General features: G+C 66.2%; 103 protein-coding genes, 1 tRNA gene, 2 pseudogenes and 1 CRISPR repeat array (1 of these 107 cut by a window edge). Of the genes and pseudogenes, 74 read left to right on the top strand and 32 right to left on the bottom strand.

The annotated features are described in order from the left end of the window. The 14 genes and pseudogenes from GV368_RS05260 to pstB all read left to right on the top strand — a co-directional run. Positions 1 to 671 carry the 3' portion of a cobalt-precorrin-5B (C(1))-methyltransferase gene (locus GV368_RS05260; RefSeq protein WP_169115755.1) on the top strand. Its footprint begins 463 nt before the window's first position, so the window shows 671 of its 1,134 coding nt (coding positions 464-1,134); its start codon lies beyond the left edge, outside the window; its stop codon occupies positions 669 to 671. After that, positions 658 to 1,941 (top strand): precorrin-6y C5,15-methyltransferase (decarboxylating) subunit CbiE, encoded by a 1,284-nt coding sequence (gene cbiE / locus GV368_RS05255; RefSeq protein WP_169115754.1) that lies wholly within the window; start codon positions 658 to 660, stop codon positions 1,939 to 1,941. Before GV368_RS05260 ends, cbiE begins: the two co-directional genes overlap by 14 nt. After that, positions 1,938 to 2,699: a precorrin-2 C(20)-methyltransferase gene (cobI, locus tag GV368_RS05250; RefSeq protein ID WP_169115753.1), complete on the top strand. Its 762-nt coding sequence runs from the start codon at positions 1,938 to 1,940 to the stop codon at positions 2,697 to 2,699. Before cbiE ends, cobI begins: the two co-directional genes overlap by 4 nt. Next, a complete protein-coding gene (locus GV368_RS05245) occupies positions 2,696 to 3,436 on the top strand; it encodes a cobalamin biosynthesis central domain-containing protein (protein WP_169115752.1) in 741 nt (246 codons plus the stop codon). The genes cobI and GV368_RS05245 overlap by 4 nt, the downstream gene beginning before the upstream one ends. Further along, positions 3,433 to 3,825, top strand: a complete 393-nt coding sequence (locus GV368_RS05240) for a cobalamin biosynthesis protein (RefSeq protein ID WP_169115751.1) — start codon at positions 3,433 to 3,435, stop codon at positions 3,823 to 3,825. Before GV368_RS05245 ends, GV368_RS05240 begins: the two co-directional genes overlap by 4 nt. Next, positions 3,822 to 4,778: a precorrin-3B C(17)-methyltransferase gene (cobJ, locus tag GV368_RS05235; RefSeq protein ID WP_142804064.1), complete on the top strand. Its 957-nt coding sequence runs from the start codon at positions 3,822 to 3,824 to the stop codon at positions 4,776 to 4,778. The genes GV368_RS05240 and cobJ overlap by 4 nt, the downstream gene beginning before the upstream one ends. Then, the gene (gene cobO, locus GV368_RS05230; protein ID WP_142804065.1) at positions 4,771 to 5,373 is read left to right on the top strand and encodes a cob(I)yrinic acid a,c-diamide adenosyltransferase; all 603 of its coding nucleotides are present in this window, start codon (positions 4,771 to 4,773) and stop codon (positions 5,371 to 5,373) included. The genes cobJ and cobO overlap by 8 nt, the downstream gene beginning before the upstream one ends. Next, positions 5,367 to 6,683, top strand: coding sequence for a cobyrinate a,c-diamide synthase (locus GV368_RS05225; RefSeq protein WP_169115750.1), 1,317 nt, complete (start codon positions 5,367 to 5,369; stop codon positions 6,681 to 6,683). The genes cobO and GV368_RS05225 overlap by 7 nt, the downstream gene beginning before the upstream one ends. Next, positions 6,680 to 6,877 (top strand): annotated as a pseudogene (locus tag GV368_RS11750) (nitroreductase family protein); the annotation flags it as partial. The gene GV368_RS05225 and the pseudogene GV368_RS11750, both read left to right, overlap by 4 nt. Before the next feature lie 134 nt (positions 6,878 to 7,011). Next, the gene (locus GV368_RS05215) at positions 7,012 to 7,440 is read left to right on the top strand and encodes a DUF423 domain-containing protein (protein WP_142804275.1); all 429 of its coding nucleotides are present in this window, start codon (positions 7,012 to 7,014) and stop codon (positions 7,438 to 7,440) included. Between the two features lie 92 nt (positions 7,441 to 7,532). Further along, positions 7,533 to 8,534, top strand: coding sequence for a PstS family phosphate ABC transporter substrate-binding protein (locus GV368_RS05210; RefSeq protein WP_142804068.1), 1,002 nt, complete (start codon positions 7,533 to 7,535; stop codon positions 8,532 to 8,534). Between the two features lie 162 nt (positions 8,535 to 8,696). Continuing rightward, a complete protein-coding gene (gene pstC / locus GV368_RS05205; protein ID WP_385916063.1) occupies positions 8,697 to 9,581 on the top strand; it encodes a phosphate ABC transporter permease subunit PstC in 885 nt (294 codons plus the stop codon). A gap of 1 nt (position 9,582) precedes the next feature. Next, on the top strand, positions 9,583 to 10,506 hold the full coding sequence (gene pstA, locus GV368_RS05200) for a phosphate ABC transporter permease PstA (protein WP_169115748.1): 924 nt from the start codon (positions 9,583 to 9,585) through the stop codon (positions 10,504 to 10,506). A gap of 67 nt (positions 10,507 to 10,573) precedes the next feature. Next, complete coding sequence (pstB, locus tag GV368_RS05195) at positions 10,574 to 11,344, top strand: phosphate ABC transporter ATP-binding protein PstB (protein WP_169115782.1); 771 nt, start codon at positions 10,574 to 10,576, stop codon at positions 11,342 to 11,344. On the opposite strand, the gene GV368_RS05190 is transcribed toward pstB, so the two are convergent. Then, positions 11,345 to 11,911: a TMEM165/GDT1 family protein gene (locus tag GV368_RS05190; protein ID WP_169115747.1), complete on the bottom strand. Its 567-nt coding sequence runs from the start codon at positions 11,909 to 11,911 to the stop codon at positions 11,345 to 11,347. A 50-nt stretch (positions 11,912 to 11,961) separates the two neighbouring features. Between GV368_RS05190 and GV368_RS11100 the strand changes: the two genes are divergently transcribed. The 3 genes from GV368_RS11100 to GV368_RS05180 are packed head-to-tail and all read left to right on the top strand — an operon-like array spanning position 11,962 to position 18,260. Beyond that, positions 11,962 to 13,941 (top strand): excinuclease ABC subunit UvrA, encoded by a 1,980-nt coding sequence (locus GV368_RS11100; protein WP_206673291.1) that lies wholly within the window; start codon positions 11,962 to 11,964, stop codon positions 13,939 to 13,941. 38 nt (positions 13,942 to 13,979) lie between these two features. After that, positions 13,980 to 17,510 (top strand): excinuclease ABC subunit UvrA, encoded by a 3,531-nt coding sequence (locus GV368_RS11095; protein ID WP_328514232.1) that lies wholly within the window; start codon positions 13,980 to 13,982, stop codon positions 17,508 to 17,510. Positions 17,511 to 17,543: 33 nt separating this feature from the next. Then, complete coding sequence (locus GV368_RS05180; RefSeq protein ID WP_169115746.1) at positions 17,544 to 18,260, top strand: cytochrome b/b6 domain-containing protein; 717 nt, start codon at positions 17,544 to 17,546, stop codon at positions 18,258 to 18,260. Between the two features lie 4 nt (positions 18,261 to 18,264). Here the strand turns inward: GV368_RS05180 and GV368_RS05175 are convergent, their stop codons facing one another. The 3 genes from GV368_RS05175 to GV368_RS05165 all read right to left on the bottom strand — a co-directional run bounded on the left by GV368_RS05175 (position 18,265) and on the right by GV368_RS05165 (position 20,989). Beyond that, positions 18,265 to 18,738 carry a c-type cytochrome gene (locus GV368_RS05175; protein ID WP_169115745.1) on the bottom strand — a complete coding sequence of 158 codons (474 nt, stop codon included), beginning with the start codon at positions 18,736 to 18,738 and terminating at the stop codon, positions 18,265 to 18,267. A 74-nt stretch (positions 18,739 to 18,812) separates the two neighbouring features. After that, positions 18,813 to 20,408, bottom strand: coding sequence for a methyl-accepting chemotaxis protein (locus GV368_RS11850; protein WP_235933680.1), 1,596 nt, complete (start codon positions 20,406 to 20,408; stop codon positions 18,813 to 18,815). Between the two features lie 53 nt (positions 20,409 to 20,461). Beyond that, positions 20,462 to 20,989 carry a PAS domain-containing protein gene (locus GV368_RS05165; protein ID WP_169115743.1) on the bottom strand — a complete coding sequence of 176 codons (528 nt, stop codon included), beginning with the start codon at positions 20,987 to 20,989 and terminating at the stop codon, positions 20,462 to 20,464. Positions 20,990 to 21,163: 174 nt separating this feature from the next. Here GV368_RS05165 and GV368_RS05160 point away from each other — a divergent pair, with 174 nt between their 5' ends. Next, positions 21,164 to 22,777: a methyl-accepting chemotaxis protein gene (locus GV368_RS05160; protein WP_169115742.1), complete on the top strand. Its 1,614-nt coding sequence runs from the start codon at positions 21,164 to 21,166 to the stop codon at positions 22,775 to 22,777. Between the two features lie 27 nt (positions 22,778 to 22,804). Here the strand turns inward: GV368_RS05160 and GV368_RS05155 are convergent, their stop codons facing one another. Beyond that, positions 22,805 to 24,289, bottom strand: a complete 1,485-nt coding sequence (locus GV368_RS05155) for a DegQ family serine endoprotease (protein ID WP_178086741.1) — start codon at positions 24,287 to 24,289, stop codon at positions 22,805 to 22,807. A 125-nt stretch (positions 24,290 to 24,414) separates the two neighbouring features. On the opposite strand from GV368_RS05155, the gene GV368_RS05150 reads away from it, so the two are divergent. The 7 genes from GV368_RS05150 (at position 24,415) to bioD (ending at position 31,287) form a co-directional block, all read left to right on the top strand. Next, on the top strand, positions 24,415 to 25,389 hold the full coding sequence (locus GV368_RS05150; protein ID WP_169115741.1) for a LysR substrate-binding domain-containing protein: 975 nt from the start codon (positions 24,415 to 24,417) through the stop codon (positions 25,387 to 25,389). A 95-nt stretch (positions 25,390 to 25,484) separates the two neighbouring features. After that, a complete protein-coding gene (locus GV368_RS05145; RefSeq protein WP_142810442.1) occupies positions 25,485 to 25,973 on the top strand; it encodes a Dps family protein in 489 nt (162 codons plus the stop codon). Positions 25,974 to 26,269: 296 nt separating this feature from the next. Then, positions 26,270 to 27,223 (top strand): biotin synthase BioB, encoded by a 954-nt coding sequence (gene bioB, locus GV368_RS05140; RefSeq protein WP_206673289.1) that lies wholly within the window; start codon positions 26,270 to 26,272, stop codon positions 27,221 to 27,223. A 5-nt stretch (positions 27,224 to 27,228) separates the two neighbouring features. Continuing rightward, positions 27,229 to 28,566 (top strand): adenosylmethionine--8-amino-7-oxononanoate transaminase, encoded by a 1,338-nt coding sequence (locus tag GV368_RS05135; RefSeq protein ID WP_169115740.1) that lies wholly within the window; start codon positions 27,229 to 27,231, stop codon positions 28,564 to 28,566. Between the two features lie 20 nt (positions 28,567 to 28,586). Then, positions 28,587 to 29,843, top strand: coding sequence for an 8-amino-7-oxononanoate synthase (locus GV368_RS05130; RefSeq protein ID WP_169115739.1), 1,257 nt, complete (start codon positions 28,587 to 28,589; stop codon positions 29,841 to 29,843). A gap of 14 nt (positions 29,844 to 29,857) precedes the next feature. Further along, entirely contained in the window at positions 29,858 to 30,619 is a 762-nt protein-coding gene (locus GV368_RS05125; RefSeq protein WP_055423004.1) for a methyltransferase domain-containing protein, read from the top strand. 5 nt (positions 30,620 to 30,624) lie between these two features. After that, entirely contained in the window at positions 30,625 to 31,287 is a 663-nt protein-coding gene (gene bioD / locus GV368_RS05120; protein ID WP_055423005.1) for a dethiobiotin synthase, read from the top strand. Between the two features lies 1 nt (position 31,288). Here bioD and GV368_RS05115 read toward each other — a convergent pair whose 3' ends face one another. The 5 genes from GV368_RS05115 to GV368_RS05095 are packed head-to-tail and all read right to left on the bottom strand — an operon-like array spanning position 31,289 to position 37,151. Then, positions 31,289 to 32,005, bottom strand: a complete 717-nt coding sequence (locus GV368_RS05115; protein WP_328514231.1) for an alpha/beta fold hydrolase — start codon at positions 32,003 to 32,005, stop codon at positions 31,289 to 31,291. A 14-nt stretch (positions 32,006 to 32,019) separates the two neighbouring features. After that, a complete protein-coding gene (locus tag GV368_RS05110) occupies positions 32,020 to 34,518 on the bottom strand; it encodes a DNA topoisomerase III (protein ID WP_169115737.1) in 2,499 nt (832 codons plus the stop codon). A 4-nt stretch (positions 34,519 to 34,522) separates the two neighbouring features. Further along, positions 34,523 to 35,002: a DUF494 family protein gene (locus GV368_RS05105; protein ID WP_028875295.1), complete on the bottom strand. Its 480-nt coding sequence runs from the start codon at positions 35,000 to 35,002 to the stop codon at positions 34,523 to 34,525. Positions 35,003 to 35,014: 12 nt separating this feature from the next. Next, positions 35,015 to 36,124 (bottom strand): DNA-processing protein DprA, encoded by a 1,110-nt coding sequence (dprA, locus tag GV368_RS05100; RefSeq protein WP_169115779.1) that lies wholly within the window; start codon positions 36,122 to 36,124, stop codon positions 35,015 to 35,017. Further along, the gene (locus GV368_RS05095) at positions 36,105 to 37,151 is read right to left on the bottom strand and encodes a LysM peptidoglycan-binding domain-containing protein (protein ID WP_169115736.1); all 1,047 of its coding nucleotides are present in this window, start codon (positions 37,149 to 37,151) and stop codon (positions 36,105 to 36,107) included. The genes dprA and GV368_RS05095 overlap by 20 nt, the downstream gene beginning before the upstream one ends. A 120-nt stretch (positions 37,152 to 37,271) precedes the next feature. Between GV368_RS05095 and def the strand changes: the two genes are divergently transcribed. From def to htpX, 3 genes are read left to right on the top strand one after another with little or no spacing between them, the layout of a single operon-like run. Further along, positions 37,272 to 37,775, top strand: coding sequence for a peptide deformylase (gene def / locus GV368_RS05090; RefSeq protein ID WP_169115735.1), 504 nt, complete (start codon positions 37,272 to 37,274; stop codon positions 37,773 to 37,775). Continuing rightward, positions 37,775 to 38,737, top strand: coding sequence for a methionyl-tRNA formyltransferase (gene fmt / locus GV368_RS05085; RefSeq protein WP_169115734.1), 963 nt, complete (start codon positions 37,775 to 37,777; stop codon positions 38,735 to 38,737). The genes def and fmt overlap by 1 nt, the downstream gene beginning before the upstream one ends. 2 nt (positions 38,738 to 38,739) lie before the next feature. Further along, positions 38,740 to 39,600 carry a zinc metalloprotease HtpX gene (gene htpX / locus GV368_RS05080; protein WP_169115733.1) on the top strand — a complete coding sequence of 287 codons (861 nt, stop codon included), beginning with the start codon at positions 38,740 to 38,742 and terminating at the stop codon, positions 39,598 to 39,600. Here the strand turns inward: htpX and GV368_RS05075 are convergent. Genes GV368_RS05075 through GV368_RS05060 form a run of 4 tightly spaced genes read right to left on the bottom strand, consistent with a single transcriptional unit; the run spans position 39,597 to position 43,010 of the window. Then, on the bottom strand, positions 39,597 to 40,373 hold the full coding sequence (locus tag GV368_RS05075) for an ABC transporter ATP-binding protein (RefSeq protein ID WP_169115732.1): 777 nt from the start codon (positions 40,371 to 40,373) through the stop codon (positions 39,597 to 39,599). The genes htpX and GV368_RS05075 overlap by 4 nt on opposite strands. Then, positions 40,370 to 41,353, bottom strand: coding sequence for a FecCD family ABC transporter permease (locus GV368_RS05070; protein WP_206673287.1), 984 nt, complete (start codon positions 41,351 to 41,353; stop codon positions 40,370 to 40,372). The genes GV368_RS05075 and GV368_RS05070 overlap by 4 nt, the downstream gene beginning before the upstream one ends. Continuing rightward, positions 41,350 to 42,156, bottom strand: a complete 807-nt coding sequence (locus GV368_RS05065) for an ABC transporter substrate-binding protein (RefSeq protein ID WP_169115731.1) — start codon at positions 42,154 to 42,156, stop codon at positions 41,350 to 41,352. Before GV368_RS05065 ends, GV368_RS05070 begins: the two co-directional genes overlap by 4 nt. Continuing rightward, the gene (locus GV368_RS05060; protein WP_169115730.1) at positions 42,153 to 43,010 is read right to left on the bottom strand and encodes a fumarylacetoacetate hydrolase family protein; all 858 of its coding nucleotides are present in this window, start codon (positions 43,008 to 43,010) and stop codon (positions 42,153 to 42,155) included. Before GV368_RS05060 ends, GV368_RS05065 begins: the two co-directional genes overlap by 4 nt. 183 nt (positions 43,011 to 43,193) lie before the next feature. On the opposite strand from GV368_RS05060, the gene GV368_RS05055 reads away from it, so the two are divergent. The 4 genes from GV368_RS05055 to GV368_RS05040 are packed head-to-tail and all read left to right on the top strand — an operon-like array spanning position 43,194 to position 47,848. Then, a complete protein-coding gene (locus GV368_RS05055; protein WP_169115729.1) occupies positions 43,194 to 44,639 on the top strand; it encodes a TolC family protein in 1,446 nt (481 codons plus the stop codon). Then, positions 44,636 to 45,943 (top strand): efflux RND transporter periplasmic adaptor subunit, encoded by a 1,308-nt coding sequence (locus tag GV368_RS05050; protein WP_169115728.1) that lies wholly within the window; start codon positions 44,636 to 44,638, stop codon positions 45,941 to 45,943. Before GV368_RS05055 ends, GV368_RS05050 begins: the two co-directional genes overlap by 4 nt. Continuing rightward, positions 45,940 to 46,650 (top strand): ABC transporter ATP-binding protein, encoded by a 711-nt coding sequence (locus tag GV368_RS05045; RefSeq protein WP_169115727.1) that lies wholly within the window; start codon positions 45,940 to 45,942, stop codon positions 46,648 to 46,650. Before GV368_RS05050 ends, GV368_RS05045 begins: the two co-directional genes overlap by 4 nt. Positions 46,651 to 46,684: 34 nt before the next feature. Beyond that, the gene (locus tag GV368_RS05040; protein WP_206673286.1) at positions 46,685 to 47,848 is read left to right on the top strand and encodes an ABC transporter permease; all 1,164 of its coding nucleotides are present in this window, start codon (positions 46,685 to 46,687) and stop codon (positions 47,846 to 47,848) included. A gap of 26 nt (positions 47,849 to 47,874) precedes the next feature. On the opposite strand, the gene GV368_RS05035 is transcribed toward GV368_RS05040, so the two are convergent. From GV368_RS05035 to paaN, 3 genes are read right to left on the bottom strand one after another with little or no spacing between them, the layout of a single operon-like run. Then, positions 47,875 to 48,837 carry a zinc metalloprotease HtpX gene (locus GV368_RS05035; RefSeq protein WP_169115726.1) on the bottom strand — a complete coding sequence of 321 codons (963 nt, stop codon included), beginning with the start codon at positions 48,835 to 48,837 and terminating at the stop codon, positions 47,875 to 47,877. A gap of 13 nt (positions 48,838 to 48,850) precedes the next feature. Further along, the gene (gene paaY, locus GV368_RS05030) at positions 48,851 to 49,453 is read right to left on the bottom strand and encodes a phenylacetic acid degradation protein PaaY (protein ID WP_169115725.1); all 603 of its coding nucleotides are present in this window, start codon (positions 49,451 to 49,453) and stop codon (positions 48,851 to 48,853) included. A gap of 57 nt (positions 49,454 to 49,510) precedes the next feature. Further along, on the bottom strand, positions 49,511 to 51,184 hold the full coding sequence (paaN, locus tag GV368_RS05025; RefSeq protein WP_169115724.1) for a phenylacetic acid degradation protein PaaN: 1,674 nt from the start codon (positions 51,182 to 51,184) through the stop codon (positions 49,511 to 49,513). A gap of 143 nt (positions 51,185 to 51,327) precedes the next feature. Between paaN and paaG the strand changes: the two genes are divergently transcribed. From paaG to GV368_RS04895, 26 genes are all read left to right on the top strand, one after another. Beyond that, positions 51,328 to 52,146: a 2-(1,2-epoxy-1,2-dihydrophenyl)acetyl-CoA isomerase PaaG gene (paaG, locus tag GV368_RS05020; protein ID WP_028875201.1), complete on the top strand. Its 819-nt coding sequence runs from the start codon at positions 51,328 to 51,330 to the stop codon at positions 52,144 to 52,146. Positions 52,147 to 52,159: 13 nt separating this feature from the next. After that, positions 52,160 to 53,734 carry a 3-hydroxyacyl-CoA dehydrogenase gene (locus GV368_RS05015; RefSeq protein ID WP_169115723.1) on the top strand — a complete coding sequence of 525 codons (1,575 nt, stop codon included), beginning with the start codon at positions 52,160 to 52,162 and terminating at the stop codon, positions 53,732 to 53,734. Beyond that, the gene (paaI, locus tag GV368_RS05010) at positions 53,731 to 54,198 is read left to right on the top strand and encodes a hydroxyphenylacetyl-CoA thioesterase PaaI (RefSeq protein ID WP_169115722.1); all 468 of its coding nucleotides are present in this window, start codon (positions 53,731 to 53,733) and stop codon (positions 54,196 to 54,198) included. The genes GV368_RS05015 and paaI overlap by 4 nt, the downstream gene beginning before the upstream one ends. Before the next feature lie 53 nt (positions 54,199 to 54,251). Further along, positions 54,252 to 55,574 carry a phenylacetate--CoA ligase PaaK gene (gene paaK, locus GV368_RS05005; RefSeq protein WP_169115721.1) on the top strand — a complete coding sequence of 441 codons (1,323 nt, stop codon included), beginning with the start codon at positions 54,252 to 54,254 and terminating at the stop codon, positions 55,572 to 55,574. 69 nt (positions 55,575 to 55,643) lie between these two features. After that, entirely contained in the window at positions 55,644 to 56,348 is a 705-nt protein-coding gene (locus GV368_RS05000) for a TetR/AcrR family transcriptional regulator (RefSeq protein ID WP_142804104.1), read from the top strand. Continuing rightward, complete coding sequence (gene pcaF / locus GV368_RS04995) at positions 56,345 to 57,562, top strand: 3-oxoadipyl-CoA thiolase (RefSeq protein ID WP_169115720.1); 1,218 nt, start codon at positions 56,345 to 56,347, stop codon at positions 57,560 to 57,562. Before GV368_RS05000 ends, pcaF begins: the two co-directional genes overlap by 4 nt. Positions 57,563 to 57,741: 179 nt before the next feature. Beyond that, positions 57,742 to 58,092: a DUF883 family protein gene (locus tag GV368_RS04990; protein ID WP_169115719.1), complete on the top strand. Its 351-nt coding sequence runs from the start codon at positions 57,742 to 57,744 to the stop codon at positions 58,090 to 58,092. Then, positions 58,092 to 58,487: a phage holin family protein gene (locus GV368_RS04985; RefSeq protein WP_142810396.1), complete on the top strand. Its 396-nt coding sequence runs from the start codon at positions 58,092 to 58,094 to the stop codon at positions 58,485 to 58,487. Before GV368_RS04990 ends, GV368_RS04985 begins: the two co-directional genes overlap by 1 nt. Beyond that, positions 58,487 to 58,789 (top strand): YqjK family protein, encoded by a 303-nt coding sequence (locus GV368_RS04980; RefSeq protein WP_142810394.1) that lies wholly within the window; start codon positions 58,487 to 58,489, stop codon positions 58,787 to 58,789. Before GV368_RS04985 ends, GV368_RS04980 begins: the two co-directional genes overlap by 1 nt. A 70-nt stretch (positions 58,790 to 58,859) precedes the next feature. After that, on the top strand, positions 58,860 to 60,149 hold the full coding sequence (glgC, locus tag GV368_RS04975) for a glucose-1-phosphate adenylyltransferase (RefSeq protein WP_169115718.1): 1,290 nt from the start codon (positions 58,860 to 58,862) through the stop codon (positions 60,147 to 60,149). Continuing rightward, complete coding sequence (glgA, locus tag GV368_RS04970) at positions 60,146 to 61,612, top strand: glycogen synthase GlgA (RefSeq protein WP_169115717.1); 1,467 nt, start codon at positions 60,146 to 60,148, stop codon at positions 61,610 to 61,612. Before glgC ends, glgA begins: the two co-directional genes overlap by 4 nt. Continuing rightward, a complete protein-coding gene (locus GV368_RS04965) occupies positions 61,605 to 64,124 on the top strand; it encodes a glycogen/starch/alpha-glucan phosphorylase (RefSeq protein ID WP_169115716.1) in 2,520 nt (839 codons plus the stop codon). Before glgA ends, GV368_RS04965 begins: the two co-directional genes overlap by 8 nt. Further along, entirely contained in the window at positions 64,121 to 66,031 is a 1,911-nt protein-coding gene (gene glgB, locus GV368_RS04960) for a 1,4-alpha-glucan branching protein GlgB (protein ID WP_169115715.1), read from the top strand. The genes GV368_RS04965 and glgB overlap by 4 nt, the downstream gene beginning before the upstream one ends. After that, the gene (glgX, locus tag GV368_RS04955; RefSeq protein ID WP_169115714.1) at positions 66,028 to 68,157 is read left to right on the top strand and encodes a glycogen debranching protein GlgX; all 2,130 of its coding nucleotides are present in this window, start codon (positions 66,028 to 66,030) and stop codon (positions 68,155 to 68,157) included. Before glgB ends, glgX begins: the two co-directional genes overlap by 4 nt. 7 nt (positions 68,158 to 68,164) lie before the next feature. Continuing rightward, positions 68,165 to 70,351 carry a 4-alpha-glucanotransferase gene (gene malQ, locus GV368_RS04950; RefSeq protein ID WP_169115713.1) on the top strand — a complete coding sequence of 729 codons (2,187 nt, stop codon included), beginning with the start codon at positions 68,165 to 68,167 and terminating at the stop codon, positions 70,349 to 70,351. Positions 70,352 to 70,407: 56 nt separating this feature from the next. Then, positions 70,408 to 70,662, top strand: a complete 255-nt coding sequence (locus tag GV368_RS04945) for an accessory factor UbiK family protein (RefSeq protein WP_142810380.1) — start codon at positions 70,408 to 70,410, stop codon at positions 70,660 to 70,662. 135 nt (positions 70,663 to 70,797) lie between these two features. Further along, positions 70,798 to 73,461 (top strand): CRISPR-associated helicase Cas3', encoded by a 2,664-nt coding sequence (gene cas3 / locus GV368_RS04940; protein ID WP_169115712.1) that lies wholly within the window; start codon positions 70,798 to 70,800, stop codon positions 73,459 to 73,461. Beyond that, entirely contained in the window at positions 73,458 to 74,984 is a 1,527-nt protein-coding gene (casA, locus tag GV368_RS04935; protein WP_169115711.1) for a type I-E CRISPR-associated protein Cse1/CasA, read from the top strand. Before cas3 ends, casA begins: the two co-directional genes overlap by 4 nt. Beyond that, the gene (casB, locus tag GV368_RS04930) at positions 74,974 to 75,558 is read left to right on the top strand and encodes a type I-E CRISPR-associated protein Cse2/CasB (protein ID WP_169115710.1); all 585 of its coding nucleotides are present in this window, start codon (positions 74,974 to 74,976) and stop codon (positions 75,556 to 75,558) included. Before casA ends, casB begins: the two co-directional genes overlap by 11 nt. Before the next feature lie 21 nt (positions 75,559 to 75,579). Next, a complete protein-coding gene (cas7e, locus tag GV368_RS04925) occupies positions 75,580 to 76,752 on the top strand; it encodes a type I-E CRISPR-associated protein Cas7/Cse4/CasC (protein ID WP_169115709.1) in 1,173 nt (390 codons plus the stop codon). A gap of 5 nt (positions 76,753 to 76,757) precedes the next feature. Continuing rightward, positions 76,758 to 77,411: a type I-E CRISPR-associated protein Cas5/CasD gene (cas5e, locus tag GV368_RS04920; RefSeq protein WP_169115708.1), complete on the top strand. Its 654-nt coding sequence runs from the start codon at positions 76,758 to 76,760 to the stop codon at positions 77,409 to 77,411. Next, on the top strand, positions 77,396 to 78,121 hold the full coding sequence (cas6e, locus tag GV368_RS04915) for a type I-E CRISPR-associated protein Cas6/Cse3/CasE (RefSeq protein WP_169115707.1): 726 nt from the start codon (positions 77,396 to 77,398) through the stop codon (positions 78,119 to 78,121). The genes cas5e and cas6e overlap by 16 nt, the downstream gene beginning before the upstream one ends. Positions 78,122 to 78,131: 10 nt before the next feature. Next, positions 78,132 to 79,052: a type I-E CRISPR-associated endonuclease Cas1e gene (cas1e, locus tag GV368_RS04910; RefSeq protein ID WP_169115706.1), complete on the top strand. Its 921-nt coding sequence runs from the start codon at positions 78,132 to 78,134 to the stop codon at positions 79,050 to 79,052. After that, positions 79,033 to 79,347: a type I-E CRISPR-associated endoribonuclease Cas2e gene (gene cas2e, locus GV368_RS04905; RefSeq protein WP_055423122.1), complete on the top strand. Its 315-nt coding sequence runs from the start codon at positions 79,033 to 79,035 to the stop codon at positions 79,345 to 79,347. The genes cas1e and cas2e overlap by 20 nt, the downstream gene beginning before the upstream one ends. 44 nt (positions 79,348 to 79,391) lie before the next feature. Continuing rightward, positions 79,392 to 81,568: direct repeats of the CRISPR family, unit length 29 nt; unit sequence GTGTTCCCCGCGTGCGCGGGGATGAACCG. Between the two features lie 75 nt (positions 81,569 to 81,643). Then, positions 81,644 to 81,826, top strand: coding sequence for a hypothetical protein (locus GV368_RS04900; RefSeq protein WP_142804121.1), 183 nt, complete (start codon positions 81,644 to 81,646; stop codon positions 81,824 to 81,826). Positions 81,827 to 82,403: 577 nt separating this feature from the next. Beyond that, complete coding sequence (locus GV368_RS04895) at positions 82,404 to 82,601, top strand: hypothetical protein (protein ID WP_142804122.1); 198 nt, start codon at positions 82,404 to 82,406, stop codon at positions 82,599 to 82,601. A gap of 305 nt (positions 82,602 to 82,906) precedes the next feature. Here GV368_RS04895 and GV368_RS04890 read toward each other — a convergent pair whose 3' ends face one another. Beyond that, positions 82,907 to 83,179, bottom strand: coding sequence for a hypothetical protein (locus GV368_RS04890; protein WP_169115705.1), 273 nt, complete (start codon positions 83,177 to 83,179; stop codon positions 82,907 to 82,909). A 112-nt stretch (positions 83,180 to 83,291) separates the two neighbouring features. Between GV368_RS04890 and GV368_RS04885 the strand changes: the two genes are divergently transcribed. The 3 genes from GV368_RS04885 (at position 83,292) to GV368_RS04875 (ending at position 84,251) form a co-directional block, all read left to right on the top strand. Further along, positions 83,292 to 83,459, top strand: a complete 168-nt coding sequence (locus GV368_RS04885) for a hypothetical protein (RefSeq protein WP_169115704.1) — start codon at positions 83,292 to 83,294, stop codon at positions 83,457 to 83,459. Positions 83,460 to 83,565: 106 nt separating this feature from the next. Continuing rightward, the gene (locus GV368_RS04880; protein WP_169115703.1) at positions 83,566 to 83,814 is read left to right on the top strand and encodes a type II toxin-antitoxin system prevent-host-death family antitoxin; all 249 of its coding nucleotides are present in this window, start codon (positions 83,566 to 83,568) and stop codon (positions 83,812 to 83,814) included. Next, positions 83,811 to 84,251: a type II toxin-antitoxin system VapC family toxin gene (locus GV368_RS04875; RefSeq protein WP_169115702.1), complete on the top strand. Its 441-nt coding sequence runs from the start codon at positions 83,811 to 83,813 to the stop codon at positions 84,249 to 84,251. The genes GV368_RS04880 and GV368_RS04875 overlap by 4 nt, the downstream gene beginning before the upstream one ends. Positions 84,252 to 84,275: 24 nt before the next feature. Here GV368_RS04875 and ubiB read toward each other — a convergent pair whose 3' ends face one another. After that, positions 84,276 to 85,802 (bottom strand): ubiquinone biosynthesis regulatory protein kinase UbiB, encoded by a 1,527-nt coding sequence (gene ubiB / locus GV368_RS04870; RefSeq protein ID WP_169115701.1) that lies wholly within the window; start codon positions 85,800 to 85,802, stop codon positions 84,276 to 84,278. A 105-nt stretch (positions 85,803 to 85,907) separates the two neighbouring features. Here ubiB and argS point away from each other — a divergent pair, with 105 nt between their 5' ends. The 6 genes from argS to pdxH all read left to right on the top strand — a co-directional run bounded on the left by argS (position 85,908) and on the right by pdxH (position 92,438). Next, positions 85,908 to 87,695 (top strand): arginine--tRNA ligase, encoded by a 1,788-nt coding sequence (argS, locus tag GV368_RS04865; protein WP_206673284.1) that lies wholly within the window; start codon positions 85,908 to 85,910, stop codon positions 87,693 to 87,695. Positions 87,696 to 87,705: 10 nt separating this feature from the next. Further along, a complete protein-coding gene (locus GV368_RS04860; RefSeq protein ID WP_169115700.1) occupies positions 87,706 to 88,290 on the top strand; it encodes an SPOR domain-containing protein in 585 nt (194 codons plus the stop codon). Between the two features lie 12 nt (positions 88,291 to 88,302). Then, positions 88,303 to 88,941 (top strand): thiol:disulfide interchange protein DsbA/DsbL, encoded by a 639-nt coding sequence (locus GV368_RS04855; protein WP_206673283.1) that lies wholly within the window; start codon positions 88,303 to 88,305, stop codon positions 88,939 to 88,941. 86 nt (positions 88,942 to 89,027) lie between these two features. Further along, the gene (tyrS, locus tag GV368_RS04850) at positions 89,028 to 90,290 is read left to right on the top strand and encodes a tyrosine--tRNA ligase (RefSeq protein WP_169115699.1); all 1,263 of its coding nucleotides are present in this window, start codon (positions 89,028 to 89,030) and stop codon (positions 90,288 to 90,290) included. Beyond that, positions 90,287 to 91,783 (top strand): YifB family Mg chelatase-like AAA ATPase, encoded by a 1,497-nt coding sequence (locus GV368_RS04845; protein ID WP_169115698.1) that lies wholly within the window; start codon positions 90,287 to 90,289, stop codon positions 91,781 to 91,783. The genes tyrS and GV368_RS04845 overlap by 4 nt, the downstream gene beginning before the upstream one ends. A gap of 10 nt (positions 91,784 to 91,793) precedes the next feature. Beyond that, positions 91,794 to 92,438, top strand: coding sequence for a pyridoxamine 5'-phosphate oxidase (gene pdxH / locus GV368_RS04840; protein WP_169115697.1), 645 nt, complete (start codon positions 91,794 to 91,796; stop codon positions 92,436 to 92,438). Between the two features lie 45 nt (positions 92,439 to 92,483). On the opposite strand, the gene GV368_RS04835 is transcribed toward pdxH, so the two are convergent. The 7 genes from GV368_RS04835 to thiS all read right to left on the bottom strand — a co-directional run bounded on the left by GV368_RS04835 (position 92,484) and on the right by thiS (position 99,689). Continuing rightward, on the bottom strand, positions 92,484 to 94,481 hold the full coding sequence (locus GV368_RS04835; protein WP_169115696.1) for a putative bifunctional diguanylate cyclase/phosphodiesterase: 1,998 nt from the start codon (positions 94,479 to 94,481) through the stop codon (positions 92,484 to 92,486). Further along, positions 94,478 to 95,353: a phosphate/phosphite/phosphonate ABC transporter substrate-binding protein gene (locus GV368_RS04830; RefSeq protein ID WP_169115695.1), complete on the bottom strand. Its 876-nt coding sequence runs from the start codon at positions 95,351 to 95,353 to the stop codon at positions 94,478 to 94,480. The genes GV368_RS04835 and GV368_RS04830 overlap by 4 nt, the downstream gene beginning before the upstream one ends. Positions 95,354 to 95,422: 69 nt before the next feature. After that, on the bottom strand, positions 95,423 to 96,031 hold the full coding sequence (locus GV368_RS04825) for a carbonic anhydrase (RefSeq protein ID WP_169115694.1): 609 nt from the start codon (positions 96,029 to 96,031) through the stop codon (positions 95,423 to 95,425). Positions 96,032 to 96,045: 14 nt separating this feature from the next. Then, the gene (gene sppA, locus GV368_RS04820; RefSeq protein WP_169115693.1) at positions 96,046 to 97,884 is read right to left on the bottom strand and encodes a signal peptide peptidase SppA; all 1,839 of its coding nucleotides are present in this window, start codon (positions 97,882 to 97,884) and stop codon (positions 96,046 to 96,048) included. Between the two features lie 40 nt (positions 97,885 to 97,924). Continuing rightward, positions 97,925 to 98,638, bottom strand: a complete 714-nt coding sequence (trmB, locus tag GV368_RS04815) for a tRNA (guanosine(46)-N7)-methyltransferase TrmB (protein ID WP_169115692.1) — start codon at positions 98,636 to 98,638, stop codon at positions 97,925 to 97,927. Further along, on the bottom strand, positions 98,635 to 99,444 hold the full coding sequence (locus tag GV368_RS04810) for a thiazole synthase (RefSeq protein ID WP_169115691.1): 810 nt from the start codon (positions 99,442 to 99,444) through the stop codon (positions 98,635 to 98,637). The genes trmB and GV368_RS04810 overlap by 4 nt, the downstream gene beginning before the upstream one ends. Positions 99,445 to 99,464: 20 nt before the next feature. Then, positions 99,465 to 99,689: a sulfur carrier protein ThiS gene (thiS, locus tag GV368_RS04805; RefSeq protein ID WP_169115690.1), complete on the bottom strand. Its 225-nt coding sequence runs from the start codon at positions 99,687 to 99,689 to the stop codon at positions 99,465 to 99,467. 69 nt (positions 99,690 to 99,758) lie between these two features. Here thiS and GV368_RS04800 point away from each other — a divergent pair. Then, positions 99,759 to 99,832 (top strand) — tRNA-Gly (locus GV368_RS04800). Between the two features lie 39 nt (positions 99,833 to 99,871). Here the strand turns inward: GV368_RS04800 and GV368_RS04795 are convergent. Further along, positions 99,872 to 100,402, bottom strand: coding sequence for a flavin reductase family protein (locus tag GV368_RS04795; RefSeq protein ID WP_206673282.1), 531 nt, complete (start codon positions 100,400 to 100,402; stop codon positions 99,872 to 99,874). 44 nt (positions 100,403 to 100,446) lie between these two features. Between GV368_RS04795 and mutY the strand changes: the two genes are divergently transcribed. From mutY to GV368_RS04770, 4 genes are all read left to right on the top strand, one after another. Then, positions 100,447 to 101,652, top strand: a complete 1,206-nt coding sequence (gene mutY, locus GV368_RS04790; RefSeq protein ID WP_178086740.1) for an A/G-specific adenine glycosylase — start codon at positions 100,447 to 100,449, stop codon at positions 101,650 to 101,652. A 192-nt stretch (positions 101,653 to 101,844) separates the two neighbouring features. Then, a complete protein-coding gene (locus GV368_RS04780) occupies positions 101,845 to 102,405 on the top strand; it encodes a methylated-DNA--[protein]-cysteine S-methyltransferase (RefSeq protein WP_169115689.1) in 561 nt (186 codons plus the stop codon). Next, positions 102,392 to 103,585 (top strand): ATP-grasp domain-containing protein, encoded by a 1,194-nt coding sequence (locus tag GV368_RS04775; RefSeq protein WP_169115688.1) that lies wholly within the window; start codon positions 102,392 to 102,394, stop codon positions 103,583 to 103,585. Before GV368_RS04780 ends, GV368_RS04775 begins: the two co-directional genes overlap by 14 nt. Then, positions 103,582 to 104,679, top strand: a complete 1,098-nt coding sequence (locus tag GV368_RS04770; protein ID WP_169115687.1) for a phosphoserine transaminase — start codon at positions 103,582 to 103,584, stop codon at positions 104,677 to 104,679. The genes GV368_RS04775 and GV368_RS04770 overlap by 4 nt, the downstream gene beginning before the upstream one ends. A gap of 124 nt (positions 104,680 to 104,803) precedes the next feature. Here the strand turns inward: GV368_RS04770 and GV368_RS04765 are convergent, their stop codons facing one another. Genes GV368_RS04765 through GV368_RS04745 form a run of 5 tightly spaced genes read right to left on the bottom strand, consistent with a single transcriptional unit; the run spans position 104,804 to position 109,787 of the window. Next, a complete protein-coding gene (locus GV368_RS04765; RefSeq protein WP_178086739.1) occupies positions 104,804 to 105,979 on the bottom strand; it encodes an ABC transporter substrate-binding protein in 1,176 nt (391 codons plus the stop codon). 34 nt (positions 105,980 to 106,013) lie between these two features. Beyond that, positions 106,014 to 106,934, bottom strand: coding sequence for a branched-chain amino acid ABC transporter permease (locus GV368_RS04760; RefSeq protein ID WP_169115686.1), 921 nt, complete (start codon positions 106,932 to 106,934; stop codon positions 106,014 to 106,016). Further along, positions 106,931 to 107,776, bottom strand: a complete 846-nt coding sequence (locus GV368_RS04755) for a branched-chain amino acid ABC transporter permease (protein ID WP_169115685.1) — start codon at positions 107,774 to 107,776, stop codon at positions 106,931 to 106,933. The genes GV368_RS04760 and GV368_RS04755 overlap by 4 nt, the downstream gene beginning before the upstream one ends. After that, positions 107,773 to 108,930 carry a MalY/PatB family protein gene (locus GV368_RS04750; protein WP_169115684.1) on the bottom strand — a complete coding sequence of 386 codons (1,158 nt, stop codon included), beginning with the start codon at positions 108,928 to 108,930 and terminating at the stop codon, positions 107,773 to 107,775. The genes GV368_RS04755 and GV368_RS04750 overlap by 4 nt, the downstream gene beginning before the upstream one ends. Next, a complete protein-coding gene (locus GV368_RS04745) occupies positions 108,927 to 109,787 on the bottom strand; it encodes an IclR family transcriptional regulator (RefSeq protein WP_051240792.1) in 861 nt (286 codons plus the stop codon). Before GV368_RS04745 ends, GV368_RS04750 begins: the two co-directional genes overlap by 4 nt. A gap of 142 nt (positions 109,788 to 109,929) precedes the next feature. Here GV368_RS04745 and GV368_RS04740 point away from each other — a divergent pair. Continuing rightward, positions 109,930 to 110,238, top strand: a pseudogene (locus tag GV368_RS04740) (MBL fold metallo-hydrolase); the annotation flags it as partial. Positions 110,239 to 110,847: 609 nt separating this feature from the next. Next, the coding region (gene ltrA, locus GV368_RS04735; RefSeq protein WP_169115683.1) for a group II intron reverse transcriptase/maturase at positions 110,848 to 112,177 on the top strand (1,330 nt) is incomplete at its 3' end.

The following is a 112,177-nucleotide window of genomic DNA, read 5'->3' as shown; positions in this document are numbered from 1 at the left end:
TGGCGGTGAGGATCTCGGTGCCCGGCGGCGAGGAGATGGCGAAGAAAACGCTCAACGCCCGTCTGGGAATCCTGGGGGGTATTTCGATTCTCGGCACCACCGGCATCGTGCGCCCCTATTCGACGGCGGCGTTTCGCGCGAGCGTGGTGCAGGCCGTGGACGTGGCGGTGGCGCAGGGTTGCGACACGGTGGTCTTCACCACCGGGGGGCGCACCGAGAAGTTCGCCATGCGCCAGTTGCCGCATCTGCCCGAAGCGGCTTTCGTACAGATGGGCGATTTCGTCAAGGCGGCGTTTCGCGCGGCGATCGCCCGGCGCGTGCGCCGCATTTACGTGGGGGCGATGATCGGCAAGCTCACCAAGATGTGCCAGGGGCTGGCGGTGACGCATGCGTGGAAGGCCGAAGTCGATCGCGATCTGCTCGCCGAGGCTGCCCGCGAAGTGGGCGCGCCCGAGGCGGTGGTCGAGGAGATCCGCGCTGCCGAGACGGCGCGTTTTGGTGCCGAACGGCTGGCCGAGCTGGGGCTGGCGGTGCCGTTTCACCGGGCCGTGGCCATGCGCGCGATCCGTCGTCTGAAGGCGGATCATCCGGGAGAGTATCACCTCACGGTGCTGGTGTGCGATTTCGAAGGGCAGGCGATCTGTCGGGTAGAAGAAGATGAATGTGCCTGAACGTTGTGCCGTGATCGGCATCCTCGACGACGGTTGGGAAGGTCTGGGAGAGGAGTCCCGCCGCTGCCTGCACGAGGCCGAACTCGTGATCGGTGCGGAGCGCACCCTCGCCCTCGTGCGCCCACACCTGCCGGAAGGTCGCGAATGGCGCGCGCTCGACGGCGCTTTGGCCGAAGTGCCGCGCTGGGTGGAAGAGGCGCTCGGCAGGGGGCGGAAAGTGGCGGTACTCGCCACGGGCGATCCGCTGTGCCACGGCCTGGCCCCGTGGTTGATCGCCCGCCTGGGGGAGGCGCGGGTAGACGTGTTACCGGCCGTCTCGACCCTGCAGCTTGCCTTTGCCCGCTGGAAGCTGCCGTGGCAGGAGGTGCGCATCGCCAGTTGCCATGCACGCGACGCGGGTAACTGGTCTTTTTCGGCGGGTCCGGGGCATCCGCTGTCGCCGGTACTGCGCGCCGTGGCCCAGGCGAGGCATGTGGCGGTCTTCACCAGCCCGGAGAACGGTCCGGCACGCATCGCCCGCGCCCTCATCGACTGCGGCTATGGCGAAGAGATACGGATGCGGGTGGCGAGCCGTTTGCTGCTCGCCGACGAGGCGCTCTTCGGGCCGCTCACGCCGCAAGAAGCGGCCCGAAGGGAGTTTCCCGATCCCAACGTGGTGCTCATCGAGCGCCACGGCGGGGAAGCGCCGCTTTTCGGTCTGGAAGACGCGGAATACGCCCAGCGGGCGCCGGAGAAGGGGCTCATTACCAAGCAGGAGGCGCGGGCGTTGTCGCTGGCGAAGCTCCGGTTGCGACCCGATGCCTGCGTCTGGGATATCGGCGCGGGGTCTGGTTCGGTGGGACTGGAGTGCGCCCGTCTGTGCCCCGAGGGGGAGGTGTGGGCGATCGAGAAGAACCCAGCCGAGGCGGCCAATGCCCGCGAGAACGCCCGCCGCTTGCGCGTGGCCAACTACGTCCTCGTCGAGGGGAGGGCGCCGCAAGGACTGGACGAATGGCCTGCGCCGGATGCGGTCTTCATCGGCGGCTCGGGCGGGGAGTTGCCCGAGCTGATTGCACTCGCGCTCGCACGGCTCAAGGACGGCGGCCGCCTGGTGATGAATTTTGTGACCCTGGAAAATCTCGCTACCGCGATAGCGGCGGTGCGTTCCTCGGGTTTTCCCTGGGAGGTGGTGCAGCTGCAGGCGAGCCGCAGCAAACCCATCCTCGACATGCACCGGCTCGCCGCGCAGAACCCGGTGTGGATCGTCACCGTGGCCAAGGAGGGAGCATGAAACTCACCGGTGTTTCGCTCGGCCCGGGCGATCCGGGTCTCATCACCCGGCGTGCCTGGGAGGCGCTCACGAGCGGGGCGCGCTGGCTCTATCCGGTGAAGCGAAGCGGCGGCGATTCCTACGCCCTCGACATCGTGCGCCGCGCGGGCCTCGCCGTGCCCGAAGACGCCGTGCCCCTCGTCTTCCCTATGACGCGCCAAGCGGAAGTGCTCGAGCGTGCCTGGCAGCGGGCGGCGCAGCAAGTGATCGAGCTGGCGCGGGAGACGTCCGAATTCGTCTTCTTGGTGGAGGGGGACGCCTCCACCTTCGCCACGTTCGGGCATCTGGCCCGTACGCTCGAGGCGCACGCACCGGGCTGCACGATCGAAACCGTCGCCGGCGTCCCCTCTTTCCTCGCCGCGGCCGCCGCAGCCGGCGTGCCGCTCGCCGAGGAGGACGACCGCGTGGCCGTGATTCCGGCCGCCTACGGCATCGGCGTGATCGATCATCTGCTCGACGAGTTCGACACCGTGGTGCTGCTCAAGGTCAAACCCCTGCTCGACGAGATCCTGACGCTCCTTGCCCGCCGTGACTTGCTCGGGCAGACGTTTTTTTGCGAGAAAGTCGGTGCGCCCGAGCAGCGTCTCGTCCGGGACGTGGCCACGCTCACGGGGGAAAAAGTGAATTACCTCTCGCTCTTGATCGTGCGCCAGCAGGGTCTACCGCGTGGCGAGCTGCGGCGCGGTTGCCGCAAGAAACCTCTGGAGGTGCCGTCATGAGATGCGCGGTGGTGGCGATCACCAAACACGGCCTCGCGCTGGCGGGCAGGGTGGCGGCGGCGCTTCCCGGCGCCCGCGTCTTCGCGCCGGCCAAATTCGCCGAACTGGCGCAGCGGGCGGCTCCAGGCAGGGCGCAGTGCTACGAGGGCAAGACGGGCGAGCAGATCCCGGCGCTCTTTGCCGCCTTCGATGCGATCGTGGCCATCGTCTCGCTGGGGGCGGTGGTGCGGCTCATCGCCCCGCACCTGCGCGACAAGGCGCAGGATCCGGCGGTGGTGGTGCTCGACGAGGCAGGGCGTTTCGTCATTCCCGTGCTCTCGGGGCATCTGGGCGGAGCGAACGCGCTCGCCGGGCATCTGGCGCTCGCGCTGGGGGCCACGGCCGTGCTCACCACGGCATCGGACGCCCGCGAAACCCTGTGCGTCGATCTGCTGGGGCGCGAGCTCGGCTGGCACTTCGAGGCAAGCCACGACGAGATCGTGCACTGCAGCGCGGCCGTGGTCAACGACGAGCCGGTGGCCTTGGTGCAGGAAGCGGGCAGTACCGACTGGTGGCGCGGGCACGCCAACGGGCGCAGCGGTCCGCTGCCGGCGAACCTCGTCAGGCTCGATCGGCTGGAGGAGGCCGATCCGGCCCGCTACGCCGCCCTGCTGTGGATCACGCGCGAAGGGCGCGCCGAGGATCACCCTCAGTGGGCCGGGCGGCGCGTGATCTATCGTCCGCCGGAGTCGCCATGAAAGTCGCCGTGGGAATCGGCTGCGATCGGGGCACGCCGCTCGCCACCCTCGAGACGGCGCTTTCGCAGGCGCTCGCAGAAGCTGGCCTTTCGCCCGAGGCGATCGTTCTCCTTGCCAGCATCACCCTCAAGGCCGACGAGCCGGGGCTGCTCGCCCTCGCCGCGCGACTCTCCTGTCCGCTGCGCTTTTATTCCCCCGAGGAACTGGCGGCAGTGCCGGTGCCGCATCCTTCCGAAGTCGTGCGCCGCCACACCGGCACGCCCTCGGTGGCCGAGGCGGCGGCCTTGCTTGCCGCCGGCGCGCCAATGCAGGACTTGATCGTGGAAAAACACCGCTACCGCGGCCCCGACGGCCGCAATGCCACCGTCTCGATTGCGAGGATGTCATGAAGGAAACCGAGGTTGCCGCGCGCGGCAAGATCTTTCTGGTGGGTATCGGCCCCGGCAGCGAGGCGCACATGAGTGCCCGCGCGCGGCAGGCCATCGCCGAAGCCGACACGGTCATCGGCTATGTCACCTACGTGCGCCTGGTGGCGCCGTTGCTCGAAGGCAAAGAGGTGATCCGCAAGTCGATGACCGAGGAACTCGATCGGGCGGTCGAGGCGCTCGAGCGTGCCCGGCAGGGCAAGACGGTGGCGCTCATCTCATCGGGCGATGCCGGGGTCTATGGCATGGCCGGGCCGACGTTCGAGGTGCTCTTTGCCGCTGGCTGGCAGCCCGAGGGCGATGTGGCCGTGGAGATCGTTCCGGGCGCCTCGGCCATCAACGCCTGCGCCGCTCTCGTGGGCGCGCCGCTCACGCACGATTTCTGCGCCATTTCGCTCTCCGATCTCCTCACGCCCTGGCCGGTGATCGCCCGGCGGCTGGAGGCCGCTGCCGCCGCCGATTTCGTCGTCGCCCTCTACAATCCCAAGAGCGGACGGCGCACGCGCCACATCGTCGAAGCCCAGCGGCTGCTGCTGCGCCACCGCGCGCCCGATACGCCGGTCGCCATCGTCAAATCCGCCTACCGGCCGAAACAGCGCATCGAACTAACCACGCTCGAGCGCATGGCCGAGGCCGAGATCGGCATGCTCTCGACGGTGCTGGTGGGCAATTCCCGCACCTTCGTGCGCCACGGCCTGATGGTGACGCCGCGCGGCTATGGTGAAAAGTACGTTTTCGACGAGGGGGAACGTCAGGCGCGCGCGGGAGAGCAGGCCGGCCGCTCGCTTTCGAGCGGCCTCGAGGGGTGGTTGCGCGAGATTCGCGCAAGCGGCGAGAGCCCGGCGAGCCTCGCGCGGCGCTACGCCCTGCCGGAAGACTATCTCGCCGCCCTGCTCGCGGAGGAATCCGATGGCTGAAGAAGACACGGCGCGCCATCGCGCCCGCATGCAGCGCAAAAAGGCGGTGATCGAGGAGCGCATCGCCCGGGCGTCGCTCGAGCGGGGGGTCTTCCTGCTCCATACCGGCAGCGGCAAGGGGAAATCGAGCGCCGCGTTCGGCGTGCTCGCCCGCGCCCTGGGGCACGGCATGAACGCCGTGGTCGTACAGTTCGTCAAGAGCCGCTCCGATACCGGCGAGGAAGCCTTCTTCCGTCGCCACCCGGCGGTGCGCTGGTACGTGATGGGCGAGGGGTTCACCTGGGAGACGCAGGACCCGGCGCGCGACGCAGCCGCCGCCCGCGCCGCCTGGGAGACGGCCCGCGCCGCGCTCACCGATCCGGGCGTGGCGCTCGTGATCCTCGACGAGCTCACCTACGCCTTCAAGTATCACTGGCTCGACCTGGAAGAGGCGCTGGCGGTGTTTCGCGCGCGCCCGTTCCACCAGCACCTCATCGTCACCGGGCGGGCCGCGCCGGCGGCGTTGGTCGAAGCGGCCGACACCGTCACCGAGATGGGACTCGTCAAACACGCTTTCCAGGCGGGGGTGAAGGCCATGCCGGGGATCGAATGGTGAACTGTCCCGCCTGGCTCGTCGCCGCTCCCGCTTCTGGTCACGGCAAGACCACCGTGGTGGCGGCGCTCGCGCGCTGGCATACCCGCCAGGGGCGACGGGTGCGCGTGTTCAAATGCGGGCCGGATTTTCTCGATCCGCAGATCCACGAACTCGCCTCGGGTGCGCCTTGCGAGACGATCGACTTTCGCATGGCCGGGGAAGAAGATGCCCGCTGGCGCCTCGCGCGTGCGGCGCGGCACGCCGATCTCCTCCTCGTCGAAGGCGTGATGGGGTTGCACGACGGCGAACCCAGCGCCGCCGAACTCGCGCGCCGTCTGCATCTTCCCATCCTGCTCGTCATCGATGCGAGTGCCATGGCCGGCAGTTTCGGCGCCGTGGCCTGGGGATTGAAACACTACCGCGAAGGGGCACCGATCACCCACGTGCTCGCCAACCGCATCGGTAGCGCCATGCACGCGCGGCTGTGCCGCGACACGCTGCCCGAGGACATCGCCTGGGCTGGGCATTTGCCGCGCGACGAGGCGATGACCCTTCCCGAGCGCCACCTGGGATTGCTGCCCGCCGCTGAAATCGCTGACCTGGAAACGCGACTGGATCGCATGGCCGAGGCCATCGGCCAGACCGAGGCCGCAGCGCTGCCGCCGCCGGTCGCCTTTCTGCCGGCAGATGCCCCATCGTCCCTTCCGCCGCTCCTCGCCGGCCAGACGGTGGCGGTGGCGCGCGATGCCGCTTTTTGTTTCCTCTACCCCGCCAATCTCGAGACCCTGCACGCCCTCGGGGCCCGCACGGTCTTCTTCTCCCCGCTCGCGGACTCCGCCCTGCCGCCGTGTGATGCCGTTTGGTTACCCGGTGGTTACCCCGAGCTGCACGCGGCGGCGATCGCCGCCAACCGCCCGATGGCCGCGGCACTCGCCGCCCACGTGCAGTCGGGCAAGGCGCTGCTCGCCGAGTGCGGCGGCATGATCGCCTGCGCCGAGACCCTCGTCGATGCCGCGGGCCGGTCCTGGCCGATGTTCGGTCTGATTCCAGGCCAGGCGCGCATGCAATCGAGGCTCGCCGGCCTCGGCGTGCTGGAAGGGGATCTCCCCGAGGGACGCCTCACCGGCCACACCTTCCACTACTCCACGTTCGAGACGACGCTCGCGCCGCTCGCCCTTGCGCGTAAGACCCGCGGCACCGGTGGCGAGGCGATTTACCGTCACGGTCGGCTCACGGCGAGCTACATGCACTTCTATTTTCCGTCGAACCCGGTGGCGACGGCGGCACTTTTTGGATCGATGACCGACTCCACGACGTGGAGAGCGATATGAGCCTTCCTTTTCCGCCTTCCCCTCATCGCTTTTCCGAGGCGGAGCGCGAGGCGGTGTACCGCGCCATTGCCGAGCGTCGCGACATGCGCCATTTTCTACCCGACCCGGTCGATCCCGAAATTCTGCACCGGCTGCTGTGGGCGGCGCATCAGGCGCCCAGCGTGGGTTACATGCAACCCATCGTTCGCGCCACCCTCATCGGAGCGAGCGCCATCGTCCTGTGGGGGACGCTCGCGCCGTTCGCGATCGTGGGCGGCTCGCTGGTGGCGGGTTGGGAATGGAGGAAACGGGCCGTTTCCTCGTTCGAGGAGGTTTCGTGACAAGGGTGATGACGGCTTCCCGCTTCCCGCTACTGGCCGCGGCGTGCTTCGGCTTTCTGGGGGTAGCCATGGGCGCGTTCGGGGCGCATGTGTTGCGGTCGCACCTTGCCGCCGCGCTCTACGAGAACGTGCAAACGGCGGTGTTCTACCAGTTCGTCCATGCCCTGGCGCTCTTCGCTCTGGGGGTGCTGGGAGCCGCGGGCTGGAGGAACCGGGCCTTGAGCCTCGCGGCGGGGTTGTGGACGGGCGGGGTGATCGCTTTCTGCGGCAGCCTCTACGCTTATGCCTTTACGCAATGGTGGCCGCTGGTGTGGGTGACGCCGTTAGGCGGCACGGCGCTGCTCGCCGGCTGGGCCGCGTTCGGCATTGGCGTCTTGCAGGAAATTCCTTCGATGCAAGACGGGTCTCCATGCTCATCGAAGCGACGATCGCGTTAAAATTTAACAAGCTCGTAACAATCGCACTCTAGACTCTCCGGGTCGGGACGTTCGTCCCTGCAAAGCCCCTTTCTCGAACAAGGAGTCGTTCCATGAAATTCTCCAAAAGCGTACTGCTTGGAGCACTGGCGTTGGTGGGTGCGGTCGGTGCCGCTCAGGCACAGCAGAAGATCGTCACGATCGACGGATCGAGCACGGTTTATCCGGTGACCGAGGCCGTGGCCGAGGAATATCAAAAAATGAAGAAAGGCACGGTGAAGGTCACGGTGGGGATCTCCGGCACCGGCGGTGGCTTCAAGAAATTCTGCCGTGGCGAGACGGACATTTCCGGGGCATCACGACCCATCCTCAAGTCGGAAATGGAAGTGTGCCGCCAGGCTGGAATCGAGTACATCGAGCTGCCGGTGGCTTATGACGCCATTACCGTCGTGATCAACCCGAAGAACACCTGGGCCGAGGAAATGACGGTGGCCGAGCTCAAGAAGATGTGGGAGCCTTCCGCGCAAGGGGTGGTCGACAACTGGAAGAAGGTCTCCGAGCGATTCCCTGATCATCCGCTCAAGCTCGCCGGTCCCGGCGCCGATTCCGGCACCTTCGATTATTTCACCGAAGCCATCGTTGGAAAGTCGAAGTCGAGCCGGGGTGATTTCATGGCTTCCGAAGACGACAACGTGATCGTACAGTTCGTCAGCCGCGACGTGGGCGCTTTGGGCTTCTTCGGCATGGCGTACTACATGGAAAACAAAGACAAGGTCAAGGCCGTCAAGATCAAGAAAGACGAAAACTCGCCGGCCATCGCTCCCTCGGTCGAAACGGTGAATAACGGCTCGTACCAGCCGCTGTCTCGCCCCGTCTTCATCTACGTGAGCGCGAAGGCCGCCCAGGAAAAACCGGAGGTGCGCGAGTTCGTCGAATTCTATCTGCAGCACGCCGCCAAGCTAAGCAGGGAAGTGGGCTACGTCGATCTGCCCAGCCAAGCCTATGAGCTGGCGATGGAGAACTTCAAGGCGATGAGAACGGGCACGGCTTTCGGCGGTGTGCCCGACGTCGGTTTGAAGGTCGAGGAATTGCTGCAGCGTGAGAAGCACCTGTAAGCTGCATTGCCACGCCATCGGCTGGCGATCGCGAGCCGATGGCTTTTTCATCGTTCGATCCTTATTACTACGGTCAGACAGACCATGAGCGATTCAATGACGACGACCGACACGGGCGGTAGCGGTAGTTTTTCCTCTCCTTATCTCGACCGTATCCGCACCATGCGCCACGTGCGCAACGGCAAGGAACGCGTCATCGAGGCGATCCTTTTCGTGGCGGCATTTTGCGCCGTGGCGGTGACGGTGGCCATCGTCGCCATTTTGCTCTACGAGGCCTCGACGTTCTTCGAACACGTCTCGCTCGTGGAGTTTCTCACCGGCACCGAATGGACGCCGCTCTTCGAGCGTGCGAGGTATGGCATGCTACCGCTGTTGGTCGGCACGGTGGTGACTTCCGCCATCGCCTTTCTCGTCGCCGGCCCGCTGGGGTTCCTCATCGCGATGTATTTATCCGAATTCGCTCCGCCGAAACTCGCGGAGGTGCTCAAACCTTTCCTCGAACTGCTCGCCGGCGTGCCGACCATCGTCTATGGCTATTTCGCATTGCTCTTCGTCACGCCATTGCTGCAGAAACTCATTCCGGGGCTGCCCGGATTCAACATGCTCAGCGCCGGTCTGGTGATGGGATTGATGATCGTGCCCTACGTGGCTTCGATCGCCGAGGATGCGATGCGCGCCGTGCCCATGGCGCTGCGCGAAGGCTCCTACGCCATGGGGGCCACGCGCTTTCAGACGGCGATGTGGGTGGTGCTCCCGGCTTCCTTCTCTGGGGTGATGGCTGCGTTCGTGCTGGGGATTTCCCGGGCGGTGGGCGAAACGATGATCGTGGCCATCGCCGCCGGTCAGCAGCCCAACTTCACTTTCGATCCGCGCGAACCCGCGGCGACGATCACCGCCTACATCGTGCAGGTGGCCATGGGCGATCTGCCGCACGGTTCGATCGGCTACCAGAGCATTTTCGCCGTCGGGCTCGTGCTCGTGGTGATCACCTTGTTTTTCAACCTGATCGGCCAAATGCTGCGCCGGCGCATTCGCGAGGTGTATTGAGATGGCGGAGACACAGGGTCCTCGGTTGCGAACGATCATCGCCCGAAACCAGCGCTGGGATTTGATCATCGGTACCATCGGCTTGCTGGCCACGACCGTGGGGGTGCTCGTCCTCATGCTCCTCTTCGTCGATCTGGTGATCGACGGCTGGCAGCGGCTCACCCCCGATTTCTTCCTGAATTTCCCGTCGCGGCGGCCCGAGGAAGCAGGTATTCTCTCGGCCTGGGTCGGGTCGGCCCTGGTGATGGTCGTGACCGCGTTCACCGCCGTGCCGCTCGGGGTGGCCGCGGCCATCTATCTGGAAGAATACGCGCCGAAAAACTGGATCACGGAACTCATCGAAATCAACGTGACCAATCTCGCGGCGGTGCCTTCCATCATCTACGGCTTGCTTGCCCTGGGGCTTTTCGTCTATATCCTCGGTTTCGGGCATAGCATCCTCACGGCCGGCCTCACCCTCGGGCTCATGATCCTGCCCATCGTCATCGTGGCCACCCGCGAGGCCTTGCGCGCCATTCCCGTGGCCATCCGCGAGGCGGCTTATGCCTTGGGGGCGACGCGCTGGCAAGTGGTGAGCGATCACCTCGTCCCCTACGCTTCGGGTGGCATCTACACGGGGGTGATCATCGGCCTGTCGCGCGCCATCGGTGAGACGGCGCCCGTCATCACCATCGGCGCGCTCACTTTCATTGCTTTCCTGCCACCGATTCCGTTCACCGGCGATCCCCCTGCGGGTCCCTTCGATTGGCTCTTTTCGCCTTTCACCGTGCTGCCCATCCAGATGTTCAACTGGCTGTCGCGTCCGCAAACCGCGTTTCACGTCAATGCAGCGGCCACCGGCATCGTCATCATCGTGGCAACTCTGTTGATGAACGGCATCGCCATCTGGCTGCGCAGCCGTATCCGCAGCAAGCTGAAATGGTGAACGACTTCAATTTCTCGACGGAATCGACCGTATGAACCAACCCAAAACCCTGGATGACAACGCCGCAATGGTCACCGAGACGCTCAAGGCCGAGACGCGTAAGTTCAATTTTTTCTATGGCGACAACCACGCCCTGAAAAACGTCGACCTGCCGGTGGCCGAACGTCGGGTCACCGCCTTGATCGGGCCGTCCGGCTGCGGCAAATCGACCTTGTTGCGCAGTTTCAACCGCATGCACGATCTCTATCCCGGTAACCGCTACGAAGGCGAGATCCGTCTCTATCCCGACGACGTCAACCTCGTCTCGCCCGAAGTCGACCCCATCGAGATCCGCATGCGCATCTCGATGGTGTTCCAGAAACCCAACCCCTTCCCCAAGACGATTTTCGAGAACGTCGCCTACGGCCTGATGGTGCGTGGCGAGAAACGCCGCTCGGTGCTGGAGGAGAAAGTCGAAGAAGCCTTGCGCGGAGCGGCGCTGTGGGAAGAGGTCAAGGATCGGCTCGACGATCTGGCCTTCAACCTCTCGGGCGGCCAGCAGCAGCGCCTGTGCATCGCCCGGGCGCTCGCTTCGGACCCGGAGATCATCCTCTTCGACGAGCCCACTTCGGCGCTCGACCCCATCGCCACGGCGAGCATCGAGGAACTCATCGCCGAGATCAAGGAAAAAGTGACCATTCTCATCGTCACCCACAACATGCAGCAGGCGGCGCGCATCTCGGACTACACCGCCTTCATGTACCTGGGCGAGCTCGTCGAGTTCGGTCGCACCGACGAGCTCTTCGTGCGCCCGCGCAAGAAACAGACCGAGGACTACATCACCGGGCGCTTCGGCTGATCACCACCACCAGGCCGCGATGCCGAGCAGGACGAAAGCGAGCGCCGCGACCAGGTGGATCGTCTTGGCCGGCAGCCGGCGCGTGATCCGCTCGCCGAACCACACCACCGGGGCGTTGGCGAGCATCATGCCGACGGTGGTGCCGGTCACCACCGCCGCCCAAGGCGAATAGTGCGCGGCGAGCGCCACGGTGGCGAGCTGCGTCTTGTCCCCCATCTCGGCAAGGAAGAACGCGGAAGACACGATCGTGAAGATGCGGGTGAGCGTCGCCGCCGGCCGCGTCTTCGTCTCGTCTTCGTCGATCGTATCCGGTACCAGCATCCACAACCCCAGCGCGACGAAGGAAAGGGCGGTGACCGTGCGCAGCACGTCCGGCCCGAGCCACTGCGTCACCGCCGCGCCCAGCGCCGCGGCACCGGCGTGATTGACGAGGGTGGCAAAGAAAATCGCCGCGCAGATCGTCCACGGCGCACGATAGCGCCCGGCGAGCACGAGCGAGAGGAGCTGGGTCTTGTCGCCGACTTCGGCGAGCGCGACGAGCCCGGTGGCGGTGAGGAAGGCTTCCATGGGAGCGCGGCGAAAAGTGGCGCGAATCGCATTATAGCGGCGTACTTGCTATGATCGCAGGAATCGCCGACGGGTTCGTCGGCCGCAACGCACGGGGACCCATGCACGAAAACGAGGGAAGATCCACTGCCTCCTGTATCCGCATCCGCGGCGCGCGCCAGCACAATCTGCAAGGGCTCGACGTCGACCTGCCCACGGGGCGGTTCATCGTCGTGACCGGCGTTTCGGGCGCGGGGAAATCCTCGCTCGTGATTGAGACGCTCTACGCCGAGGGGCAGCGCCGCTACGTCGAAACCTTTTCGCCCTATGCGCGCCAGTTCTTCGAGCGCCTGGACGCACCCGAGGTCGACGAGGTCGAGGGGGTGCTGCCGGCGATCGCCATCGAAGGCGGCACCAGCGTGCGCACTTCGCGCTCGACGGTGGGTACGCTCACCGAGATCGCCGATCACGCCAAATGGCTCTATGCGCGCGCCGCGCGCCTCTTCTGTCCCGGCTGCGGCGAAGAGATCGTACCGCACACGCCGGAGACGGTGGCTGCAGACCTGCGGCGACGTTTTGCCCCGGCCGCGCGGCTCGCCGTGCTCTTCCCCTTGCCGGTGCCCGAACGCCTGCCCGCCGAGACGGTGCGCGCCGGGCTCGCGGCCCAAGGCTACGCGCGCGTCGTCGCCCGCACGCCCGCAGGGGACGGGAATTGGTGGTGGTGGGTGGTGCAGGATCGCTTCCGCCTCGAAACGATCGAGGAACGGCGTTTGCTCGAAGCGCTGGAAGCGGCTTTCGCCCAGGGACAGGGGCGCCTGGCGGTGGCCGACTGGGACGAACTGCGAAATCGGCTGGGTGAGCCGGCGGAGACGGGTGAGCCCCTCTTTTGCGAGCGGATTCCCGCACGGGAATACCGCCGCGAGCGCTACTGCGGGGCTTGCGATCGGACTTTTTTCGACCCCTCGCCGGGTCTCTTCTCCTTCAATTCGCCGGTGGGCGCCTGTCCGACCTGCCGTGGTTTCGGGCGGGTGATCGGCATCGATTGGGACAAGGTGATCCCGGACCCGTCGCTTTCCCTGCGCCGAGGGGCGATCCGTCCCTGGCAGGGAGGATTCTCGGCGCAATGCCAGCAGGAACTGGAGATGCTCGCTCCGGCCGCCGGCGTGCGTCTGGACGTGCCCTGGCGCGAATTGAGCGAGGCGGAGCGGCGCTGGGTGCTCGAAGGCGACCCCGACTGGATCGATTGGGAGACGAGCTGGCCGCAGCATTGGTACGGCGTGCGCCGCTACTTCGAGTGGCTCGAATCCAAGTCCTACAAGATGCACGTGCGGGTGCTGCTGTCGCGCTACCGCAGCTACACCGTCTGCCCCGACTGCCACGGCGCGCGCCTCAAACCGGAAGCGCTCGCCTGGCGTTTGATCGCCGCCGACGAGGCACCGCCACCCGGACGCCTTCCCGGCCACGACCTGCCCGAACTCTTCGCCCTGCCGGTCGAGGAGGCGGCCGCCTTCGTGCGCCGCTGCGCGGCCGGCATCCAAGGCAAGACCCTGCGGCAGGTGTTCGAGGAAATCGAGACCCGCCTGAGCTATCTGTGCGAAGTGGGCCTGGGGTACCTCACCCTCGATCGCGCCTCGCGCACCCTCTCGGGTGGGGAATTGCAGCGCATCCATTTGACGACGGCGCTCGGCACTTCGCTGGTGGAGACGCTCTTCGTGCTGGAAGAGCCGACCGCCGGACTGCACGCCCGCGACGTGGCGCGGCTCATCGGCGCGATCCGCCGGCTGGTGGATCTGGGCAACACGGTGGTGGTGATCGAGCACGACCCACAGGTGATCGCCGCGGCCGATTGGGTGATCGACCTCGGGCCGGGTGCCGGGGCCCAAGGGGGGCGCCTGGTGGCCGAAGGTCCGCCCGCCGCCGTCGCCGCGCATCCGGCCTCTCTCACCGGCGCCTATCTCGGCGGTCGCTTGCGGGTGCAGGCGGAGCGAACCCCGCGCGAGGTGGGCGAAATCCTTGGCTGCGACTCTACGGGGCGCGCGAGCACAACCTGAAAAGCATCGACCTGGCGCTGCCCCTCTCGGGGTTGACGGTGATCGCCGGGGTCTCCGGTTCGGGCAAATCCACCTTGGTCGAAAACGTGCTCGTACCGGCGCTTGCCCGGGCGCTCGGGCGCGAGGCCGAGGCCCCGGGACCGTACGATGCGCTCGAAGGAGCGCAGGCGCTTGCCGATCTCGTCTGGGTCGACCAGACGCCGCTCGCCAAGAGCGCGCGCTCCATGCCGGTGACGGTGACCGGTGCCTGGGACGAGCTGCGCCGCGCTTTCGCCGCCCAGCCCGAGGCCGCCGCCCACGGCTTCACCGCCGGCAGCTTCAGCTTCAACGCGGGCGAAGGGCGCTGTCCCGCCTGCGGCGGTTCGGGGTTCGAACACGTCGAGATGCAGTTCCTTGCCGACGTCTACCTGCGCTGCCCGGTGTGCGACGGCCGGCGCTTCCGGGACGAGGTATTGCGCGTGCGGCTCGCCGGCAAGAACGCCGCCGAATGGCTGGAGCTCACGGTGGACGAGGCTCTGGCGCTGCTTTCCCGCCTGCCCGGGGCCAAGGCGGCCATGGCGCGCCTGCAGCCGCTCGTCGCGCTCGGGCTGGGCTATCTGCGGCTGGGGCAGCCCACGCCGACGCTCTCCGGCGGCGAAGCCCAGCGCCTCAAGCTTGCCGCTCGGCTCGCCGAACGCCGCCGCGGCGGCAAGACGCTCTACGTGCTCGACGAACCCACCACGGGGCTGCACCAGCACGAGGTGGCGCGACTGCTGCGCGTGCTCGAGGAACTGGTCGAGCAGGGCGAAGCGGTGGTGGTGGTCGAACATCACCTCGACGTGATCTCCGCCGCGGATTGGGTGATCGAACTGGGCCCCGACGGCGGAGAAAAAGGCGGTCGCATCGTCTTCGAAGGCCCCCCGCCCCGGCTCGCCACGGCTGAGACCGCCACCGGCCGGGCCCTGCGCGAGCGCACTGGCGCCTTCATCGCCCCGTCCCTGCCCCTTGCCGCCGAGCCGACCCCTTTGTACGGTCCCGCGCCACCGCGCGCGATCGAGATCTTCGATGCGCACGAGCACAACCTCAAACACCTCGACGTGACGATCGCGCGGGAGCGGCTCACCGTGGTCACGGGTGTGTCCGGTTCGGGCAAATCCACGCTCGCCTTCGACATCGTCTTCGCCGAAGGGCAGCGGCGCTACCTCACCGCGCTCGATGCCTACGCGCGCCAGTTCGTGCAACCGCCCCCGCCCCCCGCCGTGGGCCGCATCCAGGGGCTGTCGCCCACCGTCGCCATCGAACAGCGCACCAGCCGCGGCGGCTACAAGAGCACGGTGGGCACGCTCACCGAGATCGCTCCTTTCCTGCGGCTCCTCTATGCCCGCCTCGGCACGCCCCATTGCCCCGAGTGCGGCGTGGCGCTCGAGCCGCTCGCCGCCGGATCCCTGGCGCAGCGCCTGGCGCACCTGCCCCCGCCGCTTTCCCTCTATGCGCCCCTCGTGCGGCGCCGCAAGGGGATCTATAAAGAATTGGCAGCCTGGGCGGCACGACGGGGCGTGACGACGCTGCTCGTCGACGGCGGGGAAGTGCCCACCGATCCCTGGCCCAAGCTCGACCGCTACCGCGAGCACGACATCGACCTGCCGATCGCCCGGCTCGAATCCGCCGATGCGCACGCTTTACAGCGGGCCGTGCAGCAGGCGCTGGAAGCGGGTGAAGGCGTGAAAGTGAGCGACGGGCAGGGGCATTGGCACCTCTTCGCCGGCGCCCACGTCTGCCCCTCTTGCGGCAAGGGCGCCCCGCCCCTCGATCCACGCCTCTTCTCGCAGCATTCGCCCCTGGGGTGGTGCCCGGCTTGCCTCGGCACCGGCCGGAAACTGCTGGGCGAAGGCGCGACGCTGCGCGATGGCCGGCCACTCTCGCTCGAAGCGGAACGCGAGGTCGAGGGCCGTCTCGTCACCGCCCAGACCTGTCCCGAGTGCGGCGGCAGCCGGCTCAATGCCTACGCCCGCGCCGTGCGGCTACAGGGAACGAGCCTGCCGGAGCTGTCCCGCCTGCCGCTCGCGCGCCTGGCGCCGTGGTTCGATACGGCCGCCGCGCAGTGGGACGAACGCAGCCGGCGCATCGCCGCCGAAGTCCTGCCGCAGATCGCGCAGCGCCTCGCTTTCCTGTGCGAAGCGGGGCTGGGCTACCTCACGCTCGAGCGTGCCGCGCCCACGCTCTCGGGGGGCGAAGCGCAGCGCATCCGGCTCGCCGCCCAACTCGGTTCGACCCTGCGCGGCGTGTGCTACGTGCTCGACGAACCCACCATCGGCCTGCATCCGCGCGACGACGAACGCCTCATCGCCATGCTGCGGCGGTTGCAGCGCCGCGGCAATACCGTGCTGGTGGTCGAGCACGACGAGGCGATGATCCGCAGCGCCGACGAGGTGATCGACCTCGGCCCCGGCGCGGGCGAGCACGGCGGCGAGGTGGTGGCTCGAGGGCCGCTGCCGGTCATTCTCGCCTCGCCTCGTTCGCTCACCGGCAAGATGCTGCGCACGCCCATCGCGCATCGGCTCGCACCGCCGCGGCCCGTCGCCGACGACACGCCGAGCCTGTGGGTGCGCGGGGCACGCCGCCACAACCTGCAGGGCATCGATGTGCGTCTTCCGCTCGCACGCCTCATCGTGGTCACCGGCGTGTCCGGTTCGGGCAAATCGACCCTGGTGCGCGAGGTGCTCGCCGAGAGCCTGCGTCAGGGCCGACCCATCGGCTGCGAACGCCTCGAAGGCGGCGAGGCGCTCACGCGGCTGCTCGAAGTCGACCAGACCCCCATCGGCAAGACCCCCCGCTCCTGCCCGGCCACCTACCTCAAGGTGTTCGATCCCATCCGTCGGCTGTTCGCCGAGACGCAGGATGCGCGGACCCGCGGTTGGGCCCCGGCGTGGTTCTCCTTCAATACCGGCGAGGGCCGCTGCCCGGTGTGCGAGGGGCAGGGCATGATCACGGTGGAAATGGCCTTCCTGCCCGACGTGCGCGAACCGTGCGAGGCCTGTGGCGGTAGCCGCTATCGCGCCGAGACCCTGCAGGTGCGCTGGCGCGGAGCGAGCATCGCCGACGTGCTGACGATGACGGTCACTCAGGCGGCGGAATTCTTCGGTGCACACCCGGCGATCGCGCGGCCGCTGCGCTGGATGGAAAAAGTCGGCCTGGGCTATTTGCGCCTGGGGCAGCCCAGCCCGACCCTCTCCGGCGGGGAGGCGCAGCGACTCAAGCTGGTCGCCGAGCTCTCCCGACCGGCGAACACTCCCACCCTCTATCTGCTCGACGAACCCACCGTAGGGCTGCACCTCGCCGACATCGAGAAACTGCTGCACGTGTTGCACCGCCTGGTGGAGAACGGCCACACGGTGGTGGTCATCGAACACGACCCGGACGTGTGGCTCGAAGCCGATTGGCTCATCGACCTCGGCCCCGGTGGCGGGGACGAAGGCGGTCGACTGGTCCACCAGGGAACCGTGGAATCCCTGCGACGGCGGGCAAGCGGGGCGACGTGTGAGGCGCTCGAGAGGGTGCTTTCCCGCCGCAAAGATGCTTTACTGAAGTGAACGAGCGTATTCCGTGCAAGTGAGGAGAAGACGATGGCACATGAAGATCGCAACCTCCCCGTCTGGGATCCGGCGCTGCGGCTCTTTCACTGGTCCCTGGTCGCTTGCGTGGTCGGCGCGGTCGTCTCGGTCAAGATCGGCGGCAACGCCATGCGCTGGCACCAGGGCTTCGGGCTGGCGGTATTGGGGCTCATCGTCTGGCGGCTGCAGTGGGGCTTCGTCGGGCCGCAGACGGCGCGTTTCTGCGCCTTCGTGCGCGGACCCCGCGAGATCCTCGCCTATGTGCGCGGGCAATGGCATGGCGTGGGGCACAATCCCCTGGGGGCGCTCTCGGTGCTGGCGCTCCTCGGGCTCTTCGGCCTGCAGGCGCTCCTGGGGCTTTTCACTTACGACGAAATCGCCTTTCGTGGACCGCTTGCGACGCTCGTCGATTCCTATTGGCAGATCCGTCTCACGCACTGGCACCGCATGCTCGAGCCGCTGCTGTGGCTGATCGTGCTGCTGCACGTGGGCGCCATCGTCTTCTATGCCGTGGTGAAGAAGGAGGACCTGGTGCGCCCCATGATCACCGGCTATCGTCCCTTGCCGGAAGGGCTGGCGGAGGTACCCCGCGTGCAATGGGACAACAAGAGCTACCTACTGCGCCTCGCGCTCACCGTGGCGGTGGCGCTCGCCGTGGTGTACCTGGCGAGCGGCGTCTGGATCCCGGCGCCCACGCCCGTGGCGCCGACGCCGGGGATGGACTGGTGAAGATTCAATCCTTCATGCGGAACTTGTCGTGGCAGGCCTTGCAGGCTTTGCCCACTTCGCCGAATTGCTGGGCGATTTCGGCTTTGTCGCCCATCGCGGCGATTTCGGCGAGCTTGTTTGCCTGTTCGGTGAAATTGATCGCGATCTCACGCACTTGGTCGGGTTGCTCGAAGAATTCCTTTTTCAGCCGGCTCTTGTGGAAACCGACGACGCCTACCGTGTCGGGGCTGTAGAGCGCACCCATGCCCGAATTGGCGGCCGCGGCGATGGCGTTGGCCGCTGCCGCCACCTGGGCCTGATCGAAGGGGGCGCTGCCGTCGACCGTCTGCGCCTTGATCTTCTCCATGTTCCAGGCCATGAACGTGTAGGCGGCCTGGCGGAACTTCACTTTGTCTTCCGGTTTTAGGGCCTGAGCGGCGGCGGCGCCGGCAAGCCCCATGGCGGTGGCGAAGAGCAGGATCTTGGGCAGTTTCTTCATGGGTCTTCTCCTTACACAGAGGGATATCGTTTTAGTATAGACGATGTTCCTGAGAATGGTGAGGAAAAGCCCTTTCATGCCGCGCTCGCCCGGCTCGCCCTTCGGCTCGGTGAACCCTTGGTAGCCTTGGAAGGGGCGGAGAGGGATTCACCATATTTCTGCTGCACCATCTCGCCGATGAGGCGGATGACCTCCTGGCTGGCGGTTTCGGCAGTGCGCATATTCGTAACGATGGAATCCAAGATGGCGGCATCACGCAGCCAGTTCTTTTTCGCTTGTTCGATGGCGGCATGTATGCCGGCGTGGACGCGTCGATGAGGTTCTTCCAGGGCGCGATAAGCGGGGGTGCTGGAGAAGTGTTCCTTACCATAACCCTCATAATACCATTTGCCCAGGCGACACTGCGTGTGATCTGAGCCGACTGCCTGGGCTTCTTCTCCTTGGCCGCTTCGTTCGGCTGCTACGTAACCGCGCTGCATGTAGATGATGTGATCGAGTTTCACCAAGGAGGTGAAAGCCAAATCCTTGGCGCGTTCGACCGCTACGATCATCGCCTCTGCCGAACGTGCCACCGCTTCGAAGCGGTTCTCGAACCCCTCGACTTCGTCGCTGACGGTTTGGGCTTGCTCACTCATCGCGCGGGTCTGTTGCACCATCGCGCCCACCCTGTCGCGCAGTGCGCCGATGACGTCGCCGATCTCGTCGGTAGCAACCCGTGTGCGTTCGGCGAGCTTGCGCACTTCGTCGGCCACCACGGCGAAGCCGCGTCCGACTTCGCCGGCGCGCGCGGCCTCGATCGCGGCGTTCAAGGCGAGCAGGTTCGTCTGTTCGGTGATCTCGGAGATGAGTTGGACGGTGCGACCGATGGAGTTACTGGCGCCTTCGAGAGAGGTCGCTGTCTCGGTCATCGTACGCATGTTTCGGTCGATCGCCTCCAGCGCACTGGCGAGTTGCCGTGCCGTCGCCAGGCTCTCGGCGGCTCCTTCCTGGTTGCGCTGAGCGAGGTGCTGTACTTCGTCCATGCGCCCGCTCACGTCCATCAAGTCGGTCTGATTTCCGGCGAGATTGCGCAGGAGGTTGTCCACATTGATCTGGTGCAGGGCGCTGTTGAGCCGGTTCTTCGCCGCGAGTTCGGTGGCCTGTTCCATGGTAGAGAGCGCGAGGTTGATCGACTCCAGCGAACGGCGGATCTCGCCCGGCATCCCGTCGACAAAAGCGTGTCGATGGAAGTCACCCCGGGCGGCGCGATCGAAGCAGGTGTTGACGTCCTTGAAGTAGGCTTCCATCACGTCGAGCAGATCGTTCAGTTCCCAGGCGATCTTGCCGATCTCGCCCAGTCCCTTGGTGTGGGTGATACGCACGCTCAGGCATCCCTCCTTGGCGCGGGCCAAGACGACGCTCATGCGCGCCAAGGCCTTCAGGGGATGGGTGATCCAGCGATAGGCATACCAGGCGAAGGCGAGCGACAGAAGGGGAGCCGTGATATTCAGCACGGTCGGACCGTGCTGCCAGATCGAATGGACGGCGAGTCCGGCGATCACGAGCACGTAGACGATGCTGACGAAGCGTACGCGCTGCTGGATGAAGGGGATGGTTCGGCTCGCCTCGCTCGTGGGCTGCAATAGCCGTTCTAGAGGATCAGAGGCGGCAGCGTTTGTGCTGCGTGACATGTTCTTCTCCTTGTGCGTCGAAATCAGGCAATTTTGACGCTGCGTGATATTCATCACCGCTCGAGGAAGAGATCGAGCACCAAGGCTTCGTAGGTGGTGCCGAGTTCTTCGAGTTTGCGGGTGAGCCAGGCGAGCGAGGCTTCACAGGCTTTGGCTGGACCTGCCTCGCGCTCGATGCGCAGCATTTCGGCGTAGATCGGCGCCAGGGTGTCGATGGCGCGCTGCGGGGCCTGCCGCCGTACCGAGTAGTAGCCTAGCACTTCGTCGCCGAAGCGATCGACGGTGACGTTGGCGAACACCCAGTAGTAGTGTCCCTTCGAGGTCATGTTCTTGACGAAGCCGAACCATTCCTCGCCGCGCTGGATCGTATCCCACAGGTGCTTGAAGGCGCCGCGGGGCATGTCGGGGTGGCGCACGATGTTGTGCTGTACGCCCAGCAGGTCGTCTTCGGCATAGTCGGCCACCCGCATGAAGACGCGGTTGGCGTAGGTGATGCGACCTTTGAGGTCGGTCTTGCTGACGATGATCTCGTCGGGCGAGAAGTGGACTTCTACATTGGTCGGCGTGATCTTGGGCTTCATCGTGGCCTCCTTCCGATGTGTGAATCTTAAGGAAACATTATCGGCTCATTGGGGAGGAACTGAAGGAATTTTCACCGTCTGTTCGAGGGTTTGCTTGCCCCGTCTTGCGCTATTCTGCATCCTGAGGCTCAAGTCCCGTGGCGACGTTGGCGTGGCAGGGGGGAGTGGAGGACGATGGAAAAGAGACATTCGGTGGCGCGGCGCCTGATCGCCGCGATCGGGATCGTGCTGGTGGCGGGCCTTGCGGTGATGGTCGCCTGGAGCATGGCCGCTTCGCGCACCATGGCGCGCGACCAGGCCGAGCGCTTCGCCGCTTCGATCAATGAGATGACCATGGCCGGGCTCACGGCGATGATGGTCACCGGCACGGTGGGGGAGCGCGACGTCTTCCTCGACCAGATCCGCAGGCTCACGGCGGTGAGTGGCCTGGAAGTGCTGCGAGGCGAGGCGGTGACGGCCGTCTTCGGCCAAGGAGGGCTGGAGAAAGCGCCCGATGCGATCGAGGCCCGGGTGTTGGCGTCCGGTCAGCCCTACTTGGCGATCGAGGAGATCGACGGACGCAGGGCCTTGCGTGCCGTCTATCCCTCCACAGCGGCCACTGATTATCTGGGCAAGAACTGCATTCTGTGTCATCAGGTACCCGAGGGCACGGTACTGGGGGCGGTGAGCATGCGCATCTCGCTCGACGAGGCCGATGCCGCCACCCGCCACTTTGCCGCCTGGGTGGGCGGCTTCGCCATCCTCCTCGCGCTCATTGCCGGATCCGTCATTGCCTGGGTCGTGCGCCGCTCGGTGGCGCGTCCGCTCGAACACCTCGTCGTCAGTCTCGACGAGATCGCCAAGGGCGAAGGAGATCTGACGCGCCGCCTACCGGTGGAGCGTCACGACGAGATCGGCGCGGCCGCTGCCGGGTTCAACCGCATGCTCGAAACGGTAGGGGAACTCGTGCGTGAGGTGAAACGCACGGTGGTCACCTTGGAGGGCGCAACGGCCGAGATGGTGCGCAGTGGCGATGCGGTTCGTGCCGGAGCGAAGGCGCAGAACGCCGTGGTGGCGCAGGTACGGGAATTGATCGGCCGCTTGCACGAGGCGGCGATCGGTGTGGCGCGGGAGATCGCGGAAATCCAGGCCGAGTCGCAAGTGAGCCGGGAACGGACCGAGACGAGCCGGGCGCGGTTGGCGGCGCTGGTCGACGCCTTTACGGCGATCGAACGGGCTTTGACCTCGCTGGTGGAGTCGATGGACGCTTTCTCCCGGTCGTCGCACGAGATTCGCGTCATCACCCAGGAGGTGCGCGAAATCGCCGACCAGACGAACCTGCTCGCTTTGAATGCCGCGATCGAGGCCGCGCGCGCCGGGGAGTCGGGCCGAGGTTTCGCCGTGGTGGCCGACGAAGTGCGCAAGCTCGCCGAGAAATCGAGCGCCGCGGCTGGACGCATCGACGAGATCACCGCAGCGGTGGTCGCGCGCAGCGAGCAGCTCTCTTCGGCCTTCGAGTCTGGTCAGGCACAACTCAAGGAGGTGCGCCGCGTCTCGGACGAAGTGACCGAGCGGCTCGCCGAGGCCGGTGACGCAGTGGCCGACGTCGGACGGCGTCTCGATGCGGTGGTGACGGTGACCGAAAGCGAGCGAGAGCTGGCTGAACGGGCTGCGTCCTCGGTCGAAGGGATCGCACAGGAGGCTGGGCGGTTGGATGCGGAGGTCGATGCCTTGTCTTCGGCGGTGACGAAAGTACAGACACAGGCACAGCAGCTCGTCGAACGGGTGCGCCGCTTCCGGGTCGAATGAAGGGGCGGCATGCCCCTTCTTTACCCACTATCGGCGGATCGCAATGAAAAGTCTCATGCCATTGCGATCGACCAGCACGGCGAACCGGTTGCCGGCCGCGTTCACTGCTTGGCGGAATTCCTCCGGCGTGCGTACCGGTTGCTGGTTCACTGCCACGATCACGTCGCCTGGGCGCAAGCCCGCGAGTGCCGCCGGCCCAGTCACTCTCGTTACCATCACCCCCCCTTCTGCCAAACCACGCTCTTTCGCTTCCTGAGCGGTGAGGGCGCGCACGGAGATACCGGCTGCGGCCGGTTCGCCCGAGGGTTTCTTGCCCGGGCTCGCCTGAGCCGTCTCCTCTTCCAGTTCGGCCAGCGTCACTCTCTTCTCCAGGCGCTTTCCTTGGCGCAGGAGCTCGACCCGCACCGTTTCGCCCGGTTTGCGCCGTCCGATGATGCGCGGCAAATCGGCGGAATCCACGATTCGCTGGCCATCGACGCCGACGATGACGTCGCCGGGCTGGATGCCTGCTTTTCCTGCTGGGCTGTCAGTTTCGACGCTCGCGACCAGCGCACCCTCGGGTTTGTCCAGTCCGAAGCTCTTCGCCAGTTCCTCGTCCATGCCCTGGATGACCACGCCGAGCTTGCCCCGCTGAACTCGCCCATGCGCGATGAGCTGATCTTTCACTTCCTGCGCTACGTCGCTGGGGATGGCGAAGGCGATGCCCATGTAGCCGCCGGAGCGCGAATAGATCTGACTGTTGATGCCGATCACCTCTCCGTCCATGTTGAAGAGGGGGCCGCCGGAATTGCCCGGATTGACGGCCACGTCGGTCTGGATGAAGGGGACGTAGGTCTCGTCGGGCAGGCGTCGCGACTTGGCCGAGATGATGCCCGCGGTGACGGTGTGCTCGAAGCCGAAGGGAGAACCCACGGCGATCACCCACTGGCCGACGCGGGCCTTCTCGGGATCGCCGAATTTCACCGTCGGCAGACCATTGGCATCGATCTTGACCACGGCGATGTCGGTACGGCGATCGGCGCCGACCACCTTGGCCGGGAATTTGCGCCCGTCGGCGAGTTGGACCGTGACTTCGGCGTCCTCGCCCCCCTCACCCACGACATGGGCGTTGGTGAGGATGTAGCCGTCGGACGAGACGATGAAGCCGGAGCCGAGTCCGCGCTGCACCGGCGCTTCGCCGCGGCCGCCGGGTATCTGCGGCAGCGGGATGCCGAAGCGGCGGAAGAATTCGAAGAAAGGATCGTTCTCGTCGAAGGGAAACGGCAGGGCTTCCGCGCTCGAGCGACTCACCACGGTGATATTGACCACCGCCGGCGTCACCTGCTCGACCAGGTCGGCGAAATCCGGCAAACGCCGTTCGGAGCCGCCGAAGAGCACGGGGCGCAAGGCCGGTTCGGCCGCACTGGCGGCAGGCACGACGATGCCCGTTACCAAGGCGAGGGCGAACGCCAGCGCCGCGCCACGACGGCGCAGGCCGGCAGAGGTAGGATGCCGCGGACTGACTCCATTCATGGCTACTCCTTCCATGCGGGAAAAAAGCCCATTGTACGGGATCGTTCGGGAACAAAACGCCGGCATCGATGGTAAAAAGATTTGATACACTGGCCGAAGACGGTCGCCGTCGAGGGGAACGCAGCATGACGCTCACCGATTTACGCTATCTCGTCGCGCTCGCGCAGGAACGGCATTTCGGTCGCGCCGCCGAGCGCTGTCACGTGAGTCAGCCCACGCTCTCCGTGGCGATCAAAAAATTGGAGCAGCATCTCGGTGTTCTGCTCTGCGAGCGCAATCCCAACGAAGTGAAACTCACCGAGATCGGTCGCCTGGTGGCGGAGCAGGCCGAGCGGGTGCTGCGCGAGGCGCAGCGCGTCGAGGAGATCGCCCAGGCGGGCAAGGATCCCTTGGTAGGACCCCTGCGGCTGGGCGTGATCTTTACCATCGGCCCTTATCTGTTGCCGCGGCTCATTCCGCTCGTGCATGAGCTCGCCCCCAAAATGCCGCTCATCATCCACGAGGATTACACCTCGAAGCTCGCCGAGCAGCTCAAGCACGGCGAGATCGACGTCGCCATCCTCGCGTTGCCTTTCTCCGAACCGGGGCTCGTCACGCAGCCGGTTTACGATGAACCCTTCCGCGTTCTCATGCCGGCCGAGCATCCCTGGACCCAGCTCGATCGCATCCCGGCGGCCAAGCTTGCCGAGGAAAACGTGCTGCTGCTGGGGGCGGGCAACTGCTTCCGCGACCAGGTGCTGGAAGTGTGCCCGCAGTGCGTGAGCAATTCGCCGCTGCAGGAGGCGCTCGCCGGAAGTTCCCTGGAGACCATCCGCTACATGGTGGCGAGCGGCCTTGGGGTGACGGTGCTGCCCTCGTCGGCCGCCGACGACGCCTCGCGCATGAACCCGCTGCTGGCGGTACGGCCGTTTGTCGCGCCCGAGCCGTATCGGCGCGTGGTGCTGGTGTGGCGCGTCACCTATCCGCGCCACGGGGCGATCGACGTGTTGCGCCGGGCCATCTTCGCGGCGGACCTGCCCGGCGTGCGCCCGGTGGGCCCTGCGCCGCGCCCTCTGCCTGCGCAGCAGCACGGACCACGTCCGACCGAGGTGGCGCCATGACTCGAAGCGAACGGCACCATCGGCTGCCGCAATTTGTCAATGTCGCGGGTTGTGCGCTATATTGACCTGCGTCAGGTTCATCCGAGGAGAGAAGCATGAGCAAAGGACAAGACAGTACCGCCATCGACATCGGAATCAAGGAAGAAGACCGCAAGAAAATCGCCGAGGGGCTCTCCAAGCTCCTGGCCGATTCCTATACGCTGTATTTGGCCACGCACAACTTCCATTGGAACGTGACGGGGCCAATGTTCAACACCCTGCACTTGATGTTCGAGCAGCAGTACACCGAGCTTGCTGTGGCGGTCGACGACATCGCCGAACGCATCCGTGCGCTAGGCTATCCGGCGCCCGGAACTTACGCCGAGTTTCTCGAGCTCACCCGGCTCAAAGAGCCCAAGCCTGGTCTGAAGGCGGAAGACATGATCCGCTATCTCATCAAGGGCCAAGAAACGGTGGTACGTACGGCGCGCGAGATTTTACCCGTGGCCGAAAAGGCCGACGACCAACCCACGCTCGATCTGCTCACGCAGCGCATGCAGGTGCACGAGAAAAACGCCTGGATGTTGCGCAGCCTGCTCGAGTGAGCGACGCGACGCAACGATAGGGCGCCGTAGCAAAATCTCGTCGCCGCCCAACACCCATGAAAAAAGCCGGGATCGCCCGGCTTTTTTCATGGCACGACTGAACGTCTGCTTCGGCGTTGCACCCTACCCCCTCCTATCTTTCCCGCAGACCGATCGCTGTGGTTTTTCAGGGATCTCTCCTCGCGTTCCGGTTTTTCGTCTTGCTCGAGACGGGTCGAGTTCGCGTGATTTGTTTTTGTACGAATCATGGAAGTTAGGCTAAAATCAAAGCCTTTTACAGAAGTTAAGGACAGATCGTGACAAATAGTGACACCGTTTCCGGCCGGAGGATCGACAAAGCCCAAGTGCGCGAGTGGTTCGAACTCCCTTTCTTCGAGCTGCTGCATCGCGCCCACGACACCCACCGGCGCCACTTTCCCGGCCAGCGCATCCAGCGCTCGGCCCTGTTGTCAATCAAGACGGGGGGATGTTCCGAAGATTGCGGCTACTGCGCCCAGTCGGCGCGTCATCACGCGCGTGCGCGTGAGCCTTTGCTCGATACGCAGACCATCGTGCGTCATGCAGCGCAGGCCAAGGCGGCCGGTGCCACGCGTTTTTGCATGGGCGCTGCCTGGCGCGCGCCCAAGGACAAAGACCTAGAACGGGTGGCGGAGGCGGTCGCAGCGGTCAAATCGCTGGGTTTGGAGACCTGCGTCACGCTCGGCATGCTCTCGCCCCCGCAGGCTACCCGCCTCAAGGAAGCCGGGCTCGACTACTACAACCACAACGTGGACACTTCGCCGGAGCATTACGGCAAGGTGATCACCACGCACACCCTGAGTGACCGCCTGCGCACGCTCGAGGCGGTACGCGAAGTCGGCATCAAGGTCTGCTGCGGCGGGATCATCGGCATGGGCGAGACGCGCGAGGACCGCATCTCCATGTTGGCGCTCCTGGCCGGTCTCGACCCCCAGCCGGAGTCGGTCCCCATCAACCAGCTCATCCCCATTCCGGGCACGCCGCTTGCCGATGCGCCGCCCGTCGACCCGTTCGAGCTCGTGCGCACGATCGCGGTCGCCCGGCTGGCCCTGCCACGGAGCTACGTGCGCCTCTCGGCCGGTCGCAGCCAGATGAGCGACGAGCTCCAGGCGCTGTGCTTCTACGCCGGGGCCAATTCCCTCTTCTACGGTGAGAAACTCCTCACCGCCGGCAATCCGGACGTCGCGCACGACGACGTCCTGCTCGAGCGGCTCGATTTGCGGCCGGAGTGAGATTCATGGAAGCCCCCGCTTTGTTCGCCCAGGAAGCAACGCAATGGGAACGCCGCAGCCTCGAGGCCGTATGGCACCCGTGTACCCAGATGCAACGCCATCTGCCTGCTGGCGATCCGAATGCCCTCCCGCTCTTGCCCGTAGCCCGTGCAGCAGGCCCATGGCTATATGGTTTCGACGGTCGGGCCTACTACGATGCCATCTCTTCGTGGTGGACCACGCTCTTCGGTCACCGGCATCCTCCCATCATCGCCGCGATCAAGGAACAGCTCGATACGCTCGACCACGTGCTGCTTGCCGGTTGCACCCATGCTGCCGCGGTCGAACTGGCGGAACGGCTGCGTGCCCTGACGGGAGGGCAACTCGGGCATGCTTTCTTCGCTTCCGATGGCGCCAGCGCTACCGAAATCGCGTTGAAAATGGCAGCCCATTACGCCAGAAACCGAGGATTCCCCTGCAAGACCGGTTTCGTTTGTTTCGCCGGTGGCTATCATGGAGAGACGATCGGCGCGCTCGGCGTTACCGACGTTCCTCTCTTCCGGCAGGCCTATGAACCCCTGTTGCGCCCGGCGACGATTCTGCCCTGTCCCGACGCCCGTCTCGGCCCCCCGGCACTCGAACGAGCGGTTTGCGCTCTACGGTCGCACCTCCAAGCCCATGCCGAAGAGGTGGCCGCGGTGATCGTCGAGCCCATGGTGCAATGCGCTGGCGGCATGATCATGCATTCGCCGGAATTCTTGCGCTGCGTGCGCCGTCTGTGTGACGAATACGGCGTGCTGCTGATTTTCGACGAAATCGCAGTGGGATGTGGGCGAACAGGACGCCTGTTCGCCCACGAGCACGCCGGCGTGCGCCCTGACCTGCTCTGCCTGTCCAAGGGAATCACCGGTGGTACCTTGCCGCTGGCAGTAGTGCTCACCACCGATGAAGTGTTCGAGGCCTTTCTCGATGAGCGCATCGAACGCGGATTTCTCCATTCCCATTCCTACACGGGAAATCCCCTTGCCTGTCGTGCCGCTTGTGCCACCTTGGCGCTCCTTGAAGAGCCTGGCATACCAGAAAGGCTGGAAGCGCTCGGCGCGGCCTTCGAACGCGCTTTGGCACCCATTGCGGCGCAACATGGGGCTGCTCACCTGCGCCGCTGCGGTACCCTCGTGGCTTTCGACCTACCCAAGGCAGCGGAGGATTTTCCACGTCGCGCCGCCGTAGCTGCGCTCGAGCATGGCCTGTTGCTGCGACCTTTGGGTCGGACGGTCTATGTCATGCCCCCTTACGAGACGCGTCCCGAGGAGGTGGATTTCGCCTGCGAAGCGATCGCGCGCACCTTGGCCGACGTCCTTTGATCCCTGCGTGAGGCCGTTGCATGCATGATTCGTCACCTTCCTTCGTACGAGGATGGCTCGCCGAGCGGCAGGATCGAGGGCTACTGCGTCGCCTGCGACGCGCGTCACCAGTGGCTTCGAGCGCACGCTTCGTCCATGACGGACGACAAGGAATCAGTTTCGCCAGCAACGACTATTTGGGACTGGCGCACCATCCTGCCCTCGTCGAAGCGCTGATCGAAGGGGCGAAGATCTGGGGCGTCGGTGCCGGTTCCTCGGCCTTGGTGGGCGGCTATACCGAAGCGCACGCGGTGCTGGAATCCGAGCTCGCCGCCTTCCTGGGGTTTCCCGCGGGCCGAGTCTTCACCTCCGGCTACGCCGCCAACCTCGCGGTGATCACCGCCTTGGCCCGCGAAGCGCCGACGGCCATTTTTGCCGACAAACTGGTTCATGCCTCGCTCGTCGATGCGTTGCAACTCGCCCGCGCCGGCGGCGCCAAAGTTCGACGTTATCCCCATGGCAACCTCTCCGGCCTCGGCCAATGGCTGGAAAAATCCCGAGAGCCGGTGAAACTCGTCGTCACCGATGGGGTGTTCAGCATGGACGGGGACATTGCGCCGCTGTCCGCGCTCTCGGAGCTGGCGCGCGCCCACGGTGCCTGGCTCGTCGTCGACGATGCCCACGGCTTCGGTATTCTCGGGCCTGCCGGACAGGGAAGTTTTGCCGATGCCGGTCTGAACCCTCAATCCCATTGGCTCTGGGTCGTCACTTTCGGGAAAGCGTTGGGTGCAATGGGTGCCGCCGTGCTGGGCGCAGAAGAGGCGATGCTCTGGCTCGATCAGGCCGCGCGGACACACATCTATACGACCGCCATGCCGCCCGCGCTGGCACACGCCGTGCATACCGCCCTGCAGCTGGTGCGCGAGGAAACGACGCGTCGTGATCGACTCGCTGCGCTCATTCACCACTGGCGCCAGGGAGTGGCCCGGTTACCGGCGATCGAGGTGATCCATGCGCCGGAACCGCCAGAGAGCAGTAGCTCGGCCCTTCCCCGCTTGCCGTTTTCTCGTACCCCGATCCAACCCTTGATCTTGGGATCACCGGGGCAAACACTCGCCATTGAGCAAGCCTTGGCGCAGGCCGGGTTTTTCGTGCCGGCGATCCGCCCACCCACCGTCCCCGAGGGCAGCGCACGCCTGCGTTTTTCCTTATGCGCCGATCACGGCGAGGCTGAGCTCGATGCCTTGCTCGAAGTGCTGTCGCCGATCTTCCAGCAGTTCCCCACGGCAGACAAATGATGAACGAATGCAAGATGCCCATCCGGCGTGCTTTCACCCGACGGCGGCACAGCTATGCAGCCCACGACTACCCACAGCGACGCATCGCGGCCCACCTCGCCCAACGACTCGTCACCGTCTCGGACATGCCCGAGGGCTGGATCATCGACGCGGGCTGTGGCATCGGGCGCGATCTGCCGCTGCTGGCGCAGCGCTTCGGTCACGAGCGTCTTCTTGCCGTGGATTTCTCCCCCGAGGCCTTGGCCCTGATGCCGGCATCGGAAGTCACTCGCCTGTCGGCCGACCTCGAACTCCTGCCTTTGGCCGATGCCATCTGCGCCGGCTACTGGAGCAACTGCGCCTGGCAATGGACGCGGCCGCAGAGCGTTCTCGCACAGGCTTGGCGCGTCCTCAAAGCGAGGGGATGGCTATGGGCGAGCATCGTCCTTGCGGGCACGTTCCCTGAACTCGATCGAGCAGTGCGAACAGTGGGCGTCACGTCTGCCTTGGCGCGACTACCGGCCGAAACCGAGTGGGAGCACGCCCTTGGAACCCATTCGTGGTACGCATGCCGCTGGGAAATTCGCCATTTCACTTTTTATTATCCCGATGCAGAAACCCTCCTCCATGCGATTCGAGGCGTCGGAGCAAACCCGACGACACATTCCGGTTCCCCTGTTTGGACCCCCGGACGCCGGCGCGCACTACTCGATGCCCTGGAACGAGAGCGCACGGAAGAAGGATTGGGTTTGAGCTACCGCGTGGGTTTCTTGGCGGCCTGCAAAAAAGGAGGCTGAAAAACATGAATCCGGGCATATGGTTCCTCACCGGCACTGATACGGAGATCGGTAAAACCCATGCTGCTTGCCAGCTGCTCGTACGAGCACGCACCTCGGGGTGGCGCGCCGTGGGTGTCAAAGCCGTCGCCGCGGGCGTGGATGAAACGGGGTTCAATGAAGACGTAGTCGCACTCGCAGAAGCCGACAGCGTCGATCTTCCGGCTGCAGTGCGAAATCCCTACTGTTTCAAAGCCCCCATCTCGCCCCACCTGGCAGCGGCCCAAGAAGGCGTAAAAATCGACCTGGAAAAAATCGTCTCGGCCGTTGCCAAGGCACGCAGGTACGCCGATCGGGTACTGGTCGAAGGTGCTGGGGGGTTTCTCGCTCCACTTACGCCAACGCACACCATGGCCGACCTGGCAGTAGCGCTCGGAGCCCCTGTCATCCTCGTCGTAGGAATGCGCCTTGGTTGCCTCAACCATGCACTGCTCACGGTAGAGGCGATCGATCGACGAGAGCTGGTTTTGGCCGGATGGATTGCCAATTGCCTCGATTCTGAAATGGCCAGCCTCGACGGCAATCTCGCCACCCTACGGCAAACGATCTCAGCCCCCTGTCTGGGCGTGATTGCTCACGGCAGCAGACGCGACGACATCGGCTGGGTGCGCTGGCCCGATGAGCGCTGAATCACTCCGACTCCGTTCCTGTCTTTGCTTTTTGCTGGCACAGAAAGCGGCGAATCTCCCCTGCCATGAAGTCCGTCCTGCCCCAAAACGGAGCATGCGCCGCGCCTTCCACCGCGACGAAACGCCCCCGGGCAACGTGGTCCGCAATCCAACGACCGGCAATCGGCGGAATCAAACTGTCCGCGGTGCCATGGAACACCAAAACGGGCACTCCGAGTCCGGGCAGAGTGGCGCGCAGGTCTATCTCTTGTAGCCAATCCAGTCCCGTGGCCAGCGCTTTCGTCGAAGGCAAATCGTCCATCTGACGCATTAGCTGTCGGGAGATGTCCGTGGCTCTGGGATCTCCTCGATTGAAATCGACGATGAATCGACGTAGAGAGGCAGCAGACTCCGTACACACTTGTTCCCGAAAAGAAGCCAAACGCTTTGGTGCCAAGCCGTATGGCCATCCTCTGCGACGGACGAACGAAGGGGTGGGAGAGATGGCCACGACCGCAGAAAAGACGTTCGGCGCCAAAGAGGCTGCCGCCAAAGCCAGCATGGCACCTAGGGACCAGCCCACAAGACACGCGCCTTCAGGGGCCTCGTTGCTCAATCTTTGTACCGCCTCGGCGAAGGTATCCGCCTTGGCTGTATGCCCTGGCAAATCGTGCCACTGGGCTCCGAGTACGGAAACGAGGCCAGCCAAAGGCCCCCGACCCAGACCCCAGCCAGGCACACACAGAATCGGTGTCACGACGTCTCCGCAGCCTTGGCTTTCTTCCTGGTCGTGGTGGAGCGCCCTTTTTTGCCCGATGCTTCGCGCGGCTCGAATTCAAAGCCGATCTTGCCGTCGGGTTGGCGCACGAGGTAGGCGGAGAACTTGCGCCGTGTGCGCGCCGACACGAAGCCGGTGAGGAGATCGGTCTTGCCCTCGGAAAGCAGTTTCTTCATCTGCTCCGGCTCGATCGGTTGCTGCAAGATGGTGCGGCCGCTGCGGAAATCGCAGGTCTTGTCGGGGCCGAGCGACTTGGTGCACACGTAGCTCGTGCCGTGCTCGACCACCGGCGCGCCGCACTTGGGGCACGGCCCGAGCGATTCGCGCTCGGCCAGATCCGCGGGCACTTCCTCCGGCGGTTCGACGGCGAAGGCAAAGGTGGGCTGTTTGGCCTCGTCGAGCACCAGTTCGGCGGCGAACGGCCGCCCCAGTCGGCTGCGAAACCCCTCCAGCGGGCCGATCCGGCCTTGGGTGAGCAGCGCCTCGGCTTCGGGCACGTCGATCTGCCGGCCGGCGATGATCTTCCACATCGACCAGCCGCACTGATCGCATTGGAACGTCTTGTAGGTTTCGCGTACGGTGCCGCCGCATTTCGGGCAGGGAGCCTGCAAGGTGGCGAAGTCGCCGGGCACGGTGTCGGATTCGTGGCGCTTGGCGCGTTCGACGATGTCCTGCGCCATACGCGCGATCGAGGCCATGAACTCTTCGCGCGCGAGCCGCCGCTTCTCCATCAGGGCGAGCTTGTGCTCCCACTCGCCGGTGAGTTCGGGCGAGGTGAGCGCGTCGATGCCTAAGCCTTTCAAGAGGGTGATGAGCGAGAAGGCCTTGGCGGTGGGTACGAGCTCGCGCCCCTCGCGCACAAGGTATTTTTCTTCCAGCAGACCCTCGATGATCTGGGCGCGGGTGGCGGGCGTTCCCAGACCCCGCTCGGCCATGGCCGCGCGCAGTTCCTCGTCTTCGACGAGCTTGCCTGCGCCTTCCATGGCGGAAAGGAGCGTGGCCTCGGTGTAGCGCGCCGGCGGCTTGGTGTGCAAGTCCTTGATCTCGACGGCCTCGGTATGAACGGTCTCGCCGGGGGCGACGGGCACGAGTTCCCCTTCGCCCTCGCCAGCGGCCCGTTTGCCGTAGACCTCGAGCCAGCCCGGGGCGACCAGTACCTTGCCTTCGGTCTTGAAGGCGTCTTCGCCCACGCGGGTGATGCGGGTGGTGACACGGTATTCGGCCGGCGGATAGAAGACGGCGAGGAACCGCCGCGTGACCAGGTCGAAGATCTTCTGTTCGGGTTCGGACAGCCCTTTGGGCACCACGCCAGTGGGGACGATGGCGAAGTGGTCCGACACCTTGGCGTTGTCGAAGATGCGCTTGTTGGGTTTGACCCAGCCTTGGGCGAGGATCTTGCCGGCGAAGGGTTGGTATTCCGACGGCAGCTGCGCCAGCACCTCGCGCACGGTGCCGATCATGTCCTCGGGTAGCGCCCGGGCGTCGGTACGGGGATAGGTGAGCGCTTTGTGCCGCTCGTAGAGCGCCTGGGCAATGGCGAGCGTGTTGCGGGCGGAGAAGCCGAAGCGGGCGTTGGCTTCGCGCTGCAGGCTGGTGAGGTCGAAGAGCGGCGGGGCGATCTGCGTGCTGGGCTTGGCGGTTTCCTCAACCACACCCGGCTGGTCCAGGACGCGATCGCGGATGGCTTCGGCGCGCTCCCGCTCCCACAGACGGTAGGGGCTGGCGTGTTCGTCGCCCTCGGGCTTCTTGAATTTTTCGTCGAACCAGCGGCCGGTGTAGGTGCCGGCGGCAGCGCGGAAGGTGGCTTCGACTTCCCAATAGGGGCGGGGTTGGAAGGCGCGAATCTGGCGCTCGCGCTCGACAACCATGGCGAGCGTAGGCGTCTGCACCCGACCGACGGTGGTGAGGTGAAAGCCGCCCGACTTGGAGTTGAAGGCGGTCATGGCACGCGTGCCGTTGATGCCGATGAGCCAGTCGCTCTCGGCGCGGCTCACGGCGGCCTGGCGCAGCCCTTCCATTTCCTCGGCCGAGCGCAGGTGGTCGAAGGCCTCGCGGATCGCCTGCGGCGTCATCGATTGCAACCACAGGCGCTGCACGGGCTTGTCGATCTTGCCGTACTGCACGATGTAGTTGAAGATGAGCTCGCCTTCGCGCCCGGCGTCGCAGGCGTTGATGAGCCCGTCGACGTCTTTACGCTTGGCAAGGCGCAACAGGAGTTTGAGCCGGTCCTCGCTCTTGGCGATGGGTTGCAGATCGAAGCGCGGCGGAATCACCGGCAGGTTGGCGAAGCTCCACTTGCCGCGTTTGACTTCGTATTCCTCCGGCGCCTTGAGTTCGAGCAGATGACCGACGGCCGAGGAGAGGACGTACTGCTCGGACTCCCAGTAATCCTTTTCTTTGTGGAAGCCGCCGAGCGCACGGGCGATGTCCTGTGCGACGGAGGGTTTTTCGGCGATGATGAGTTTCTTGCCCATGGGTTCAGTGCAGCCGCGGCGGTTCGGCGTCTTCGTCGTCTTCGACGCGAAGCAGTTCGTCGACGACGAGGGGATCGAGTTCCCGTTCATGCTGCCACAGCACCATCAGCGCGAGCACCTTGAAATCGTCCGGATCGAGCGGCGTCGCGCCGAATTCCAGGGCGCGGTCGATGAGGGCTTCGCGTAGCGCTTCGTCGATGGCGCCATGGCGTTGGAGAAAGTAGACCAGATTCTGGCCGGCGGTTCCCAGGACTTGCCGTTCTTCTTCGGTGAAGATGCGCACGCTGCCGCCGGCGGGGGGGATGCGCCACGAAGGGGAAAGGGCCTCGGCGTTTCTGAGCGTGTCGAGCCAGGAGAGCGCCTCGTCGATCTCGTCGCCCTCGAAACCGGCATCGGCGAGCCGCGCGCGCAGCTCGTCCGGATCCTTCGGTGCCTCGTTGGGTCCGGCATAGTTTTCAAAGAGATAGACGAGGACATCGAACATGGAGAGATTCCTTCAGCGGGTGCGTTGGTAGCGGCCGCCCGGCAGGCGCACGACGGCGCCGTCGAGTTCCAGCGGCAACAGCATGGCCGAGAGTGCCTCGCTCGTCAAGCCCGTGCGCTGCATCAGGGTGTCGAAATCGACCGGATCGTGACCCAGGGCGGTGAGCAGAGGGTCGTCCGCGGCGACAGGCGGCGGAGTAGTAGGCGACGGCCGTGCGACGGCGCCGGTGGGGACCAAGTCGGGCCATTCTTCGAGGAGGTCGTCGACGCGCTCCACGAGCTTGGCGCCTTCGCGGATGAGGCGATGGCAGCCGCGCGCGAGCGGATTGTGGATCGAACCGGGGATGGCGAATACGTCGCGCCCGAGCTCGGCGGCCAGGCGCGCCGTGATGAGCGAGCCGCTTTCGGGCGCGGCTTCCACCACCAGCGTGCCACGAGCGAGCGCCGCGATGAGGCGGTTGCGCCGCGGAAAATGATAGGGCTGGGCGGCAGTGCCCAGCGGAAACTCGCTCACGATCGCACCACGCTCGGCGATGCGGTGCGCGAGCCCGCGGTGCTTGGCCGGATAGACGCGGTCGGCGCCGGTGCCGACGATGGCCACCGTCCTGCCGTCCTCGGCCTCGAGCGCGCCTTCGTGGGCGGCGGCGTCCACTCCCAGGGCGAGGCCGCTGACCACCACGAAGCCACGCTCGGCGAGCGCTCGGGCAAAGGCGCGGGCGTTCTCGAGCCCCCCGGGCGTGGCGCGGCGCGCACCGACGATCGCCACGGCGGGCCGGATGAGCGTTCCTGGATCGCCCACGACGTAGAGCACGAGCGGGGCGTCGGCGAGGGCGAGCAGATTCCGGGGATAGGCGGCGTCGGCGAGGGTGAGGAGGTGATGGCGGACGTCGTCGAGCCAGGCGAGCGCCGTCTCGATCGCCTCGGAGGGCGGCGCGGCGGCGAGCGCCTGGGCCACTTCGGCACCGAATTCGGCGCGCACCGTGGAGAGCGGCTGGGCGAGCACGGAATCCGGCGCACCGAAGCGCGCCAGGAGCTTGCGCTGGACGGACGGCGAGAGCCGGCGCAACGTGAAGTCGAGCCAGCTCCTCGCCTCTTCCCGGTCTTCAGGGCGTACGGGCGGCATCCCCGACACGGACCGGTTTCTCGGTCTCCATCACGAGGGCGTAGGACATGCGTTCGAAGACGCGGAAGACGAAGGCCACGCCGTAGCGCTCTTCGGGCAGGAAGACTTTGGTGTTGCGATTTTCCTCATCGGTGACCGGAGGGCGAACGCGCCACAGGGCGAGCACGTGACCCGGCGCCAGGTCCTGGGCCTCGCCTTGGTCGAGAAGAATGACGTCGAGACGCCCGGCCGCGAGCGAGCCTTGGTAGAGTTTGATGATCCGGGCATCTACGTCGTGCTCCGGCGCACGGGGGACGAAATTGACCAACGTTTCTTTTTGCGACGCGATCAGCGCATCGCCCGGCTGTATCGCTTCGTTCGTTTGCTGGAGCCGCAATACGGTGCCGAGGCGAGGGTCGTCGTTCGGTTCCACCTTGGCAGTACCCAGGTAGCGGGCCTCGTAGCCGATTAGGGTTTTGCCGTCACGGGCATGCAGGGGTTCGGCAGGGCGGAAGAGCTGTACGAGCCGGGTATCCTCGGGCACGCCGATGGCAAAGGCAACGTCTCCGGCGCCGGCCATCCAGCGGCCATCTTCCAGCCCGACGATGCGTCCGGAGTTTTCCAGGGTTTTTTGATCGATCACCTGCGGACGCACGAGGAAGGGTTCGATGGCCGCGAGCGGGATGGAGGGAATGGCATCTTGAATGGGCTCATGGCGAACCTGCGGCGAGCGTTTCTCGTCGATCGGCCCCACCGGCTTGGCGGTACGCAGCACTCCAGCGGCACGGTCGAACACCAGGATCTGGCCGGGATAGATGAGATGAGGATTGCGGATCTCGGCCCGGTTCATCTGCCACAGATCGGGCCAGCGCCAAGGGTCGCGCAGGAAACGCTTGGCGATGCCCCAGAGCGTGTCGCCTTTGCGCACGGTGTAGGTGTCCGGCGCATCGGGGGCAATGCCTCCGGGCTCGACACCCGCGTGCGCGAATCCGAGCGTACCCAGCCAGACCAGGGCGATCGTGCCTATAATGCGAATCATCCGCTTCATGGTGAGAAACCTCACAGGAGTGTCGGAACCGGGGGTGGGCGATCCTGTCTCACTGCCGGGGCAGAAGATGTTGGCATTCTACGTGACGCATTGACGATTGGCAACGAGAGACGAGGAAATATGGCACTACTTCCCATCCTGCATTATCCCGACCCGCGGCTGAAGAAGCGCGCCGAGCCGGTGACGGAGGTCGACGAGTCGATCCGCCGGCTCGCCGCCGACATGGCCGAGACGATGTACGCCGCTCCAGGAATCGGACTCGCCGCCACGCAGGTCGACGTGCACAAACGCGTGATCGTCATCGACGTGACCGAGGACCGTTCCGGGCTGACGGTGCTCATCAACCCCGAGATCCTGGAAAAAGACGGTCAGTGCGTGAGCGAAGAAGGCTGCCTGTCGGTACCGGGCATCTACGACAAGGTCACGCGCGCCGAGCGCGTCAAGGTGCGGGCCTTGAACCTGCAAGGCGAGCAAATCGAATTCGAGGCCGAGGGCCTGCTCGCCGTGTGCATCCAGCACGAGATCGACCATCTCGACGGCAAGGTGTTCGTCGAGTATCTCTCACCGCTCAAGCAATCGCGCATCAAGGCGAAACTCGTCAAGCGCGCGCGGATGACGGCCTGATGGTCGCGGAGGAAGTGCGCCGGGTCGCCTTCGCCGGCACGCCCGAATTCGCGGCGATCGCGCTGCGCGCGCTGATCGCGGCGGGTTGGGAAATTCCTTTCGTGCTCACTCAGCCCGACCGACCGGCCGGGCGCGGCATGAAACTCAGCCCGAGCCCGGTGAAACGGGTGGCGCAGGCAGCCGGCATTGCGGTGCTGCAGCCGGCGCGGCTCAAGAGCGAAGAGGATCGCCGGGAACTGCTGACGCTGCCCGCACCCGATGTATTGGTGGTGGCGGCCTATGGCCTGATCCTGCCGCCCGAGGTGCTGCATTGGCCGCGCTGGGGCTGCCTCAACATCCACGCGTCGCTCCTGCCGCGCTGGCGGGGAGCCGCCCCCATCGTCCGGGCGATCGAGGCGGGCGATGCCGAGACGGGGGTCACCCTCATGCAGATGGACGAAGGGTTGGATACCGGTCCCATGGTGGCGAAGGCGGCAACGCCGATCGCCCCTGACGAGACGGCGGGTTCGCTGCACGACCGGCTCGCTGCGCTGGGTGCCGGGCTGCTGCTTCAGGTCTTGCCCGAGCTGCCGCGTCACCTCGCCCAGGCTCGAGCGCAACCGGCAGAAGGCGCCACCTACGCCGCCAAGATCACGCCGCAGGAGCGCTGGATCGACTGGTCGCAGCCGGCCGAAATGATCGAGCGGCGGCTGCGCGCCTTCGATCCCCATCCCGGGGCTCAGGCACTGTTGTGCGGCGTGCCGCTGAAACTCTGGCGAGCCCATAGGCTCGAAGGAAACGGCACCGAGCCGCCGGGAACGGTGACGGCCGTCGGCCCCGAAGGGATCACCGTGCAGGCCGGCCAGGGACGGCTGCTGCTCACCGAACTGCAGCGCCCCGGCGGCAAGCGCCTGCCCGCGGCGGAATTCCTGCGCGGTTTCCCGATCTCTATCGGCGAGCGATTCACTGTGGAAGGAGGTTGACGATGTACGGAAACTGGCTGAAGACGACGCTCTTGATGGCGGCGATCATGGCGCTCTTCGGCGCCGTGGGGATGGTGATCGGCGGTAGGACGGGGATGTTGGTGGCGCTGGGGTTCGGCGCGCTCACCAACTTCTGGGCGTATTGGTTCTCCGACAAGATGGTGCTGGCGATGTACCACGCGCAGGAGGTCGACGAGACCACCTCGCCCTACCTCTACGGCATCGTCCGGGACCTTGCCCGGCGCGCGGGGTTGCCCATGCCCAAAGTCTATATCATCCACGAGGCGCAGCCCAACGCCTTCGCCACCGGGCGCAGTCCCGAACACGCGGCCGTGGCGGCGACCACCGGGATCATCGAGCTGCTCAGCGAGCGCGAGTTGCGTGCGGTGATGGCCCACGAGCTCGCGCACGTGAAGCATCGCGACATCCTCATCTCGACCATGACGGCGACGGTGGCCGGTGCCATTTCCATGCTCGCCAATTTCGGTTTCTTCTTCGGCGGGCGCGACGCGGAGGGGCGGCCGGCCAACCCCGTACTCGCCATCCTGGTGATGATCCTCGCGCCGATCGCGGCGGTGATCATCCAGCTGGCGATCTCGCGTACGCGCGAATTCGGCGCCGACGCGGGCGGAGCCGAGATCTGCGGCGACCCGGAGGCGCTGGCTTCGGCCCTGGCCAAGATCGAAGCGTACGCCCAGCAGATTCCCATGCCAACGGCCGAGGCACACCCGGAGACGGCGCAGATGATGATCATGAACCCGCTCTCGGGCGGCTGGCTGCAAGGGCTTTTCTCGACGCACCCGCGCACCGAAGAGCGCATCGCCCGGCTGCGGGAGATGGCGGCGCAGATGCGTCGCCGCTAGGGGCGATCGGCTGGTGCCCAAGGCAGCAGCAGCGTCTCCCCCTCCACTTCTAGGCGCCGTGCCCGCAGGCCATAGACCGCGCGCAGCCGCGTCTCGTCGAGCACTTCCAAAGGGGCGCCCGCCGCGAGGCAGCGCCCTTCGTGCAGCAGCAGCACTTCGTCGCAAAAACGCGCCGCGAGGGTGAGTTCGTGCAGCGCCACCACCACCAGCCGTCCGGCCTCGTGCGCCTCGCGCCGCAGCAGCGCCAGCGTCTCCAGCGCGTGGCGCGGGTCGAGTGCGGCGAGCGGCTCGTCGGCAAGCAGCATCGTCGCCTCCTGAGCGAACGCCCGGGCAAGCGCCACACGCTGCTGCTGCCCGCCCGAGAGCTCGGTGACGGGGCGCTCGGCCAGATCGGCGGCATCGACTTTCTCGAGCGCCGCGAGGCAGCGTTCGCGCTCGCTCGCGGTGCGGATCCTGCCCGCCGGCAAGCCCAGGGCGACGCAATCGAGTGCCCGCAGGGGCAAATGCAGGGCAAAGCGCTGCGGGCAATAGGCGATCAGCGAGGGCCAGCGCGTGCGCGGTACGCGCGCGAGCGGCTCGCCCCACCAACGCACCTCCCCCTGCTGTGGTCTGAGCACACCGGCGGCTACCCGCAGCCACATCGATTTCCCCGCTCCGTTGGGCCCTACTAGACCGACGAGTCGGCCCGCCTCGCCCCGCCAGTCGATGCCGCGGAGTATGGCCCTTCCGCCCAGCCGCAGGCCAACGCTGGAGAATTCCAGAGCCAGGCTCATGGCGCGCGCACCGCGAGTACCCGCCACAGGAAGAAGGGCGCCCCGACGAGGGCCGTGAGCACGCCCAGCTTGAGCTCCGCGCCGTGGGGATTGAGCAGGCGCACTGCCAGATCGGCGGCGAGCAGCAACGCCGCTCCCGCCCCCATCGCCGCCCACAGCGTGCGCGCCGGATCGTGGCGTACGAGCGGACGCACGAGGTGCGGCGCCACCAGGCCGACGAAGCCGATGGAGCCGGCAATGGCCGTGGCGGCCCCCACCGCCAGCGCCGCCCCCACGAGCACGGCCAGCCGCAGCCGCGGCAGCGACACCCCGAGGCTCGCGGCGGCCTCCTCGTCGAGCACCAGGCGGCGCAGCGCCGTGCCTTGGCGCAGCAGCAGCGCCATCCCCAGCGCGATCGGCGGCAGCACCAGCGCGACGTCCTGCAGGCTGCGATCGGCTACCGAGCCCAGCAGCCAGTGCACGATCTCCATCGTCGCGTGCGGGTTGGGCGAAGCGTTGAGGATGAGCGAGACGAGCGCCGTGCTCAAGCTGGAGGCAGCCACGCCGGCGAGGATGAGGCCCACGGTGGAAGCGCCGCGCAGGGCGAGCAGAAGCACGAACGCGGTAACGAGCGCCGCCCCGGCGAATCCCGCCAGTGGCAGCGCCAGCGACCAGGCACCGGCCCACCCCCAGTAGAGCGCCATCACCGCCCCGAGCGAAGCCCCGCCGGTGGCGCCGACGAGCGCCGGCTCGGCGAGTGGGTTGCGCAGCAGGCTCTGCAGGGCCGCACCGGCCACGCCCAGCGCCGCCCCCACGGCGAGCGCGAGCAGGGTGCGCGGCAGCCGGATCTCCACCAAGACCAGGCGCAGGAGAGGGTCGCCCGCCCACACGCCCCGCCACCAGGCAAGCGGTGAGACCTCCAGATAGCCCAGCGTGAGCGAAGCGAGCGCGAGCAAACCCACCAGCAGGAGCAGCGCCGGCGCGAGTAGCACTTCCCTCACCGCAGAGCCTCCAGCGCCTCGAACGACCAAGGTCCCGCGCAAGTGATCGCCCAGCTCGGCAGCCAGCGCGGTTCGCCGGCCTGCCGTCGCAGCGCCGGATGCGCCAGCAAACGCTCGCCCAGGGTCGGGGTGTCGTCTTGATAGGCGGTGCGCCACCAGCGCGTCGGGCGGGCGGCCAGCGCCCGTTCGAGCGGCAGTGCACCATGGCCGGTAAGCCCTGCCTGTGCGGCCGCATTGATGCCGCCGCTGCGTTCGATGAGCTCGCCCACCCAGGTGCCGCGCCCGGCGCTGTAGCCGCCCTGGAGGTAATAGAGCACGGCCGGTTTCTCGGTCATCTCGCCAAAGTGGCGTGCGAGCGCATCGAGCCGTGTTTCCAGGGCCGCGGCGCGCTCCGGCTCGTGCACCAACCGACCGAGGGTACGAATCGCATCCCGCAGCGCATCCAGCGATTCGACGTACGGCAGCGTATGGACGGGAAGACCCAGCCGTTCGATGAGCGAGCGCGTGGCCGCGGCCGAGAACGGCCCGAAGACGACCAGATCCGGCTGCAGCGCGAGGATCTCTTCGGCCGAACCGCGGATCGCCGGCTTGTCGGCCCCCAGTGTCGGATCCGGGGCGAGATCGGCGCGGCGCGACAGCGCCGTGATGGCGATGACGCGCTCGGGAGCGAGTCGCAGCAGCAGCTGATCGGCGCACAGGTTCACCGAGACGATGCGCCGCGGCCCCTCCTGCGCCTGCACCACGCCGGCGAAGAGCAGGACGAGCACGAGCAGCCGGCGGCGAAACGTGTCCTGCGTCTTCATCCCTCCGCGCGGTCGGCCAGCACGCGGTGGCGCTGCCGCCCCAGGCCCGCCACTTCCAGCGTCACTTCGTCGCCGGGGCGCAGGAAGCGCGGCGGCTTCTGACCCAGGCCGACGCCGGCGGGGGTGCCGGTGGCGATGACGTCACCGGGCAATAGCGTCATGAATTCGGACAAGTGACTCACGAGGGTCGCCACGTCGAAGATCATCTCGGCGGTGTTGCCGTCCTGCATGCGTTCGCCGTTTACCTCGAGGCGAATGGCGAGTGCCTGGGGATCGGGCACTTCGTCGGGGGTGACGAGCCAGGGCCCCAGCGGACCGAAGGATTCGTAACTCTTGCCCTTGATCCACAGGCCGCCGCGGTTCATCTGAAAATCGCGCTCCGAGCCGTCGAGCACGGTGCAATAGCCGGCGATGCAGGCGCGCGCCTCGCCCGGAGAGACGCGCTTGGCTCGCCGGCCGATGACCACGCCCAGTTCCGCCTCCCAGTCGAGCTTCTGCGCCCCGGGCGGGCACAGGAACGGATCGTTCGGACCGCAGATGCAGCTCGTGGCTTTCATGAAGACGACCGGCTCGCTCGGGATGGGCAGATCGGCCTCTTGCGCGTGGTCGCGGAAATTGAGCCCGATGGCATAGAAATTGCCCACGCCGGCTACCGGCGGCCCGAGGCGAGCGTCGGGCGCCACCGCAGGCAGAGAGAAGGGGTCGAGCGCACGCAAGGCCGCGAGCGCCGCTTCGTCGGCAAGGAGCGCCCCGTCGATGTCGTTGACATGGAGTGAGAGGTCGCGCACAGTGCCATTGGGGTCGACCAGCCCCGGGCGCTCCTTGCCTGGTGCGCCGAAACGGATGAACTTCATCGGGTTTTCCTGAAAAATAGGGAGTGGTATCGCAGTGTTCAACGAATCGTATCATGTGCCCGCGGCGAGTGCAGCACGCGTACAATCGCAGTGCGATTTCCGACTCGTGTGCGACGGCTGACTCGCTCGACCCTGTTGATGGAGCCGACCCTGTTTTTTCGATTTTACGCTCGTTCCACGGCGTTGCTGACGCTCGTTCTGTGTGCCGCCTGTGCCGGCGTTACGCTGCCGCCGCAGGCACCGGTCCCGCCGCAGGCATTCCGGCAGGCCCCGGTCGGGGCGGACGCGGCCGAGCTCACGCAATGGTGGCGTCATTTCTCCGATCCGACGCTCGAAGAGATCGTCGCCAAAGTGCGCCGTGACAACCTCGACGTAGATGCCGCATTGGCTCGTCTGGCCGAAGCAAGGGCGTTGCGTCGGGCGGCGTCGGCCGACCTCGGGCCTACCGTGACCGGCGGCGGCAGCGCCGTGCGCAACCGCTCGAGTGCCGAGATCGGGGTGGGCAGGGTGAGCGAGCAATTTCATGTCGGATTCGACGCGCAATGGGAGCTGGACGTGTTCGGAGGCCGGCGAGCGGCGCTGCGGGCGGCCGAGGCACAGCAGGTAGCGGCCTCCTATGATCTGGCCGACGTTTTGGTGAGCGCCACGGCAGAGGCCGCGCAATCCTGGTTCGATGCGCGAACGGCCCAAGCCCGCGAGACGCTGCTCGAAGCGCAGCTCATGGTGCTCGAACGCAGCCTCGCCCTTGCCCAAGCCAGGTCTAGCGCGGGCCTAGTGAGTGAGCTCGACGTGTACCAGGCGCAGACCTTGCTCGCGCAGACTCGGGCCCAGCAGGCCGCGCTCGCCCAGGGTCGGGAGAATGCGCTGAATGCACTCGCGCTGCTCGCCGGGGAGTCCCCGGGGTATTGGCACGAGCGACTCTCGGAGCGTGCGCCTGCAGGGCCCGCCATCGCCGCCGAAGGAGCCGAACCGCCGGAACTCGTCTATCTCGGCCCTTGGGTGGCATCTCTGCCCTCGCTTCCCGCAGCCGGCATTCCTGCCGACGTCCTACGCCGCCGCCCCGACGTGCGCCGCAGCGAGGCGCAACTGGCAGCGGCAGCCGCGCAACGCGACGTCGCCGACGCGGCGCGCTACCCGAGCTTTCCCCTGAGCGGCAGCCTGGGGCTTACGGCCCTCTCGGCGGGTGATCTCTGGCAGGCCAGTGCCCGGGCATGGAGTCTCGCGTTCGCGCCCTTGGCCACGCTATTCGATGGGGGTCGCCTCTCGGCGCAGCTGGAGGCGAGCGAAGCGCGGCTCGTGCAGAGTTTTGCCGCCTACCGCAAGAGCGTGCTCGTGGCCCTGGGTGACGTGGAGAATGCACTGCTCACGGTACGCGAAAACGATCAGAGGTTGAATGATCTGCGTCAGGCGGCCGACAGTGCGCGCGCGAGCGTGGCGCTGGCGCTCGCCCAGTACCGCTCGGGGCTGGTCGATTACACGGTGCTCATCGATACGCAACGCAGCTGGCTCTCCGCCACCGACGCCTATGTCTTGCAGCAAGGCCAGAATGCCACCGACCGTGTGCGGCTCTACAAAGCGCTCGGTGGCGGCTGGCCGGCCGAAACGCCTCTGGAGGATGGCTCCCGATGACCGAATCTTCTGCAAATCCTCTGCTGGATACCTCACATCTGCGCGCCGAACTCACGCGACTGCGCCGACGCAGGAGGCGATTTCTCCTTGGCCTGGCGCTGGGACTCGCGATCGTGCTCACGGTTTTTTTCCTCTTTGGCCGGGGTGAGGGGAAATCTGCAGTGCGTTATCTCACCGATACGGCCCAACGCGGATCGCTGTCGATTACCGTTACCGCCACGGGTAACCTCAGCCCCACCAACGAGGTCGATGTCGGGGCCGAGATCTCCGGCACGATCCGTGAAGTCTATGTCGATTTCAACGATCCGGTGATGGTCGGCCATGTTCTGGCCCGACTCGACACGCGCAAGCTCGAAGCACAGCGCCTGCAGGCCGAAGCGAACCTCGCCATGGCGCACGCCAGGATCCCGCAACTCGAGGCTACGTTATCGGAGGCGCGCGCCAAGCGGCAACGCCTGGAGCAAGCCGACAAGCTCAGCCGGGGTCAGGCCGTGGCCCCGCAAGATCTCGACGCCGCCGCGGCTGCCGTCGCCCGTGCCGAGGCTGAGTTGCGCCAAGCGCAGGCACAGATCAAGGCCAACGAAGCGCAGCTCGCCTCGATTCGCACCGATCTCGACAAATCCGTGATTCGAAGCCCCATCGGCGGCGTGGTCTTGACCCGCAGCATCGACCCGGGGCAGACCATCGCTGCCTCGCTACAAACGCCCGTACTCTTCACGCTCGCGGAAGATCTGACCCAAATGGAATTGTTGGCCGACGTCGACGAGGCCGACGTCAGTAAGGTGGCCGAAGGGCAGAGCGTGACGTTTACCGTCGACTCCTACCCCGATCAGCCATTCAGCGGACGCGTGAAACGCGTGCGCTACGGCTCGGAACTCATCAACGGCGTGGTGACCTACAAGACGGAGATCACCGTGGCCAATCCCGATCTCAAACTGCGCCCCGGCATGACGGCCACGGCCGAAATCCTCAGCCAGCACCTCGAGAACGTCCTGACGATTGCCAATGCGGCCCTGCGCTATCGCCCACCGGAGCCGGACAAGGCCGCCGAAGCGCGAAGTCCCGGCATCGGCACATTTTTCCGGCCGCCGATGCGCGCTTCGGTGACGTCTCGCACCCCTCCTGCAGCCAGAAAGCGGGACGAAGCCACGATCTGGGTGCTGGATGAACGCGGCACGCCGATGCCGGTACAGGTGCGCCTGGGGCCCTCGGATGGCCGGCGTACCCAGGTACTGGAAGTGCTTTCGGGCCGGCTCGAACCAGGCACGCCGGTCATCACCGCCGTGGAGCGCCCCAAGTCATGACCGAACCAGGGCGACAGGGCACCCCACTCATCCAGCTGCGCGGCGTCGAGCGCGTCTATGGCCAGGGCGATGCGCGCGTCGTGGCGCTGGGCGGCATCGATCTCGACGTGTGGCCGGGCGAGTTCGTCGCCCTCATGGGACCCAGCGGCTCGGGCAAGTCGACCACGATGAACATCCTCGGTTGCCTCGACACGCCCACCCGCGGCAGCTACCGGCTCGGAGATCTCGAAGTCACCGAGCTCGATGGTGACGGCCGTGCCTTGCTGCGCCGCTACACCCTGGGTTTCGTCTTCCAGGGCTTTCACTTGTTGCCGCGCGTCACGGCTCAGGAAAACGTCGAACTGCCGCTCGTCTATCAAGGGGTGCCGACCCACGAACGGCGCCTGCGCGCGCGTGAGTCGCTCGCCCAGGTGGGCCTTTCCGGTCGGGAGCATCACGTGCCGAGCGAACTCTCCGGCGGGCAGCAGCAGCGGGTGGCCATCGCTCGTGCCATCGTCTCCCAGCCAAAGGTCCTGCTCGCCGACGAGCCCACTGGCAACCTCGATTCTGCCCGTAGCCACGAGATCATGGCGCTTCTCACCCGATTCAACCGCGAACGGCATCTCACCATCGTCATGGTGACGCACGAACCGGACATCGCCGCCTACGCCCAGCGCGTGGTGCACTTCCGCGACGGGCACATCGAGCGCATCGAGGAGTCCTCCTGATGTTGGGCACGCGCTGCGCGAAGCGATCCGGTCGTTGGGCAGGAACGCCCTGCGCTCCTTCCTCACCGTGCTCGGCATCGTCATCGGCGTGGGGGCGGTGATCGCCATGGTGACGCTCGGACGGGGCGCCACTCAGGCGGTCTCGGACCAGATCTCTTCGCTGGGCAGCAACATCGTCTTCCTGCGTCCCGCTCGAGGCTTCGGTCCCGGGCAGAGCATCATCCCTTTCAAGGTCGAGGATGCGCAGGCACTGGCGCGTGAGGTGCCGGGTGTCGTTTGGTCGACGCCCGTATCGCTGCGCACCCTCACCGTGGTGGCCGGCAACCAGAGCTGGAGCACCACCGTGGTCGGTGCGGGCGAGGGGTACCTCGAGGCCCGGCGCTGGGAAATCGTTCGCGGTCGAGGCTTTCTGCCGAGCGAGTTGCGCGCCGGCGTGGCGGTGTGCATCATCGGCCAGACGGTGGCGCGTGAGCTCTTCGGCGCGGACGATCCCATCGGCCAGCGCATGCGAGTGGACAAATTCTCCTGCGAGATCATCGGCCTGCTCGATGCCAAGGGACAGAGCGCCATGGGCAACGACCAGGACGACATCGCCCTCATCCCTCTGCGTACTTTCCAGCGCCGCATCTCCGGGACCACCGACGTCGACTCGATCCAGCTCTCGCTCGCCGACGGCGTCGACAACGAGCGCGTGCTTCAAGACATCCGGCTCGTGCTACGCGAACGCCGGCATCTGTCGGCCAACATGGAGGACAACTTCCGCCTGGTCGATTCCAAGGAGATCGAGCGCACGCTCACTAGCACCACGCGCATGCTCACCACCCTGCTGGGCGCGGTGGCCGGCATCAGCCTATTGGTGGGCGGCATCGGCATCATGAACATCATGCTGGTGTCGGTGACCGAGCGCACGCGCGAGATCGGCATTCGCCTGGCGATCGGCGCGCGCGCCGCCGACGTGATGCTGCAGTTCCTGGTGGAAGCGGTGGTGCTCTCCTTTTTGGGCGGCACCATCGGCATCATTCTGGCATTGACGTTTTCTTTCGTCGCCGCACAAAAGCTGGCCTTCCCCTTCTCACCCGATTACGGCATCGTGGTGATCGCGGCGCTCTTCTCGGGGGCGATCGGCATCGTCTTCGGTTTCTTTCCAGCGCGTCGCGCCGCACGGCTCGATCCGATCGAGGCGTTGCGGCACGAGTGAGCGCCTCGTGCGCGTGAACGATCGATTCAATACCACAGCCCACTACCGGGGCGGTAGCGGGGGGTGCGGCCGGAGGAGGATGAGGCAATGAAAGGCGGTGTGTCGTCGTGATCCTGCTCGGAGGGTGGCGCGCGTCGGGCGAGTTCGAGCAGCCGGCGCACGCGATCTTCCGTGGCCGGATGGGTGCGCAGCCACGAGGGTTCGGGCGAGCCCCATCCAGGGAAGAGCCAGGCGCGCCAGCCGCGCTGCACGCGCTCGATGGCCATGAGCGCCGAGGCAAGCCCTTCGGGGTCGTCGGTGAGGGCGACCGCCGCCAGATCGGCATCGAACTCGCGCACGCGCGACAGGCCCAGCTGCACGAGCATGGCGATGTGCGGCGCGAAGATGAGCAACCCCACCGCCAGCCAATTGACCACCGCCGCGCCGACGAGCAGTAGCGGCAGGTTGACCAGCAGCAGGAGCTGGCCGGTGAGCGAGAGCACGCTCGTCATACGCGTGAGGGAATCGGCCAGGCTCATGACCCGCACGTCGCCGTGGGCGATGTGCGCCACCTCGTGCGCGAGCACGCCGGTGATCTGGCGCAGATCGAGCCGGGCGAGCAGCCCCGAGGTGAGGGCGATGGCGGCATCATTGCGGCTGCCCACGCTGAAGGCATTGACGATGGGCGTGTCGACGAAGTAGAGCCGCGGCACGCACGGCAGGTTGGCACGCGCGGCGAGCCGTTCGACGACGGCATGGAGCTCCGGAGCTTCGCCCGGGGCGATGGGTTGGGCGCGGTAGAGGCGCAGCACCAGCTCGGGGCCGGCGAGCGGCTGCAGCACGAGCGACACGGCGCAGAAGACGAGCATGTAGAGGATGCCGTCATTGCCCCACAGCAGCCAGCCGACGGTGGCGAGCAGCGTGGCGAGCACGACCACCAGCACCGCCGTCTGCAGGCGGTTCATCCAGGCATGGCGTTGCCAGAGGTGAGGATCGATGCGTTGCGTCATGCGGCTCCCGGGTTCATTTGTTGCGCAGTGCCACCAAGGGCACGACTCCTTCCTTCTCGAACCGTTTTCGGTCGGGCTCGGCCTCGGGCAGCGGCGTGCACGGGCGCAGGGTGGCGCGGCTGCGGCGCGTGAGTTCCTGGTAAGTCTGCGTGCCGCTGATTTTCCAGTTTAGCACCTCTTCGCTCAGCTCGCGTACCACCTTGGCCGGAGCGCCCACGGCGAGGCTGCGCGGCGGGATCGTCATGCCGGCCTTGACGAAGGCGGCCGCGGCGACGATGGCCGACTCCCCCACCTCCGCCTCGTCCATGATCACCGCGTTCATGCCCACGAGCGCGTTGCGCCGGATACGGCAGCCGTGCAGGATCGCCCCGTGGCCGATGTGGCCGTCTTCCTCGACCACGGTGTCGGCGCCGGGAAAACCGTGCATGACGCAGCAGTCCTGGATGTTGGCACCGGCGTGGATGATGAGCCGACCGAAGTCGCCGCGCAGGCTCGCGAGCGGCGCCACATAGACGCCGGGGCCGATGTGCACGTCGCCGATCAGCACGGCGTCGGGGTGGACATAGGCGTCGGGATGGACGACGGGCTTGAGGCCGTCGATTTCATAGCAGGGCATGGCTTTTCTCCGTGCAGCGCCGGATATTCTTCGACCCGGCGCCGCGGCATGAAAAAATCAGGACACGTGCCAGCGACGCTGGATCACGCGGAAGCGGTTGGCGACGAAGGCGGAGTCGGCGTAGCTCGCATTGGCTGCCGGGTTCATGCCGGTGCCGTGGTAGTCGGAGAAGGCAGCCGACTGGTTGACGTAGACCCCGTCGGTGAGATTCAGCGACAGGGCCACGCCGGCGCGCCAGCTCACTTCGACCATCGTCTGTTGGTATTCGGGCTTGGTCGAATACACACCCAGGGTGAGGGCGCCGTGCTCCCGCACAATGCGTTCGGCGAGCGAGGCTGCCTGGGGTGCGTCGGGCACCGCCACCACGAAGGCGATGGGGCCGAAGCGCTCTTCCATGTAGGCGGTTTCGTCCTTGGCCTCACAGGCGACGAGCACCGGCGTGCGCACCTGCGCCCGCGGGAATTCCGGGTGCTCGATGCGCCGCGGGGTCAGCAGGACGCGGCCGAAGGCGCCGGAGGCGGCCTCTTCGATGCGCCGCAGCGTCTCTTCGGACTGGATGGCGCCGAGCACGGCCGTGGCCACCTTGACGTCGGCGAGCAGCGCCTCGATTGCCCGGGCGAGATCGCGGCCGACGTCCTCATAGGATTTGTGCCCTTCGTTGGTGTCGATGCCGCCTGCCGGCACCAGGATCGCCTGCGTCGTGGTGCACATCTGCCCCGAGTAGAGCGACAGGGTGAAGGCGAGGTTGCGCAGCATGCCTTGGTAGTCGTCGGTCGATTCGATCACCACCGTGTTGACGCCGGCCAGTTCCGCATACACCTGGGCCTGGCGGCAATGCTCGAGCAGCCAGTTGCCGAAGGCGCAGCCGCCGGTGAAATCGATGGATTTCACCTCCGGGTGGGTGACGAGCCGTTGCGTGTGCTCCCGCTGGGCGAAGACGGCCAGCTGCACCACGTTCGGGTCGAGTCCCTGTTCGGTGAGCAGCTCGCGCAGCACGCGTACGGTGAGCGCGGCGGGCAGAATCGCGTTGCTGTGCGGTTTGACGATGACGGGGTTGCCGGTGGCGAGCGCCGCGAACAGGCCCGGATAGGTGTTCCAGGTGGGGAAAGTGCCACAGCCTATCACCACCGCCGGGCCGCGTCCGACGATCTCATAGCGTTTTTCCATGCGGATCGGCGGGTTCTTGCCTTGGGGCTTTTCCCACAGGGCGGTTTCGGGGATACGGCGCATTTCGTCCCAAGCGTAAGTCACTGCTTCCAGCCCGCGATCCTGCGCATGCGGGCCGCCCGCCTGGAAAGCCATCATCCAGCCCTGGCCGGTGGTGTACATCACGGCGTGCGCCAGTTCGAAGCTGCGCCGGTTCAAACGCACGAGGGCTTCGAGCAGCAAGCCCACCCGTCCTTTGGGGCCAAGTTTTTGCCAGCCGTCCTGCGCCTTGCGTGCAGCGGCCACCAGCGACTCGGGCTCGCTCACCGGATAGGAGACGTTCAGCTCCACTCCATAAGGCGAGCGCTCCGGGGCGATCCACTCGCCGGTGCCCGGCTGACCTTCAAGGGAAAACCGCTGGCCGTGGAGGCCGAGCACGGCGGCTTTGCCCTCTTCGAGCGCCGTCTCCCCGTAAATTTTGGGGCTGGGCATTTCGGGGAAAGGGGTCCAGTAGCCACGGCGGGCGATCGCTTCGAGCGCCTGTTCGAGCAGAGCCTGGTGTTTTTCGAAGAGCGGATGGGTCATGGAGCGTCTCCTTCGGTGATTCGGGTTATGTTAAGGTAAAACGGTTCGCTATTTTTGAAAAACGTCTTGATCCCTTGACCTGGATCAAGTATATTATTGATCGAACGGTCGGTCAAAAAAATTGATGAGGGGGAGGAGACGACATGGCGGAGACCACGGCGGCCGAAGGGCCGACGATCCTGCTGGAAGTGCGCGAGGCGGTAGCCTGGCTCACGCTCAACCGGCCCGAGCGCCTCAACAGCTTTACCACGCGCATGCACGAGGAGCTGCGCGCCGCGCTCGATCGCGTCGAGGCGGGTCGCGCCGAAGGCACGATCCGGGTGCTGGTGATCACCGGTGCCGGACGAGGCTTTTGCGCCGGGCAGGACCTGTCCGACCGGGCAGTGGCCCCGGGCGCGCAGGCGCCGGATCTGGGCGAGTCGATCGAAAAGAACTACAAGCCGCTCGTGCTGCGCCTGCGCCGGCTCGAGCTGCCGGTGATCGCCGCGGTCAATGGCGTGGCCGCTGGTGCCGGAGCCAACCTGGCGCTGGCCTGCGACCTCGTCTTCGCCGCGCGCTCGGCTTCTTTCATCGAATCCTTCGCCAAGCTGGGGCTCATCCCCGATACCGGCGGCACCTGGGTGCTGCCGCGTCTGGTGGGGCTGGCGCGTGCCATGGGGCTGTCGCTGCTCGGCGAGAAACTCTCCGCCGAAGAGGCCGAGCGCTGGGGGCTCATCTGGAAATGCGTCGAGGACGAGGCGCTGTTGCCCACGGTGCGCGAGGTGGCCGAGCGCCTCGCACAAGGCCCCACGTTCGGCTATGCCATGACGAAGAAAGCCCTGCTCGTCAGCGGCACGAACGATCTGGCCACGCAGCTCGATCTCGAGCGCGACCTGATGTCGGCCTGTGGGCGCAGCGAGGATTATCGGGAAGGGGTGCAGGCGTTCCTCGAGAAACGCCAACCGCGCTTCCGCGGACGCTGAGGGGGAGGAGACGATGCAAGAACGCGAAGGGGGCGCGGCCCTCGCGCCCGGCCACGCCGTGCTGGTGGTCGGCGCCGGGGCGATGGGGCGCGGGATCGCCCTGGTGGCGGCGAGTGCCGACCATCTGGTGTTTCTTTCCGACGTGAGCGAGGAGGCCCGCCGGCGCGCGCTCACGGCGATCGCCGAAGAGCTCGATGGCGGGGTGCGCAAGGGGCGGATGAGCGCCGAAGAGGCGAGCGCGATCCGCGATCGTATCCGGGCGGTGGCCGAACCGCAGAGCGTCGCCTCGCAGGTGCATCTGGTGATCGAGGCGATCGTCGAGGATCTGGAGGTGAAGCGGGTGCTCTTCGCTTCGCTCGAACCCCTGGTACCGCCTCAGGCGATCCTTGCCACCAACACGTCTTCGCTGTCGATCACCGCCATCGCCGCTCCGCTCGCGCGCCCCGAGCGGGTGGTTGGCATGCATTTCTTCAATCCGCCTACGCGCATGAAGCTGGTGGAGGTGGTGAGCGGTCTGGCCACGGCACCGGAAGTGGCGCAAGCCATTAGGGACACCGCCGTGCGCTGGGGCAAGATCGCCGTGATGGCGCGCTCCACGCCGGGGTTCATCGTCAATCGCGTGGCCCGTCCCTTCTATGCCGAGGCCTTGCGCGTGCTCGCCGAGGGAGCGGCCGACTGTGCCACGCTGGATGCGATCGTACGCGAGGCGGGGGGCTTTCCCATGGGGCCCTTCGAGCTGATGGATCTCATCGGACACGATGTCAATTTCGCCGTCACCTCATCCGTGTGGTCGGCCTATTTCTACGACAAGCGCTTCCAGCCCAGCCTCATCCAGCAGGAGCTGGTCTGGGCCGGACGGCTCGGGCGCAAGAGCGGACGGGGGTTCTACGACTACGCTGCAGGAGCGCAGCGTCCCGCCGCGGCCGAAGCCCCGTCATGTCTCGATCGGGCGCCTTCTGCCGTCGCCGCCGTGGGCGAGTTCGGCCCCTTCTCTGCGCTGCTCGAGCGGCTCGCTGCCGCCGGCGTGGTGGTGCACCGACGGCCCGCCGATGCCGGACCCGTGCGGATCGAGGCTGCAAACACCTGGATCGTGCCCACCGACGGACGCACGGCCACGCGCCTCGCGCACGAGTACGGCCATGCCGACGTCGTCGTGCTCGACTGGGCGCGCGATTGGGCACAGACGCCGCGCGCGGCGCTGGCGCGGGCCGATGGTTGTGCGCAGGATTCTTGGGCATGCGCGCTCGGGCTGCTGCAGCGGGCGGGAATCGCCGTAACCCCGCTCGACGACGTCGCCGGGCTGATTCTCGCGCGCACCGTGGCCATGCTCGCCAACGAGGCGGCCGACGCCGTGCTCGCCGGCATCGGCACGCCGCGCGACATCGATACCGCCATGCGCTACGGCACGAACTATCCGCTTGGGCCGCTCGCCTGGGGAGAGGCAACGGGCGTGGCGCGCATCGTCGGTCTGCTCGATCGGCTCGCCGAGCACTACGGCGAAGATCGCTACCGGGTCTCGCCGCTCTTGCGGCGGCACCTCTGGAACGGACGGCCGCTCGTTGGCGGCGATGAAGGAGAAGGGAAGTGACGGAAGCTTCATATCGGGATCTCACCGCTGGGCTCGACCCGCAGCAAGTGGCCGAAGCCGTCGGCGCCGGCATGTACGAGCACGACCACTGTGCGCAGCATCTCGGCATCCGGCTGCTGGAGATCGCGCCGGGTTACGCCAAGATGGAGATGACCGTGCGCCGTGACATGCTCAATGGCTTCGCCATCTGCCATGGCGGTATCGTCACCACGCTGGCCGATACCGCCTTTGCGTATTCCTGCAACAGTTACAACGAGATGACGGTCGCTTCCGGCCTGGCCACCGAGTTTCTCGCGCCGGTGCGCGAAGGCGACGTGCTCACCGCCGAGGGGCGCGAAGTCGCGCTGGCCGGACGTACCGGCGTCTACGACGTCAGCATCACCAGCCAGCGCGGCGAGCTGGTGGCCGTGATGCGCGGCAAGTCTTACCGCTTGAAGGGGCGGGCGGTGGTCGAACTCGACTGACGCGGCTGCCCCACACGACGAACGAAGAGGAAAAGGGAAAGGAGGAGATGACCATGCCCGTGAAGAAACCCGCACCCGGCGATCTGGAACCGATCGAAACCGCCAGCCTCGACGAGCTGCGCGCGCTCCAGCTCGAACGGCTCAAATGGAGCGTACGCCACGCCTATGAGAACGTGCCGCACTATCGCAAGCGCTTCGACGAGCACGGGGTGCATCCCGACGATCTGAAATCGCTGGAAGATCTGGCGAAGTTCCCCTTCACGACGAAATACGACCTGCGCGACAACTATCCTTATGGCATGTTTGCCGTGCCGCGCGAGAAGATCGTCCGCATCCACGCTTCCAGCGGCACCACGGGCAAGCCCACCGTGGTGGGCTACACCAGGAAGGACATCGACACCTGGGCCGACGTCGTCGCCCGTTCGATCCGCGCCGCCGGCGGCCGCCCCGGCGACATCGTCCACGTGGCCTACGGCTACGGGCTCTTCACCGGCGGGCTGGGAGCGCACTACGGTGCCGAGCGCCTCGGTTGCACCGTCATCCCCATGTCCGGCGGTCAGACGGAAAAACAGATCCAGATGATCATGGATCTCAAGCCCGACATCATCATGGTCACGCCCTCCTACATGATGACGGTGTTCGACGAAATGGAGCGCCTGGGCATCGACCCTCGCACCTGCTCGCTCAAGGTGGGCGTCTTCGGCGCCGAGCCCTGGACCGATGCGATGCGCCGGGCAATGGAAGAGCGTGGCGGGCTCGACGCCGTGGACATCTATGGCCTCTCGGAAGTGATGGGGCCGGGCATCGCCTGCGAATGTATCGAGACGAAGGATGGGCCGACCATCTGGGAAGACCTTTTCTATCCCGAAATCATCGACCCGGTCACGGGCGAGGTGCAGCCCGATGGCGCCGAGGGCGAGCTCGTGTTCACGACGCTCACCAAGGAAGGCCTGCCGATGATCCGCTACCGTACGCGCGATCTCACGCGCCTGCTGCCGCCTACGGCGCGTTCCATGCGCCGCATGGCCAAGATCACCGGCCGCACCGATGACATGCTCATCATCCGCGGCGTCAACGTCTTCCCCACCCAGGTCGAAGAGCTGATCCTGCGCATTCCCAAGCTCGCACCGCACTACGTGCTCGAGGTGGAGAAAGAGGGCTATCTCGACCGGCTCACCGTCAAGGTCGAGATCAATCCCGAGGAAGGCGTCGGTCGCCATCCGGAGCAGAAGCAGGCGCTCGCCAAGGAGCTCGCCCACCTCATCAAGACCTTCATCGGCGTGTCGGCCAACGTCATCGTCGGCGAGCCTTATTCCATCGAGCGCGTGACGGTGGGCAAGGCGCGGCGCGTGATCGACCGGCGGCCGAAGGAATGAGCGCGACCCGGATCGAGACTGCCGCGGTATGCTACGGCCTCGATCCATGACGACGCAAGGGGGGCGGAAATGGCCCGTAGACGCGGTGAATCCTTCGAGCAGCAGCGCAACGAGATCCTGGAAAAGGCGGCGATGCTTTTTGCCGAAGCGGGCTTTCACGCCGCTTCCATGGCCTCGCTGGCTCGAGCCTGCGGCGTGTCGAAGGCGCTCCTCTACCATTATTACCAGGACAAGGAGCACATCCTGTTCGATGTGGCCCTGTCCTACGTCGAGCGCCTGGTGGCCATCGTCGAAGAGGAACTCGGCCGCGAACCGCCCCTCGGCCCCGCGGGAGCCGGCGTGGTGCTCGATCGCCTCATCGCCCGCTTCCTCGAAGAATACCGACATTCGCAGTACCGGCACATCGTGCTGGTGCAGGACGTCAAGCACCTGCCCGAGCCGTTGCGCGAACCGGTGCTGGAGAAGCAGCGCCAGGTGGTACGGGCCTTTGCGGGCGTGATCGCGGCGCTGGAGCCGGAGCTCGCCGCCACGGCGCTGCTCAAGCCGGTGACCATGGTGCTCTTCGGTATGATCAACTGGACCTTCACCTGGCTGAGGCCCGACGGTCCCCTGAGTTACCGCGACATGGCACCGATCGTGACGACGATGTTCATGGCCGGCGTGCATGCGATCGCCAGACGCGAAGACCTGCTGCAGCGCTTCGCCGTTGAATCGAAACCAATACGAGACCCGGACGAGGCCGTCGTGCCGACCCTACAAGGAGAAAAAGGATGAAGAATCGCGCGGTCTATCTCTGTGATGGCATCCGCACCCCCATCGGCCGTTATGGCGGTGCCCTCGCCCAGGTACGCCCGGACGATCTCGCCGCGCACGTGATCGCCACGCTCATGGCACGCCAGCCGCAGGTCGATTGGGAGGCGGTCGACGACGTCTACTTCGGCTGTGCCAACCAGGCCGGAGAGGACAACCGCAACGTCGCCCGCATGGCAGCGTTGCTCGCCGGCCTGCCGCAGACGATTCCCGGCTCGACCATCAACCGGCTGTGCGGCTCGGGCATGGACGCGATCGGCACCGCCGCCCGGGCGATCGCCTGTGGCGAGGCCGATTTGATGATCGCCGGCGGAGTCGAGAGCATGACCCGCGCGCCCTTCGTCCTGGGCAAGGCCGAGAGCGCCTTCTCGCGCAGCGCCAAGATCGAAGATACCACCATCGGTTGGCGCTTCGTCAACCCGAAGATGCAGGCGCGCTACGGTATCGACTCCATGCCCGAAACCGCCGAGAACGTGGCCGAGCAGTTCGGCATCGCCCGCGCCGACCAGGACGCCTTCGCCCTGCGCAGCCAGCGCCGCTACGCCGAGGCCGCCGCGCGTGGCTTCTTCGACGGCGAGATCGTGCCGGTGGAGGTGCCCGCGGGCAAGAAAGGTGAAACGGTGCCGGTGGTGCGCGACGAACATCCCCGGCCCGAGACCACGCTGGAGGCGCTCGCCAAGCTCAAGGGCGTGGTCAAACCCGAGGGCACCGTCACCGCCGGCAACGCATCGGGCGTGAACGACGGCGCCGTGGCGGTGCTCGTCGCCGGCGAAGCGGCGGTGGCGCGTTACGGGCTGCGACCGATGGCGCGCATCGTCGCCATGGCCACCGTGGGAGTGGAACCCCGCATCATGGGCATCGGTCCGGCGCCGGCCACGCGCAAGGCGCTCGATCGCGCGGGACTGAGCCTGGCGCGCATCGACGCGATCGAACTCAACGAGGCCTTCGCCGCCCAGGCGCTGGCGGTATTGCGTCAGCTGGGGTTGCCCGATGATGCCGAACACGTCAATCCCAACGGCGGGGCGATCGCTTTGGGTCATCCGCTGGGCGCCTCGGGGGCCCGCCTGGTGCTCACGCTCGCGCGCGAGCTCGAACGCCGCGACGGCCGCTATGGCCTGGCGACGATGTGCATCGGCGTGGGCCAAGGCATCGCCATGGTGATCGAGCGTATGCGATAGATCGCCTGGAATCGTGTTTGTGCGTGAAACGCGGCAGACGTGCAGTCCTTTTGGGTTGCCTCATGGGTGAGGGGAGTTCGTCCGAACGAAATTGGATGCGTCTTGCTCGAAGGTTTCCATGCTTTCTTTCACCCTTTGCCCTAGAATGAAACAAGGCCATTTTCCCTGGGAGAATCACCATGACCAAACAAAACGTGCACACGGAAACCAACCCCACGCCGCAAGCCAGTACCGAGAAGCTGAAAGAAGAGCTGCGTCAATTGGCGCAGACTCTGGATGAGTTGCTGCTCGCCACGGCCAATGAAACGAGCAGCGAAATCCGTGAGCTGCGTGAGCGTGCCCGCGCCCGGCTGGAAGAGACGCGGGAACGGCTCGCCGAGCGCGGCGCCGAGCTCTATCAGCAGGCAAGCACCACGCTGCGCGCCACCGCGCAGCAGACCGAAGGCTACGTGCGCGAGCATCCCTGGACCAGCATCGGCCTGGGTGCTGCCGTCGGCATGCTGATCGGTTTGCTGATGGGCCGCCGCTGATGGAGCGTCCCGCCGGCCCGATGGAGCGCGTCTTCGGCGCTTCCAAGCGCTTGATCGAGCATCTGCTCGAAGGCGGCGAGATGCGCCTGAGGCTGGCGGTGCTCGAGCTGGAGGAAGAGCGCGCCCGGCTCTTCGATCTTCTCCTGCTCGCGGGTTTGAGCCTGGCGCTGGGTGCCTTGGGGCTGGCCTTCGTCGGCGTGTTCGTGGTGGCTGCCTTCTGGGAAACGCACCGGCTCACCGCCATCGCGGCGGTGGCCGCGGTCCTGCTCGTCGGTGCCGTCTACTCCGGCTGGCGCTTGCGGGCCTTGGCCCGGCGCCGCAGCCTATTGCGCGCCACGCTCGCCCAGCTCGCCACCGACCGGCAGCTGCTCGCGGAGCCCGGTGAGGAGACCTGATGCGCCGCGACGAACTCGCCACCCGCAAGGCCGAGCTGGAGGCGCGCATCGCCGCGCACCGACGCCGCATGGTAGGGGCGGCGAACGAATGGCGCGAGGCGGTGCGTCCGGTCGACGACGCCTGGCGCACCCTCGTGCGTTGGAAAGTACCGCTCGCGCTCGCCGGTGGCGCGATTCTGTGGCGCCTGGGGCGGCGAGGCACGGCGCAAGCCGCACTCAAATGGTGGGGGCGGGGTCTGGGTGTGGTCGAAGGGGTGCGCCTGGCACACAAACTCTTCGTGGGTAACAAAACCAAAAAATGATCATGTAATAGGGAACAAAAACGACAAACCCTCCGGTGAAACGCAGCCCGAAGCTGCGATGGGGAGGAGTATGCAGGAGAAGAGTACGGTACCCGCTTCGTCCGCGGAGCGACAAATGCGCCATACCTTGGCCTTGGTGCTCGCCGGAGGGCGCGGCAGCCGACTCAAGGAGTTGACGCGGTGGCGAGCGAAACCGGCGCTGCCGTTCGGCGGCAAGTACCGAATCATCGATTTCGTGCTATCCAATTGCGTCAATTCCGGCATCCGCCGCATCGGCGTGCTCACGCAGTACGCACCGCATTCGCTCATACGCCACCTGCAATATGGCTGGAACTTCCTGCGGCACGAAATCGGCGAGTTCGTCGCGGTGCTGCCTGCCTCGCAGGATGGCGCGCAGGGCGAGCAGGGGTGGTACTGCGGCACCGCCGATGCCATCTACCAGAACATCGACATGATCGCGCGCTATTGCCCCGGGCACGTGTTCGTCTTGGCCGGCGACCATGTCTATACGATGGATTACGGGCGCATGCTCATGGCGCATCTCGCAAGCGGCGCCGAGCTCACCGTGGGGTGTATCGAGGTGCCGCGTGAATCGGCGCGGGCGTTCGGCGTGATGTCGGTCGATGCGCAGGGTCGCGTCGAGCACTTCCTCGAAAAGCCCGCCGATCCCCCCGGCCTGCCGGGGCGGCCGCAGCGCTCGCTCGTCTCCATGGGAATCTACGTCTTTGACGCGCAGGTGTTGCTCGACGAGGTGAGCCGGGACCACGACGACCCGCATTCCTCGCACGATTTTGGCGCCGACGTGCTGCCGGGGATGATCGCGCGCGGGGCGCGGGTGTTCGCTTATCCTTTCGTGAATCAAGCCGGACGTCCCGATTACTGGCGCGACGTGGGCACGATCGCCGCCTATTGGGAGGCGAACATGGATCTGTGCGCCATCGAACCGGCGCTCAATCTCTACGATGCCGATTGGCCGATCTGGACCTACCAGCCGCAGCGTCCGCCGGCGAAATTCGCCTTCGACGAGGATCGGCGGCGCGGCATGGCGCTCGATGCGCTGGTTGCCGACGGCGTGGTGCTCTCCGGCGCCTCGGTGCGCCGCTGCATCGTCTCCACCGACTGTTTCCTGCACAGTTATGCCCGCGTGGAAGACAGCATCTTGCTGCCGCAAGTCGAGATCGGGCGGCATTGCCGCATTCGGCGCGCGATCATCGACCGGGGCTGTGTCCTGCCGCCGGGCACCGAGATCGGCTACGACGTCGAGCACGATCGCGAGCGTTTCTGCGTCGACCCCGACTCGGGCATCGTCGTCGTCACCCCGGTCATGCTCGGTCGCACATTTCCCTTGGTGGCGAAATGAAGGTGCTCTTCGCCGCCTCCGAACTCTATCCGTTGGCCACGACCGGCGGGCTGGGCGAGGTCGCGCACGCCTTGCCGCACGCCTTGGCCGCCTTGGGCGAAGCGCCGACGCTCATGCTTCCGGCCTACCGCTGCGTGCTCGATCGGCTCGAAGGGCGAGATCTTGCCGGTGCCTGTACGCTGCCCGGCGTCGGGCGTGAACACGAAGCCCGGTTGTGGTGGGGCCGGGCGCAGGGGATCGATCTGCCCTTGCTGCTGCTCGACATCCCCGTGCTCTACGACCGCCCCGGCACCCCCTACGGCGAGGATGCCGAGCACGAGTGGTGGGACAACGGGGAGCGCTTCGCCGTGTTCGCCCGCGCCGTCGTCGAAGTGGCGATGGGGCGGGCGGCGCCGCACGCCCGTTTCGACCTGGTGCATGCGAACGACTGGCAGACGGGGCTCGTGCCGGCCTTCCTGTCGCTCGAATCGGCGCGGCCGCGCTCCGTCTTCACCATCCACAACCTCGCTTACCAGGGACTTTTTCCCTCTTCGCTCTTCAGCGGACTCGGCTTGCCGCCCTCGTGGTGGTCGCTCGACGGGCTCGAGTTCTACGGCCAGATGTCGATGATCAAGGGTGGAATCCTGTGGGCGGACCGGGTGACGACGGTGAGCCCTTCCTACGCCGAGGAAATCTGTACCCCCGAGTTCGGCTGTGGTCTCGAGGGCGCCCTGCAGCAGTGTCGCGCCCAGGGGCGGCTGAAAGGCATCGTCAATGGCATCGACACCGAACGCTGGAATCCGGCGACCGATCCCCATCTCGCGCGGCGCTATTCCCCCGCGCGCGGCTGGGTGAGCGCCAAGGCCGCCAACCGCGCGGCCCTGCTCGAATCCCTCGGTTGCGCACCCCAGGAGGCACGGCGCGAAGCGCCCCTTGCCGGGTTCATCGGCCGGTTGGTGGCGCAAAAAGGCGTCGACCTGCTGCTCGAAGCGTTGCCAGGGCTGCTCGAGCGCACCCCGCTGCGTTTCGTCGCCCTGGGGGCTGGGGAGGCCCGCTTCGCCCAAGGATTCGCGGCGCTCGCGGCAGCCCACCCGCAGCGCGTGTTCGTGCGCCTCGGCTACGACGAGCCGCTCGCGCACCGGATCGAAGCCGGCTGCGACGTCTTCGTGATGCCGTCGCGTTTCGAACCCTGCGGGCTCAACCAGATGTACAGCATGCGCTATGGCACCCCGCCGGTGGTGCATGCGGTGGGTGGCTTGCGCGATACCGTGGTCGATACCACCGAGGCTACGCTCGCTGCAGGAACGGCAACGGGTTTCGTCTTCACGGAGCCGACGGCGGCAGCGCTCACCGCCGCCTTGGCGCGCGCGCTCACGCACTGGGAGAAACCCCGTACCTGGCGCACGATTCAGCGCAATGGCATGGAACAGGATTTCGGCTGGCCACGCCGCGCGACCGAATACCGGGAGCTCTATCATGGATGAAGCGCCGGCCGTGGCAGCCAGCGGGGGAAGCAACCATTGGCTGGAACGCATCGTTCGGCGCACGGGGCGCGATGCGCCCGCCTTGCAGGAAGATTTCCTCGGCTACCTCTACAAGCGGCTCGGCCGCTCTCTGACGGCCGAGCCGTTCTACCAATTTCGCGCCTTCGCTTACACGCTGGCGGATCGCCTCATGCTCGACTGGCAGCGTACCTGGAACGCCTACCACGGCACTGCGCGGCGCAAGGCTTTTTTCGTCTCCATGGAATTTCTGATCGGCCGTTCGCTCGGCAATGCGCTCCTCAATCTCGGCGTGGAAGAGGACGGGCGGCGTGCGCTCGAAGAACTCGGTCAAGCGCTCGATCGCCTCGAGGCGGTCGAGCCGGACGCAGGCTTGGGCAACGGGGGGTTGGGGCGGCTCGCCGCCTGTATGCTGGATAGCTGTGCCACGCAACGCCTGCCCGTGCTGGGCTATGGCCTGCGTTACAACTACGGGATGTTCCGCCAGATCATCCGCGACGGCTGGCAGATCGAGGAGCCGGATCATTGGCTGAAGAACGGCGCTTTCCCTTGGGAAACCCCGCGGCCGGAATACACGCGCACGGTGCGTTTCGGCGGGAGAACGCACCACTACGTCGATCCGCACACCGGCTGGCTCTACGTGCACTGGGATCACGACGAGGAAGTCCAGGCGGTACCGTACGACGTCCCCATCCCCGGCTACCGCAACGGTTACGTCGCCACTTTGCGCCTGTGGTCCTCTTCCGCGTCGGAGGAATTCAACCTCAGCAAATTCAACGAAGGGGATTACTACGAGGCGGTCGACGCGAAAAATGCCGCCGAGAACATCACGCTGGTGCTCTATCCCAACGATGCCAGCGAAAGCGGCAAGGAGCTGCGGCTGCGCCAGCACTATTTCCTCGCCTCGGCCTCCGCCCAGGACGTGGTGCAGCAGTGGGTGGCGGCGAACGGGCCCGATTTCAAGCGCTTCGCCGAATTCCACGTCTTCCAGATCAACGATACCCATCCGAGCTTCATCGTCCCCGAGCTCATGCGGATTTTCATCGACGAGTATCACCTCGGCTGGGAGGAGGCATGGGGGATCGTCACGCACTGCGTCGCCTATACCAATCACACGCTCCTGCCCGAGGCGCTCGAGACCTGGCCCGCCGCCATGGTGCAGCGCGTCTTGCCGCGCGTCTACGAGATCATCGCCGAGATCGACCGGCGTTTCGCGCTGCTCGTGCATGCGAAATGGCCCAACGAGCCCGAACGCCACGAGCGCATGGCGATCCTCTCGGCCGACGGACAGGTGCGGATGGCTCATCTGGCGGTGGTGGGCAGCTTTTCGGTCAATGGCGTCTCGGCCCTGCACGGCAAGCTCCTCGTCTCCACCGTGCTGCGCGATCACGCTGAACTCTGGCCGCAGAAATTCCATGCCAAGACGAATGGCGTCACGCCCCGGCGCTGGATCGCCCGCTGCAACCCGCAGCTGCGCGCCTTGCTCGACGAGGCGCTGGGCCCGGCGTGGATCACCGACGCCTCGCAGTTGCACGCACTCGAGGACTGCGCCGAGCAGGCCGAATTTCGCCGTCGCTGGCACGAGATCAAACGGCACAACAAGGAGCGGCTCGCCGAGCGGGTGCTGCGCACCACCGGCATCGAGTTCTCGCCCGACGCCCTGTTCGACGTGCAAGTCAAGCGCATCCATGAATACAAACGGCAGCTTCTGAACGTACTGCACGTGATCCATCTTTACGATCGCATCAAGCGCGGGGATGCCGCCGACTGGACGCCGCGCTGCGTGCTCTTCGCCGGCAAGGCGGCGCCCGGCTATGCGATGGCCAAGAAGATCGTCAAACTCATCAACGACGTGGCGCGCATCGTCGCGCTGGACCCCGACGTCGGCTCGCTGCTCAAGGTCGCCTTTTTGCCCGATTACGACGTGAGTATACTCGAATGCATCGCGCCGGCCGCCGAGCTCTCCGAGCAGATTCCGACCATCGGCAAGGAGGCCTCGGGCACCGGCAACATGAAACTGATGATGAACGGGGCGCTCACCATCGGCACGCTCGACGGCGCGAACCTCGAGATCTACGAAGCCGTCGGCTCGGAAGCCTTCTTCGCCTTCGGGCTGAGCGTCGAAGAGGCGAACGCACTGCGGGCGCGCTACGATCCCCAGCGGCTCATCGCCGAGGACGAAGACCTACGGCGCGCCCTCGCCTTGCTCGAATCCGGCCACTTCAACCCCTTCGACCCCCGACTCTACGACGACGTGCTCGCCGCCCTGAAGAATCCGCAGGATCCCTGGCTCGTGCTCGCCGATTTTCGTGCCTACGCCGAAGCCCAGTGCTGCGCCGCGCAGACGTATCGCGATACCGAGCGCTGGACGCGACTGTCGATTCGCAACACGGCGCGTAGCGGCATTTTCTCGGTCGATCGTACGGTACGGGAATACAACGAGACCGTCTGGCACCTCCATCCGGTCGAAGTCGAAGGAGGCACCGCCCGGTGACGAACCCCCACGCTCCACTCACGCCGCACGACGTCTACCTCTTTCGCGAGGGCAGCCACGCCCACCTCTACGGCAAGCTCGGCTGTCGGCTGGAAGAAGAAGGGGCGCATTTCGCCGTGTGGGCGCCCAACGCCCGCTCCGTGGCGGTGATCGGTACGTTCAATGACTGGGACGGCAACGCGCACCGATTGCACGCCCGCCCCGACGGTTCCGGCATCTGGCAAGGCTTCGTGCCTGGCGTGTGCGCCGGACAGTGCTACAAATACCGCATCGATTCGCCCTATGCCCCCGCCCCGTTCGACAAGGGCGACCCCTACGCCTTCCATTGGGAGGTGCCGCCCGGTACCGCCTCGCGCGCCTGGCGGCTCGATTACGACTGGAACGATGCCGCTTGGATGGAAACGAGGGCGAGGGCCAACGCGCTCGACGCCCCCTGGTCGATCTACGAAGTGCATCTCGGCTCCTGGCGGCGCGTGCCGGAAGACGGCAACCGCTTTCTCACCTATCGCGAGATCGCCCAGCCGTTGGCCGAATACGCCCGTGCGCAGGGATTCACCCATGTAGAGCTCATGCCGATCACGGAGCATCCCTTTTATGGTTCGTGGGGGTATCAGACCACCGGCTATTTTGCGCCCACCGCGCGCTACGGCACACCCCAAGATTTCATGTACCTCGTCGACACCCTGCACCGCCACGGCCTGGGGGTGATCCTCGACTGGGTGCCATCGCACTTTCCCGACGATCCACATGGCCTCGCGCGCTTCGATGGCACCTACCTCTACGAGCACGCCGACCCGCGCCGCGGCTATCATCCGCATTGGCACAGCGCCATTTTCAACTACGGCCGGCACGAGGTGCGCTCGTTTCTGCTCTCGAGCGCGATGTTCTGGCTCGACGTCTATCACCTCGATGGATTGCGCGTGGACGCCGTCGCATCCATGCTCTATCTCGACTATGGTCGTGAGCCGGGGCAGTGGATTCCCAATGCCCGAGGCGGCAAGGAAGATCTCGACGCGATCGCATTCCTGCGCAAGGCCAACACCTCGATCTATCGCTTTCATCCGGACGTACAAACGATCGCCGAGGAATCCACCGCCTGGCCGATGGTCTCGCGCCCGGTGCATCTCGGCGGGCTCGGATTCGGCATGAAATGGAACCTCGGCTGGATGCACGACACGCTCGATTACTTTCGCCAAGATCCCATCTACCGCAAATACCACCACGACCGGCTCACATTCAGCCTGTGGTACGCCTTCAATGAAAACTTCGTGCTCCCCTTGTCGCACGACGAAGTGGTGCACGGCAAGGGGGCGCTGCTCGCCAAGATGCCGGGCGACGACTGGCAGAAACGCGCCAACCTGAGGCTGCTCTACGGTTATCAATGGGCCCACCCGGGAAAGAAACTGCTCTTCATGGGCGGCGAATTCGGCCAGCCACGCGAATGGGATCACGAGACGAGCCTCGACTGGCACCTGCTGGCACAGCCCGAGCACGACGGGCTGCGCCGGTGGGTGGCCGACCTCAACGCCTACTACGTCGCCACCCCCGCCTTGTACCAGCGCGATTTCGACGCCGACGGCTTCGAGTGGATCGACTGCCACGATGCCGAGGCGAGCGTGCTCGCCTTCCTGCGCCACGCCCCGGGCAGCCCCCTCGTGCTGGTGGTGGCCAACTTCACGCCGATCCCGCGCCACGGCTACCGTATCGGCGTGCCGCAAGGGGGGTACTGGCGCGAACGGCTCAATTCCGACGCCGCCTGCTACGGCGGCAGCAACCTCGGCAATGCCGGAGGCGCGCGTGCCGAAGCGATTCCTGCACATGGCCGGCTGCAGTCGCTCGTCCTTAACCTGCCGCCGCTCGCGGTGCTCTACCTGGAGCCTTCCGTCAGCGCAGAAGGAGTGCCATGATGGAGCCCATCACCATCGTCGGGCCGGGTCGGCCCTATCCACGAGGCGCCACCTGGGATGGCAATGGCGTCAATTTCGCCCTCTTCGCCGGTCATGCCGAGAAAGTCGAGTTGGCCCTGTTCGAAGCGGGCGGCAAGCGCGAAGTACAGCGCATCGCCCTGCCCGAATGTACCGGCGACGTCTGGCACGGCTATCTCCCCGAGGCCCGGCCCGGACTACTCTATGGCTACCGCGTGCATGGCCCTTACCATCCCGAATCGGGGCACCGCTACAACCCGCACAAACTACTGCTCGATCCCTATGCGAAAGCCTTCGTCGGCGGAATTCGCTGGAGCGACGCGCATTTTGGCTATCACGTTGGCCACCCCAAGGCCGATCTTTCCTTCGATCGCCGTGACGACGCGGCCGGCATGCCACGCTGCCAGGTCATCGACGCCGCTTTCACCTGGAGCGACGATCGCCATCCCAATGTCCCTTGGCACGAGACCGTGATCTATGAATTGCACGTCAAGGGATTCACGCGCCTGCATCCCCAGGTTCCCGAATGCCTACGCGGCACCTATCTCGGGCTGGCTTCGTTGCCGGTGATCGAGTATCTCACGCGGCTGGGCATCACGGCGGTGGAGTTGATGCCGGTGCACACCTTCGTCGACGAGCGCCGCCTCGTGGAAAAAGGACTGTGCAACTACTGGGGTTACAACTCCATCGGCTACTTCGCCCCGGAGAATCGATACGCCCTGAGCGACCCCGTGGGCGAATTCAAAACCATGGTCAAGGCGCTACACGCAGCTGGCATCGAAGTCATTCTCGACGTCGTCTACAACCACACCGGCGAAGGCGATCACCTCGGCCCCACCCTCGCCTTTCGCGGCATCGACAACGCCCGCTACTATCGACTCAAGCCAGACGAGCCGCGCTATTACCTCGACTATACCGGCTGCGGCAACACCCTCAACATGCGCGAACCGCACGTGCTGCAGCTCATCATGGACAGTCTGCGCTATTGGGTCACGGAGATGCACGTCGATGGCTTTCGCTTCGATCTCGCCTCGGCGCTGGCGCGTGAGCTGCACGAAGTCGATCGGCTCGGGGCCTTCTTCGACATCATCCAGCAAGACCCCGTGCTCAACCAGGTCAAGCTCATCGCCGAACCGTGGGATCTGGGCGAAGGCGGCTATCAAGTGGGGAATTTTCCCCCCGGCTGGGCGGAATGGAACGACAAATACCGCGACGCGGTCCGCGCCTACTGGCGCGGCGACGGCGGGCTCATCGGCGAATTCGCCCGGCGTTTCACCGGTTCGAGCGACCTCTACGGCAAGAGCGGCCGCAGCCCCCACGCCAGCATCAACTTCGTCACGGCGCACGACGGCTTCACCCTGCACGACCTCGTGAGCTATGAGCGCAAGCACAACGAGGCCAACCTCGAAGACAACCGCGACGGCACCGATAACAACCTCTCGTGTAACTACGGCGTGGAAGGCGAGACCGACGACCCCGCCATCAACGCCCTGCGCGCGCGGCAGAAACGCAACCTGCTCGCCACGCTGCTGCTGTCCCAGGGCGTGCCCATGCTGCTCGCCGGCGACGAGATCTGCCGCACGCAGCGCGGCAACAACAACGCCTATTGCCAGGACAACGAGATCTCCTGGGTCGATTGGGAACCGAACGAAGCGAAACAGCGGCTGCTCGCTTACGTGCAGCGCCTCGTCGCCCTGCGCCGGGAACACCCCATTTTCCGCCGTCGCCATTTCTTCCAGGGCCGTCCGATTCACGGCAAAGACGTCAAAGACATCGTCTGGTTCGATCCGCGCGGTGCCGAGATGAGCGAGCAGCAATGGAACGAACATTTCGCCCGCTGTCTCGGCGTGTATCTCGACGGACGAGGGATCACCGAGCGCGACCCGCTCGGACGCCCCATCCAAGACGCGAGCTTCGTGCTGCTATTCAACGCCTACCACGAGACCATCCCGTTCCAGCTCCCCCCTTTCCTCGGCGTGGGCCCGTGGCACGTCCTGCTCGACACGGCGTTCGAAGACGGACTCTCGCCGGATGGCGATTACCATGGCGGCGAGCCCTATCCGCTGCAAGGCCACGCGCTCGCCCTCCTGCAGCTCAATGCCGGGTGAATCCTGGATGACTCGGGAAGAACGGGAAACCCTGCTTCGCCTGGCGCGGGCCGTGGGCATCGCCGACGCCTACCACGACCTCTGGGGACAGCTGCACACGACGCCGGACGAAACCCGAATCGCCTTGTTGCAGGCGATGGGCGTCATCACGACCGAAACCGACCTCACCGAGGCGCTGACCGAACACGAACGCCGGCCCTGGCTCGAAGGGCTCGATCCCGTCACCGTCGTGCAGCAATCCTGCGCGCCGTACCGCATTCCTTATCGCTGTGCCGAGACCCTCGCCGACCAAACCCACCGCTGGACGCTGTGGTTGGAACGAGGAGCGATGCACCAAGGGGAATTTCCCCCCGCCGTGATGGAAATCGACGGGCGACGGGAAATCGACGGCCAGGGTTATCTCGAAGTCGCTTTCTACTGGCACGAGCCGCTCCCCCTGGGTGAGCATCTCTTCCGCATCGAACCCCCCGCAGGCCCACCCTGCCAAACCCGCCTCATCGTGACCCCGCCTCGATGCCATACCCCCGAATTGTTGGCGGGCGAGCGGCGCGTCTGGGGGATCGCGCTGCAACTCTACGCCCTGCGCAGCGAACGCAACTGGGGAATGGGCGATTTCACCGACCTCGCCCGAGTGATCGCGATCGCCGCCGATGCCGGGGCCGCGGTGGTCGGCCTCAATCCCCTGCACGCCTTGCATGCGTACGACCCGACACAGGCGAGCCCCTACAGCCCCTCGAGCCGGCGTTTCCTCAATCCGCTCTACCTGGATGTCGAAGCCATCCCTGAATTCGCCGAATGTGCCCAAGCCCAGCGGGAAGTGGCCGAGCCCCGCTTCCAGCACAGTCTCGAAGCCTTGCGCGCGACGGCCTGGGTCGATTATGCCGCGGTCGCCGAACGCAAGACTTTCATCCTCGAGCGACTCTTCGCCCACTTTCGCGACCATCACCTCGCACGCGACACCCCCCGCGCCGCGGCCTACCGGAATCATCTCGCCGAACAGGGCGAGGCGTTGAAGCACTTCGCCGTGCATCAAGCCCTGCAGCGGCACTGGCACCGTCTCGATGCCCGCGCCTGGGGCTGGCCGGCCTGGCCCGAATCGTTTCGCGACCCCGCAGCCCCCGCCGTCGACGCGTTCGCCGCCACACACGCGGACGAAGTGCAGTACCACGCCTGGCTGCAATGGCTGGCCCACGAGCAGCTCGCCGCCTGCATGCGCCATGGAGAGGAAAGAGGCGTCCTGCTCTATCTCGACCTCGCGCTTTCGGCCGACCGCGGTGGCGCCGACACTTGGATGCACCAAAGCGTCTATGCCCTGTCGGCGAGCATCGGCGCGCCCGCCGACGACTTCAACCCGGCCGGCCAAGATTGGGGCCTGCCTCCGTGGATTCCCGATCGGCTGCGCCGTGCCGCGTATGCCCCCTTCGCCGAAACGCTGTGCGCCAACATGCGCCATGGCGCCGCCCTGCGTTTCGATCATGTCATGGCGCTGATGCGCTTGTTTTGGATTCCCTCCGGGCGAAAACCCACCGAAGGCACCTACGTCCATTATCCCCTGCACGACCTGCTCGGTATCTTGGCCCTGCACAGCGTGCAGCAGTCCTGCCTGGTGGTCGGAGAAGACCTCGGCACGGTGCCCGACGAGCTCCGCGCCGCCCTGGCGCCCAAGGGTATCCTGTCGATCCGCTTGTTGCCCTTCGAGCGAACCGGCGACGGAGAATTCAAATCCCCTTCCTCCTATCCGCGTCAAGCCGTGGTGGCCATCGGCAGCCACGATCTTCCCACCCTGGCGGGCTATTGGAAAGGGACGGACTTGAGCGTGCGCCAGCGGCTGGGGTGGCTCACGGAAGAAGCCCAAGGCCGGCTGCAGGCCGAACGGCAATACCTGCGTGAGCGGCTGCTCACGGCGCTCGCGCGGGAAGGGCTCTTGCCCCCGGGGCTCGAACCGAGCGCAGACGCCATGACCCCATCGTTGATGCTGGCGATCCACGAATATGTGGCGCGCACCCCCGCCGCGGTGATGATGGTTCAGATGGAGGACGTATTCGGACAAACGGAGCAAGTCAATTTCCCCGGCACTTCCACCGAATATCCGAATTGGCGCATCAAATTGCCGGTGGTGCTGGAGGGCTGGACCACGGAGCCGAACTTCCTCGCCCTCGCCGAGCGGATGCGGCGCGCCGGGCGCGCCCGCTGATGCAGCGTGCTACACTCATGCCCGGACCGCCTTTTTCTTACGTATCGGAGTATGTCATGGCCACACCTCCCATGTTCGACGAACTTGCGCAGAAACTCAAGCACCTCGCCGAAACGAGCCCGCTCAAGGATTTCGAGAAAAACGCCAAGGCGCTGCTCGGCTCCATGTTCGAGCGCATGGATCTCGTCACCCGTGACGAATTCGAAGCGCAGCGCGAGCTGGTCATCAAACTGCGTCAAGAGCTCGCCGAGCTCGAACGCCGCGTCGGCGTGCTTGAAGCCCAGGTCGCCGGTGGTGTGGACGAGGATTGAATCCGCGCCTGCCGCAGGAATGCGGCATCGCTGGGAGGAAAAGCCGGCCTGAGGGTTGGCTTTTTTGTTCCCAACATCTTGACACGTCGAGCTGATTACATGACGATGCTGCCATGGCCAGGTCAGGATTATGTCATGGCGGATCGGGATCAGACCGATGTGAACGGTACTACGCCGGTGACGCCGGTGCAGGAAACCGTGTGCCCGCTCTTTTGGGGCAAGAGCGCCCCGGAAGAGTCGGAGGGGTGTGGCCATTCGCTGCTTTCCCACCTGCTCGACGTGGCTGCCGTGGCGCGGGTGCTGCTCGAGCGATTCATTCCCCCGCCTGCATTGCAGGAATTCCGGGCCGAGGTGCTCGCCGCGCTCGCCGGCTTGCATGATTACGGCAAGGCGATCCCCGGTTTTCAGGCCAAATGGCGGCAAGGCCGGGCGCGGCTGGAAACCGCCGGGTTTTCCTTTCGGCCGCCGCAGGTACTGACGCAGGATCGGCACGATCTGGCCACCGCCGCCCTGCTGCCCAAGGAGACGCACATTGCCGAGGCGCTCGCCTGCATTCTGGGTGGGCATCACGGCTATCTCGTCCGATTGGGTGAGCGCAAACATGCCGCGCCGAACCGTGAATCCCCCGAATGGCGCGCAGCGCGATGTGCCTTGCTGCGCGACTATCTCGCAGCGCAGGGGCTCGATGCATCCGCCCTGCCGGACGGGGAATTTTTGGAAACCCGGCTCGACGCGGCGCTGTGGCTGGCTGGACTCGTGAGCGTGGCCGACTGGATCGGCTCGAACGAAGCTTTCTTTCCTTATGCAGGACGCCCGCCGCCCGGTCCGGCCTACTGGCAGGATGCGCAAGAGCGCGCCGCTCGCGCCTTGCAGGAACTGGGCTGGCGCGAAACCGTGAGCTTGCTCGAAGACGAACGCGAAGACACGGCCGCCCTCCTTTCCCGCATGACGGGAAAGGCGCTCGCGCCGCGCCCCTTGCAGAGCGCCGTCGAGGAACTGCTGCGCGGGATCGCCGAACCGCCGCTCGTGCTCATCGAAGCGCCCATGGGCGAAGGCAAGACCGAGGCGGCCTTCCTCGCGTTCTTGCGCCTGCAGCGGCGCTTTGGTCTACGCGGATTTTACGTCGGGCTGCCGACGCAGGCGACCGGCAACGCCATGTTCGAGCGCGCGGTGCGCTTTTTGCAGGCTTTCGCCGACCAGCATGACGTCCAGCTCGACATCCAGCTCGCGCATGCCGGGGCTGAATTGGTCGAGTCGTATCAGGCGCTGCGTGGCGTCTACGGCGAACCGGGCGAGCACGTTGCCGCGGCGAGCTGGTTCGCCAAGCCCAAACGCGCGCTCCTTTCCCCGTTCGGGGTCGGCACCGTCGATCAGGCGCTCTACGCCGTGCTGCACGTCAAGCACCATTTCGTGCGGCTGTGGGGGCTCGCCCAGCGCGTCGTCATCCTCGACGAAGTGCACGCCTACGACGTCTACACCGGCGGGCTGATCGCGCATCTCTTGCGCTGGCTGAAGCGCATGGGCTGCGCCGTGATCCTGCTCTCGGCCACGCTGCCGCGCGCCAAACGCCAAGAACTCCTCGCCGCCTGGGGCGTCGCCGAAAGCGAGGAAACCGCCTATCCGCGTGTCTTGCTGGCCGAAGGGGGGCGGATCTCATCCCAGACGATCATCGCCCGCGAGCAGGCGCCGATCGCGCTGCGCGCGCTTTCCGAGTCGCTCGAATCCATCGCCGAGACGGCGCGGAATCTGACGGCCGAGGGCGGGTGCATCGCCGTCATCGTCAACACCGTCGCCCGCGCGCAAACCCTTTACTCGATGCTCGAAGATACGGTCGGAGATGCGGCCGAGGTGCTGCTCTACCACGCGCGCTTTCCCGCCGACCAGCGTCAGGTGATCGAACAGACGGTGCTCGCGCGGTTTGGCGGCGGCGCGAGACCAGAACGAGCGATCCTCATCGCCACGCAGGTCGCGGAACAAAGCCTTGACGTCGATTTCGACGCCATGATCACCGACTTGGCGCCCGTCGACCTCGTGCTGCAACGCGCCGGGCGCCTGCATCGGCACCCGCGTCAGCGCCCCGAAGCGCATCGGGAGCCGATGCTCTACGTGGCCGGTCTGGCCGGCGAGGCGCCACCCGACCTCACCGCGACGCGCTGGAAGTACGTCTATCAGCCTTACATCCTGCTGTGCAGTTGGCAGCAGTTGCGCAAGCAACTCGTCATTCGGCTGCCTCACGACATCGACCCCTTGGTGCAGGCGGTCTATGACGCTGCACCAGCGGATGAGGGCGCGGAGGTGGCGACGGTGCAGGATCAGGATGCGGCCTATGGCCAATACCTCGCCGAGATGCAGGAAATGCGCCAGCGGATGCACAACGTCGCGCTCGATGCCGACGCGCCCGATCTTTTCGCGCTCATCGACATCCCGCAAGCGCGCGAAGCTGGCGAAGGAGGGCTCGAAGTCGTCACGCGTCTGGGCGAAGAAAGCCTCGCCGTGGTGCCGCTGTGGGTCAACGAAGCCGGCTGGCGCGAGCGCCCGGATGCGCCGCCCTTCGACCCGCAGTGCCCGCTCGAGCGGGACCGCGCGCGGGTGGTCTACACCCGTCAATTGCGCGTCTCACGCAAGGCGCTCATCGAATCCCTGAAAGCGCAAGCAAGGCCGCCGGCGTTCGCCGAATCCCCGTATCTGCGTGATCTCTACCCCTTGCTTCTCGATGACGAAAGCAAGACAATGGCGGGAAACCTGCAAGTGCGGCTCGATCCCTGTCTGGGGTTGGTCTATGAGAAGGAGGAGACGTGAACCATTTGGCGCGCTACAACCTGATCGATGAATCGTGGATTCCCGTGCGTTTCCTGGATGGGCGAAGCGCCCACGTCGGTCTTGCCGCAGTGTTCCGAGAGGCGCACGCCATCCGAGACCTCGACGAGCCCAATCCCGCCAACCGTATCGCGCTCTACCGCGTCCTGCTCGCCATCCTGCACCGCGCCTTGGGCGCGCGCTTCAAATCATGGGGCCTGCAGGAGCGCCGACGCTGGCGGCGTGAGGGGCTGCCAAGCGACGCCGTGCTCGATTATCTCGAACACTGGCGCGAGCGCTTCTGGCTCGTGCACCCCGAGCATCCCTTCATGCAGGTGGCGGTCATCAAAGGTATTCCCGCGGTAGAAAAAAACCGAAAGTCCCCTTTTTATTTGACGATGGCGGGCAATGACGGTTTTTTGTTTGAGCATCGTCTGATGCACGAAGGTCATTGGCCTGGCGTCTTGCGTGACATGTTGGGACTTTTCTGTTTTGTGCCAGGAAAAAAGGTAAGGGTGCTCAAGGAATCGGAAAAAGCCGGACCGCTCGCCAACAGCGCCGCTTTTATGGCGCTGGGTGCGAATCTGGGCGAGACGCTGCTGCTCAATTTGGGTTCGGGAACGTCCGGTTCGGACGATCTGCCCGCGTGGGAAAAGCCGCCGCCCTCGATACAAGACCTCGTCGCGCCGGCCACCTTGGCCGCCGGCCCGAACGATCGCTACACCCGTCAGTCGCGCGGTGTCCTACTCGACGTGGACGATGCCGGGATGGTACGGGAAATACGGTTTTCTGCTGGTATCGCCTTGCTGGAAGACCCTCATGCTCCTGATCCAATGGTTGCGCAGAGTGTTGGCAAAAGCAAAGATGGCGAGAAGATTGTGCGCACCCGCTTCAATGGCGGTCGCGCCCTCTGGCGCGACTTGCCCAGCATCACGGCGGATGCCAAAAAAACGGCGCCTGCTGTGCTTCGCCATGCGGCTGAAATCACCGACGACAGTGAGGTGCTGCACGTGCTTGCCGCGGGGCTTGCCAGCGACCAGGGCAAACTCGAACGCGTCCGCATGGAACTGCTGCGCCTGCCGCACGCCTTGCTTGCCATCGAGGGCGTGGCGGCGGCGTTTCGGAAAGACGTGACACACGCCGAAGCCTTGTACGACAAGCTGCACGCTTTGGCTGCGCGTGTCGTGGCGCTGACACAACCCGACCCAAACCACGAGCAAACCCGCAAAAAAGCTCGCGAGCGTGTCGCGCAAAGTCCGCTCGCAGACGTTTATTTCACCCGTCTCGAACAGCGGCTGCCAGAACTGATGGCGAAATATGCCAGCATCAAGGACTACTCCGCTGACGACTGGGAAGCGGCGCATCGTTTCTGGCAAAACGCCATGACCGAGGCCGCACACGCCTTCTGGCGCGAACTGGGCATCCTGCTCTCCGACACGCCGCGCGCCTGGAGGGCGATGGCGCAGAAAGAGACCGAATTCAACATCATCCTCAGCGACCGCAAGGAGAACCGCGATGCCGCATGAAAATGAAACCGTCCCGCAAGACCTGCCGCAACGCGGGGAAACACGCAGCCGGGCGCAGCAGTTCATCAATCACTTGGCGAGGGTTTGCGAAGACCGCGGCGCGCGCGCCATCCTGCGCCGCTCGGCGGCGTTTGCCCCGGGCGAGTACGTGCCCGCTTTTCCTTTCGTCGAGCCCTTCCTGTCCGAAGACACGCCCCAGAGCGAGCGGCCCGCGTTCTACCTCGGCGCTATGCTTTACGCGCTGCACGGCCAGCATCAGGAAGGCCGCTCGCTCGCCCGGGCGTTTGGGGCGCTGTGGAGGAAGAACGACCAGCGCCCCAGCCTCGAAAGGCGCTTCATCGCGCTCCTCGAAGCCGACGCCGACGGTCTGCCCGAGCACTTGCGCCAGATCGTCACGCTGCTGAAAGAGGAAGCATTTGACCACGCGGCCCTGCTTGCCGACCTGCGCGAACTCATGAAGCCTTACGCCACCGAGCGGCAAAACCGCATCCGCGCCCGCTGGGCGAAAGATTTCTACCGCACCCAAGGTAGTGCAGCCGGCGAATCCCCCGAGGCAGCCGCCCCTGCGCTCTGACCCTATCCTGAGGAGATCAGCATGCCCCCCTTCATCGAAACCCACATCATCCAGAACATCGCCCCCGGCAACCTCAACCGCGACGACACCGGCGCGCCCAAGGACGCCATCTTCGGCGGATTTCGGCGCGCGCGCCTGAGTTCGCAGGCGCAGAAGCGTCCGACACGGAAAAATTTCGAAGATCACAAAATCCTTCGTGGGGCACTTGGCGTCAGAACCGCCAGACTCGATCGTTTGCTCAAAGCCAGTCTTCAGGAAAACGGCATTGTGCGGGCAGATCGTTTCAACGAGATCGTCAAACTTGCCTTGAAGAAGAAAGACAAGAACAAGGATAAGGACAAGGATAATAAAAGCGACAAAGACGAAAGTGAGGCGAAGAAGCTTTCTTATCTCATGTTTCTTGCACCGGGCGAGGTCGCCAAGTTCACGAGTTTGATTGGGAAATATTCCGATGATTTGAAAAAGCTTTCCGAGCAGAAGGCAGTAAAGCAAAAGGATATTCCTGAAAAGTTTTGCGATGATCTGGCAGCATGTTTCCATGCTTCGGGAAACGCCGCCGACATCGCCCTTTTCGGCCGCATGCTCGCCGATCTGCCGGGCGCCAACCAGGACGCCGCCTGCCAGGTGGCGCATTCGATTTCCACCCATGCCGTCGAGCGCCAGTTCGACTACTTCACCGCGGTGGACGACTTGGCCACGCCCGAGGAAAGCGGTGCGGCGATGATCGACAACGTCGAATTCAACTCCGCCACCCATTACCGCTACGCCGCACTCGACCCGCTGAAACTCCTTGCCAACCTGCAAGACGACGAGGAACTCGCGCTGGCGAGCGTGCGCGCCTTCATCGAGGCGTTTGCGCGTACGCTGCCTTCCGGCAAGCAAAACAGCTTTGCCGCGCACAATCCGCCCGCTTTCGTCGGCGTGGTACTGCGCCAAAGGATGCCGATCAACCTCGCCAATGCCTTCGAGCAACCGGTTTTCCCACAGCGCGACCGGGCGCTTTCCGCGCTTTCGGTCGCGCGGCTCGCGCATCAGGAAAAAACCCTGGCCCAAGCCTATGGCGAAGAGGGGCCGTGGGCCGTGCTCGATCTCACCGGTGCTTGGGATGCGGGAGGAACCGCCGTGGTCAAGCTCGCCGATTTGGCCGAATGGGCGGCACGGCAGGCGGCGGAACTCTACGCGGCGCGAGGCTGAAAGCCATGCCGACGCTGCTTTTGCGCCTCGCCGGCCCCCTGCAATCCTGGGGTACGACGAGCCGATACGACGAGCGTGATTCCCAGCTCGAACCGAGTAAGTCCGGCGTGCTGGGGCTGCTCTGCGCCGCGCTGGGCCGAGACCGGCATCTGCCGGTGGATGACCTCGCCCGCTTGCGCATGGGCGTGCGGGTGGATCGGGAAGGCGTGCGGGTGCGCGATTTTCAGACCGTCCAAGGTGTGCTCAAGCGCGATGGCAAAGCGGATGCCGATTCGACCATCATCAGCCCGCGCTATTACCTGTCCGACGCCGTCTTCCTCGTCGGGCTGGAAGGCGACGAGGTGGATTTTCTCCGCTCGCTCCAGGCGGCGCTTCATCGTCCGGTCTGGCCGATCTTTCTCGGCCGCAGGAGCTGCCCGCCCGGATTGCCCGTGGCCCTGCCCGACGGTGTGTGTGACACCTCGCTCGAAGATGCCCTGCGCCGCCATCCCTTGCTCGTGGGCGGCGAGGAGGGCGCACGGCCTTTGCGCGTCGTCCTCGAAAACCCCGACGACAGCCAAGGCGCGCTGCGCATGGATCAACCCGTCGCGCCTTTTGCCGAACGGCGTTTTGGCGCGCGTTTCGTGCGCTCGGAGGTCTGGACATGCCCCTCATCCTGAGCCGGCTGGTGCTCGATCCGCGCGACCATGCCGCGCGCCGTGACGTGGCAAACCCCTATGCGATGCACCAGACGCTCGCGCGCGTCTTTGCCGAGCACCCGGATGCTCCGCCAGCGCGCTTTCTCTGGCGCCTGGAGCCGGGCGGGCCGTTCGATCGGCCCACCGTCCTGATCCAGAGCGATCGAGCCGGGAACTGGGAGCGCTTGCCACCACGCTATGGGCATGCCCAAAGCAAGCCCTACGACCCCGCGCGCCTGCTGCAAACGGGGCGCGAACTGCGTTTTCGGCTGTATGCCAACCCGACCCGGGCGCGGAAAGTCGACGGGACGCCCGCGCGTCGCGGGCAGCGCGTGGGGATCCACGATGACCTCGAGGCGCTGGCATGGCTCGATGGCCAAGGCCGAACACGCGGAGGTTTCACGCTGTGTCGCCTCGAGCGTGCCGCGGTGCGAGCCGGCGAGGCGTTTTGGTCGGACCCCGGCGCGAGCGGCGAAACGGATGTGCCGACCCTGTTCGACGTCCAGGTACGTCGCTCGCGTTGGCGTTTTCGCAAACCGGGCACCGACGCCGCGGCTTGGCTCACGTTCGACGTCGCCTACTACGACGGACGCATGGAAGTGACCGATCCCGGGCGTCTTCTGCAGATCATCGAACAGGGGCTTGGGCGCGGCAAGGCGTTTGGCCTGGGGCTGCTATCGGTGGCGCCGTGAGGTCATCGTCATGAACGAACCGCTGCCGCCACCGCGCCCGATTCCGATCAAGGAGCGCCTCTCGGTGCTCTACGTCGAGAAAGGGCAGCTCGACGTGCTCGACGGCGCTTTCGTCGTCGTGGATGTCAACGGGGTGCGCACCCATATCCCCGTGGGCGGCGTGGCCTGCCTGATGCTGGAGCCCGGCACGCGCGTCTCGCATGCCGCCTGCGCGCTCGCGGCGAGGGTGGGTACCTTGCTCGTTTGGGTGGGTGAGGCCGGCGTTCGCCTCTATTCTGCCGGGCAACCGGGCGGTGCCCGTTCCGACCGGCTGCTGTATCAGGCAAAGCTCGCCCTGGACGATGAGCTGCGCCTCAAAGTCGTGCGCCGCATGTTCGCCATTCGCTTCGGTCAAGAGCCGCCGCAGCGACGCTCCGTCGAGCAACTTCGCGGCATCGAGGGGGCGCGCGTGCGCGAAATGTACAAGCGGCTGGCCGAACGCTACAAAGTGCGCTGGGTGCATCGTGACTACGATCCCGAATCCTGGGAGTCCTCCGACCGACCCAATCGCTGCCTGTCGGCTGCCACCGCAGCGCTCTACGGCGTCACCGAAGCGGCGGTGCTTGCCGCAGGCTATGCACCTGCGATCGGTTTCATCCACACTGGAAAGCCGTTATCCTTCGTCTACGATATCGCGGACCTTTTCAAATTCGATACCGTCGTGCCGGTCGCTTTCGAAGTGGCCGCCTCGGCGAAGGCGAACGCCGAGCGGGAGGTGCGCCTGCGCTGCCGCGACGTATTCCGCCGGACGCGGCTTCTCGAAAAGATCATCCCGACCATCGAGGATGTGCTTGCCGCCGGCGGCATCGCGCCTCCTGAGCCGGCGCCTGACCAAGTGCTGCCGGCCATTGCCGACAAGGAGCCTTTGGGCGATGTTGGTCATCGTGGTTGAGAACGTCCCGCCCCGGCTACGGGGTAGATTGGCCGTCTGGCTGTTGGAAGTGCGTGCTGGCGTCTACGTCGGCAATTACTCGCGCAGGGTACGCGAGGAGATCTGGCGCCACGTCGAAGCCGGCGTCGGCGAGGGCAACGCCGTGATGGTCTGGCGCACGAACAACGAGGCAGGCTTTGAATTCGTGACGATAGGGGCCAACCGGCGCGTGCCCGTCGAACTGGACGGCGTCCAGCTCGTGTCGTTCCTACCGCCAGAGCCGGTGTCGCCAAACGGTGGGTCGGCGGTAGGTTAGCGGGCAGTGTGCAACTTATTTAAAAACATGGGAAAATTTCAAGTGTGTTCCCCGCGTGCGCGGGGATGAACGGAAATCCTGCGCTGGACGCGGGCCGGGGGGCGGTGTTCCCCGCGTGCGCGGGGATGAACCGCGGTCAAAATCACCCAGCGCAGCGTCTCACGCGTGTTCCCCGCGTGCGCGGGGATGAACCGAGGTTGAGCGCGCCGAGCCCGGCGACCGCGCCGTGTTCCCCGCGTGCGCGGGGATGAACCGAAGTTCTGCCCGTCATAGCACACCGTCTCGTGCGTGTTCCCCGCGTGCGCGGGGATGAACCGGCGTGCAGCCGAGCCGGTTCGAGGAGGTGGCGGGTGTTCCCCGCGTGCGCGGGGATGAACCGCGCGACGCAACATCGAAAAAGCGCGACGCAACAGTGTTCCCCGCGTGCGCGGGGATGAACCGCGAGCACGAACCGGCCGTAGGCCGTGGCTCGTGTGTTCCCCGCGTGCGCGGGGATGAACCGAACCCGCCGACCGCCACGATGATGAGCGCCGCGTGTTCCCCGCGTGCGCGGGGATGAACCGAACGATTCCGCCACGGGTTGCGGTGTTGAAAAGTGTTCCCCGCGTGCGCGGGGATGAACCGGGGGATCGGGCCTGGGCGATGGAGTGGATCGAGTGTTCCCCGCGTGCGCGGGGATGAACCGAAGGTGGCGAATTTGGGCAGGACGCCGGTGGTGTGTTCCCCGCGTGCGCGGGGATGAACCGCTGCCAACCCAGCTCGCAAACGCTTTGTCTGAGTGTTCCCCGCGTGCGCGGGGATGAACCGACCTTTGCCACCACGCTCGAGGCGGTTCTGGACGTGTTCCCCGCGTGCGCGGGGATGAACCGCCGCACGCGCACACGGCAGCGCGGCGGATCGAGTGTTCCCCGCGTGCGCGGGGATGAACCGCTGCTGTTGGTCAGCACGCCGACGATAGATGGGTGTTCCCCGCGTGCGCGGGGATGAACCGCTGCAATTCATGGATCGGTTCACCGACGAAGAGTGTTCCCCGCGTGCGCGGGGATGAACCGTGCTTGACGTGCCGGACGTGTCTGGCGTCGTGGTGTTCCCCGCGTGCGCGGGGATGAACCGACAAAACGCCGCAGGCAATTTATTCGGCGCTGCGTGTTCCCCGCGTGCGCGGGGATGAACCGGGGTATCTGGGCCGCGTGGCCGAGTTCAACCCGGTGTTCCCCGCGTGCGCGGGGATGAACCGGTGAGCATCAATCCGACGCGCGATTTGTCGCTCGTGTTCCCCGCGTGCGCGGGGATGAACCGGTAACCGCAACCATCGACGAGGCGCAGAAAACGTGTTCCCCGCGTGCGCGGGGATGAACCGAGCGCCAGCCATACGCCGACGCCGAGGTGTGGGTGTTCCCCGCGTGCGCGGGGATGAACCGATTCAGCAACGCCACAAATAGCAACAACCATCGTGTTCCCCGCGTGCGCGGGGATGAACCGGCGTATCCTCCGGCGACCATGGGCCGGAGTAGGTGTTCCCCGCGTGCGCGGGGATGAACCGCACCGAAACATTGATCGTCCAGATGCGCCTGGTGTGTTCCCCGCGTGCGCGGGGATGAACCGTCGCCGATCGCATACGCCTTGTACACGAACGGCGTGTTCCCCGCGTGCGCGGGGATGAACCGAACACGAACAGACCTAGACCCTCGACGATGACGTGTTCCCCGCGTGCGCGGGGATGAACCGACCGCCTGCAGCAGCTAGACATGTTGCGTGCAAGTGTTCCCCGCGTGCGCGGGGATGAACCGGCAATTGAACTTGCGGGGTCGATGAAGTCGCTTGTGTTCCCCGCGTGCGCGGGGATGAACCGTGTTACACGCCCAGCGCGTGCGCTATGCCGACCGTGTTCCCCGCGTGCGCGGGGATGAACCAGGCGCCGGATAGCCTGCTGCACCTGATCGGATGTGTTCCCCGCGTGCGCGGGGATGAACCGTTCTGCACCTGCATGTCGCCAAAGAGCTCGCCGGTGTTCCCCGCGTGCGCGGGGATGAACCGGCCACTGGGCGCCTGCTCGGGGCCGAAGGGGTGTGTTCCCCGCGTGCGCGGGGATGAACCGTAGTAATTATGGGTTCGTCGAAGGCATTGACTAGTGTTCCCCGCGTGCGCGGGGATGAACCGCGGGTGGCCGCGAGCTGCCTGGCCTGGTAAATGTGTTCCCCGCGTGCGCGGGGATGAATCGGCGAGGCAAGGCAGGCGAGGCAGGCAAGGCAAGGAAGGGATTGTTAATCTCGCAGCAATCGACAGGGTGGCAGGCATGCTTGAATCGATCCTCTCTTATGCCAACGATCACGCTTGGGCGGGCTGGATGTTGGTGGGACTGCTGTTTGCGCCGCCTATACTGATCAGCTTCATCCAGGGGGAGCGTGGCATTTCGCCTATCGGCACGATGTTGGGTTGGTGGGCGCTTGTTTTCATCGTTGCCCTCGTGTTAGCTTAGCCGCCGCGTGCGCTTCGCCCGGCTGAAAAGCCGGGCATGGCTTGAAACGTGCCAAACTCATGATAAGCGGCGTAGGGCTTACCAAATCCCACTGCAGCCTCGAAGGGGTCGGCTCGGTGCGTGCGCGAATTCAGCAGCTCGCCCGTACGGTAAAGGATGCTGCCGCGCCCCTTCTTGGCGCGCGGTGGTTGGTTTCAAGGGCGCCCAGGGTCGGCCTGCTATGCGCGCCATCGGTCAGGAGATGGGGGCGCGCATCGCGCAGCGATTCGAGGCCGAGCGCGACCCGGCAGGCCGTGTATTCCCCGCGTGCGCGGGGATGAACCGGCCATGAACGCCTGCGTCGATTGCATGGTGATGCGCTGCGCCGACTGCGACAGGCCAGGTAATGCGTAAGCCGCCGCATGCGCCGCCGCGCCAATGGCAGCGAGCCTCTCGATGTGTCCAATCGCGCCTTTGAGTGGCGCGCTGAACCGATCGGTCAGGCTCAGCGTGACGTCGATTGCCATGCCTCTCATCGACATGACAACCACCCCATGCTATAAAGAAACATGACAGCCACCTCATGCTATAAGTAAATATGGCATCGCTGATTCTTTCCTTGCTTGCCGCCGCACTCGCCTGTGTGCCGGTCTTGCTGATATGGGATACGTTTACCGCACTAATGGCTGTCTGCGCGCTCACGCTCATGCTGTGGCCGCTGCTGGCGCTTGTGCACGAATTGACCGAGGCGTTCATCGTCGGTATCGCTCGGCTCATCCGCCGCTGCGCGCCTTGAGCGCACGCTCGGCGCGCCGAACCTAGCCTACGAACTCGTTTATCTCTATCGCGCGTCCGAGCTCTGGCGTCCAGTGGTAGGCCAGTGCCTCGAGCCCGTCGATCGGCGCGATCACGCGTTTCCCAGCATTTCGGCCACGGCGCCGAGATCTTCAGGTCGCCAACTTCGGCCGGTTTCCATGAGTAGGGCTCGAAAGAGAGCACCGTGCGCAGCCCTTCGACCTGCTGAAAAGCCGGACGTGGATTGAAACCGGGCGAGCACAGCGAACGCCAAGCGCACAGCGCGGTCGTCTATCTCGACGCGGATCATCGACCATTTCCATCGGCGAGCGTCTGCGCCAGCAGTCGTTCCGTCTCGTCGAGCTCGCGCTGCCATGCCTCGCGACTCACCGGGTTGCCGCTCAGAGCCGCCTGATTCCGGCAGTATGCCGCCCACTGCACGATCTCGCGTCGAGTCGAGAACGGCGTGAGCGGAGAATCAATCAGGACAAATCCAATTTTCATGTCATGCTTCTGACTGCAGCATGGACTCATTTTAATTCTTCCTCCAGTCTGCGGTGTCCGGCGCACTTTCAGCATATTCCTTTAGATTGTGCCGCCAACCCTTGAAATCATATTGGCATGATAAATAGGATTCCCCGTCACGCAGACTCGGGTTCCAAAGAGCAAATTTGAGCCATACTATTGCCTCATGGATACCCTTCTCGCCGTTCTTGCTCTTCTTCTTGTCGCGATCGCTGCTTGGCTGCTGGCGCCAGTGCTGCCGTGGTGGGGGTTGATTCTCGCTGGCGTTGCGCTCGTTTTGCTCGTTCCTGCAGGCGTTGGCGTCGCCGCCGGGATCATTCAGAAGCGTTTTTGAGTTTTTGCGCCAAGTTCGCAGGACGCTCCTGTCGCGTGAACGCCATTGAGGTAACCGGTGATCTCGGGGCATAATGCTGCTTGACCTTGGTTTCTGGAATCTCGCCATGCATGCTTCCATTCGTGAGCTCAAAGTGACCCTGATGCGCCTCTTGAGAGTGCGGCGTCGTGGGATGGTGCACATGCGATCTCGCCTCGCCGTAGGTATTCCCGAGGTAACTGACGTGGGATTGCGCCAGCTGATGACCGAGGGAGCGATCTCCTGGAATGGGGAGAAACTCCAGCCCAAGGATCCGGTGGTGCTGTCTTCTGGTGGCACTCCTGTCAGCCAAGGGGTAATCGAGGGGCGGGGGTGATCCTCTTTTGCGATACCTCTGCACTCGTCAAGCTCTACGTCGAGGAAGTTGGAAGCGCCGAGATGCTTGCGGCTGTTGCGCGGGCGCGCATGGTTGCGGTTGTGCGGATCGCCTGGGCTGAAATCATGGCGGCACTGGCACGACGCGTCCGGGAGCGCCCCATCGACGCAGCCGCCATCGACACTGTGCGCGCCCGGCTGCGGGATGATTGGACGAACTATGCCATCGTTGAAGTTACCCAATCGCTCGTCGAGCTCGCCGGTACCTTTGCCGATGCGTTTGCGCTGCGCGGCTACGACAGCGTCCAGCTGGCGTCTGCGCGAACGGTGCAGCAAGCCACCAGAGACGAGCTGCGTTTCGCCTGCTTCGATGCTCGACTCACACAAGCGGCGATGCTGCTGGGCATAGCCCCTTTGCGCATGCGATCGTCCCAATAAGAATAGCCAATCCCCTGTCTGTTTTTACCGCCCCCACCACCACCCCGCGGCAAACGCTGCCACCCAGAGCAGCATCCACACGAGCCGCTCGCGGCGGCGGCTGGCCGCTTCGCGTTCGGCGCGGCGCTCGCGCAGTTTTTCCCGTTCGCGCTCGGCCAGGCGCTCGCTGAGGTCGCGGTGGACGAGGCGGGGCAGTTGCGGCAGGAGTTTCGCCCATTGCGGGGCTTCTTCTTCGAGTTGGCGGCGCAGCGCCCGCCAGCCGACTTGCTCGCTCATCCAGCGCTCGAGGAAGGGCTTGGCCGTTTGCCACAGGTCGAGCTCGGGGTCGAGCTGGCGCCCCAGTCCTTCGATGTTGAGCAGCGTTTTTTGCAGCAGCACGAGCTGGGGCTGCACTTCCATTTCGAAACGCCGGGCGGTTTGGAAGAGGCGCAGCAGGGTCTTGCCGAAGGAGATGTCCTTGAGGGGGCGGTCGAAGATGGGTTCGCACACGGCGCGGATCGCGCCTTCGAATTCGTCGACGCGCACGTGCGGCGGCACCCAGCCGGCTTCGAGGTGGGCGATGGCCACGCGCCGGTAGTCGCGCTTGAAGAAGGCGAGGAAGTTCTGCGCAAGGTAGTTCTTGTCTTCGTCGGCGAGCGTGCCGACGATGCCGAAATCGAGCGCGATGTAGCGTCCGTCGTCGGCCACGAGGATGTTGCCGGGGTGCATGTCGGCGTGGAAGAAGCCGTCGCGGAAGACCTGGGTGAAGAAGATCTCCACACCCATGGCCGAGAGGCGCTTGAGGTCGATCCCCTTGGCGCGCAGCGTCTCGATCTGGGAAATCGGGGTGCCGACCATGCGCTGCATCACCATCACCTCGCGCCCGCAGTAGTCCCAATAGACTTCGGGCACGAGCAGCATGTGGCTGCCGGCGAAGTTGCGCCGCAGCTGCGAGCAGTTGGCTGCCTCGCGGATGAGGTCGAGCTCGTCGTGCAGGGATTTGGCGAATTCCGCCACCACTTCGCGCGGTTTGAGCCGCCGGCTCTCGGGCCACAGCGCTTCGAGGAGCCGCGCGGCGGTGTCCATGAGCGCGAGGTCGTGCTCGATCACCGGGGCGATGCCCGGGCGCAGGATCTTGACGGCCACCTGCGTGCCGTCGAAGAGTTCGGCGAAGTGCACCTGCGCCACCGAGGCCGAAGCCACCGGGTCGCGTTCGAAATGGGCGAACACGGCCTCGAGCGGTTTGCCGTAGTGCGTTTCCAGGAGCGCGCGGGCCTGTTCGCTCGGGAAGGGGGGGACGCGATCCTGCAGGAGGGCGAGCTCGTCGGCGATGTCGGGCGGGATGAGGTCGCGGCGGGTGGAGAGCATCTGGCCGAACTTGACGAAGATCGGCCCGAGCGATTCGAGCGCCCGGCGCAGACGCACGCCGCGGGGCACGGCGCTGCGCCGCCAGAAGAAGAGCCGGCGCCACCAGCGCGTCAGGCGCCCCGAGGCGTCGGCCTGGGCGACGATCTCGTCGAGCGAGTAGGCATAGACGATCCAGAAGATGCGGGTCAGTCGCAGCAGGCGCACGGTGGGATTCGACGGGTTGCGGAATGGCCAAGGTTAGCGCAAATCGGCGCGTTTGGGGCGGGCGGGACGGCTATAATTGCAGTTCGACGAACGCAGAACCGAGTCATGATGAGCCAAGATCCCTCCCTGTCCGTGTCCGACCCCAAGGTGCTGCTCGCCGCGCTGTTGCGCCAGGCGCTGATGGCGGTCGTGCCGCAATACGCGCATCTGCCGCTCACGCTCGAACGCCCGAAAGCGGCGAGCCACGGCGACTGGGCAAGCAACATTGCCTTGCAGTTCGCCCGCCAGATCAAGCGCAATCCGCGTGAGCTCGCCCAGGAGATCGTCCGCGAGATCACGCCTCATCCCTGGGTGGCCAAGGTGGAGGTGGCCGGGCCGGGGTTCATCAATTTCACGCTCGCGCCGGCGGCGAAAAACGCAGTGGTGCCGCAGGTGCTCGCGCGCGGGGTGCGCTACGGGGCGGGGGAATCCACCGGGCGGCGCATCCTGGTGGAGTTCGTCTCGGCCAACCCCACGGGGCCGCTGCACGTCGGCCACGGGCGCGGGGCGGCCTACGGGGCGGCGCTCTCGGACGTGCTCGCCTTTGCTGGCCACACCGTCGAGCGCGAGTACTACGTGAACGACGCGGGTCGCCAGATGGACATCCTGGCGCTCTCCACCTGGTTGCGTTATCTCGAGCGTTTCGGCGTCGCGGTGCCTTTCCCGAGCAACGCCTATCAGGGGCGCTACGTCATCGACATGGCAGCCACCATTGCCGAGCGCCATGGCGATCGCTTCGCCAGGGTGCGCGCCGAGGACGTGCTGGCGGGTACGCCGGGCGAACCCGATCCCGAGCGCACCGACCCGCAGGCCGTGGAGCAGCGCGAGCGGCACCTCGATCGGCTCATCGCCAACGCCAAGCGCCTGTTGGGCGAGGATTACGCCTGGATCCACGAGTTCGCGCTCGCCGAGCAGTTGGGCGACTGCCGTGACGATCTGGCCGAGTTCGGGGTGCGGTTCGACCGCTGGTTCTCGGAGAAGAGCCTCTACGACACGGGGATGGTCGAGCGCGCGGTGGAGACCCTGAAGCAGCGCGGCTATCTCTACGAGCAGGACGGCGCCTGGTGGTTTCGCTCCACCGACTTCGGCGACGACAAGGATCGCGTGGTGCGCCGTGAAAACGGTAGTTACACCTATTTCGCCTCCGACATCGCGTACCATTGGAATAAGTACGAACGCGGCTACGATCTGATGATCGACATCTGGGGGGCGGATCACCACGGCTACATCCCGCGCGTGCGCGCGGCGATCCAGGCGCTGGGGCTCGATCCGGAGAAGTTCGAGGTGGCGCTGGTGCAGTTCGCCGTGCTCTATCGCAATGGCGAGAAGGTGTCGATGTCGACGCGCGCAGGCGAGTTCGTCACGCTGCGCCAGTTGCGCGCCGAGGTGGGTAACGACGCCTGCCGCTTCTTCTACGTGTTGCGCAAGTGCGACCAGCACCTCGATTTCGACCTCGATCTGGCCAAGAAGCAGTCGAACGAGAACCCGGTCTATTACGTGCAGTACGCGCACGCGCGCATCTGCTCGGTGTTGCGCGAGTGGGGCGGGACGATCGAAGATTTGCGCGAAGCGGACGCGTCCTTGCTCACGAGCGATGCGGCGCTCGATCTGTGCGTGCGCCTGCAGGCATTTCCCGAGGTGGTGCAGACGGCGGCCAGTGAGCGCGCGCCGCACCACATCGCGTTCTATCTGAAGGATCTGGCATCGGACTTCCACGCCTGGTACAACGCCGAGCGTATCCTGGTGGAAGAAGAGCCATTGCGCCTGGCGCGGCTGGCGCTCGCGGCGGCGGTGAAAACGGTGCTCGCCACGGGTTTGGGGCTGCTCGGGGTCTCGGCGCCAGAGTCGATGTGAGGAGGGGGCCATGATCGAGCCGGGGGTTTGCCGTCGCCGTCGAGCGCAGCGGGCTGGAAGTGGAGGGCGCTTGGGCGCGGGCGGCGGTACGGCGTTGGGTTTGTTGGTCGGGCTGGCCATCGGGGCGCTGATCGCCGCGGCTTTCGCCTGGTGGTTTACGCGTACGCCGCCTTTCACGACTGCGCCCACCAGGGACACGGGGCAAGCGGCTTCTGCCTCCAGTGGGGCAGTGTCCGATATGAAGTTCGATTTCTACAAGACGTTGACCGGAGAAACGAACGGCACGACGAAAGAGCCGGCAACCATAGTGCCCGAGCCGCCTCGGGTGGCGGCGATTGCGCCCGAGCCCCCCCCGGCACAGACGCAGGAGCGGCTTTTTTGGCAAGTGGGTGCTTTTGCCAACGAGCGGGAGGCGAGCCGGGTGCGCGCCGAGCTGGCGTTGGTGGGGATCACTTCCACGGTGGAACCGGTGCGAATGCCCGATGGTCGTACGCTCTATCGGGTCCGCGCCGGCCCCTACCGCAGTCAGGACGAAGCGCAGGTGGCGCGTGCTCGCTTACAGGCGGCGGGCTATTCCCCGACGCTGGTTAGATGAGGAGCGACGAGAATGATGAAAAACGGGGGTATCGACCGCAGACGGTTTCTCCAGGCTCTGGGCGCGTTCGCTTTGGCCGGGGCTGGCAGCGTGCAGGCACGGCAGGGCAGGACCCATTTGGAACTTTCTCCGGCGCAGCCCACCCTGGCTGGCAAGATCGAGGTGATCGAGTTCTTCCACTATGGCTGTCCGCATTGCCGCGATCTCGATCCGCTGGTGGAACGGTGGAAGAAAACCTTGAGCGAGGACGTGGCGTTTCATCGCTCCCCCGTGATCTGGGGGCAAGGAGCGCTCGCGGGGCTGGCGCGACTGTACTTTTCGCTCGATGCGACCGGTCAGCTCGAGGCGCTGCACTCGAAAATCTTCGCCGCGGTGCAGGACGAGCGGCGTCTCGTCTATGACCGCGACGGCGCGCGGGCCTGGGTGCAGGAAAACGGCGGCGACGGCAAGGCGGTCTACGATGCCTGGACTTCTTTCGGCGTGGAGACGCGCGTGAAAGAGGCCGATGCGCGGGCCCGTGCCTACAAGATCGACGGGGTGCCGACCCTGGCGGTGGGTGGGCGCTATCTCACGTCCGCCTCGCTCACCGGCAGCCACGAGGCGGCGCTCGAGGAAGTCGACCGGCTGATCGCCCGGCTGCGCCGCGGCTGACGAGGGCCCGCTTTCGTGGGAAAATCCAATCTTTCCCATGAACGGGGCGGGGCGCATCGTCCTGCCGGCGACGAGGATCCGAATCGATGGACGTATTGGAGGATTTGCGCGCGCGCGGACTGATCGCGCAGACGACCGATTTCACGGCGCTGCAGCAGCGCCTGCAGGAAGGCCGAATCACGCTCTACTGCGGCTTCGACCCCACCGCCGACAGCCTGCATCTGGGCCACCTCGTGCCGGTGCTGGTGCTTCGCCGCTTCCAGCAGGCGGGTCACCGGCCGATCGCGCTGGTGGGCGGGGCGACCGGCATGATCGGCGACCCGAGCTTCAAGGCCAACGAGCGCAAACTCAATTCGCTCGACGTGGTGGCGCAGTGGAGCGAGCGCATCCAGCGCCAGCTCGAACCCTTCCTCTCCTTCGAGGGCGGCAATCCCGCGATCCTGGCGAACAACTACGACTGGTTCGGCCGGATGAACGTGCTCGACTTCCTGCGCGAGGTCGGCAAGCACTTCTCGGTCAATGCCATGATCAAGAAAGAGGCGGTGCAGCAGCGCTTGGCGCGCGACGAGGTGGGGATTTCCTTCACCGAGTTTGCCTATAGCCTCTTGCAGGCCTACGATTTCGTCGAGCTCTACCGCCACCATGGTTGCCTGTTGCAGATCGGCGGTTCGGATCAGTGGGGCAACATCACCGCCGGTATCGACCTGGTGCGGCGCTTGTGCCGCGCCGAAGTCTATGGGCTGACGCTGCCGCTGGTGACCAAGGCCGACGGCACGAAGTTCGGCAAGACCGAATCCGGCGCGGTGTGGCTCGACCCGCGCAAGACTTCGCCCTACAAGTTCTATCAGTTCTGGCTCAACACGGCCGACGCCGACGTCTACAAATTCCTGCGCTACTTCACCTTCCTGTCGGTCGAGGCGATCGCGGCGATCGAAGAGGAAGATCGGCGGCGCGACAAGCCGCAGGCGCAGCGGGTACTCGCCGAGGAAGTGACCCGGCTGGTGCATGGCAGCGAGGCCCTGCGCGCGGCCGAGCGCATCAGCGCGGCGCTCTTCTCCGGCTCGCTCGAGGCGCTCACGGAAGAAGATTACGCCCAGCTCGCGCTCGATGGCATGCCCACGGCGGCCTTGTCGCGCGAGCAGAGCGGCCTGGTGGATGCGCTCGTGGCCGCGGGGTTGGCGAAGTCGAAGAGCGAGGCGCGCACGTTCCTCAGTAGCGGCGCGGTGGCGGTCAATGGCGTGAAAGTCACGGCGCTGGACGCGGTGATCGGCGACTCCGACCGGCGCTTCGGCCGCTACACGGTGCTGCAGCGCGGCAAGAAAAACCACTGCCTGATCGTCTGGGGATGAACCTCGCCACGGTGCTCACGCGCGCGGCCACCGGCGTCGAGACGGCGCGGGTGGCGGTGGAGGTGCATCTGGCCAACGGGCTGCCCGCGTTCAACCTCGTGGGTTTGCCCGATGCCGAGGTGCGCGAGGCGCGCGAGCGCGTGCGCGCGGCGATCCTCACCGCCGGGCTGGAGTTTCCGCCGCGGCGCATCACGGTCAATCTCGCCCCGGCCGATCTGCCCAAGAGCGGCGGGCGGTTCGATCTGCCCATCGCGGTGGGCTTGCTCGCGGCAAGCGGTCAGGTGCCGCCCACGGCGCTCGACGATCACGAATTCCACGGCGAGCTGGGGTTGGACGCGAGCGTGCGGCCGGTGCGCGGCGTGCTTGCCGCGGCCTTGGCGGCGCGGCGCGAGGGTCGGCGCGTGGTGGTGCCGCGCGCGAACGCCCATGAGGCGTTGCGCGTCGGGGCGGAGACGGTGGCGGTGGCATCGCTCGCCGAGCTCGTCGCCTGGCTGCGTGGCGGGCGTCTGCCGGCGCCGCCCGAGCCGATGGCAGAGGTGGCAGGCTCCGCGTGGCCGGACCTCGCCGAGGTCAAGGGTCAGGCCGGGGCGCGACGGGCGCTGGAGATCGCCGCGGCGGGCGGTCATTCCCTGCTCCTCTACGGACCGCCGGGCACCGGCAAGTCGATGCTGGCGCAGCGTCTGCCGGGGATTTTGCCGCCGATGAACGAAGAAGAGGCGATCGAGACCGCGGCGGTGTGGTCGAGCGACGGGCGCTTTGCGCCGCACCTGTGGCGCGTGCGTCCCTTTCGCGCGCCGCACCACAGCGCTTCGCCCGCGGCCATCGTCGGCGGCGTGGGCGCCGGCGGGGCGGTGCGTCCCGGCGAGATCTCGCTCGCGCACGGCGGCGTGCTCTTCCTCGACGAATTGCCCGAATTCGAGCGCCGGGTGCTGGAAGCGCTGCGCGAGCCGCTCGAGACGGGGCGGGTGGCGGTGGCGCGGGTGAAGGAGCGGGTGGAATACCCCGCCCGCTTCCAGCTGGTGGCGGCGATGAACCCTTGCCCTTGCGGCTACCTGGGCGATCCGTCCGGGCGCTGCCGCTGCACGCCGGCGCAGATCGAGCGCTACCACGCCAAGCTCTCCGGGCCCTTGCTCGACCGCATCGACCTGTGGGTAGAGGTGCCGCGCCTGCCGCCGGAGACGCTCGCCGCCGCCACGGCGGGGGAACCGTCGGCGAACGTGCGCGCTCGGGTGCTCGCGGCGCGCGAGCGGCAACTGGCGCGCCAGGGCAAGGAGAATGCGCGTCTCTCCGGCAGCGAACTGGAGACGCACGGCAGGGCGAGCGAGCCGGCGCTGGCTTTGCTCGGGCGCGCGATCACGCGGCTCGATCTCTCGGCGCGGGCCTACCACCGCATCCTGCGGCTTGCGCGCACCATCGCCGATCTGGCGGGCCATGAGACGATCGAGCCGGCGCACGTGGCCGAGGCCGTGCAGCTGCGCCGCCTGCCATTTTAGAGGACGCCCCATGACGCGCATCGATCTGCGCCACGTGCGCCGCGAACACGACCGCGACACGCTCGACGAGGATCGCATCCATCCGGATCCCTTGATGCAGTTTCGCGCCTGGCTCGACGAGGCGATCGCCGCCGGGGTGCCTGAGCCCAATGCCATGACCGTGGCCACCGTCGATGAGCGTTGCCGTCCGTCGACGCGCCCCGTGCTGCTCAAGGAGGCCGACGAGCGCGGTCTCGTGTGGTACACGAACTATCTCAGCCGCAAGGGGCGCGAGCTGGAGCACCATCCCTTCGCCGCCCTGCAGTTCTTCTGGCCCGATCTGGAGCGGGTGGTACGCATCGAGGGTCGGGTCGAGAAGGTCTCGCCCGAAGAGTCGGATGCCTACTTCGCGCAGCGCCCCTTGCCGGCCCGGCTGGGCGCCTGGGCGAGCGAGCAGAGTCAGCCGATCGCCTCGCGTACCGAGATCGTGGAGCGCGTGGCCCGCTACGGGCTCAAATTCGGCCTCAATCCGCCGCGCCCGCCGCATTGGGGCGGTTTTCGGCTGATTCCGGATTACTGGGAGTTCTGGCAGGGACGGCCCTCGCGCCTGCACGATCGCATCGCCTTTCGGCCCGACGGCGCCGGCGGGTGGACGCGCCAGCGCTTGGCACCGTAACCCTTCCCTTCCACCGTAACCCTTTCCTTCCCTTCGTTTCGTCTGTCAGAGTTCGGAGAGCGGCTGGGGCTTGTGCACTGCGTAGCCCTGGAGGTAGTCCACGCCCAGTTCGCGCAGCGTGGCGATGATGGCGTCGTTTTCCACGAACTCGGCGATGGTGGCCATACGCATGAGTCGCGCCAGGCTCACCATGGTTTGCACGATCACCCGGTCTTCGTGGCGCTCGTGCACGTGACGCACGAATTGGCCGTCGGCCTTGATATAGTCGGCGGTGAAACGGCGCAGATAGCCGAAAGAGGACGTGCCCGAGCCGAAATCGTCGAGGGCGATCGCTGCACCCAGGCCACGCACCCGCGTGATGAAGGCCACGGCAATTTCCGGCTGTTCGATCACGGTGCTCTCGGTCATCTCGAAGACCAAGCGCTCGGGCGGAATGCCGTGTTCGTGGATCAGGGACTCGAGATAGTCGATCCAGCCTTCGTCCGAGAGCGTCTGCCCCGAGACGTTGAGGCTGACGACGTCGGCCGGCCACGGGCGATTCTCGCGCAGCCTCTGCCCCAGGTCTGCCATCACTTTGCGCACGACGATGCGGTCGATGCGCGGCATGAGCTGGAAGCGCTCGGCAGCGGAGAGGAATACGCCCGGTGTGAGCCGTTCCCCTTTCTCGGTGACCAGCCGCATGAGGATCTCGGCGTGCAGTCGCCCCTCGCCCACGGGGACGATGCGTTGGGCCCAGGGTTCGAAGGCTTCGGTGCGGATGGCGTTGATGATCACCGGTAGCAATTCGATCTCACGGCGGCGCCGTTCCACCCACGGATGGGTGGGAAGGTAATTGACGACGCGGTTGCCGCCGAGCTGTCTGGCGACGTAGCGGGCGATGTCGGCGGCGATTTTCAGGTCGGCGACGGTGGAAGGGACCCGGTCGGCACGCACGAGCCCGATGCTCGCGGCCACCGTCAGGTTGAGGCCATTGTCGATGATGGGGTGAGCCAGGATCTTGGCGCCGATCTCGCGCGCGAGCGCCTCGTTGGGCTCGTCTTCGTTCGTTCCCACCCAGCAGGCGGCGAATTCGTCGGCGTCGTGGTGGGCGAGCACGGCATGTTCGACGCGAGGGGGGATGATTTCCTGCATGAGTCGGGCGACGTCGCGCAGGACACGGTCTCCCGCCTCGTGGCCGCAGCTGTCATTGACGGCGGCGAAATGGTCGAGATCGATGGCACACACCCAGATTCGTCCCGGTTCGTAGCGTTGCAGGAGGTTGCCGAGCGCTTCGTCGAAGTAGATTCGGCTGTGCAGGCCGGTGAGCGCGTCGTATTCGATGCGGTGGTGCAGCTCGTCGATCCTTGCGGCCACGGCGTCGGCGAGCGCGTTGAGGCTCTGCGCGAGCACGCTCACTTCGTCGCTGCCGCTTGCCTCGGCGCGGCGTGAGAGATCGCCCGCGGCGAGCGTGCGACTCAATTCGGCCAGCGCCGCGAGCCGCTGGGCGAGCCGCCGGGCAACCCCGTCGAGCAGCAGCCCACCCAAGGCGAGGGAGAAGAGCAGGAGCAGGGCAGTACTGAGGACGAGCCGCTCTCGGCCTGTCTCGAGAGGCGCGAGCGAAATGCCCAGCACGAGACTGCCGAACGAGATGGGTTCTCCTTCCGGGGTACTGGCGATGGCGTGGTGCCAGACGCGCACAGGCTGCCCCTGCCATTCGAGTTTCGCGCCTGGGGGAGGGAGGGTTTGCGTGGAATCTTGCCAGCCGTAGGTGGCCACTGGTCGGCCGTCTTCGTCGAGGACGACGGCGAAGGCGATGGTCTCGCCGGCGAGGAGCGCTTCGAGCCGATCCTGCAACTGCTCGTAGTCGTGCGTGAGCAACGCCTGACGGGCGAGGGTGTCGAGCTGGCGCGTGTAGTGCTGCGCTTCCCGCTCGGCAGCGCGCGACAGGGCCTCGTCGAGCGCACGCCAATGGGCGTAGGTGAAGCCGGCGACGATGAGGAGCAGTACGGCGCCGGCAGCCAGCAGGATCTGGAGGCGGAAGGGGATGTGGCGGTACCAGTTCATCGTGAAAGCTCCGGCGGGGAGGCATACCGTCGATCTAGGTCCGGCAGGAAGGGGGCCATCTCGGCGAAGTCGGCTTCGGTGACGGGGACGAAGCGGCGGTAACCCGTGTCCGCGAAGAAGCGGCGCCCCGCCTCGGTTTCATGGAACGAGAGGAGCGCGGCGCGAAAGCGGGCGCGTAGCGCTTCGGGCAGGGCGCGGCGGGCCGCGGCCATGAGGTGCGGCACGTCCAGGCCGAAGGGGACGGCCTGCAGCGAGGGGTACCTGGCGCGAAACTGGCCATAGACCGTGTTGGCGACGATGGCGTAATCGACGCTGCCGTTGGCGAGCGCCTGCATCGAGGCGCCATGCGAGGCGGTGAGCACGAGGGTAAAGTCGCGCTGGGGCACGAGACCGAGGCGGTCGAGGGTTTCGCGGGCGACGAGCGAGACGATCGAGTCGGGGTCCCCTAGGGCGATGCGCCGCCCGCGCAGGGCCTCGGGGGTAGCGGAGGCAGGCGCATCGCGCGCCACGAGGAGGGCCGAGAGGCGCACTTCGTATTTGGCTGCGAGTTCCCAGTCGCCGCGGGTGGCGAGCCAGACGGCGACGTGTGGCGGCATGATGGCCAGATCGAATTCGCCGGCCAGGAGCGCCTTGGTATAGGCATCGTAGGTGGGGCGGGTGGAGAAACGCAGCGGCCGACCCAGTGCCTGGGCGAGGGTGTCGAGCAGTCCCTTGTGCAAGGTAAGCAGCACTTCGGCCGTGCGAAAGGGCGAGATGCCAAAACGCAGCGGCCGTGCTTCCTCGGCGGCGCGCACGCCAGCGATTCCACTGATCGCAAGGCTCATCAGCGATTGCAGCCAGCGGCGACGGGCGAGGTTCGTGCGGGATTCCATGGCAGCCCAGGGGTTTTTACGCCCTTTCATTTTAAACCGATCAGGAAATTTTTTTTCCGGGAATTTTCCTCAACCTTGCGGTCCGCGCGATACACCGAGATCTTCGAGGAGCCCGTCGCCGACATCGTAGATCCAGCCGTGCAGCATCGGCCCCTCGCCACGATCCCAGGCGCGGCGGATGACGGGATTTTGCGCCAGGCGTTCGATCTGGGTGACGACGTTCATGCGCACGAGGCGGTGGGTGCGCTCCGGTTCGGGCAGGGCGTCGAGTTCGGCGCGGTGCCGTAGGTAGAGTTCGCGGATGGGATGCACCCAGTGTTGCACGAGCTCGGGGGCATCGGCGCGGATGGCGGCCTTGACCCCACCGCAGTCGGAATGCCCGACGATGAGGATGTGGCGCACGCGCAGGCGGGAGACGGCGAATTCGATGGTGGCCGCGCAGCTCAAGTCGGCTGCCTGTACCTGGTTGGCGATGTTGCGATGTACGAAGACTTCACCGGCGGTGAGCCCGATGAGTTCGTTCGCGGGCACCCGGGCATCCGAGCAGCCGATCCAGAAGAATTCCGGCTGATGGATGTTTTTCAGGCGCTCGAAAAAGCGGGGGTCGCGCGCGCGCATGGCCTCGGCCCAGGCGCGGTTGTTGGCAATCAAGGCATCGATTTCGGTGGGACGGAGCATGGAGGGTCCTTTCCTCAAGGCGCGGCGCACAGGCAATGGGCATAGAGGCCGCTAGGGTCGTCGAAGGCGCGAAGCAGGCGGCGCGGTTCGGTGAGCGATACGCCGGGGGGGAGCAGCCCGAGCGATTGTAGGCGTGTTTCGAATTCGTCGCTACGACCCTCGAACAATAGCTTCATGAGCACGTCGCGAGCGGAGAGCGGCGGCAGCAGCCAGCGTGCCGGCGCCTGCGGGATCTTGGCGCGCTCGCGGGCGCGTTCGAGAGCGGAGTCCAGCCCGCCGAGGGTGTCGACCAGGCCGAGCTTCTGGGCGGTTTCACCGGTCCAGATACGCCCTTGGGCGATCGGCTCGATTTCGGTTTCCGGGAGCTTGCGCCCCTCGGCGACCACGGCGAGGAAGCGGCGGTAGCCATGGGAAATCCCGGCTTGTATCGCGCGTGCCACGGGTTCGGTCAGAGGCACGCGCGGATCCAAGCCGTTGGCGAAAGGCCCGGTCGTGACGCCATCGGTATTGACGGAGAGCTTGTCGAGTAGCCCCGAGACTTCGGGGAAGAGGGCGAAGACGCCGATCGAGCCGGTGAGGGTGAAGCGGTCGGCGAATATTTCGTCGGCGGCCGAGGCGATCCAGTAGCCGCCGGAGGCGGCTGTGCCGCTCATGGAAACGATCACGGGTTTGCCGGCTTCCTTGACGCGCAGCACGGCACGGCGGATGCGTTCGGCGGCGAAGGCGCTGCCGCCGGGGGTGTCGAGGCGCAGCACCACGGCCTTGACGGAGTCGTCATCGGCGGCATCGTCGAGCCGATCGACGATGCTGTCGGCCGAGGCAAACCCATCGCGCGGTGGACCATCGACGAGGGTGCCTTGGATGGGCAGGATGGCCACCACGGGGGTCGTGGCCGAGGGCAGGGGCGGCGTCGTGGCACGTAGATAGTCGTCGAACGCGACGTCTCTGGCTGGGTCGCTTTCGCGCCCATACTGTTCGAGGAGCCCGGCGTACCAGTCTTCGTAGCTCTTGCGCTGATCGATCAGCCGTTCGGCCTGGGCGGCTTTGGCCGCATCCCCTTCGTGTGCGGCGAGCACCTCGTCGTAGCGCTCGCTGTAGCGGCGCAGCACGGCAGGCGCGAGCGAGCGATCCTGGGCGAGGTCGTCGAGCAGGCGCTGCCAGATGCCGCCGATCAGGTCCTGGGTGACGTCGCGCTCTTCGGGCGACATGTCGTTGCGCGTGAAGGGTTCGACGAAGGATTTGTGCTTGCCCACGCGGAAGGCGTGCACCCGCACCCCGATGCGGTCGAGGGCGTCGCGGTAGTAGTTTTGGGTGACGGCTACACCCGGCAAGAGTACCAAGCCCTCGGGATCGAGCGTGACCTCCTGCGCCGCGGCGGCGAGATAGTAGGCTTTTTGCGGCAGTAGGTCGCCGTAGGCGTGTACCGGTTTGCCTGCTTGGCGTAGTCGGGCGATCGCCGTGCGCAGCTCTTCGATCTGGGCGAGCGAGGCGTTGCCCAGACGGCTGAGATCGAGCGCCACTGCGAGCACGCGGTCGTCGGTGCGGGCGCGATCGAGGGCATCGAGCGCGTCGCGCAAAACGATGGGGCCTTTCCCAGATTCGAGTGAGCGCAGCGAGCGCAGGCCCTCGGGCAGGGGGGGCTGTTCCACGAGGTCGCCGTCGAGCGCGAGCGTGAGCACGAAGCGCGGCGGCAGTTTGAGCGCCGGTTCCCATTGGCTGAGGAAAAAGGCTGCGAGGAAAGCGAGAACCACGAGGCCAATGGCGAGGCGCCCGAGCAGCTCGACGAGGCGCAAGGGCAGCAGGATCAACCAGCGCAGCGCTCGCCACAGGGCACGCAGGGGGCGAAAGTTCATGAATGGGCTCCTGGAGGCAAGAGAGATTCAGGGCAAAGGCTCATGTCGTTTCCGCGCGGCGGCGATAGACGAAATCCCACACGCCGTGTCCCAGGGCGCGGCCACGGCGCTCGAACTTGGTCTCGGGGCGCCAGGATGGCCGTTCGGTGGGGTCGGGATGGATCGATTCCAGACGGGGTTCGGCCGAGAGCACTTCCTGCATCCATTCGGCGTAGTCCTGCCAGTCGGTGGCGCAGTGCAGGTAGCCGCCGGGGGTGAGCCGTTCGGCGGCCAGCGCGACGAAACCGGGCTGGACGATGCGGCGCTTGTGGTGGCGCTTCTTCGGCCACGGATCGGGGAAGAAGAGGTGGATGCCGGCGAGCGTGCCGGGGGCGATCATGTGCTCGAGCACTTCGAGTGCGTCGTGCTGGATGACGCGCAGGTTGGTGAGCCCCTGGGTCTCGATGAGGTTGAGGAGATTTCCCACGCCGGGGCCGTGCACTTCGACGGCGAGGAAATCGGTGCCGGGGTTGGCCGCAGCGATCTTGGCCGTGGTCTCGCCCATCCCCGAGCCGATTTCGAGCACAAGGGGGGCGCTGCGGCCGAAGACGCTCGGCGCGTCGAGGGGCTCGGGGCGATAAGGGAGGCCCCAGCGCGGCAGCAGGGTATCGAGGGCGCGGCGCTGCGCTTCCGTGAGCCGCCCCTGGCGCAGCACGAAGGTGCGGATGCTGCGGGTGGAGAGATGCCCGCGCTCTGCGTCGAGTGCCTGCGTCATGGCGTGGGCCTGCCGATGACGCCGGTGAGCGGCGAGCTGGGGTCGGCGGCGTAGAACTTGCGCGGCATGCGCCCGGCGCGGTAGGCTTCGCGCCCCGCTTCCACCGCCAGACGCATGGCGCGCGCCATGCGCACCGGGTCGCCGGCGTGCGCGATGGCGGTGTTGGTGAGCACGCCGTCGCAACCCAGCTCCATGGCAATGGCCGCGTCGGAAGCCGTGCCTACGCCCGCGTCGACGATCACCGGCACGCGGATGCGCTCGAGGATGAGGCGCAGGTTCCAGGGATTGAGGATGCCCATGCCCGAGCCGATGAGCGAGGCGAGAGGCATGATGGCCACGCAGCCCATCGCTTCGAGCAGCTGTGCCTGGATGGGGTCGTCGGAACAATACACCATGACCTCGAACCCTTCGGCCACCAGCCGTTCGGCGGCCTTGAGCGTTTCGGGCATGTTGGGATAGAGGGTTTCGGCATCGCCCAGGACTTCGAGTTTGACCAGGGTGTGGCCATCGAGGAGCTCACGCGCGAGCCGCAGCGTGCGCACGGCTTCTTCGGCCGTGTAACAGCCGGCGGTGTTGGGTAACAGGGTGAAGCGCTCGGGCGGGAGGTAGTCGAGCAGATTGGGTTCGTCCGGGTTCTGGCCGAGATTGATGCGGCGGATCGCCACGGTGACGATCTCGGCGCCGGAAGCCTCGATCGCCGCGCGCGTCTGGGTGAAGTCGCGGTATTTTCCGGTGCCCACCAGCAGTCGGGAGCGGAAGCGGCGTGTGCCGAGGGTGAGGAAGTCGGTATCGTCGGGTTCGGTCATGATGGTCGGGGAGAGGAGGTTCAGCCGCCGCCTACGGCGACCACGACTTCGATCGCGTCGCCTTCGACGATGGCGGTCTGGGCATACAGGCTGCGGGGGACGATCTCGCCGTTGCGCTCGACGGCGACGCGCTTGCCTGCCCAGCCGCGTTCGCGCAGCAGGTCGGCAAGGGTCGTGCCGGCGGGCAGCATGAGGAGCTCGCCATTCACGCGGCAGGTGAGGGTTCGGGGGATTTCGTCAGGCATGGTGAAAAGTGTAGCACGACGCGTGCCCTTGCGCCGATTGCCCGCGCTCGGCTATAATTCGCCGGCTGCGCGGGTGTAGTTCAATGGTAGAACATCAGCTTCCCAAGCTGAGAACGTGGGTTCGATTCCCATCACCCGCTCCAGGAATTTCGGCAAACCCGGCTCTGGCCGGGTTTTTGCGTCTACGGGGCGAGTTCCCGGTAGGTGCCGCCGAAGAAGACGAGCGGCTCGCGGGCGAAGGCGGCGTGATGGCATACTTCGGCCAGGAACAGCACGTGGTCGCCCCCGTTGTGGCGTATCGCGTTGCGGCATTCGAAGTGGGCGCAGGCTCCGACGAGCAGGGGCGAGCCATGCGGGCCGGGGAACCACTCCACGCCGGCGAAGCGGTCTTGCGCCGGGCCGGCGAAGCGGTCCGATAGCGTACGCTGCTCGACGGAGAGGAGCGAAATGCCGAAATGCTCGGCCGTTTCGAACCACGGCAGTAGGCTCAGCCGCCGCGCCAGGCTGAAAACGACGAGCGGCGGTTCGAGCGAGACCGAGTTGAACGAATTGATGGTCAGACCCAGCGGGGTACCGTCGGGCGCGCGCGTGGTCAGCACGGCGATGCCCGTGGCGAACTGGCCCAAAGTGCGGCGCAGCTGCCGCACATCCAGACCGGAAGGCGGAGAAACGGTCACGGTCGAATCCATCTCGATGAACCTCTTGTCCGGCATGTGCCGGGTGCATGATGCCGAAACGAGAATGTATCGCAGAAACGATGACGGGCCAAGAGATTCCTTTCCCTCCTGAAAATTCCCGCATCGACGGTCTTGCCGCGACGTTCGCCGCCCGCCTGATCGACTGGCAGCGGCGCTGCGGCCGGCACGATTTGCCCTGGCAGGGGAGTGACCCCTACCGGGTGTGGCTCTCCGAAGTGATGCTGCAGCAGACGCAAGTGCGCACGGTGTTGCCGTATTTCGCCCGCTTCGTGGCGCGTTTTCCCACGGTGGAGGCCTTGGCGGCGGCGCCGCTCGACGAAGTGCTGGCGCTGTGGAGTGGGCTGGGCTACTACGCCCGCGCGCGGCACCTGCACGCGGCCGCCCGTCTGTGGGTGGCGCGCTGGCCGGGCACCTGCCCTCAGGGAGCGCAGGAATGGGCCCAGTTGCCGGGCGTGGGGCGCTCGACGGCGGCGGCGATCGCGGCGTTCGTGCAGCGCGAGCGGGTGCCGATCCTCGACGGCAACGTGCAGCGGGTGCTGTGCCGCCTCTTCGCCGTAGAAGAAGATCCGCGCGCGGCGGCCACGGCGCGCCGTCTGTGGGATGCGGCCCATGCCCTGCTGCCGCGCGACCCCGATGACATGCCTGCCTACACCCAGGGCATGATGGACCTGGGGGCGCTGGTGTGTACCCGGACGCGGCCGCGGTGCGACCTGTGCCCGGTGGCCGAACTCTGCGCCGCGCACCGTTTGGGCATCGCGGCGCAGCTGCCGAGAAAACGGGCACGCGCGCCGGTGCCGGAGCAGGACGTGCGTTGGGGCTGGTACGAGGAGGACGGCGCGGTCTGGCTCGTGCGCCGCGCGCCGCAGGGCATTTGGGGCGGTTTGTGGTGCCTGCCGCCAGCGGACGAGGCGCCGCCGGGCCGCTGGCGCGCCGCCGGGGAGATCGCGCGGCTCACCCATCGGCTGACGCATTTCACCCTAAACATCACGGTAACGCGCTACCTGCCCGAAACGCCGCGGGCAGCGGAACACGCCGCGGCATGGGGAGAAGAGGCGCGTTGCCTCACGCCGCACGAGGCGCTGGCGCTGGGTGTGCCGCAACCGCTGCGGCGGCTGCTGGCGCAGGCGGTGGATGTTCCGATCGAACACGCCAAGGGGAACATGCGTCGCCTCGGCGTGGCTAAAGGCAAATTCGAGGTCTCGGAGCGCATCGACGAACACGACGAGGACGTCGCGCGTCTGTTCAGAGGAAAGGAAAAACCATAACGCGCGGCGGTAGGATTGCGTTCCTCGTGCTATATGTATTGCACCAGCAAAGGAACCGATCATGTTCGCCATCCGCCTGCCGGAAAAAAGCAGACTCGACGAGCTCGCGCGAGCCACAGAGCCTACGCTTGGGCATTCGGGAAATAGCGCGATGCGGTCTATCGCCACTGAGTCCATTCCAAGGAACACTCGATGAACGCATCCGATCCGGCGTTTCTCTGCCTTTCCCCTGCGGCTTTCCGGCAGCGCCATGCCGGCGTGCCCCTGCGCTATGGGTTGATCGGCTCGCCGTTCGGCGCGCTCCTGCTCGCGCTCACGCCGCAAGGGGTGTGCCGCGCGGAGTTTCTGGAAGAGGGCGAGGCGCCGCAGGCGCGGTGGGAGGTGTGGCGCGCGCGCTGGTCGTGGAGCGTGTGGGCGCCGCTTTCCGCGGACGAATGCGCGGCGCTGGAGGCGCGCTTTCTCGCACGGGACCTGCCGGTGGTGGTGGAGGGCACGCCTTTTCGCGGGTTGATCTGGCGCGCGCTGCGGCAGACCGAGGCGGGGCAAACCCTCTCTTACGGGATGCTGGCCGAGCGGCTGGGGCGGCCGCAGCTGGCGCGCGCCGTGGGGCAGGCGCTGGGGGCCAATCCCGTGGCCTGGCTCATCCCTTGCCATCGCGTGCTCGATGCCCGTGGCAGCCTGCGGGGGTTTCGCTGGGGGCTCGCGCGCAAGCGGGCGATGCTCGAGTTGGAGGAAAAGAGTGCCTGTGCCTGAACCCCAATCAGGCTATCTCGGCCTGGCTCCTTTCCTGCGTGCGAGCCTGAGGGACGGCGATTTGGCGGCGCTCGCCCGGCAGTGGCTCGATCGGGCCGGGCGGGAGGACACGGCCGCGGCGTGGATGAACCTCGCCACGGCGCTCTTGTGTCTGGGGCAGACGACGACTGCGCTCGCGGCCCAGCGCGAGGCGCTCGCGCGCGCCCGTACTTATGCCCTGCCGGGGCCGGGCGGGTCGGCGCCGCGGCTGCTGCTGCTGGCGATGCCGGGCCCGCTGTCGGCGAATACGCCGCTCGACTGCCTGCTCGAGGGGCAGGGACTGCAGTTGCTGGTGCATTTCGTCGATCCCGCGGCGCCATTGGCCGAGGCTTTGCCCGAGCACGACGCGCTGATGCTGACGATGGGGGTGAGCGAGGCGGCGCTGCCGGTGCTCGCGGCGCTGCAGGAGCGGCTCGCCGCCTGGCCGCGTCCGGTGATCAATCCGCCGGCGGCGATCGTGCGCACGGAGCGCGCACGGCTCAGCCACCTGCTCGCGGACGCGCCGAGGGTGCTCATGCCACCGACCCGGCGCGTGCCGCGTGCGATCCTGGAGGCGGCCGCGGCCGGAGCTTGGCCGCAGGGGCTGGAGGCGCCGCCTTTTCTGCTGCGTCCGCCCGATTCGCAGGGCGGGCATGGTCTGGCGCGCATCGACACGGGCGAGGCGCTTGGAGCGTATCTGGCGGCGCAGCCGGAGGGGGAGTTCTTTCTCACGCGCTACGTCGATTATGCCGGGCCGGACGGGCGCTTTCGCAAGATTCGCGTGGCTCTGGTCGGAGGACGGGTTTTTCCGGTGCACCTGGCGGTGTCGGAGCACTGGATGGTGCATTACGTCAATGCCGGCATGTACGGCGATGCCGTCAAGCGGGCGCAGGAGGCGGCGTTCTTTCGCACGTTTGCCGAATTCGCCCACAGGCACGCGCCGGCGTTCTCGGCGCTCTCCGGACGGCTGGGGCTCGATTATTTCTGCGTGGATCTGGCCGAGACGTCCGATGGGCGGTTGCTGATCTTCGAGGCCGATCCGGCGATGGTGGCGCACGCGATGGAGCCGGGGGCGGAATTCGCCTACCGGCGCGAGGGGATCGCACCGCTGCGCGAGGCGTTCATCCGCTGGGTGCGCGGCCGTCTGGAGGAGAGGGCATGACGCTGTCGGCGAATGCGCGCAATTTCTCCGGCGGGCCGGGGGCGTTGCCCGAAACGGTGCTGCTGCAGCTCAAGGAGGCGATGATCGCCGTGCCGGAGGTGGGGCTGTCGGTGCTGGGCATCAGTCATCGTTCGGATTGGTTCGCGGCGGTGGTGGCGGAAGTGGAGGCGCGCCTTAAGGCGTTGCTCGCGCTGCCGCCGGATTTTCATGTCCTGCTGCTGCAGGGCGGCGGCACGCTGCAGTTTGCCATGGTGCCGCTCGCGCTCGCGCGGGGCGCCGACGTGCCGGCCGAGTACCTGCACACGGGGTATTGGAGCGGCAAGGCGATCGCCGAGGCGAGGAAGGTCGCGCCGGTGCGGGTGGTGTGGAGCGGCGAGGCCGAGGGGTTTTGCCGGCTGCCGGACGACGACGAACTCGTCTTCGATCCGCGCGCGCCCTATCTGCACGTGGTGACCAACGAGACGGTGGAGGGGCTGCAGTTTCACCGCCTGGTGGGGCTCGAGGAGGTGCCGCAGGTGGCCGACATGTCGTCGGATTTTCTCTCGCGTCCGTTCGATGCCGGGCGCTATGCGCTCATCTATGCCCATGCGCAGAAGAATCTCGGCCCGGCGGGGGTGACGGTGGTGCTGGTGCGCGAGGCGGTGCTCGAGCGCGCGCCCGAGGGCTTGCCGGCCATGCTAGACTACCGCGCGCAGGCGGCGGCGCATTCGATCCTCAACACGCCGCCGGTGTTTGCCATCTATGCCGTGCTGCTGGTGCTGCGCTGGCTCATGGACGAGATCGGCGGGCTCGAGGCGATGGCGGCGATCAACCGCGCCAAGGCCGAGCGGCTCTACGGCGTGCTCGACGCAAGCGACGGCTTCTACCGTCCGCGGGCGCGGCGCGAGGATCGTTCGCTCATGAACGTGGTCTTCGACCTGCCGAGCGAAGCGCTACGCGCGGCTTTTCTCGACGAGGCGAAGCGGGCGGGTTTTTCGGGGCTGGCCGGACACCGTGCGCTGGGCGGCATCCGCGCCTCGCTCTACAACGCGGTGACGCTGGAGGCGGTCGAGGCGCTCGCCGACTTCATGGAGACGTTCCGGCGGCGCCATTAGGGAGACACTGAATCATTGGCTGCGCGGGCGAATCGCTGCGTTGCGCGGTGCTCGCTCCCTCGCCTATCCACTCGATATGTCTCGGTCGCTGCGCACCAAACGCCTTGCGCTTCATCCCGCTCGCTCATTTCTTCAGTGTCTCCCTAGCAGGTTCGTCCAGGCGCTCCAGCGATACCCAGCGTCCTTGCTCGATGCGGGTGAGCTCGCCGCCGGTGCGCTGACCGAGATGCTCGGTGGGCGAGAAGCGGTAGCGCGGGCTGCCGAACAGGTCTCCGGGATAATCGAGCCGTTCGAGCGCTTGGGCGATCGCCGCCGGCGTGGGTTCGGCCGCCGTGGCGATGGCGCGTACCAGGAGTTCGGCGGCGACGTAGCCCATGGCCGACCAGACGTTGGCTTCCATGCCGTAGCGGTCGCGGTAGGCGTCGAGCCAGGCGAGCAGCTCGGGCGAGGCGCCCTCGCGATAGGGGATGCGGATGGGGTTGGTGACGCCGTAGAGCCCCTCGACGGCAGCCCCGCCCAAAGCGTGCGTCTGATCCGAATAGGCCGAGGCCGAGGTGAGGAAGAGCGGCTTCCAGCCCATCTCGTCGGCCGTGCGCAGGATGGCGACGGTTTCACGCACCAGCGTGCCCAGTGCCACGAGTTCGCAGCCCGCCTCGCGCAAGCGGGCGATCTGGCCGGTGAAGTCGGTGGCGCCGCGCGCGTGCCGCGCTTCTCGGGTGAGGGGAAGCCCCGCACGCTCGAGCCCGGCGCGCACGCCGGTGCTCACTTCCTCGCCGAATTCGTCGTCCTGCACCAGGGTGCACACGCGCCGCACCTGGGGGTGACGGCGCAACACGGCGCGCACGGTGGGGTCCATGTAGCTGCGATAGGGCGCGTAGATCTGGAATTTCAGCGGGTGCAGCGGCGCGTAGGTGGCTTCGTGCGGCGAGAAGGGGAAGAGATGCAGCCGCTCGCGACGCAGGATCTCGGGCATCGTCGCCAGCACCACCGGCGTGCCCAGGTTCGAGAGGAAGGCGATCGCGCCGTCGCGTTCGGTGAGTTTGCGCGCCGCGAGGATGGCGCGCTTGGGGTCGTAGCCGGTGTCTTCGACGAGCAGGCGCAGGGTGATTCCCGGCAGTTCGCCGCGTGCGTTCGCTTCGGCGAAACGCATTTCCATGCCGTTTTTCACCGGCACGCCCAGGAGCGCCGCCGGCCCCGAGAGATCGAGCAGCGCGCCGACGGTGAGCACCCGTTCGGCAGCGCGTACCGGGGCCATGGCCAAGGCGAGGAGGGCGATGACGGCAAAGAGGCGGGCGCGCATGATCTTCCTCGAAATTCTTCGAATGTCTGCGATTTTAGTCCATTTTACGGAAAACTGCGACGAAGACGACGGTCAGCCCCAGCACCAGGGGATCCCAGCCGCCGAGCGCGCCGACGAGGGGGCGCAGGCGGTCGGCGAGCTCGGGCAGGGCGACGAAGGCAAGGCTCGCGAGGATGATCCCGGCCGGATGGCGCAGGCCGCCGAGAAAGGCGATGACGAGGAGTTCGAAGGAGAGCGGAAGGGCGAACTGTTCCGGACTGATGAAACCCAGCGTCTGCGCGTAGGCCGCCCCGCCCAGCCCGCCGCACAGGCCGGAGGCGACGAAGGCGAGTTGGCGCAGACCGCCCACGTCCAGGCCGAGCGCGAGTGCTGCCTCCGGCGCCTGGGCTAGCGCGCGCCAGGCGTGTCCGAGGGCGGCGCGATCGAGCCGGTACAGCAGCAGCACGGCAAGGCCGAGGCAGAGCGTGGAGAAAGCGAGCGCGACACTCGCCTCGTCGAAGGCGCTCAGGGCTGGCAGGGCGACGAAGCGGCCGGCGGTACCGCCGGTGAAGGCGACGGCGCGCATTGCCAGCACTTCGGCGATGACGGCGCAGGCCATGCTCGCGAGCGCGAGCGGCAGGCCCGAGAGGCGGCGCGCCGGCAGCGCCATGGCGGCTCCGGCGAGCGCCCCGGCCGCGGCGGCGGCCACGAGCGCGAGCGGCAGCGAGCGGGGGGCGAGGGCGGCCCAGGTGTAGGCGCCGGCGGCCATCGCTGCGCCTTGCCCGAGGCAGACCTGGCCGGCGCGCCCCTGCACCAGGGCGAGCCCTAGGGCGGCGGTGGCCATGGCGCCAGCAAGGGCGAGCAGATGGGCGAGATAGCGCGCCCCGCCGCTAGCCCCGAGCGCGCCCACGGCGAGCACGAGGAGGACGGCGAGCAGCCGGGTGCGCTGGCGAGGATCCAGGAGGAAACGGCTCATGGCGCCGCCACTCGTTCCCGCGGCAGGGCGAGCAAGGCGGCGATGAGCACGAGCTGCAGCAGCAGCTCCTTGCCGCCGGGGGGGAGTTGCCAGGCGGCGAGCGCTTCGAGCACGCCGAGCGCCACGCCCGCGGCGAGCACCGTGGGGCCCGGTTTCATGCCTCCCAGGACGGCGGCGGGGAAGGCGTTGAGCGCGAGGCTGCCGAGGTCGGGATGCACGAAGGTGATGGGGGCGGATGCAAGCCCCGCGGCCACGGCAAGCGCCGTGCCCACGCCCCAGGCTTGCCGCCGCAGCCGGGCGACGTCGATGCCGAGCCGTTCGGCGGTTACGGCATCCTCGGCGCTCGCGCGCACGCGCCGCCCCCAGGTGGTGCCACGCAGCAGCAGGGCAAAGGCCGCGGCCACGCCGGCGGCGGCGAGCATCACCGCCCATTGGCGCGCCGTCAGCCCCAGCCAGCGCCCCTCGCCCACCCAGTCGAAGCGATACCAGCCCTGCGTGGCGGCCGGCAGGCTCAGGAGCACGCCGCGCAGCGCGAGCGCCAGGCCGAAGGTGGCGAGCGTCGCCACCCAGGGCGCACGTGTGCGCACCGGTTCGAGGGCGAGGCGCGCCGCCAGCGTTCCGAAGACCTGACCGGCAGCGATCGCGCCGAGGGCGGCGAGTGCGAGCGGCGCCCCCAGCGCCGCGAGCCCCACCGCCACATAGGCACCGGCGGCCATCGCCTCGCCCTGCATGAAGGAGAGCACGCCGGTGGCGCGGTAGAGGAAGACGAGGGAGAGCGCCGTCAGGCCGTAGAGGCAGCCTTGGGCGGCGCCGCCGAGCACGACTTCCGGTGCGAGGCTCATGGCCGTCGGCGCGCGGCCTCGACCGCCCGGGCAAAGCGCCGCAGCCCCTCGGCGAGCCGCGAGCGCGGGCAGCCGAGATTCATGCGCACGAAACCGGGGGCGCCAAAGGCCGCGCCATCGGAAAGCCCCAGGCCATGCGCCTCGAAGTGCGCCGCCGCATCCTCGAGCCCCAGGCTGCGCACGTCGATCCACAAGAGATAGGTCGCCTCAGGTTCGGCCACCGGCAAATCCAGCGCCCGGACCGATTCCAGGGCAAGCGCCACGTTGCCACGCACGTACTCGAGGAGCGTCTCGCGCCAGGCCCAACCATCGCGATAGGCCGCCTCGGCGGCGACCAGTCCGAAGAGATTGGGCGAAGAGGGAATGCGCCCGCGTAGCGCCCGGCGGTAACGCGCACGCAGCCCCTCGTCCGGAATCACGGCGAAGGCGCATTGCAGCGCCGGAACGTTCCAGGTCTTGGAAGGGGCGAAAAGGGTGATCGTGCGCGCGGCCACCTCGGGGGCCAGCGTGGCGATGGGGCGGTGGCGCTGCTCGCGCGTGAGCACCAGCCCCGCGTGGATGTCATCGCTCACGAGGATCGCGTCGTGGGCGAGCGCGAGTTCCGCCAGCCAGGCCAATTCTTTGTCGTCCCACAGCCGCCCCGTGGGGTTGTGCGGGTGGCAAAGCAGTAAGGCACCGACGTCGCCCGGGGCGAAAGCCGCCACCATCGCCGCCTCGTCGTGTACCCAGCGCCCCTCGGCGCATACCAGATCGATCGCGCGCAGCCGTTTGCCGACGTTGGCCGGCGCGGCGAGGCAGGGGGGATAGACCGGAGTGTGCGTGACGATGGTCTCGCCCGGCGCGATGGCGCAGCCGAAGTGAAAGCCCGGGATCACCCCCGGCAGCCACACGAGCCAGGCGGGGTCGATCGTCCAGCCATGATCGCGCGCGATGCCGGCACACACCGCTTCCACGAGTGAAGGCCAAGGGTCGGTGTAGCCATAGACCGGGTGCGCCAGCCGGCGCGCCAGCGCTTCCTGGATCTCCGGCGCGACGGCAAAATCCATGTCGGCCACCCACATGGGAATGACGTCGCGCCCGGCGTAGCGCCCCCATTTCTCGCCGGGAATCGTTGAGCGGTCGGGGGGGGAGTCGAAGTCGTAGGTGGGGCTCATGCGGCGGGCTCCTTGCCTGGCGCCGCTCCGGAGGTCTCTTCGGACTGAGGCGGTTTGCCGCCGATGCGCGCGGTGATGTCGGCGACGGCGCGGCGCATGGCCTGAGCGAGCGGCCCTTCCCAGGAAGCGTCGAAACGGCTCTCCGGGCCGAGCATGGTGAGCGCCAGCGTCAGATGCCCGAAGGCGTCGAACACGGGGGCGGAGAAGGCATTGATGCCCGGGATCGGATGGCCGAGCACGCGCGCCATGCCGTGGCGGCGCACTTCTTCGAGCGTCTCGTTGACGAAGGACCGCGACAGACGCAAAGGCTCGCGCCCGCCCGAGAGGCGTTCAAGCTCGCGCTCGATGAGCGGGCGGGTGAGGCGCGCAGGAAGATAGGCGGCGAAGACGCGGCCGGTGGCGGTGGTGAGCAGCCCCATCACGGTGCCGGGGCGCATGTTCACGTGGATGGCGCGGGCCGATTCCTCGATGGCCACCACCGTGGCGCCGACGTTGCCCCACACGGCAATGGCCACGTTCTGTTCGGTCTCGTCGGCGAGGCGGGCGGAGACTTCCACGGCCGCACGCAGCGGATTGAGACCCTGCAAGGCGGTGAGCCCCAGGCGCAGGGCGAAGGGGCCCAGTTTGTAGCGACCGGTGAGCGGATCCTGCTCCACCAGGCCGAGTTTGCCGAAGCTCACCAGATAAGGGTGGGCCTTGGCCGGGGACATGCCGGCAGCTGCGGCCAGATCGCGCAGCATCATCGGCGCACCATGCGCTTCCAGTGCGGCGAGCAGCGCCCCGCCGACCTCGATCGACTGGATGCCGCGGCGCTCGCGCACGCCGTTCTCCGGCGCGAGGGGTTCGTTTCGTTCCATGCGGATCTCGTGTAGTCAAACGCGCTTCGGGCATCAATCATAGCCCGAAACGTTGGCATGATCGAAATTCACCATGAACGAATCGATTGACACATGATGAATCACGTGCCAAGATAAAACGCATCGACAGGAGGAGCGATCCATGAATGCCAAAGCCTTTGCCTCGGTGGCCGACCTCGAAGAGAAACCGGTTTCGTTCGAACGCCTCTCCGAACACGCCTGGGCCTACACCGCCGAAGGTGACCCCAACACCGGCGTGGTGATCGGCGACGACTCGGTGATGATCATCGATGCCACCGCCACCCCCGTGATGGCCAAATCGGTGATCGCCAAGGTGCGCGAGGTCACCGACAAGCCGATCAAATACGTTGTGCTCACGCACTACCATGCGGTGCGCGTGCTCGGCGCTTCCGGCTATCGCGACGAGGGACTGGAACACATCAGTGCGACGTGAGGTCGCGTAAGTGATTGTTCCACAAGGGAAACCTTGGAGGGAACCTGCCGTTCCTCCGGCAGTAACCTAGGGATGCGGGCGGGGCTGGCAACGGCCTCGTTCGAAGCCATCCTGACAATGTAGCCCACTCCCGTGAGGGATGAAACCGAAACCGTGAGGTGGAGGTGGAACTGCGAGTGTCACGCGGTGGGGCGCTAGGTTTGGAAGTAAGGCGAATCCAGATGAATCGGCGATAAACCTCGTCAACCAGAACAAGCCAAAGGCACTGTTAGGCTTGAGCCAAAAGGCAAGTGGGTGGTCTTAGGTCTTGATGTTACCTAAGCGAGGACGCAAGTCCCACCGGGGAAAAGCCGACGCCTAACCTTCCATTGTCACTTACGCGAAACACGGTAAACCCGTATCTCCGCCCGCAAGGGCAGGCCGACCGTAAGGAAAGCTGTTGGGGGTGCGGGCATGGGATGCCGGAAAAAGCGAATGCCGTCCTGTAATGGGGCGGATAGGGATTGAGGGGCGACCCAACATCATCCCGCCCGAAAGGGAGCAGACTTCCGGCTGGTCTCTCTTCGCAAGAGAGTATGTAGAACCTTCTGAACGGAGGAAAAGCAAATGACGACCATGCAAATGGTTGGTGCAGCCTCCGGCTGGGAGGATGTGAATTGGCACAATATCGATTGGGCCAAAGCACACCAAACAGTTAGGAGGCTGCAAACGCGTATTGCGAAGGCAGTCAGGGAAGGGCGCTGGGGCAAGGTGAAAGCCTTGCAATGGCTCCTGACCCACTCGTTTTATGGGCGAGCAATCGCCGTGAAACGAGTCACTGAAAACCAAGGCAAGAAGACACCGGGCGTGGACGGGGAAACCTGGGACACTCCGGAATCAAAGGCCAAGGCTGTAATGTCCCTCAAACGCAGAGGCTATCGGCCAATGCCGCTGAGGCGGGTATTCATCCCGAAAGCGAATGGGAAGAAGCGTCCTCTGGGAATCCCCGCGATGAAGGACAGGGCCATGCAGGCGCTATACCTACTGGCACTGGAACCAGTCGCGGAAACTCAGGCGGATCCAAACTCGTACGGGTTCAGACCCATGCGGGCAAGTCGAGACGCCGCGGAACAGTGCTTTATAGCACTGGCCAAACGCGACTCGGCCCAATGGGTGCTTGACGCTGACATCTCAGGATGCTTTGACAATATCAGTCACGACTGGTTGATCACCAACATCCCCATGGACAAGGTGATTCTCCAGAAGTGGCTGAAATCCGGCTTTGTCTGGCAAAACCAGTGGTTCCCAACGGAAGCGGGCACGCCGCAAGGCGGTATTATCTCGCCCACTGTGGCGAACATGACCTTGGACGGGATGGAAAGCAAGCTACGGGAACACTTCGGTGAACCTGGCAGCCAGAAATCCAAGAAATCCAAGGTCAACCTGGTACGATATGCAGACGACTTCGTGATCACTGGAGCCTCAAAAGAGATTCTGGATGAAGCGAAGGCGATAATCGAGGAATTCTTGAAGGAGCGGGGTCTGACCCTGTCCCCAGAGAAAACCAAGATTGTGCATATCGAAGAGGGTTTTGATTTCCTTGGGTGGAACATTCGCAAATACGGTGAGAAACTTCTCATCAAGCCTGCGAAAAAGAACGTGCAAGCGTTCTTGCGTAAGATCCGAGGAACAATCAAGGCCAACAAACAGGCAAGGCAGGAAGACCTGATAGAACGTCTGAACCCGGTCATCCGAGGATGGGCGAACTATCATGGTAATCAGGTGGCAAAAGAAACCTTCTCGAAGGTGGACAGTGTCGTCTGGAAACAGCTTTGGTCATGGGCATGCCGCAGACATCCAAACAAAGGTGCAAAGTGGGTCAAAGACCGATACTGGAGACAGGAAGCTTACGCAAGAAAGCAAATCGTCGAAGGGGAAGTCACGACCAAACACTACA

The sequence above is a fragment of the Tepidiphilus baoligensis genome (assembly GCF_012911495.1).
Lineage (GTDB): Bacteria > Pseudomonadota > Gammaproteobacteria > Burkholderiales > Rhodocyclaceae > Tepidiphilus > Tepidiphilus olei.
Note: the sequence above shows the minus strand (reverse complement) of the source record. Positions and strands in the feature narration are given on the sequence as shown.

Excerpts from the sequence above, each read along its gene's own strand:
- cbiE (WP_169115754.1), top strand. The coding sequence starts at position 658 with ATGAATGTGCCTGAACGTTGTGCCGTGATCGGCATCCTCGACGACGGT.
- cobI (WP_169115753.1), top strand. The coding sequence starts at position 1,938 with ATGAAACTCACCGGTGTTTCGCTCGGCCCGGGCGATCCGGGTCTCATC.
- GV368_RS05245 (WP_169115752.1), top strand. The coding sequence starts at position 2,696 with ATGAGATGCGCGGTGGTGGCGATCACCAAACACGGCCTCGCGCTGGCG.
- GV368_RS05240 (WP_169115751.1), top strand. The coding sequence starts at position 3,433 with ATGAAAGTCGCCGTGGGAATCGGCTGCGATCGGGGCACGCCGCTCGCC.
- cobJ (WP_142804064.1), top strand. The coding sequence starts at position 3,822 with ATGAAGGAAACCGAGGTTGCCGCGCGCGGCAAGATCTTTCTGGTGGGT.
- cobO (WP_142804065.1), top strand. The coding sequence starts at position 4,771 with ATGGCTGAAGAAGACACGGCGCGCCATCGCGCCCGCATGCAGCGCAAA.
- GV368_RS05225 (WP_169115750.1), top strand. The coding sequence starts at position 5,367 with ATGGTGAACTGTCCCGCCTGGCTCGTCGCCGCTCCCGCTTCTGGTCAC.
- GV368_RS05215 (WP_142804275.1), top strand. The coding sequence starts at position 7,012 with ATGACGGCTTCCCGCTTCCCGCTACTGGCCGCGGCGTGCTTCGGCTTT.
- GV368_RS05210 (WP_142804068.1), top strand. The coding sequence starts at position 7,533 with ATGAAATTCTCCAAAAGCGTACTGCTTGGAGCACTGGCGTTGGTGGGT.
- pstC (WP_385916063.1), top strand. The coding sequence starts at position 8,697 with ATGCGCCACGTGCGCAACGGCAAGGAACGCGTCATCGAGGCGATCCTT.
- pstA (WP_169115748.1), top strand. The coding sequence starts at position 9,583 with ATGGCGGAGACACAGGGTCCTCGGTTGCGAACGATCATCGCCCGAAAC.
- pstB (WP_169115782.1), top strand. The coding sequence starts at position 10,574 with ATGGTCACCGAGACGCTCAAGGCCGAGACGCGTAAGTTCAATTTTTTC.
- GV368_RS05190 (WP_169115747.1), bottom strand. The coding sequence starts at position 11,911 with ATGGAAGCCTTCCTCACCGCCACCGGGCTCGTCGCGCTCGCCGAAGTC.
- GV368_RS11100 (WP_206673291.1), top strand. The coding sequence starts at position 11,962 with ATGATCGCAGGAATCGCCGACGGGTTCGTCGGCCGCAACGCACGGGGA.
- GV368_RS05180 (WP_169115746.1), top strand. The coding sequence starts at position 17,544 with ATGGCACATGAAGATCGCAACCTCCCCGTCTGGGATCCGGCGCTGCGG.
- GV368_RS05175 (WP_169115745.1), bottom strand. The coding sequence starts at position 18,738 with ATGAAGAAACTGCCCAAGATCCTGCTCTTCGCCACCGCCATGGGGCTT.
- GV368_RS11850 (WP_235933680.1), bottom strand. The coding sequence starts at position 20,408 with ATGTCACGCAGCACAAACGCTGCCGCCTCTGATCCTCTAGAACGGCTA.
- GV368_RS05165 (WP_169115743.1), bottom strand. The coding sequence starts at position 20,989 with ATGAAGCCCAAGATCACGCCGACCAATGTAGAAGTCCACTTCTCGCCC.
- GV368_RS05160 (WP_169115742.1), top strand. The coding sequence starts at position 21,164 with ATGGAAAAGAGACATTCGGTGGCGCGGCGCCTGATCGCCGCGATCGGG.
- GV368_RS05155 (WP_178086741.1), bottom strand. The coding sequence starts at position 24,289 with ATGAATGGAGTCAGTCCGCGGCATCCTACCTCTGCCGGCCTGCGCCGT.
- GV368_RS05150 (WP_169115741.1), top strand. The coding sequence starts at position 24,415 with ATGACGCTCACCGATTTACGCTATCTCGTCGCGCTCGCGCAGGAACGG.
- GV368_RS05145 (WP_142810442.1), top strand. The coding sequence starts at position 25,485 with ATGAGCAAAGGACAAGACAGTACCGCCATCGACATCGGAATCAAGGAA.
- GV368_RS05135 (WP_169115740.1), top strand. The coding sequence starts at position 27,229 with ATGGAAGCCCCCGCTTTGTTCGCCCAGGAAGCAACGCAATGGGAACGC.
- GV368_RS05130 (WP_169115739.1), top strand. The coding sequence starts at position 28,587 with ATGCATGATTCGTCACCTTCCTTCGTACGAGGATGGCTCGCCGAGCGG.
- GV368_RS05125 (WP_055423004.1), top strand. The coding sequence starts at position 29,858 with ATGCCCATCCGGCGTGCTTTCACCCGACGGCGGCACAGCTATGCAGCC.
- bioD (WP_055423005.1), top strand. The coding sequence starts at position 30,625 with ATGAATCCGGGCATATGGTTCCTCACCGGCACTGATACGGAGATCGGT.
- GV368_RS05110 (WP_169115737.1), bottom strand. The coding sequence starts at position 34,518 with ATGGGCAAGAAACTCATCATCGCCGAAAAACCCTCCGTCGCACAGGAC.
- GV368_RS05105 (WP_028875295.1), bottom strand. The coding sequence starts at position 35,002 with ATGTTCGATGTCCTCGTCTATCTCTTTGAAAACTATGCCGGACCCAAC.
- dprA (WP_169115779.1), bottom strand. The coding sequence starts at position 36,124 with ATGCCGCCCGTACGCCCTGAAGACCGGGAAGAGGCGAGGAGCTGGCTC.
- GV368_RS05095 (WP_169115736.1), bottom strand. The coding sequence starts at position 37,151 with ATGAAGCGGATGATTCGCATTATAGGCACGATCGCCCTGGTCTGGCTG.
- def (WP_169115735.1), top strand. The coding sequence starts at position 37,272 with ATGGCACTACTTCCCATCCTGCATTATCCCGACCCGCGGCTGAAGAAG.
- fmt (WP_169115734.1), top strand. The coding sequence starts at position 37,775 with ATGGTCGCGGAGGAAGTGCGCCGGGTCGCCTTCGCCGGCACGCCCGAA.
- htpX (WP_169115733.1), top strand. The coding sequence starts at position 38,740 with ATGTACGGAAACTGGCTGAAGACGACGCTCTTGATGGCGGCGATCATG.
- GV368_RS05075 (WP_169115732.1), bottom strand. The coding sequence starts at position 40,373 with ATGAGCCTGGCTCTGGAATTCTCCAGCGTTGGCCTGCGGCTGGGCGGA.
- GV368_RS05065 (WP_169115731.1), bottom strand. The coding sequence starts at position 42,156 with ATGAAGACGCAGGACACGTTTCGCCGCCGGCTGCTCGTGCTCGTCCTG.
- GV368_RS05060 (WP_169115730.1), bottom strand. The coding sequence starts at position 43,010 with ATGAAGTTCATCCGTTTCGGCGCACCAGGCAAGGAGCGCCCGGGGCTG.
- GV368_RS05050 (WP_169115728.1), top strand. The coding sequence starts at position 44,636 with ATGACCGAATCTTCTGCAAATCCTCTGCTGGATACCTCACATCTGCGC.
- GV368_RS05045 (WP_169115727.1), top strand. The coding sequence starts at position 45,940 with ATGACCGAACCAGGGCGACAGGGCACCCCACTCATCCAGCTGCGCGGC.
- GV368_RS05035 (WP_169115726.1), bottom strand. The coding sequence starts at position 48,837 with ATGACGCAACGCATCGATCCTCACCTCTGGCAACGCCATGCCTGGATG.
- paaY (WP_169115725.1), bottom strand. The coding sequence starts at position 49,453 with ATGCCCTGCTATGAAATCGACGGCCTCAAGCCCGTCGTCCATCCCGAC.
- paaN (WP_169115724.1), bottom strand. The coding sequence starts at position 51,184 with ATGACCCATCCGCTCTTCGAAAAACACCAGGCTCTGCTCGAACAGGCG.
- paaG (WP_028875201.1), top strand. The coding sequence starts at position 51,328 with ATGGCGGAGACCACGGCGGCCGAAGGGCCGACGATCCTGCTGGAAGTG.
- GV368_RS05015 (WP_169115723.1), top strand. The coding sequence starts at position 52,160 with ATGCAAGAACGCGAAGGGGGCGCGGCCCTCGCGCCCGGCCACGCCGTG.
- paaK (WP_169115721.1), top strand. The coding sequence starts at position 54,252 with ATGCCCGTGAAGAAACCCGCACCCGGCGATCTGGAACCGATCGAAACC.
- GV368_RS05000 (WP_142804104.1), top strand. The coding sequence starts at position 55,644 with ATGGCCCGTAGACGCGGTGAATCCTTCGAGCAGCAGCGCAACGAGATC.
- pcaF (WP_169115720.1), top strand. The coding sequence starts at position 56,345 with ATGAAGAATCGCGCGGTCTATCTCTGTGATGGCATCCGCACCCCCATC.
- GV368_RS04990 (WP_169115719.1), top strand. The coding sequence starts at position 57,742 with ATGACCAAACAAAACGTGCACACGGAAACCAACCCCACGCCGCAAGCC.
- GV368_RS04985 (WP_142810396.1), top strand. The coding sequence starts at position 58,092 with ATGGAGCGTCCCGCCGGCCCGATGGAGCGCGTCTTCGGCGCTTCCAAG.
- GV368_RS04980 (WP_142810394.1), top strand. The coding sequence starts at position 58,487 with ATGCGCCGCGACGAACTCGCCACCCGCAAGGCCGAGCTGGAGGCGCGC.
- glgC (WP_169115718.1), top strand. The coding sequence starts at position 58,860 with ATGCAGGAGAAGAGTACGGTACCCGCTTCGTCCGCGGAGCGACAAATG.
- glgA (WP_169115717.1), top strand. The coding sequence starts at position 60,146 with ATGAAGGTGCTCTTCGCCGCCTCCGAACTCTATCCGTTGGCCACGACC.
- GV368_RS04965 (WP_169115716.1), top strand. The coding sequence starts at position 61,605 with ATGGATGAAGCGCCGGCCGTGGCAGCCAGCGGGGGAAGCAACCATTGG.
- glgX (WP_169115714.1), top strand. The coding sequence starts at position 66,028 with ATGATGGAGCCCATCACCATCGTCGGGCCGGGTCGGCCCTATCCACGA.
- malQ (WP_169115713.1), top strand. The coding sequence starts at position 68,165 with ATGACTCGGGAAGAACGGGAAACCCTGCTTCGCCTGGCGCGGGCCGTG.
- GV368_RS04945 (WP_142810380.1), top strand. The coding sequence starts at position 70,408 with ATGGCCACACCTCCCATGTTCGACGAACTTGCGCAGAAACTCAAGCAC.
- cas3 (WP_169115712.1), top strand. The coding sequence starts at position 70,798 with ATGGCGGATCGGGATCAGACCGATGTGAACGGTACTACGCCGGTGACG.
- casB (WP_169115710.1), top strand. The coding sequence starts at position 74,974 with ATGCCGCATGAAAATGAAACCGTCCCGCAAGACCTGCCGCAACGCGGG.
- cas7e (WP_169115709.1), top strand. The coding sequence starts at position 75,580 with ATGCCCCCCTTCATCGAAACCCACATCATCCAGAACATCGCCCCCGGC.
- cas5e (WP_169115708.1), top strand. The coding sequence starts at position 76,758 with ATGCCGACGCTGCTTTTGCGCCTCGCCGGCCCCCTGCAATCCTGGGGT.
- cas6e (WP_169115707.1), top strand. The coding sequence starts at position 77,396 with ATGCCCCTCATCCTGAGCCGGCTGGTGCTCGATCCGCGCGACCATGCC.
- cas1e (WP_169115706.1), top strand. The coding sequence starts at position 78,132 with ATGAACGAACCGCTGCCGCCACCGCGCCCGATTCCGATCAAGGAGCGC.
- cas2e (WP_055423122.1), top strand. The coding sequence starts at position 79,033 with ATGTTGGTCATCGTGGTTGAGAACGTCCCGCCCCGGCTACGGGGTAGA.
- GV368_RS04900 (WP_142804121.1), top strand. The coding sequence starts at position 81,644 with ATGCTTGAATCGATCCTCTCTTATGCCAACGATCACGCTTGGGCGGGC.
- GV368_RS04895 (WP_142804122.1), top strand. The coding sequence starts at position 82,404 with ATGGCATCGCTGATTCTTTCCTTGCTTGCCGCCGCACTCGCCTGTGTG.
- GV368_RS04890 (WP_169115705.1), bottom strand. The coding sequence starts at position 83,179 with ATGCTGAAAGTGCGCCGGACACCGCAGACTGGAGGAAGAATTAAAATG.
- GV368_RS04885 (WP_169115704.1), top strand. The coding sequence starts at position 83,292 with ATGGATACCCTTCTCGCCGTTCTTGCTCTTCTTCTTGTCGCGATCGCT.
- GV368_RS04880 (WP_169115703.1), top strand. The coding sequence starts at position 83,566 with ATGCATGCTTCCATTCGTGAGCTCAAAGTGACCCTGATGCGCCTCTTG.
- argS (WP_206673284.1), top strand. The coding sequence starts at position 85,908 with ATGATGAGCCAAGATCCCTCCCTGTCCGTGTCCGACCCCAAGGTGCTG.
- GV368_RS04860 (WP_169115700.1), top strand. The coding sequence starts at position 87,706 with ATGATCGAGCCGGGGGTTTGCCGTCGCCGTCGAGCGCAGCGGGCTGGA.
- GV368_RS04855 (WP_206673283.1), top strand. The coding sequence starts at position 88,303 with ATGATGAAAAACGGGGGTATCGACCGCAGACGGTTTCTCCAGGCTCTG.
- tyrS (WP_169115699.1), top strand. The coding sequence starts at position 89,028 with ATGGACGTATTGGAGGATTTGCGCGCGCGCGGACTGATCGCGCAGACG.
- GV368_RS04845 (WP_169115698.1), top strand. The coding sequence starts at position 90,287 with ATGAACCTCGCCACGGTGCTCACGCGCGCGGCCACCGGCGTCGAGACG.
- pdxH (WP_169115697.1), top strand. The coding sequence starts at position 91,794 with ATGACGCGCATCGATCTGCGCCACGTGCGCCGCGAACACGACCGCGAC.
- GV368_RS04835 (WP_169115696.1), bottom strand. The coding sequence starts at position 94,481 with ATGAACTGGTACCGCCACATCCCCTTCCGCCTCCAGATCCTGCTGGCT.
- GV368_RS04830 (WP_169115695.1), bottom strand. The coding sequence starts at position 95,353 with ATGGAATCCCGCACGAACCTCGCCCGTCGCCGCTGGCTGCAATCGCTG.
- GV368_RS04825 (WP_169115694.1), bottom strand. The coding sequence starts at position 96,031 with ATGCTCCGTCCCACCGAAATCGATGCCTTGATTGCCAACAACCGCGCC.
- sppA (WP_169115693.1), bottom strand. The coding sequence starts at position 97,884 with ATGAACTTTCGCCCCCTGCGTGCCCTGTGGCGAGCGCTGCGCTGGTTG.
- trmB (WP_169115692.1), bottom strand. The coding sequence starts at position 98,638 with ATGACGCAGGCACTCGACGCAGAGCGCGGGCATCTCTCCACCCGCAGC.
- GV368_RS04810 (WP_169115691.1), bottom strand. The coding sequence starts at position 99,444 with ATGACCGAACCCGACGATACCGACTTCCTCACCCTCGGCACACGCCGC.
- thiS (WP_169115690.1), bottom strand. The coding sequence starts at position 99,689 with ATGCCTGACGAAATCCCCCGAACCCTCACCTGCCGCGTGAATGGCGAG.
- GV368_RS04795 (WP_206673282.1), bottom strand. The coding sequence starts at position 100,402 with ATGCCGGACAAGAGGTTCATCGAGATGGATTCGACCGTGACCGTTTCT.
- mutY (WP_178086740.1), top strand. The coding sequence starts at position 100,447 with ATGACGGGCCAAGAGATTCCTTTCCCTCCTGAAAATTCCCGCATCGAC.
- GV368_RS04780 (WP_169115689.1), top strand. The coding sequence starts at position 101,845 with ATGAACGCATCCGATCCGGCGTTTCTCTGCCTTTCCCCTGCGGCTTTC.
- GV368_RS04770 (WP_169115687.1), top strand. The coding sequence starts at position 103,582 with ATGACGCTGTCGGCGAATGCGCGCAATTTCTCCGGCGGGCCGGGGGCG.
- GV368_RS04765 (WP_178086739.1), bottom strand. The coding sequence starts at position 105,979 with ATGCGCGCCCGCCTCTTTGCCGTCATCGCCCTCCTCGCCTTGGCCATG.
- GV368_RS04760 (WP_169115686.1), bottom strand. The coding sequence starts at position 106,934 with ATGAGCCGTTTCCTCCTGGATCCTCGCCAGCGCACCCGGCTGCTCGCC.
- GV368_RS04755 (WP_169115685.1), bottom strand. The coding sequence starts at position 107,776 with ATGAGCCTCGCACCGGAAGTCGTGCTCGGCGGCGCCGCCCAAGGCTGC.
- GV368_RS04750 (WP_169115684.1), bottom strand. The coding sequence starts at position 108,930 with ATGAGCCCCACCTACGACTTCGACTCCCCCCCCGACCGCTCAACGATT.
- GV368_RS04745 (WP_051240792.1), bottom strand. The coding sequence starts at position 109,787 with ATGGAACGAAACGAACCCCTCGCGCCGGAGAACGGCGTGCGCGAGCGC.